The sequence below is a fragment of the Ruegeria sp. HKCCD7251 genome (assembly GCF_013031165.1).
GTDB lineage: Bacteria > Pseudomonadota > Alphaproteobacteria > Rhodobacterales > Rhodobacteraceae > Ruegeria.
On record NZ_WPZC01000004.1, the window covers coordinates 57672 to 173014 of the forward strand.

Here is a 115343-nt window from a genome sequence, read left to right on the forward strand (position 1 = left end):
TCGCCGGGTACCGCGATCCAAAAATCGCCTTCGGTATCGACGCTTGCACCGTCAGGAATGCCGTCTTCGTCTTTGCCGAACACAACGAACTCGGACTTTTGCCGGGGCTGAGTGGTCTCGATACTGCTCCCGATGACTTCGCTAGGAGGCCAGTGGCGCCATCATATTACCTCAGGCAGCGGGGTCGGTTTCAAGCCCGACCTGTCAGGGCACCGTGAACTGACGGTCGAGGCCCAACACGCACCGCTGAACTTTCCGGGAATGCTTGACGCGGGGCCAGACGCTTAGCTTACGCTATGATGATTTCGACACTCAGGATCGAATTTCACTTCAGAACCATCGTTGGTTTCTGAGCGTCCAAGGCCGCTTCATACTGATCCTATTCGCAATTCTTCCCTAGATCGAACGCCACGTACAATGCCTTGAGCTAGCTACAAGACGATTACGGGAATTTCTGCCCTTATCGGCAAGCTGGCGCAAATTTTCAGGAATCCAGAACATTCGAAGGAAAACGGTACCAGCAAGAATCTTTCTTTGAAGACTCCAGCGCGCCGGAAATAAACGCCATGCCCAGTAACCCGCTTTGCAGGTCGGGCAGCAAGTCGACGCTTTGGTCTCCTCTTATCAAAGCGGCGGCCTCGGCATAAAGCGTTGCAAAACCTTCCAGATAGCCTTCAGGGTGGCCGCCCGGCACGCGCGTGACTGCGTTGGCGGCATCAGAGGCTCCGGCACCGCCGCGTGTCAGGGTTTGAGTGGGCTGTCCAAAGCGGGTGAAGTGCATATGGTTTGGATGTTCCTGCGACCATTCCAGCCCACCGCGATCACCGTAGACCCTCAGGCGCAAGCCGTTTTCGTTGCCGACGGCAACTTGACTGGCCCACAGCATGCCCCGCGCGCCGCTGGCATAGCGCAGCAGGATGTGGGCGTTGTCATCCACCTGACGGCCTGGAACCATGCTGGACAGGTCTGCTGCCAGATGCGAGGGGACCTCACCCGTTACGAAATGGGCCAGATTGAAGGCATGTGTGCCGATATCCCCGATGGCCCCTGCCCCTGATCGCGCGGGATCGGTGCGCCAGTCAGCCTGTTTGTTGTCAGACGCGGCGGGTTCCGTCAGCCAGTCCTGCGCGTACTCCACCTGCACCAGCCGCAGTTTGCCCAGATCGCCCGTCTGCACCATCTCACGCGCCTGACGGATCATCGGATAACCGGTGTAATTGTGGGTCAGGATGAAATGCGCAGACGACGCTTCGGCTGCAGTTTTGATCCGTGCGGCATCCTCAGCCGTGGCCGCCAATGGTTTGTCGCAAATGACGTGAATCCCGGCCTCAAGAAACGCGATGGTCGGGTCCGCGTGCATGTGGTTGGGCGTTACGATGGCCACCGCGTCGATGCCGTCGTCACGGGCAGCTTCGGCCTGCGCCATCTGGCGGAAATCAGAATAAGACCGTTCGATGCCCAACTCCTGCGCCGAGGTTTCCGCACGCTGCGGGTCGGATGACAGTGCCCCCGCCACCAGGTCCCATTGTCCATCCAGTCGGGCGGCGATGCGGTGGACGCCACCAATAAAGGCACCCTGCCCGCCCCCGACCATACCCAGTTTCAACGTTTTCATTGGCCCAACCCCAACATGGATCGGATCATGGCCTGATCGACCTCGCCCCCTGCGAAATCGTCAAAGGCCTTGTCCGTGGTTTCGATGATGTGGCGCGCGATGAAAGGCGCGCCCTCGGCGGCCCCCTGTTCGGGGGATTTCAGGCAGCATTCCCATTCCAGCACCGCCCAACTGTCATAGCCGTACTGCGTCAGTTTCGAAAAAATCGCGCTGAAATCCACCTGTCCGTCGCCAAGTGAGCGGAAGCGGCCGGCCCGATTGGTCCAGCCCTGATAGCCAGAATAGACACCTTGCCGCCCAGTCGGGTTGAACTCGGCATCCTTGACGTGAAAGGCGCAGATGCGCTCGTGATAGAGGTCGATGAACTCCAGATAGTTCATCTGCTGCAGCAGGAAATGCGAGGGATCATAGTTGATCTGGCAGGCCTCGTGCCCGTCTACGGCGTCGAGGAACATCTCGAAGGTGGCACCATCAAACACGTCCTCCCCGGGGTGGATTTCAAAGCCAATGGCAACGCCCTGATCGGTATAGGCATCGAAGATCGGACGCCAGCGGCGGGCAAGCTCGGCAAAAGCCTCCTCAATCAGACCCTGCGGGCGTTGCGGCCACGGATAAAGATAGGGGAAGGCCAGCGATCCGGTAAAGCTGACGGTCGTATCCAGCCCCATGCGCCGTGCAGCGACGGCGGCTTTCTTGACCTGGTCCACAGCCCAGTCCTGCCGCGCCCGAGGGTTTCCATGCACGGTCTCGGGCGCGAAGGCGTCAAAGGACTGATCGTAAGCGGGATGAACGGCGACCAATTGGCCTTGAAGGTGGGTCGACAGTTCACTGACCTCAACGCCCGCATCGCGGCAGGTGCCCAGCACGTCGTCGCAATAGGTCTGGCTGTCTGCGGCCTTGTCCAGATCGAACAGCCGCCCGTCAAATGTCGGGATCTGAACGGCTTTGTACCCCAGACCCGCTGCCCATTCCGCAATCGATCCCAGCGAATTGAACGGAGCATCATTATCCGCAAACTGTGCCAGAAATAACCCCGGTCCTTTGATCGTACCCGGCATATCAGCCTCCCATGAAAATCCTGTGTGTCAGGCCCCGACCGGGGCCTGACGAGTTAAGGCGATTACTTGCCGCCCCAGCGTTCCGGATAGCCCGGCATGCCTTCGCAGCCACAGGCCGCATAGTGCAGCGGAGGCATGGATGCGTTTACGAAATCACCCAGGTTGTCATTGGTGATCGCCGGCTGCGGCAGGTTCCATTCCGGTCCGGGGATCGCCTCACCATCCAAAATTTTCAAAGCTGCCAGAATGGGCGTGCGCCACTGATAGGTTGGGTAGGTCGGCGCGATGGTGTTCATGCCAATCTCCTGCCATTTCTGCAGAAAGTCCTGCTGGTCCTCGCCAGTGACGATCGGCACGTCCAGACCCATATCCTCGAACGCTTCGATCGCCGCGACCGAGGTTGCGCCCGCGTCCATCCAGACCGCGCCCAACTGGTTGCCGCGCTGGATATAGTCCTCGACAATCGCCTTAGTCTTGGCGCGGTCGCCATCAGTGAACTCGGCACCGACGATGTTCAGACCGGCTTCTTCCAGAATGCGCTTGGCGGCAGAGTAGCGGGTTTCCAGAACGTCCACGCCGGGCAGGATGCGTAGCATCAATACGTCCGAGCCTTCGGGCGCATTGGCGGCAATGAATTCACCGGACTGGATGCCAAAGCCATAGCCGCCGACTGGCTTGATGAACGTGACCGGGCAATCGGTATTCACGCCACGGTCAAACACGATCACTGGCAGTTGCTCGCAGGCTTTTTCAACAGCAGGGGTCAAGGCAGCCGTTGTGTTGGGGGACACGATCAGCGCGTCACAGGTGCCACCGGCCAGCAGGTCCTCGATATCGGCGATCTGTTTATCGTCCGAGCCTTCGGCATCGGTTACAACGAACTCGGCGATGTTGTCATGTTGTTCGACCTCGGCCTGCATGGTGTTCCAACCAACCACGCGCCAAGGGTTGTTCACGCCTGCGTTCGAGAAACAGATCGTGTGCGGGCCATCTTTCTTGAAGCCCGAAGTATCCGCCATCACGTCGCCATAGTACTGCAGCCAAGGGGTTGTCGCATCGCCCTTGGCTGCCGCGCCCAGCATGTCTTTTTGTTTTGCGAATTCGACCGGGTCGTCGAAGTTCTGCGCTTGGGCGGGCAAAGCCAACGCCAGCGTTGTCAGGGCTGTTGCCGTGAATTTGTTGATCATTCTTGTTTCCTCCTCTGAATTGTTTGGGGCGCCTATCCCCCGGATCGGCGTCGTCGGTATCCGGCGATCACAACCGCCGAGATCAAAATCAGCCCTTGCACCACGTCACGGATGGGTTTGGGAAAGCCCAAAATGTTGAGCAGCGTGAACATCGCCTGCAACACCAGCGCGCCTGCGATGGTGGCTCCCACGGTGCCGCGGCCGCCAAGTAACTGCGCCCCGCCAATGACGGCAGCGGTGATGGCCTGCAATTCCAGCCCGACCCCCACATCGGTGGACACGCCCGCGAACCCGCCCAGCAATATTCCTGCGAGTACAGCCGAGACCGAAGACATGACAAAGGCGACAATTCGGGTTTCCGTGAGTGGGACTCCGGCTAACAATGCGGCCTTTGGGTTGTCGCCCATGGCGATCAGCCGCTTGCCATAGTTGGTGCGGTGCATCAGCCACCACATCGCGACGCAGACCACGACCATCACGATCACCGCAACGGGCAGGATTTTGATCAGCGGCAAGTCCTTAATCAGATAACGGCCGAAGAACCGGAAATTTTCGGGCAGGTATCCGCGCGGCGCTCCGCCCGACCATGTCAGGGCAATCCCGCTGAGGGTGATCATCATCCCCAGCGTAGCAATGATCGACGGCACCTTGAGCCACGACACCACCAGCGCATTCACCGTGCCGACGATCACACCAACCCCCAGCATGGCCAGGATAACCCACCACGTCGCGCTGGCATCCCCGTCCAGCAGGATCGAGCTTCCGATCACCGTCAGCGTCACCAATGCCCCCGCCGACAGGTCGAACCCGCCCGAGTTGATGACGTAAAGCTGCCCCACCGCCAAAATCGCAATTGGCGCGGCCCGTTTCAGGAAATTCATGTACCCGGCCGGTTGCAGGAAGTACGGCGAAAGGATCGCGATCGCCACGAATAGCAGAGCCAGAACCAGAAAGACCGGGTTGATCTGTTTCAGTCGGGCCATCATGCCTCGATCCTCCGGCTGCGCACGGCGTAGACGGCGACCGCGGCCACGATGATGACCCCGCGCAGGATTTGTTTGGCAAAGGCATCAACGCCCGCAATGTTGAAGATCGAGTCGATCAGAGAAAAGATCATCACGCCCATCAGCGTGCCCCAAACCCCGCCGCGACCGCCGGACAGAGCCGTTCCGCCAATCACCACCACAGCGATGGATTCCAGATCATAAACCCCGTCCCGACCGATCCACGGCGCGCCCGAGCGTAAGCGGCTTGCCAGATACAGCCCCGCGATAGTGGCGCAGACCGAACAGATCACATGCGCCGTGATAACGACGCGCGTCGTCCGCATCCCCGCAAGCTTGGATGCGTCTGGGTTGCCGCCGACCGAATAGATATTGGAGCCTGCGCGGGTAAAGCGCAGAAAAACCCACGCGGCCACGGTCAGCGCGATCAGGAAAATCAGACTGATCGAGATGCCGGCAACCTGCCCATAGGCAAAAACCTGAAACTCTTCCGGAACCTCTCCGGCAAAGTTGTTGAAGGTCGCGCTCAGCAGCCCTTGCAGGATCAGCGCCATGCCCAACGTGGCGATCAGCGGATTGACCTCAAACTGGGTGATCACAAGACCGTTGATCAGGCCGACCACAACGCCCACGGCCAACACCGCCGCAATTGCAGGCAGCATCATGGATGGATCACCCGACATGATAGAGGACGCAAGCACCGCCGAAACCGAGATCAGGTTAGCAACGCTAAGGTCGATCGAGGCGATCAGGATGGCAAAGGTCTGCCCAATCGCTGTGATCCCCAACGCGATGGAGCGCCCCAGCAGGCCCAGAAGATTCTCAGCAGTCAGATATTGGGTCTGCCCGGTTGCAATCGCGACAGAGACATAGACCGCGATAGCCGCCAAAAGCAGCAGGAATGGGGCCAGCGCGGCAAGATTTTTAGGTCTTGGGATATTCATGAGGCTTCCAATTCCAGATGCGCCTCTGTCGCGGCGTGCATGACTTCGGTTTCGCTGGCGCCATGTCCGAACTCGGCCACGATCTTGCCGTCGCTCATAACCAGCACCCGGTCCGAGATGCCCAACACCTCGGGCAGGTCGGATGAGATCGCCATGACTGCCGCCCCCTGTTGCGCCAGTTTGCGCATCTGGGCGTAGATCCCCGCCTTGGTGTTGACGTCGATGCCTCGGGTTGGTTCGACAAAGATCAAAACCTTAGGGGCCAAGGACAGCCAGCGCGCAACGATGGCCTTTTGTTGATTGCCACCGGACAGAGACTGAATCTCGACCTCGTAATTCGCAGCGCGCAGATCGAACGCATCAAAAAGCGCGTCCATCTGATCGAGCGTTGTGATCGGCGTTTTATCCGGCGCGCCCAAGGTGCCGGAAAAGGCCCGGGCCGAGATCATGCCGTTGTCACGGACCGATTGCATCAGCATCAACCCCTCGGCCTTGCGGTCGCCGGGCAGCATCGCAATCCCGGCCTTGGCGGCGCTGCGCGGGCTGGTAAGAGGGACAGATTTCCCATCGACTGTCACGGTGCCGGTTTCAAACGGCTCTGCCCCGAACAAAGCCAGCGCCAGCGCTGTGCGACCTGCCCCCTGAACGCCTGCAAACCCGGTGATCTGGCCTGCGCGCAGCTCAAGATCAATGTCGAACAACCGGTCATTACCGCCACCACGCACTGTCAGAACCGCATCGCCGATTTCTTCCGGTGTCGCAGGTTCGGGATAGAAGTGCCCAATATCGCGCCCGACCATGGCTTCGACGATCCGGCCGGTTTCGGGCACATGGTCAAAGGCAGCAGCGACTTTGCCATCCTTGATCACTGTGACACGGTCCGCCAGACGACGGATTTCGCGCATACGGTGGGTAATGTAGACAATCGAGCGGCCCTGACCGCGCAGATCATCAACCAGTTGGAATAGCAGATCACACTCGGTATCGTTGAGGGCCGCAGTCGGCTCGTCCATGACGATCACTTGCGCATTCAGCGACAAAGCCTTGGCAATCTCGACCATTTGCTGTTGCGCGACATCCAGATCGCTAACCAAAGTTTCCGGGCCGAAACGATGACGGTCGCCAAACAGCGCCAGCACGTCCTGCGTTTCGCGCCGCATCTTCTCGGTATCCAGCAGGCCCCAACTGCGTGTGGGTTCACGTCCCAGAAAGATATTCTGGGCAACCGTTCGGTCGGGCAGCAGCGAGAATTCCTGATAAATCACGCTGACGCCTTGCGCGAGCGATTCAAGCGGGTGCTGGAACCGGACCTTCTGACCGCGCAGGAAAATATCGCCCTCTTCAGCCTGATAGACGCCCGACAGCACCTTCATCAAAGTGGACTTACCCGCGCCATTTTCGCCGACCAGAGCGTGAACCTCGCCCGCACGGGCGGAAAAACTGACCCCGTCCAGTGCCTTGATGCCGGGAAACACCTTGGTGATCTCCTTCATCTCAAAGATGATATCGCCGCTCATGCCTGCGCCCACACATTGCGAATGAACATGGCACTGTCGCGAAACAACTGCGGATGATCCTCGAACATCGGCCGCCAGATTCGGGTGGCTGCAGCAAGTTCAGGGACGCCTGCGCCAAAGGCCTCCATCACCACCCATCCGTCAAATCCGGTCTTCTTGACAGCAGAGAACACCGCACCAAAGTCGATCTGTCCCGTGCCGGGCGTGCCCCGGTCGTTTTCCGAGGCATGCAGAACGTTGATATGACCGGACAGGGAGGCAATCGCCTGTGCCTGATCCTTTTCCTCAATATGCGCATGGAAGGTGTCGTACATGATCCCAAAAGCCGGGTGGCCGACCAGCTCACAATACTGCGCGGCCTGTTCGGCAGTATTCAGGAAATGGGTTTCGAACCGGTTCAAAGGCTCCAAAGCCAGCAGCATGCCGCGCTTGGCCGCTGTGCCTGCCATGTCGCGATGGGCTTCTGCGCCGCGCTGCCATTCGTCAGCCGTCGGGCCGCTGCCGGTAAAGTGTCCGATGGGCGCATGAAAAGGCCCGCCGATCGTTTGCGCGCCAAGTGCTGTCGCACAATCCAGTATCCAATTCAGATGCGCGACACCTCTGGCCCGAACCAGAGGATCTGGGCTGGTTGGATCTGCTTTGGGGTCAGGAACAATCGCGGTGCAGGTCCTCTCAAGCCCGAGTGCATCGAGTTGAGCGCCCAGCCAGGCGTAGTGGTCTGGCTGCCCTTCCAAGACGGGAATTTCGACACCGTCATACCCGGCCTCAGCAGCAAGCTGACAGAAATCCAGTTGCGCTTCGCCGATCAGCCCGCCAACGCATAGAAGATTAACTCCCAGCTTCATTTCCCCTCCCAAGGCCAAAAAAGCATCTTTGCCGCGAATCTATGTAATCGTTTTCATGATGAATGTAAACCATTACATTTTTTGTTTCACGCTGCTATAAGCTTTCAACATGACAAGAAGTTCGACCAAAAGGCCCACAGTTCGGGATGTTGCCAGAGTTGCCGGTGTCTCAACCGCAACGGTCAGCCGGGCATTGCAATCTCCTGATATCGTGTCCAAAAAAACTCGGGATGCGGTTTTTGCGGCAGTCTCCGAGACAGGATACAGCGTCAATACAGCAGCACAGATGCTGCGGCGCAACCGGTCGGGTACGGTTTTGGTTATCCTTCCAGATATTGCCAACCCATTCTTTTCCAAGATCCTGTCGGGCATTGAAGAGGTCGCGACCCGCGCCAGTCTGACGATCCTGATCGGCAACACCAATGGGGACGACGCGCGCTATGAAAATATCCTCGAAAACCTGCGCAACGGGCGCGCGGACGGGGCCTTGATTCTGAACGGAACTGCCCCCCCTGACGGAATACTGCCCGAGGGCACTCCGATCGTGTCAATCTCGGAACGTCCAGAGGGCGCAGGCTACGCGCATGTCGGGACCGACAACCAGAAGGCCGCGTTTGATGCCACGCAATATCTGCTTGCCCAGGGGCATCAGAGGATCGCGCATGTCACCGGACCTGAAGGCAATGCGCTGACCAAAGACCGGCGGGCCGGATATATTCAGGCGATGACGGAAACCGGCCTAACGGATCAAATCTGCACCATTCCCGGCGGCTTCACTTACGGCGATGGAGAGCGGGCAGCGGATCACCTGTTCGCGCAGCATCCAGATACCACCGCTGCGTTCTGCGCAAATGACGAATCCGCGATGGGCGTCATCCGGGGCCTACAGAAACATGGATACTCGGTCCCCGGCGAAATTTCCGTCATGGGTTTCGACGACGTGCCGTTTTCACGGATTTTTCAGCCTGAACTGACGACGGTGCATCAGGCGCGGAATCTCATCGGGCAACGTGCGATGGATATCCTTCTGGACCTACTCGAAGATAATACAGCACCTGCAGAATTGATGTATCTGGACCACACCATCGTGACACGAAACAGCGTTGCCAGACCGCGCTCATAAGGGTCAAGAGTGGCCGAGGGCCAAACCCTCTTTGAGTGTTTTCCGCCCCATCCGTCGCCTCCTGTATTCGCCAGCGAGTAAGATACGCGCCCATCCGAACACGGCAATGTTGATGAACTCGGTGCCATTGTCCGAAACGATGGTTATTGGAGCACCCTGCTGACCAATCAGTCGGTCCAATTCCCTCGTGACCCGCAAGCCAGATAGCAATTTGCCGCCAACCAGCACCAGGTTCTCTCTCCCGCGGCCATCCACCAGAGTCACGATAAGGAAGCGACGGCTGTCAATCTACGCATCAGATCCGAATTCGAGGCCTCAGAGCTCGTTAGCTCTATCCAGCACGACCACCGGCCCATGGTAACCAGAACCCGATGGAGTATAAGAAATGAACAGAAACGGGAAAATAGAGAGACCCCAGTGTCTACGTTCCTGATCAATTATACTAGACGACAAAGAGGTTTTGGGGCGGGGACAGAGGACCCAATGCACTCGCTACCAATCACACGCGACCTTATGAGCGACTGATTTTCAACCCCAGAGAGATCACGCGACGGCGTACAACACCCAGTCACCCTGAATTCCCTTGAAACGGTGGGTCCCAACTTGCTCAAACTCCAGACCCGAACCAGCCGTCAGTTCTCGAACAATGGATGACACGTGGCACGAACCTCCGGGCGTTACATCTAGGATTCGGGCGGCCATGTTGACCGCGATGCCTGAAACATCTTGACCGCGAAGCTCGCATTCTCCGGTGTGAACACCAGCGCGCAGAGTAAGCCCCAGTTTTGACATTTCGAACTGAAGCTCGCGCGCGCAACAGACGGCTCGGCTCGGCCCAGAGAATGTGGCCAAAACACCGTCGCCCATTGTCTTCACGAGGTTGCCTCCATGACGGGCGATAATTCGAGCCGCTGTGGTGTCGTGGGCATCAATCAACTCTCTCCAGCGGGCATCCCCCATTTCCTCCGCAGCTTTGGTCGATCCTACAATGTCGGTCATCACGATCGTTGCCAGGATACGGTCGCCAAACTCAGCGCTTTCCGGGGCGCCTACGAACGTAGCGATCTCGTCTGCAACTTCATCTACGTCGCCGACCCATGGCAGGTGGTCTTCGCGCTCAAGTATCTTCAGGCTTCCATAAGGAAGGGTGTCGGCAATGTACTCTGCCTCGTCGAGCGAGACTGTACGGTCGCCGCGCGAATGGAGCACCAGCGCAGGGACATGCACAGCGGATAGGATTGGTCGAATATCGAGTTCGTAATTTAATCGGGTGATGTTGACCGCAGTTCCAGGGCTGCCAGACTGGACCAATAGCCGACTCATGAACGCTTGTTCGGCGGGATCTTCCTAGACGCTTGGGGCACGCTCGGACAGAAACTCAGCAGTGTCGCCCCAGTTCTGTTGCATATTCTCAAGAAACTTTTCGAAATCGTCCCGCCTCACCCCGAAGGGCCAGTCAGGTTTCCAAGCGCGGCATGCATAGGAACCGACCAGAACGACATTGCTGACCCTTTCTGGATAGCTGGCAGCGAACATTGTCGTCATGTTACCGCCTTCGCTAACACCAAATTTTGATGCTTTTTCCGAGCCCGTCGCGTCCAGGACAGCACGTATGTCATCGGTGCGCTCTTCCAGCGTTGGGGCACCCACCTCGCGATCGGACATCCCAGTTCCGCGCTTGTCGAACAAGATAAGTCTGCTACGCCCAGCCAATTTTGAAAGGAAACGGTTGTACCCAGGGTGTTCCCAAACAACATCTATGTTGTGAAGCTACCCGGATGCATAAACTAAATCCACGGGACCATCACCTACGACCTGGTAGGCTACCGCGACGTTACCGGCAGATGTGAACTTAGTCTGAGGATTATCCATCTCCTGCGCCCCAAGACGTTCATTTGTTGAAAATGGACCAATGCCGAATCTGCGACAACTGCCGGGTGTTTAACGACCGATTGCAATGGCTGGTTTCAGGCTTAAGCCAGCCATTGCAATCGTCAAAGTCAGACTTTCTGTTGATGTACCCTGGCCATTGCCGCATAGAGGCGGGGTGCAGGGTGCTTGTCGGGCCGTGCGCCCAGAGGGCAGGCAGCAAATGCCAGACGTAGAAACCTCTTGAACCTCTCCCGGCAGTCATCACACCGGACGGGAACCTATGTCACTCCAGCCTCAAAAGGAAAGGTCTGCACTAGCGGCCATTGACCCGGCTCGCCTGCGGGTCATAAAACGCGCCGCGTTGTTCCTGCTGGGTCCATTCTATTTCCTGTACATCGCCTTTGTGCCCTTGCTTTGCGGTAAACGACAAGGTTTTCGCGGCTGGTACTGGCCGCTGGTCAAACGTGCCTGTTCGCGGCTTCTGTGGCTGCTGAGTATCCGAACAGAGATGACACAAGCGGATAGGGCCGAACTGGCCGCCGACACCAACAGCATCATCGTGATCAACCACCGCAGCCATCTGGATGGGTTCGCTTTGATGGACGTCATGCCCGACGCCAAGTGGATCACCTTCGCCGCCAAAAAGGAGCTGTGCGATGCGGCTCTGCTACGCCGTGGATTCAAGGGCGCAGGGCTGGTAGAGATTGACCGGAAAAGTGGCGCGGTGGCGCTTGAGACGCTTACCGATGCCGTCCGCGCCATGCCTGAACGCCGCTCTGTCGTGTTGTTCCCAGAGGGCACGCGTACCAGTTCCGAAAGCCTCGGCACGTTCAAAGCCGGAGCTGTAATAGTCGCGCGCGCCACCGGTCGCACGATACGGCCCATTGTAATTCATGCATCCGACGCGCTTATGCCGCGCGACAAACACTTGCCCAAAAGCGGGAGGATCCGGGTCGAGGTACTGCCGTCATTCACCTGCGATCACTCCGTTTCAGTGGACGAAGACGTGGATCGCCTTAGAAACGAAATGGTGACCGTTTTCGACGCAGGGTTAAGTAAGTAGGTCTGTGATCCTTCGCTGCCCCGGCATTTCCAACAGCCTGACTAAGGTCCGCCTTGGGCACGCATCGATTTCGCGCTGCATTAGGCTTGACCGACAGCTCCGCCCCAACCCACCGGCACCTGTGGCGACCCGTGTCGCCAACTGTGCCCCCGCTAGCAAGTTGGTGGCGCGGGTTTAACTTTTTCAGTCAGCTAATCGCCAGAACTCCAATAAAATGACTTAAATTCACAAGTCAATTCAGGTGTCTACCCCTACCTGAGGGGCAAGTCATACACCCCATCTATGATTTGCCCTCCAAAAGGAGTTGACGCCATGACCGAGGCTGATCGGCAGCAGATTTTGAACGAAGTGCGCAATGACCTCATGCAATGCCAGCTCAAGATGCGTCGCATTGCAGAGGCAGATATGCGCCATCATTCAGCCAAACGCGGGTCGATCAAAACCCGTGACCGGGTCGGTGTGGTTCGTCTAGCTTACGCTAACGAATTGAAGCTTTTGGCTCGGCAAATCGGCAGCATGAAAATCTGATGAACCTGAATGCACAGTCGTGAAATTTGGAGCCTGTATCAGTCGACCTCGTGCTCAATCTCGAAATGCACCTGAAACGGCCACAGTTTCTCTGGCTAGCGGGAAAGTCTCTTGGGACTTATCGGGCGTTAAGAGTTGAGCAGCAAGTTACGCAAGCCACTCGCATCATCAAACTAAGCGCACGAGGCCGGAAATTGGTCCTTCCCGGCCGGAATGTTCTGATGGGAACCGCTTATTCATGAACGAAAGCAACGAACGACTTAGGCCGTTCTGATCCATGTTCTTTTGACAGTACCCGGTTGCAGTTTTTCTTGGCTACACAAACCTGTTCACATAATTTTCCAGAATTTCCTGACGCCCGGATCGCGGTTCAGGGTTGGTATTATCCCGCAGAACACGAGCGGAAATTTCTTCCAGACTGCTGTCCAACATGGACGCCGCTTCTAGTGTACTCCAACCGGAATACCGTTCTGATAACGCGTCCTCCAAACCGCCGTCATCAATCATGGCGGCCGCAGCTTTCAAGCCTCGGGCACAGATGTCCATTCCACCAACATGGGCTGCGACAAGATCTTCTGCGTCAATGGATTGGCGCCGTACCTTTGCGTCAAAGTTTGTGCCCCCGGTCGTAAAACCACCGGCCTTCAGAATGTAGTAATAAGCCAAGGCAACCTCTGGCGTGTTATTCGGGAACTGGTCCGTATCCCACCCGGACTGGTAATCGTTTCGATTCATGTCGATCGAACCAAGCATCCCTTCGGCAGCAGCGACCGCAATTTCATGCTCGAAACTGTGCCCGGCCAGGATCGCATGCCCCTGCTCGAGGTTCAATTTGACCTCGCCCTCCAAACCGTACTTCCTGAGAAATCCGATACACGTCGCCGCGTCGTAGTCGTACTGGTATTTGGACGGCTCCTGCGGTTTGGGCTCCACGAGAATAGTGCCCTTGAACCCAATTTTGTGCTTGTACTCAACGACCATGTTCAAAAACCGGCCCATATGGTCCAACTCGGCCTTCAAATCCGTGTTCAAAAGGGTTTCATAGCCTTCCCGGCCACCCCAAAGAACATAGTTTTCACCGCCCAGCTTGTGGGTCGCATCCATGCACGATTTCACTGTTGCTGCAGCAAATGCAAACACTTCAGGATCAGGGTTTGTGCTGGCACCAGCCATCCAACGGCGGTGGCTGAACATATTGGCCGTACCCCAAAGCAGCTTGGTGCCAGACGCCTGCATTTTTTCGCCAATGTAATCGGTGATTTCCTCAAGGGTTCTCAGATTATCGGCAAAATTGCCCTGCTCTGGCCGAATATCAGCATCGTGCCAGCAAAAGAATGGCTGGCCCAGAAGATCAAACAGTTCAAAAGCAATGTCCGCCTTTAGGCGCGCGCGACCCATGTCATCTTGTGGATACCACGGGCGTTCGAATGTAGGCCCGCCAAAGGGGTCGCCCCCCTCCCATGCGAATGAGTGCCACCACGCCACAGCAAACCGCAGATGGTCTTCCATCCGCTTGCCCATGATAATTTCGTCCGGGTTGTAGTGCCGGAACGCCAATGGGTTCTTGCTGTCTGCGCCTTCAAACTGGATCTGCTCAATCCCATCAAAAAATCCACTTGGCATGTCTGCCCCCTATTCTGCTTTTTGTGCTGGCTGCTTGCCCAGAATGATCATTGACAAAAGGTCGTCATCCGTGACGTCCGCAATATCGACCGTCCCAACCAATTTGCCGTTCTTCATGACCGAGGCGCGGTCACACAGTTCCATAACGGCATGCACGTCGTGGTCGATCAGGAATATGCCTATGCCTTGCGCCTTTAGCTGGTGGATCAGATCAGCCACCATCTGAGTTTCATGCGGCCCAAGCGCTGCTGTCGGCTCATCCATGATCAGAATGCGTGCGTTGAAATAGACGGCTCGCGCGATCGCCACAGATTGTCTTTGACCACCCGACAACGCAGAGACAGGGTCATTGAACTTCTGAAAGTTCGGGTTGAGTTGCGCCATGATCTTGCGGCATTCGGCCTCCATGGCTGCGTCGTTGACCAAACCAAAAGGCGTCGTCATCTCGCGCCCTAGGAACAGGTTCGATGTCGCGTCCAGATTGTCGGCCAAGGCGAGCGTCTGATAGATGGTCTCGATGTTATTTGCGCGCGCATCGCGAGGGTTAGCGATCTCGACCGGCTTGCCATCAATCAAAATCTCGCCGTGATCCATTTGATAAGCGCCCGACAGGACCTTGATCAGCGTGGACTTACCGGCCCCGTTATGCCCCAGCAGCCCCACGACTTCACCCGGATAAAGATCGACCGACACATGGTCGACGGCTTTGATTCCACCGAAGGAGATCGAAATATCGCGCATCTCGACCAATGGCGCTTCGCCAGAGCCGCGTCCAGACTTCACAGAGGTTTCATGCGTATCCTGAGCTTGCATCACTTGGTCCCCAATCGCTTGCGGTAGACGATGTCGATATAGACGGCCAACACCAGAACGCTGCCGACGACAATGTTCTGGAACGGCGCGTCAACGCCAACCATTGCCATGCCCGATTGCAGCGCCTGCATGATCAATGCGCCAAGGATCGCACCATAAATGGTGCCGATGCCACCAGACAACGCGGTCCCACCAATAACAGCGGCCGCGATGACCCGTAGTTCGTCCAGCGTTCCGATATCGTTCGAGTGGTTTGCAAGGCGCGCCGAGGCGACCACAGCAGAAACGGCGCACAAAAAGCCCATCAGCGCAAAAATCTTAACGGTCAGCAGTCGCGTATTGATGCCGGAAAGCTCAGCCGCATCCGGGTTTCCACCGGTGGCAAAGATATAGCGTCCAAAACGGGTTTTCCGCGCTACGATCGTCAGGGTTACCGCGACGATGATCAGGATGAGGACAGAAATTGGTATGCCGTACCCGACGACCAGCCCCTCCGGCATAGTTTCGCCGCGTGCTTCGAACATACGTTGCAGCCGACGTGTCGGAATGGCGTAGCTGTTTACGATGTAGACGTACCCAAGTATGGCGAGTGCGATGATCCCGGCCAGAGTGGCCTCGGCCCAAACAGGTTTGACGGGGAAGCCATGTGCCGCTTTTGCACGTCGACCGCTCCACAAAGCCCAAATGGCGACCGCCGTAGCGAACAAACCAAACAGCCAGCTTGTTGTGGTTCCAAGCGTTCCGTTGGTTCCGCCGAACATCAGGAATGTACTGTCCAGCGGACCAATCGTTTGGCCGCTGGTCAGATACCACGCCACGTTTCTCCAAACCAGGAATCCACCAAGCGTGACAATGAATGCTGGTATCGTCAGATAACCGACCATCCAGCCATGAAGCGCACCAATCAGCGTGCCCACTAACAGCCCGACGACAATGGTGATCGCCCAGGTTGCAGGATTGTTCAAACCCATCCCAAGTACCTGCGGCAACAGCTCGGTTTGCGTCATTGCCATCACTGCCGACGTTGTCGCCAGCAATGCTCCGACCGACAAATCTATGTGCCGCGTGACGATTATGAACACCATCCCGCACGCCATAATGGCAACCGAAACCGTCTGGATGGACAGGTTGAACAGGTTCCGAGGCGTTAGGAACCGGCCATCCGTAAAGATGTTGAACCCGATGCACAGGATGACAAACGCGCCGATCATTCCCAAAAGCCGCATGTCCAGTTCCAACTGCTGGAACAGGCTGGGTTTCGCTTTTTCAGGTACCGGCTGAGACGAAGTTTCGGTCATTTCCGATCTTTCATATTCAGCAATGGTCCCTGGCCCCGAAAGGGCCAGGGACTTTGAAGCTTAGTTACAAGGGGCCGGTCCGTTTTCAACGCCCTGGCACAAATCTTCCAACGGGATCCATCCGGCATCCACAACAACGGAAAGATTGTCCTTGGTAATCGGAACAGGCGCAAGGAAGACCGAACTCATCTCGGTGCCACCCGGTGATGTCCAACTAATCGCACCTTCGACGTCAGCGGGGCTTGTACCGCCCGTCAAAGCCACGGCGATTTCGCCAGCAGCCTTGCCGAGCTCACGGGCGTCTTTCCATACGGAAACAGTCTGAGTACCCAGCGCGACACGGTTCAGCGCCGCGTGATCACCATCCTGACCAGAGACCGGAATGCCTTCCATACCCTGCGCTGTCAAAGCAGCGACAACGCCGCCTGCGGTGCCGTCATTCGACGCAACCACTGCATCCACGTTGTTCTCATTTGCAGTCAGGATTTGTTCCATGTTCCGCTGCGCATTCGCGGGCAGCCAGCCGTCCGTGTAGGCTTCTCCAACGATTACGATGTCACCGCTGTCGACTGCCGCGCCGATAATCTCTTGCTGTCCGCCCCGCAGGAAGTCAGCGTTCGGATCCGTAGGAGAGCCTTTGATCATCACGTAGTTGCCCTTGGGCATTGCCTCAAAAACAGCGCGGGCCTGCATTCTGCCGACTTCTACATTGTCAAAGGTCAGATAAAACGCACGGTCGTCTTCGATCAGGCGATCGTAAGCGATGACCGGAATGCCTTCGTCTGCCGCAGCCTGAACAGCCGGCCCGATTGCCTGCGCGTCCTGCGCCAAAATGATAAGCGCGTCTACACCTTGGGCGATCAGGCTTTCAATGTCCGAAAGCTGCTTTGCGGAAGACGATTGCGCGTCTGCCGAAATATACTCGGCGCCTCCTGCTTCAAGCGCAGACTTGATGGCTGCTTCATCCGTTTTCCAACGCTCTTCCTGAAAGTTCGACCAGCTTACGCCGACCACTGGCTCTGCGAATGCGGTCGAAGCCAACAAAGTGGCCACAGCCGAAAAGCTGAGAATTCGTTTCATGATTTCCTCCCATTTGCGGAGCCATCGCATTTCGATTCGCGGCTCTCACGAATTTGAATACCATATTTATTTCAGTCGGTAAAATATTTAGTCTATTAGAAGCGTTGAAATCCAAATAGATTGGGGACAAGACCAGATTCGCGAGGCCAAGATGCTGAAAAGCAAAGCTTCTCAAAATGCCGCAGACCAGCGGAACATTACCCGCCTGCGGGTGCTGGAACATATCCGGACCAGAGGCTCGATTTCACGGATAGATATCGCCAGCGCATTGCAGACCAGCCCGGCGACGGTTACCGCCGCCACGGCCGACCTCATTTCTGCTGGGCTGATCAAAGAGATCGAAACCGAACAACAATCCAAGTCTGCCAAAAGGGGGCGGCCCAGAGTCCTGCTTCAATTGAATGGCGGCTCATACCTTGTTGCGGGCCTTAAGGTGGCGCGCCACATGATCTCGGTCATTCTTGTGGATTTCGAAGGCAGTGAGGTTACGTCATACAAACATCCGCTGGACAACGCCCGAATGACCCCAACCGCTTTTGTGGCGACCATTCGCAAAGCCATGGATCAGGCTTGCGCTCAGATTAACGAAACCATCGACACCCTGTCCGGCGTGTCAATTGGGATTGCCGGTCTGGTGGATGCAGAAAGGAACTTTGTCCACTGGTCCTCTTCCCTGACCGAAAGAAACGTCGATTTCAGTCAATTTCTGGAAACTGAATTGCCCTGCCCCGCCTTCATTGAAAACGACGCCAATCTGGTGGCAAAGGCGGAACAACTTTTTGGATTAGGTAAGGGGTTAAAGAACTTTCTTGTCGTCACGATCGAACACGGCGTTGGGCTTGGTATTGTGCTGGACGGCAAGCTGTATCGCGGGGAACGTGGCTGCGGAGCAGAGTTTGGCCATACAAAAGTTCAACTGGACGGCGCGCTTTGCCAATGCGGCCAGCGGGGCTGCCTTGAGGCCTATGTCGGTGACTATGCGCTCATCCGGGAAGCAACCGTTGCCGATCAAAGCACTGGAACGGAAACCGTAACGGAAATCCACAAAAACGCGCGTTCCGGAGACCAAAGGGCCAAGTCCGTTCTGGCCCGCGCGGGACAGATGTTTGGTCTGGGGATATCCAACCTGATTAACCTGTTTGACCCGGAACGCATTATATTGTCAGGCGCTCAGATGGACTTGGAACACCTGTATTCCGACGAGGTGATGACCCGAATTCGAAGTGGCGTAGTGAATGTCGATACCCCCTTGCCGGAAATCAAAGTCCATCACTGGGGCGACCTGATGTGGGCCAAGGGTGCTGCGGCTTACGGGATTGAGCAGGTCTCGATCTTGAAGGTGAAGGAACTGGCGACACATGCGTCCTGAGCTTTGTATCCTGTTCGCTTTTGCATCTGCGTCCACGGCAGAAGCCCAAGCTCCGCAATTCCAGAAGATTGACATAGGCGCCCATACCTATGATGGCGGATGGGAGCACTTTGTGGGCGGTGGGGTCGCCGTTTTCGATTGCGACGGGGACGGGCTGCCCGAGCTTTTCGCCGCGGGTGGGACCAATCCTGCCCAACTGTTTAGGAACACATCGCTCGACAGCGTTTCATTTCGTGCTGATACGCCCAAGCAATTGTCACTGACCAGCGTAACCGGGGCTTACCCATTGGACGTCGACAATGATGGCGTTCTGGATCTGGCCGTTTTACGCGTTGGCCCTGATCTGCTTTTGAAGGGCGAATCTGATTGCAATTTCCGCCCTTTCGACACCCTTGGTTTCCAATCAGTGGACCATTGGACAACCGGGTTCTCTGCCACCTGGGAAGTTGATCAGACCCTTCCAACACTGGCCTTTGGCACCTATGTTGATCTCCGAAATCCCGATGGCCCGTTTGAGGCCTGCGGACCCACGGTCCTATACCGCCCCAACGGCCGCAGCTATCAGCCGCCGGAATATCTCGAGCCGGGTTACTGCGCGCTGTCGGTCCTGTTTTCGGACTGGTCCCGCTCCGGACAAGCGGATTTGCGGGTCAGTAACGATCGCCATTACTATGTGCGCGGTGGGCAAGAGCAGTTATGGGCTATGGAGGCCACCCCACGCACCTATTCGCAAAAAGACGGATGGTTGCCATATTCGATCTGGGGAATGGGCATCGCTTCGCGGGATCTGACAGGCGATGGCTTTCCCGAAGTTTATCTAACTTCGATGGGCGATCAGAAATTGCAGATCTTCGACCCCAAAACTGGCGGCCCGACCTGGCGTGACGCCACCTACGACAAAGGCACAACCGCGCACAGACCACATACTGGAGGCGACGGTCGCCCATCGACCGGATGGCATGCGCAGTTTGGCGACGTCAACAACGACGGTCTGGACGATATCTTCGTCACCAAAGGAAATGTCGAGCAGATGCCGGACGCGGCGCTGAATGACCCCAACAACCTGCTGTTGCAACAGCAGAATGGTCAATTCCACGAAGCTTCGGCCAAGGCTGGCATTGCTTCTATGGCCAAGTCGCGCGGTGCGGCATTGGCTGACTTCAACAATGATGGCTGGCTTGATCTGGCGGTGGTCAATAGGGGCTCGGAACTTGAGGTCTATCAAAACCACCCTCGCACTGGGAATTGGGTGATGATGGACATAGCGCAGGATCAGCCAAACCGTTTCGCCGTCGGCGGCTTTATCGAGATGACGACTGCGGCGGGTATGCAGACCCGGGAAATCACCATCGGCGGAGGGCACGCCAGCGGCATCGTGGGGCTACATCATTTTGGGCTGACGGATGCGAAGACGATCGAAGTTCGGGTCATTTGGCCCGATGGCGAAGCGGGGGATTGGCAGGAATACCACCCCAATCAGATCATTCGAATTGAACGATGATCATTGGTCGACATGCAACCCACTTGGAACCTTTTCCGGAACACCAAGACGTTCTGTGGGGTCTTCCAGACTACCCAAAAAGCTCAGAAGGGCGCTGATCTCTTGATCCGTCAGACTTGTCTTCGGCAGGTCGCTGCTTTTGGCAATCGCATCCATAATCTCGGGGTCGGAAAACGCCTGATGATCCTTTGCACCCGGAAAGTCAGGCAACACCGCCAGTTCCAAGGTATACGTGTGCAATGAGCCTTCCGGGTCGAGATGATGACGCACGACGTCTTCAAGCCGCGCATAGGCACCGCTATGCCCGTAGGGGGCCGTCAGCGTTACATTGCGCAACGAAGGCGTGCGAAACGCAAATGAATCCTCTGCGTCGCCAGTCACGCGCAGGCGCCCATCATCCCGGACATGGCTTTCAAACCTTGCTGCTTTGCCGGGCCCTATCTGCGGCATCGCGATAGAGTGAAACTTGTGGTCCGTTTGAAACCAGCCCGAATGACAGGTGCTGCACCCTGCCTTTCCATAGAACAGTTGCATTCCGCGCGCTGCCTCTTCCGGCAGGTCGGCTTCCCCCCGCATCGCAAGGTCAAACGGGCTGTTGTCGGCGCGCCATTCAAAGGCAATGAAATCGGCAATTACATTCGCAATAGCAGAAAAGGTGATCGCATCCCCCGGTGCGATCAAGGAAAATCGCTGTTCGTATTCCGGGATGGCCGCGATGCGAGCAGCAATCAGGTCCCACGCCCCGCCTTCCTGCGTTAGCAACCCAAGGCGCACGGCCTGGCTGACGTCATTCTCGGAGTAATGGCCTGCCATCTCATCAGGGGACAGCACCGGAAACATTGCCTGAGCGGCCAGAGCGGAATTGAAACCTGACCGCATATGCGTGCCCAGTGGCGTCCTGATACCGTTCTCGCGTGTCGGATCGGCTTCAAGGCGGCCATCGTGAAAGAAGGTTGTGAACTCGGTCGCGCCAAGATTCCAAAGACCCGGCGAATTGCGCGGGATTCGTTGCTCTGGCGGGTTTTCCGCATCGAGTTTCCGCTTCTCCCCCAAACCCGCGCCACCCTCACCGATCCCCAGCGAAAGCCCATCGGACGTGCCGAGTTTGGGGTGATGACACGTTGCGCAGCTTATGTTCTTGTTCCCCGACAAGATCGGATCGTAGAAAAGCAGCCGCCCAAGTTCGACCTCGTCCAGATCAGGCTCAACAAACTCTGGTTTTGGCCCGAGGTCCTGAGCCGCTGCGGGCATAATGGACACGACCACCACGCCGAAAGCAACAATCGGTGCAACGAACCTCATGTCTCACCCTCGGAAATCTCAATTATCAATGTCTGCGCGTATGGCGCTTCAGGAGAGTATATGATCGACGGAAATTCAGGGATGTTAACCGCGTTGGGATAACCCGACGGCTCGATGCACACGCCAGCGTTTTTGCGGAAAGGTTCCGAAAGGTGAGCCCCCGAGTAAACCTGCGCCCCCGCCTGATCAGACCAAACAGATAGTTGCAAACCGTTAGGCGCGGTAAGGTCAGCGACCGGAAGCCCGTTCTCTCGTGCGGGGTCGAAAACGAAGTAGTTGTCCAAATCCGTCAAAGTAGCGCTGATCGCCTTGGGTTCGGAGAAATCCATCCCGCCTTTCCTCGCGTCGTTCAATATGCCCGAGGGAATCCCTTGATTGTCTAGTTCGAGAACGCGGTGTGAGGCCAGCCGCAGACTATGCCCGGAAATGCCCGTCGTGCTACCCAGGCAATAGTAATTGTGCTGCGCTATACTTATGGGGGTCGGTCGATCAGGCTGCGCTGAAATCGAATAGATCAGGCGCGTTTCGTCCAGTTTTACGCGCACCTCAAATCTGACTTCTCCCGGAAAGCCGCTGGCACCCTCTGGGGATGTGTGGCGCAACACGGCCTCGTTTGCCGCTATTTTCTCAAGGGCCCAATTCTGATGCGAGAGGCCAGCCCATCCACTATGCAAGGAATTCCGACCCTCGTTTGACTCCAGTTCATAACGGACATTTTCCATGTCAAAACGCGCGTTTCCGATCCGATTGGCGACACGACCGACGATTGCACCCATATAGCTTTTGTCGGTGATGTAGTCCTGCGGACTTTCGTATCCAAGGATCATTGGCAAACCCTTGTACCACCACCCCTGCGTTGTCGCCCCGTAGCTGAGCAGAGACACCCGCATGTCGCCATCCTTCAGAACGGTCGCTTCGATCCGAGGGGGTATGTCCCGCCTTACGCTCATCTTTTTACGAAAGGTGCCAAGGCTGAATAGTATTGCCGGTACCGCTGGTATTCACTTTCGAACGCATCGACCAAATCTTCACGAGGTTCGATGACCCTGTCGATTTTGGGTGCCATCATCACCGTGTCCGGATCTGCGTCATTGACGGCGCATATTGCCAGACGAGCGGCACCGATAGCAGCTCCAAATTCACTGCCCTGCGGTAAGGTAAGAGGCGTATTAAGTACGGTGGCCAGTTTCTTCAACCAATAAAGGGAGCGCGCACCGCCGCCAACAGCCATAAGAGTCGTTGGTTTGGTTCCGGTTTTCTTGAGGGCCTCCAGACAATCCCGCATTGCAAAGGCGACGCCTTCCATGACGGCCCGCGTCAAGTCCGCAGTGCCTGAGGAAATATCAACACCCAGGAATGCCCCTCGGATCGCACTGTCATTATGCGGCGTCCGCTCACCCGAAAGATAGGGCAAAAACGTGATCTCTGATGGGCCATCCAGATCGTCCGGCAGCGAGGCGACCAAGTCCCCAACGGACTGGCTCAGGTTACGGGAGAGCCAGTTCAAGCTGTTCGTCGCAGACAGGATGACACCCATCTGAATCCACCTATCCGGAACGGAATGACAAAAACAATGTACCGCCGTTTCTGGCGCTGGCGCGTACTTATCCCTGGACACCAGCAGCACACCTGAGGTTCCAAGCGACAAGAAGCCAGCCCCGTCGCTGATACTGCCTATCCCGCAGGCAGCAGCGGCGTTGTCCCCTGCTCCGCCCGCTACCACGACCGGCTCAGACACTCCCCACTCTCGCTGTAGTTCGGGTCGCAACTCACCGCCCGGTTCACTGCCTTCAACCAGTCGCGGCATTTGTTTGATGCTCATATGACCTTGTTCCAGAGCGATTTCCGACCATCGCCGCGCCCCAACGTCCAGCCATGACGTTCCCGCGCTGTCAGACATGTCGCTGACGTAATCCCCAGTCAGCCAAAGTCGCAAAAAGTCTTTCGGCAGCAGTACCTTGGCAATCTTGGCAAACAGGTCAGGCTCATTTGCGCGGACCCATTCCAACTTGGGGGCTGTAAACCCCGGAAAAACGATGTTGCCAGAACTTGAACGCATGCCCGGCAGTTGATCAAGCCTCTGTGCTTCTTTCGAGGCCCGCGTGTCGTTCCACAGAATGCAAGGCCGCAGTACGTTGTCTTCGGCATCCAAAAGGGTCGCACCGTGCATGTGCCCGCTCAGACCAATGCCGCGTAGCGCGGAGAACGCAGTTCCGTGCGCAGATCGAAGCTGACCGGCAACGTCCTTACACGCCTCCACCCAATCCAAAGGCGACTGTTCAGACCATCCCGGCTTTGGCGAAGACGTTGTGATATTGGATTCGGCACTGCCTGCGACGGACCCTGTGTCGTCGACAAGGATCCCTCTGAGACCAGATGTTCCCAAGTCCAATCCGAGATACATTTTTTGACCTCATCCATTTTATTTTAGTTGCTAAAATTAATATCTAAGCAGATTTTGTCAACAGAAGTTTAAGCCCAATTGGCCTCCCATAGCGACAAGCCCACGCCAGATCAGCGAGTGGATAGTTTGCGGCAGGAAACGGTTTTGCCGAGTTGAACGGCCCTCATGTCCACCATCACAGACTGGAGCTTCCGTTGACTTGTCTACACGCAATAGTTGCGTTAGCCTGCATATCCCAAAGCAGTTACAGGATGAGGCCGGAGCAGGCCCATTGCACAGGGTTAAGTTGTAAACGATCACGCGGAGCAAGAGAGTGACCGATACTGAATGCAACTATCAACAAATCGCCTCAGTCGAAGAAGTCAAATCTGCCTTAGAAGAGGCGCAGTGCCAGCACTGTGGCATCACCACAAATGAGCTCATGTCACGCGGAGAGGTCCTTGAGATTTGCGGTGAGGAATATTGCTCTGACATCTCAACGGGACTGAAACTGTTCACCACATTTGCTGTGTGCCCAAGCTGTCATGGGCGGTTTCATCAGGACGCCGAAAACATGCACAACCCTTGCCAAATAGAGGCTCGGTGGAGTCGAGAGGGCCTCGCGTAGTAAGGTGCCGGGGGCGGCAGCCTCTCACTTTAACTTCTATTTCCCAGATCAGACGTTGGCATGGGGCTGATTGAATGATCGCTTCACCAATTGGAACGAGCTTGAAAACTTGCCCCGCTAGCGCGGATCAGACTAAGCTCTGGTTCCCTCACGCTGATCTGCTTTCATTTTCAACGACGGAACCAGAGTATTGACTAAATTCTTGCTTGATACCCTGCGCGCACCTCGGCAGCACATTTGAGCCAAATCTCTGATAGGGTGGAATGCAGATAAGGGAACCACTTTTCTGCACGCTTCGCCAAAGTAGGGAGTTTCATCGTGATCAAGACTTCCCCCGAATTGCTTGCCGTAACAGAGCGCTGGTTTGATGCAATCAGATACCGCAGAACGCACGTTTTGAAAGATTACCTTTCAGCCTCGGCAGAGTTGCGATTCATCGGAACCGGCGAAGATGAATTCTGGAGGGGGCAAGTCGTCCGCGATGGTGTCGGCGACTTCATCGGCGAAATGCCCGAGCCAGATGTTTGGGAAGTGCTGGAAGCCGAAGCCTTCGAGAATGGAGAAACAGGCTGGTCAGCCTTCCTCCACAAAGTCGGCTTTCCCGGTCTTGGGGATTCATTCATCGTCCGCACTGTACTTGTGTTCGTGTTGGAAGGGGCGTCCCGGAAGATCATAAATCGGCACGCGTCGCTTCCGTTTCCAAATGTGGAATTCGTAGGCAGCGAGCAGTTGGCGATCCAAAGCCTTGTAAATGCCGCGCTAAATGACGGCCCGGAATTGCTTCAGACTGAAGGTTTGGCCTCGGTGCTCTTTACCGATGTAGAAGGCAGTACGCCCCTTGCCGAAGCCATGGGCAACCAAAGCTGGTCCACCTTGATAGACCAACATTTTCAGACTGTTGAGGGGATCGTTGCGGCACATCGCGGGCAGTTCGTAAAGTCGCTGGGGGATGGAACGCTATCGAGCTTTCAATCCGCAAACGAGGCGCTTCTCGCAGCAATCGACATGCAGGAGGCCGTTAACCTGACCGATATGGAACCGCGTCTGGGTTTGCGGGTTGGCATTCACACCGGCGAAGTCGTGTTGGCGCGCGGCGACTTTTTCGGCACTGTGGTTAACAAGGCAGCTCGTATTACGTCGTCGGCCAATGCGGGCGAAATCCTTGTTTCAGACGAAACACGAGCCATGGTCAGCGGACACCACGAGTTCAAATTTGTAGACGCCAAATCAGTAACCCTCAAAGGATTGCCAAAGGATCATACTGTTTACCGTTTGCAATGGTCGCAATAACTAGGTCTCTGGATGACCCTTTGAAAGCCGGCCTAGTAAGCGGGGTGCCTATTCAGCCACTTGTACTACTGTTCGGTATCGCCTTGCAGAACGGGCATATCATTCTCGTGATCTTCCGTCGTCTCGCCCTTCGGCAACTCTATTATCGTATCAATAACATAACTGGGACGCTGCTTGGTCTCTACGTTTATGCGGCCGATATATTCCCCGATCAGCCCCAACGCGATCAAATTACAGGCCCCTAACAGCAAAACAACTACCATCAACGATGCATAACCTGGAGCGTCAACGCCCCAGAAGACTGTTTTAGCAATGATGAATACGGCGTAGAAAACGGCAAAAATCGCCGTCATTGTCCCCAAATAGGTCCACGCTCTGATCGGCAAGGTTGTCGAACCGGTGATACCATCCAAGGCAAAGTTCCAGAGCTTCCAAAAATTCCAATTAGTGTCCCCCGCCGATCGGGTTGGGCGTTCATACTCGATCGTAACAGGGTCGAAACCGACCCACGCGAATAGCCCTTTCATAAAGCGTACGCGTTCGGTCAGTTCGTTCAGACGTTCCACAACCTCGCGGTCGAGCAATCGGAAATCTCCAACGTTGGGTTCGATAGGATAGTCGGAAATGCGGTTTATAGCCCAGTAAAATGCGTTGCTCAGTGTTCTCTTCCCGACACTGTCCCCTTTGCGAGAAACGCGTTTTGCGTTGACCATTTTTGCCCCGGATTGCCACGCTTCAAGCATCTTGGGGATCAAGTCCGGCGGATCCTGCAAATCCACATCCATCGGAATGACAGCGTCGCCGCTCGCATGCCGAAGCCCAGCAGCCAAGGCGCTGTCTTTTTTGAAGTTGCGGGACAATTTAACAATGCAAATGCTAAATGGCGAATTTGCTACAGACTTTATGTAATCAACCGAACCATCCGTACTGCCGTCGTCAACGAATACGACTTCGAGCTGAGCACCCGGCCTAAGCACATCCTTAACCTGCTGGGCAACGGGTCCGATCGCGTCGAAAAACAGCGGCAGGGCATCCGCCTCGTTGAAGAATGGAACAACAAGCGAAACAGTTTTCCCACTGATCGATACGTCCTGATCGGTCTGCGGTGGCAAGGTAAGAGCTGGCTCAGACATTTGTTTCACAGATTACCCAAGATCAATGTTCCGTGCATAGCATAGACCCTCAGGTGACAGGTTTGACGAGTTTCGCAACCACAGTCAGGCCCGCGAGGCGGTTTGCTTTCATTACGAAACGCTCTATTTTGCAGACACTCTTCAAGATACCGTTCAAGGCGTCAGGAAGAGGTTTCATATCCGATCTGTTCGCCTCGCGCCCACGGGTCGCCAAGCGCACCAGCGCAGCCGCCGGAAAGATTGCTCCATAATAATAATGTATCGCTTCGGGTTCAGCTTTTACGGCGCGAATAGTCTTCGTTAAGCTCTGGATCGTATATCTGCGCCGATGCTCCAAAAATTCATCATGAGCGCTCCACAAGAATTCGAAAGCGGGTACGGTTATGATGAATACTGTGCCAGGACGGGCTTTCTTCCAATATTCACTCAGCAGAGCGACGTCGTCGTCGACGTGTTCCAGAACGTCCATCATCAGGACAAGATCTGCGCTCGAGTGGTCGAGGCTTCGAACAAACTGAATGGATGTGCCGTTCGGCAGCCGGTCTTCAGTTTCATCCTCGTATCCGGGATCGACGCAAATTGCGCTATCCGCATAATTGTTGCTTAGCAGCCACTTGCTGAACCAACCCAGCCCAGCGCCGACATCAAGTACCTCGTGAGGTCGGTTGCCAAAATGCTGTGTGATAACGTTCGCTTTGGCTGTATAGTACCAATGGTCATCGGCACGATCGCCCAAGGCCTGATGTTCTTTTAAATCCAAGATTATATCTCGCAACAGTATGTTAAATATTGGAATATGCTACGGTCAGATGATATTTGTTTAAAGCGAATGATTTGATGAAGTTTTTAAGTGTTGCTTGTGTATCCGTTATCGCGGTTTCAATATTTTGGGTCTTTGTGGGGTTGGCCGAAAAATCGCTTTGGGTTGACGAGCTTTTTTCAGCGTATTTTTCTGATCCTGAACTCCCCAGCTTGCAGGCATTTTTTGAAAGGGCAGCACAGGATGTGCACCCACCCGGATTTTACCTGACATTGTGGTGGGTACTGAAGACATTCCCAGGTCAATTTGAATTGATAGCGCGGGGATACTCCGCTGTTCTCGGATGCATGGCACTGGCGGTAATTTACTTGGCCCCCGGTCCGTCGGTCAGACCTGTAGCCAGACTTGTTGGTGTGGCCGTCGCGGCAACATCAGGGGTTTGGCTCTTTAGCTCACAAAACGCTCGATCCTACTCCGCTCTTTTTTTGATCCTAAGCGTCATCATATTTTTGGCACTTCGTTGCCGAGAAAAGCTAAGCACTGGTCATTTGCCTATCCAAGGGTTGGTGGCGTTGGCGGTCGCCTGCAATGTTGCAAGCACCTTCCACTACTATTCAATATTGATTTCCGGGGCGGTATTCGGACTGCTGTTGTTGAGCTGCAGAACTTTGCGCCACAGAATGGTTGTCGCGGTCTTGGGTTTGACCGTTTTGCTTTTCACATCGCTATTGTTGTCGTGGCATCTGCCCCAGTTCGTAGTTGAAATAGACAATACCTGGTTCGAAGCGAACTTCGACTTCATTCTTCAGCAGGTCTTGAAGGGTGCAGATTCCTTGGTATCCCCACCTGTTGTTGCGGCAAGTCTATGGTTGGCTTGTATTTTAGTTGTGCTATTGCTCCAGCGATCAAAACGAGCAATTCCACGCGCTGCCCTCGGACCAGACTTTGTGAGCGGTTTGTTGTTCAATTTTTCAATAATTGCCTTAACAATAGGTTTGGGCATTGTTGTAACAATATTCTTTGTACCCATGCTGTCTTTCCGCTTGTTTACGGTTTTGGCACCCGTGTTTTGGATTGGTGTCGTGTATCTGGTAGAGTATTTATTCCGGTTGACTGAAGACTATCCTGAAACCGCCATTTTTCACCAACTGTCGAAAGCATTTATCGCGCTGGCGATTATTGTAACTATGGCGGCCGGCATGCTGTCCGGGGACAAAGCTGAAGGCCCCTGGAAGCAGACGAGCCACTACATCGCCAGCATTGATGGCTGTGCCGCCGCCGCTCTGCCCATAGTTTGGTTCGATGTGCCGTATTTTACCGAGGACGATCCCGAACGGTTTTACGGGTATTACCTGTCTCAGCCCGCTCATCGAAAATGGCTAAAAATCCCCAGAGGAAAGATTGAGGCTTCGATTGCAAGCCCGCAGTTTCGATCTCATGTGACGGCGGTGATGGATACGCCTAACGGGTGCCCGGTCTTGTTTTGGTCAAATCACTTTCTAGTATCTGAGGACATTCAAACTGCAGCCCAATTGGTTCAGAATACCGTGGCCGAGATCGGGGGCGAAGGCTATGGCGTAGAAACTTTGCATTTTGAGCAAAATGAAGAGTTTACAATTCTATTGCTGCGCGAATTGGACCAAAGCGCGCAAAACGGCTAACCACCTGTCGAAAACCCTCAGAAACAAATGTCGCGTCGTTGGTGGGTCTCAATAATAAATCCACGACCGAGGGGTGGACCGAAATCCACACCTCGACTGCACAATTGGGTCAGGACCAGCCCGATACGACTTTCACCTCGAGAAAGTCCTCCATGCCGAATGTTCCGCCTTCGCGACCATTGCCCGATTGCTTCATCCCGCCAAATGGGGCCCCTGCCCCACGGCGTACGCCATTGGCCTCAACCATTCCAGAGCGCAGGCGGCGCGAGACGCGCTTCAGCTTTTCAGCATCGGAGGTCTGGACGTAATTTGCCAACCCGAACTCGGTATCATTGGTCATCTGCACCGCGTCTGCTTCGTCCGAGAACTTCATCATCGCAAGCACCGGTCCAAAGATCTCTTCCCGCGCGATCCGCATGTCAGCATGCATCCTTGGGCTGCTTTACAAGTGTATGGAAAGCCTCGGCTACGCTGTCAGGTTTGACCAGAATATTCTCTTCATCCACGTGGTCGTCACCAAATTTCTTGCGACGGCGTTCGTGAATGGCAGGCATATCAACCCCTGCATCAATCACCAGATGCACCACGTGAACACCTTTGGGGCCAATCTCACGCGCTAGGCTTTGCGCAAGCGCGCGTAACCCATGCTTGGCACTGGCAAACGCACCAAACCCAGCCTTGCCACGCAAGCTGGCCGAGGCGCCGGTCACCAAAATCGTTCCTTTGCCGCGCGGCACCATGCGGGCTGCGGCTTCGCGCATGGTCAGGAAACCGCCGAAACAGGCCAACTCCCAGATTTTGCGAAAGATAACAGGGTCGGTTTCAATGAAGGGAAACGGAGAATTCGACCCTGCATTAAACAGGACCACCTCAATTTCCCCAACCTCTTGTTCAACCTTGTCAAAAAGCGCGGAAATTTGTTCTGGATCACGAGCATCAAGCGAAACCGCCTGCAGACTATGGCCCTCGGCCGCAAGTTTATTGATAAGGTCTTCGGATTTACCCGCGTCCCGACGCGCAACCACGACGCTATAACCGCTCCGGGCAAATTTTCTGGCAAAAGCCGCACCAATCCCGTCTCCGGCACCGACGGCCAAGGCTACCGGTTTGCGTTGCGTGTGTGAACTCATGATGGCCCGCCCTCCCAACGGAATGTGTCAGACCTTAGGGTATGGCAGGCAGGCTGATCATGAGAACCGCAAAGAACCAATACTTACGATGCAAAAATGCATGAATGGGGAACATTTTGCGACAGATTGCTGAGTCAGGACCACCAACCCTATTGAACAATCTACAGAGCTGTTGACGGCGCGGACTGCATGGAAGCTGGGATCAGCCTTGTTCTTCGTCGTCCTCAAGCGTCAGCAAATAGGCCTTGGTTGCTTTGAGCATCTCAGAAGCTTTGGCATCGTCTGTCATGACCCGGGACAACGCAATCGAACCGACCATAGCCGCCACCGCCAAATTTGCCTTGCTGCGATCCCCGTCAAGATAATCGGCGACGGTGTTTATGAAGCCATCAATATGAGTTTGCATGATGTCCCGCGACGCCTTGGGCCTGCGTGAGACATCCGACACAAGCGCGGGGATCGCGCAGCCACTGCTTTTTAGGTCGCGATGTTTGGGGCTGACATAGCTACCAACATAGCGCGCAAAGGATGGCTTTTTCGGACTTGCATTAAGCTTTTGGGTCAAACGACCTTCTCGCAACGCGCGTTCAAGCGCCTGATCCAGCAGGTCTTCCTTGTTTTCAAAATGGCCGTAGAACCCGCCATGCGTCAATCCTACGGAGTTCATCAAAGACACGACATTAATCGCTGAAAACCCACCGCTGCGCAGTTGTTCACCTGCGTTCGAAAGGATCTCCTCGCGATGACGTTCCTTTTGCGCTTGAGAGTACCCCATTGATGCTGGCCTTCGAAATCCATTGCCCCAGTTAGTGCGTCGACGACCACTAACTGGGTCAATCTGCATTGGAGTCATAATACAGAAATCCCCAGTGTGGTCCAGTTTTCACGCGATCTTCCGGCACCCATTGACTTGCATGATGTCTATCATACACAATCCGTTACAGACTAAGCGGCCCGGCGGCGATTTCAGATTGCCAAACGCCACGCGGCCTGACCCCGAGGATTCTAAAATCAGGACATGCCGTGATCACCGACACAACGACTAACGCCACACTTGACCCGTCCCTCGGGATCGAAACACATGACGATCCGGTCTTTGGCCCCTTGACCTATTTTCCGGCAAAACCTGTCCTGCGGCGTGGTAACGACGCCATTTACCTTCGCCAAGATTACAAGCTGCCGGACTATCCAACCAGTGTCATCGACTATCTGTTTGCAGCCGCCAGCGCACACCCCGACCGCCTTTCGCTTGCTGAACGCGGGCCACAGGGGTGGGATGGGCCAACTTTTCGGCAGCTAAAGGCGAATTGCGAGGCCATCGCGCAAGCTTTGCTCAACCGTGGTTTAAAGCAAGGAGATTGCATAGCCGTCCTGTCGCGCAACAGCATTATCCACGCTCAGATCCTGTTCGGGGCAATGATGGCCGGCATTACCGCTGCGTCGATCTCGCCAAGCTATGCAAAATTCTCGGAGGCTTTTCCCCGTCTGCAAAGCACATTTGCGCAGTCCAAAGCGAAACTCTTTTTTGTTGATGACGCCCAAACGCTGTCCGCTGCATTGGACAAGCTTGATCTGAACGGATGCGAGCTGGTGTCCGAACATCCCAGACCCGGTGATACTGACGTCGCCGAGTTGCTGGGCACCAAGGTTACCGAAGCTGTTGCCGCTGCCCACGCAGCCGTGACCGAAGAAACCGTTGGCAAGATCCTTTTCACCTCTGGCTCGACAGGCAACCCCAAGGGTGTGATCAACACACAGCGCATGATGTGCGCAAATATCGCCATGTCGCAAAGGATTGGAATCCGCATTCCTCACGCCCAACGTCGACGGCTATGCTGGCTGCCGTGGCACCATACGTTCGGGGGCAATCACATCCTGCACGAAATGCTGTTTCACGCATCAGCGCTTTATATCGACTCGGGCCGTCCAGTATCCGGGCCGGATTTTGAACGCAGCTTGACCGCTATCCGCGAGGTGAAACCAACCAATTTCTCGAACGTGCCCTTGGCATACGGCATGTTGTTGGACGCAATGGAACAGGATACCGAGCTGGCCGAAGCGTTCTTTTCGAACCTGACTTTCGTACATTACGGCGGAGCGGGATTCCCCGGCGAAACCTATGAACGGCTGCAAAAACTGGCCATGACGTATCGGGGCCGCCGAATTCCGCTATCGGGTGGATTTGCCATGACCGAAGCAGCGCCTTCTGTCACGACGGTCCATTGGCCATATGACGGGGTTGGGCGTATCGGAATGCCTGTGCCAGAAGTTGAAATCAAACTGATCTCACTCAGCGACGACCGTTACGAGCTGCGGATCAAGGGACCGAATGTCTTTCCCGGCTATGTAGATCAGCCCGAACTGAACAAACGACTTTTCGACGATGAGGGGTTCTTCATCACCGGTGACGCGATCCGCTTTGAAGACATCGACAACATCGCAAATGACCTGCGTTATGCCGGACGGGTCAGCGAAGATTTCAAGCTCGACAGCGGTACATTTGTTCAGGTTGGCGCGATCCGAACGGGATTGAATTTAGAATGTGGTGGGCTGGTGCGCGACACGGTTGTTGTCGGCGAAGGCCGCGCGCATATCGTCGCGATGGTCTGGCTGAACGATGCGGCCCGCGCACGTGCAACACGGGTGGACGGTGCACTTATTGAACCTGCTCCTGAAGACCTTGAACAGGTGCAACAGGCCTTGGATCGGTGGAACCAGAACAATGGCGGCTCCAGCCGGCAAGTGCGCGCAATTGGCATCCTGGCCGAGCCACCGTCGCTGTCGGAAAACGAAATCAACGACAAAGGCTACGTCAACCAGCGCCAAGTTCTCAAACGCCGCGCAGACACTGTTGACGCCCTTTACAACGGAACCCGCAAGGACTTTCTGGTGGTGGCACAACAATGAAAGAGACATCTTTGGAAGTCAGCCTAGACGCCTATCGCGGCCGGGTCGGCAAAGAGCTTGGCGTGTCAGACTGGCTTACGGTGGATCAGGCGCGGATCGACAAGTTTGCAGATGCCACCGACGATCACCAATTCATTCACATAGACCCGGACCGGGCCGCAGAAACACCTTTTGGCGGCACGATTGCGCATGGATTTCTGTCGCTGTCACTATTGGTGCCACTGGTGCAGAACGGCGTCCCAAAGATCGCTGGTCGCACGATGGGTGTGAATTACGGTTTCGATAAGATTCGATTTGTTTCGCCGGTGCCCGCAGGCGCACGTATTCGTGGACGTTTTCACCTTGCTGGGCTGACGGACAGGGACGATGGATCCATCCAAACCCGAATGAACGTCACGGTCGAAATCGAAGGTAAAGACTCGCCCGCGCTAGTCGCGGAGTGGCTAGGGCTATCCTATTTCTGATCCGCGCTTTTGCCACTTATCCCACCGGGGGCCAAAATGACGCAAATGCCTTCTCTGGCGGATATATTACAGCCAGAACAAGTTGGGCCTGACTTGTTTCGCGCGGCTGCCTTTTCCGGCGATGCCGTGCCGACGCGCCTATTTGGAGGGCAGGTCATTGCCCAATGCCTAGCCGCTGCACGCCATTCCGTGTCGGCAGAGCGTCGCTGCCATTCTATCCACTCGTATTTCCTGCGCGCGGGTGATCCGAACCAACCATTGATCTTCCGGGTTGAAAATGCGCGGGATGGTGGATCGTTCAGCACGCGACGGGTGATCGCCACGCAGGGCGACCAGCAAATCCTGAATTTCACAGGGTCTTTCCATGTGCCCGATGAGGGCTGGGACTATCAGCACGAAAAACCGGACGCTCCGGGGCCACAGGATTGCGCCCCGGACCAAAGCACCGCGACCGCCCGTTCCGCAAATGGCTCAGCCGAAGCAGACAACAGGCGCATCCACCAAACACAGTTCGAAATTCTCGACGTCGATCCCAGGAATGAGGCAAATCCCGTACCTGGCAGCGATCGGCACGGGTTTTGGTTTCGGATACCCGCCGCCGAGAACAGCAATGCCAGCCTGCAGCAGCTTTATCTGACCTATGCGTCCGATATGGGTTTGATGAGCGTAGGTTTGCGCGCCCACGGGTTGAGCTGGTCGCAGAACACAGCGCAAGGCGCCAGTCTGGATCACGCGATCTGGCTTCACGCACCTGCCCGTTTACAGGATTGGCACTTTTACGCGATGGATGGCCCCTGGACGGGCAGCGGCCGTGGACTGGCCCGCGGCATGATCTTTTCCGAAGACGGCAAACTGGTCGCAAGTACAGCCCAGGAATCGCTATTGCGGCGTAAACGCAACTGAGCCGCGTCATTCTTGATCGAAGCCCCCTTTCTGCATCTTGTGCGGTTCACCGCCTTTGGCACAAGCCCGTTAGCCACTGGGCTCCACTTGGGTTCTGCATGACATTGATAATCTTAAATCGCCAGTCCACATACGGCTTACCGGACAGTGGACTTGACATCTGCATGATGACCGTCATTCTGAAAAAGCTGAGACAAGGCCGATTGACAGCCTTGTTTGAACGGCAGGGGAGGATGACGAAATGCAGGATATTCAGGGCAAAGTCAGGCACGAGGTCCAAGGCCGTGTGCTAAAGATCACGATCGACAACCCGGCAAAGAAAAACGCCTTTCATCCGCAGATGATGGAACAATTGTCAGACGCCCTGACCCTGCTAGAGCAAACACCCGACCTATGGGCAGGGGTGATCTGCGCAGAAGGCGAAGATTTTACAGCGGGGCTGGATATGCCAAAGTTCTTCGGCCCCAACAGCACACCCCCAGATATTCCCGAGGGAAACGTTGATGCGTTTGGCCTGCAAAGACAGTGTAGCAAGCCGATTGTCACGGCCGTAAAAGGGATATGCTTCACAATCGGAATCGAAATGATGCTGGCCGGAGACATCGCCGTTGCCGCCGATGACACCCGGTTTTGCCAATTGGAATCAAAGCGCGGCATTGCTCCTTTCGGTGGCGCGCACTTCCGATACATCAGCCGCGCCGGTTGGGGAAACGCCATGTACCACCTGATGCTATGCGACGAGTTCAGCGCGGAAGAAGCCCATCGCATCGGGCTGGTCCAAGAGGTTGTAGCCAAGGGGCATGAAACCACGCGCGCAATGGAGATTGCGGAAACGATCTGCCGAAACGCTCCGCTTGGCATTCAGGCCATGAAAGTGGCTGGACGCAAATTTATTGAACACGGGGAACAGGCTGCGATTGCCTGCATTCCAGAGCTTCGCGACCGTATGCTTGCGACCGAGGATATGCGCGAAGGCATAGCGTCATTCGTGGAACGGCGCGAGGCCGTCTTTAAAGGCCGTTGAAACGAACGCGCCCGGCTGCCGGGGCAGCACCGGAACCGTAATGGCGCGCTTGATGCAAAGGATACGGGGCTGGCAGGGGTTTTCGTAAGGTAAAAACGAATTCCGGCCATTAGGGGTTCGACTGCGAGCTGACGAAGATCGGAATTCTAAACACCTCTACGCAAGGGGCCGATGAAACTGCCCGCTGATACAATCTGGCGAAGAAGGAAAGAAAGATGACCAAGGCAAATGAGCTTTTCGACCTGAGTGGCAAGACCGCCCTGATAACCGGGGGGTCACGCGGGCTGGGTCTGCAGATCGCCGAAGTGCTGGGTGACAACGGCGCGCGATTGGTGATCTCGTCCCGCAAGGAAACGGATTTGCAGGATGCCAAGGCGCATCTCGAAGCGCGCGGGATCAGTGTGGACTACATCGTGGCGGATAATCGTAAGGACGATGACCTTGTGGCATTGTCAGATCAGTCCATAGCAAAGCTTGGTCGGGTCGATATCCTTGTCAACAATGCCGGGGCCACTTGGGGAAGCCCCGCAGTCGATCATGCGATGGAAGCCTGGGACAAGCTGATGGACCTTAACGTCCGCTCTGTGTTTCGCCTTAGCCAGCTAATCGCAAGAGACTCGATGATCCCGAATGGCAACGGCCGGATACTGAACCTGGCGTCGATTGCTGGGCTAAAGGGCAACAAGGGAATTGTGGCTTACAACACTTCGAAGGCGGCTGTTGTGAACCTGACCCGCGCATTGGCCCACGAGTGGGGTGAGCATGGAATAACGGTGAATGCGCTGGCCCCGGGCATGTTCGAAAGCAAGATGACCGCGGGAACGCTGGATGCGCTGGGGCGCGAAAACGTCGCGGCGCAGAACCCGCTGGGGCGGATTGGCGGCAGCGAAGATCTTAAGGGGGCGGCGCTGCTTTATTGCTCGGACGCAGGCAGCATGATCACCGGGACCACTTTGGCCATTGATGGCGGGCTGACCGCGATCTGAAAGCGCCCGACCTATCCGTAGACCACTTTCAAAAGGAAAGATTGATGCAGAAGCACGTCGCCTTTCACTTCGATTTTGGCAGCCCGAACTCTTACCTAGCGCATCTCTTAATACCCGGTCTCGCGCAGACCTATGGCGCGACGTTCACCTATGTGCCGGTGCTATTGGGCGGTATCTTCCGCGCCACTGGCAACCGGGCACCGGGTGAAACCAACGCCGGGATCGAGAACAAGCTGCGGTACGAACGGCGCGACCTGTTGCGCTTTACCGAACGCAACGGAATCGTCGATGAGTTCTCATTCAACCCCTATTTCCCGATCAACACCCTGCAACTGATGCGCGGCTGCATTGCGGCGCAACGGTTGGGTGTTTTTGAGCTGTACATGGAACGCGTCTTTCGCGGCATGTGGCAGTTCGAACAGAACCTTGGCGACCCTGAGGTGCTGTCGCGCTGGCTGACAGATGGCGGGCTAGAAGCCGAACCCCTGTTCGCACTGATACAAGACCCCGAAGTCAAAACCCAACTGATCTCGAACACGGAAATGGCTGTTTCCGCTGGTGATTTTGGTGCACCGACCTTTCACTATGACGGGGAAATCTATTTCGGAAAGGATCGTATCCGCGATCTGGAACAGCATCTGGCCGGTCTGGATAACTGACACATGCATTTGGGTCAGCCGACCTACCCTAAAGAAGGACACTCCTTATGGAACAAAGAGCAGAAACTGTTGTCGTGGTTGGAGCCGGTGATTTCATCGGCGCGGCCATCTGCAAGGCCTTCGCCGCCGAAGGCTTTACTGTGATCGCCGGTCGGCGCAACGGGGATAAACTGCAACCGTTGGTGGATGAGGTCACAGCCGCCGGAGGCCGAATAATCGGCAAAAGTCTGGATGCCAGGGACGAAGATCAGGTCATCGACTTCATCAAGTCCGCCGAAGAGGTTGGCCCGATCGAAGTTTGCATCTTCAACGTCGGCGCGAATGTGAATTTCCCATTCACAGAAACCACGGAACGGGTTTTCCGCAAAGTTTGGGAAATGGCCTGCTACGCCGGTTTTCTAACCGGGCGCGAAGCCGCCAAAGCGATGCTGCCACGCGGAACCGGCAATATCTTTTTCACTGGTGCCACCGCCGGGTTGCGCGGCAATCCAGGCTTTGCCGCCTTTGCCAGCGCCAAGTTTGGCATCCGCGCCGTCGCTGAATGCGCCGCCCGTGAATTGATGCCCAAAGGCATCCATGTGGCGCATCTGGTCATTGATTCCGGCGTTGATACCCAATGGGTGCGCGAAATGATCGCCGCCCGCGGAGGCAACCCGGAAGACCGGGTTCTGATGGATCCCGCGTCCGTGGCAAAGACCTATATCCAGCTTTGGAAACAGCCCAAAGACGCGTGGATGTTTGAGACGCAGATACGACCAAGCGTGGAAACGTGGTAAAGCGGAAGTAGTCGTTTAGGTCGACTCTTGCATCGGCAGACAGTCGGGAATGACAAAAGCTAACCGCCCTCAGCCGCGCAATGCGGTCACAGGGGCATTCCCATGCCCCGTTGACCACTGCCCTAGCGGGGTTGCGCCCCGTCCCATTCGATCATGAGCGGGCGCAACGTTCCTGGAAGGTCCGACTTTGTCCCGTGCTGATCCAGAAAAACCAACACCGCCGAAGCGGTTGCAATCTGGCCATTCCCCCAGATCGCATACCCCATCGTGCAGCTAGAGCGGCCGACCTGCACAGTGCGCCCCGTCACGATCACATCGTCATCCAGATGAACTGGCTTGAGATAGTCGATCTGAAACCGTCGGATCACCATCAGATTGGCCCCCGGCGTCGCATATTCCGGCCAACCGTAGGCGCGCAGATAGGCCATGCGGAACGCCTCGATCCAACGCAGGTATTTCACGTTCGAGACATGGTTCTGCGCATCCAAATCCCCGAACGTCGCCCGAAAACCTACCCCGAAATTCCAAGGTTCCGGCACCCCGTAGCCGCGCAGGTCGGTGGCTTTTATCGGCTCATAATGCTTTGAGATTCTGAATTTTTGCTCGTTCATACTTTGACGTCTTTTGCCTGCTATCCGGCCAATATCATTCTGCTGGCTTTCTCTGCGATCATAATCGTCGGGGCATTGGTATTGCCCGAGGTCAGCTCGGGCATGATCGAACAATCGACAACCCGCAATCCTGCAATCCCGTGAAGCTTCAACTTGGCATCCACAACTGCATCCGGCCCCGGTCCCATTTTACAGGTCCCTGACGGATGGAAGATCGTCACAGCGTGACCGCGCGCCCAGTCCAGCATCGCGTCGTAATCGTCGCTTTCTATCGCGCTGCCCGGCAAAAACTCAGACGCGATATGGCTCGCCAAGAGTGACTGCGCCGCAATCGTGCGGGCGATGCGAATTCCTTCGACCAACGTACGGCAATCGGTTTCCGTAGACAGATAGTTGGGGTGAATTTTGGGATAAGTGGCAGGGTCAGGACCATTTAACAGAATCTGCCCACGACTTTCGGGACGCAACTGGCAGACGGTTGAAGTGAAGCCGAAAAAGTCATGCAGGTTCCCTTCCGCATCATAAGAAAAGGGCTGCACGTGAAACTGAATGTCTGGCGTTTCCAGATCAGGGTGCGTTTTCAGAAAAGCGGTAGCATCCGCCGCTGGCATCGACAAAGGCCCGTTCCGGCCCACGAAATAGTATTGGGCGGCGATGGCCGCCTGACGCATCAGCGACTTACCTTCGCGGTTATATGTGGGCACCGACATCCGATGCACCATCTTGGCCTGTAGATGATCCTGCATCGCCTGCCCCACACCCGGAAGCTCGTGACGGAGCTGCACGCCGTTTTCAGACAAGTGATCGGGATTTCCAATCCCCGACAGCATAAGTATCTGAGGCGACCCGATCGACCCGGCCGACAAGATCACCTCGCGCCCGGCCCTAAGCGACACCAATCTACCCGAGCGATCCTTGTAGGTGATGCCTGTACAGCGTTTGCCATCCAGGTCCACGTGCTGCACATGGGCATGCGTGATCACACGCAAATTGGGGCGCGACCTGATCGGTTTCAGAAACGCATTCGCCGTCGAATGACGTTTGCCATAGGCGATGGTTGTCTGAAAAAGGCCGACCCCTTCCTGCCGCTCTGCATTGTGGTCAGGGTTATACGGGTAACCCGCTGCAATTGCAGATTCGACCCATTTCTCACTCAGCGGATGGCGCGAACGAGGGGTGCTGACCGTCATTTCGCCGTCGCTACCCCGCAGGTCAGAGTCGTATTGATCCTCAGCACCTTCCTCGCGCCCTTCGGTGGCTTTGAACAGCGGCAGGACATCTTCCCAGCCCCAGCCTTCGTTGCCCAATTGCCGCCAACGGTCATAATCGGACGGCTGCCCGCGCACGTATAGCAACCCGTTTATCGACGATGACCCCCCAAGCGTCTTGCCGCGCGGCCAGAAAAGCCGCCGCCCGTTTAAGCCGGGATCAGGTTCGGTTGAATAGCACCAGTTATAATTCTCATTTCGAAGCATTTTCACAAAGCCCGCAGGCGCATGAATGAAGGGGCTGTTATCCTTGCCCCCGGCCTCCAGCAATATGACCTTGTTTTTTGGGTCAGCAGTCAGCCGGTTGGCCAACACACAGCCCGCTGAACCTGCCCCAACAATGATTTAATCCGCGTCCACCTGCTCGGCACCTCCCAATACCTATCAATGAAATCCGGCTCCAAGGCCTGCTTTGCTTTCAAACTGCGGGTCGCGTTCAGACCGCTTTCATGGGGTCAGGACGACCCGACCGATAACCTTCCCGTCTTTCAGATCCATCAGCGCGTCGTTGGCGTCCTGTAATGGGCGGCGCGTCACAGGTGCCAAGCTCAACTTGCCTGATTTGGCCAACTCAAGCAGTTCGGACAGTTCGTTCAGATTGCCCACATATGAACCGATCACCGCCATGGCGCGTATTGGGAAATAGACGGTGGGGATTTTCAACTGACCGCCAAACAATCCCACCACAACGATCCGAACGCCCTTACGCGCGGCGGCCAACCCCAGATTAATCGTGGCCTCGGCGCCCACCAAGTCCATGACCAACAGGCCCCTCCCCCTGTGGCGGCTTTGATCTGCTCGTCCGCATCGGGCGCATTGCCATCAATGGCCGCAAGCGCCCCGGCCTCAAGCACGGCGTGGCGATTTGCCTCGTCAAGATCGACGAAAACGGCCCCCTTGCCACCAAGAGCACGGATCACCCGAAGCGCCATATGCCCAAGTCCACCCGCACCCAGGATCACCACCGGCGTGTCGCGGATATCGTCCCCGAATTTCTTAAGCGCGCTATAAGTGGTCACCCCGGAACAGGCCAAAGGCGCGGCCTCTGCCGGGTCCAGGTCGCCAAGCGTCAGACAATATTTGGCGCGCGGCACCACCACGTATTGCGCATAGCCGCCGGGGGTGAATATCCCAAGGGCCCGCGGTGCATTGGGGCACAAATTCTCTTGATCCTTTGCGCAGGTTTCGCAGGTGCCACACCCCAGCCAGGGATAGACCAGATAGCTTTCGCCCAGCGCCAAACCCTGCGCTTCGGGACCCAACGCGACCAGCTCACCGACAATCTCATGACCCATCGTCAAGGGAAGCTTTACGCCCCGATCGGACAAATTCATCTCTTGGTTGTCGCCCAGATCATAGCCACCTTCCCAGAAGTGCAGATCAGAGTGACACACGCCCGAGGCACGCACCTTCAACAGCACCTCGTCCCCTTCCAACTCGGGCAGATCCTGCACGATTTTCTGCAGTGGCGCCTGGTGTTCCGTCACGCAATAGCACTCATTTTTCATGGTCTGGCCTCTTGTTCTTCGTATCGCAATTGCTTGGAAATGTTGCCATTCAGCCGCATCTGCATGATGATCATCATCCCATCAAGCCTACCTTGATGTCAACAAAACTTGCTCCCTTTACCATCGACCCATTGCGACCTGCATGATGCATGTCATGCCCTTCGACAGGCAGATCGCCGCTGTGTGAAAAGGGGTCGACTAACTGCCCAGCGCAAAAAGTCAGCGTCACAATCGCAAAACCGGGAAATATCACTTTTGCGGAACATTGTTCCGTACAGCGGTCTTGGCACAGCTAAGAAACCGCTCTAACATCCTTGAGGGAGGAGTCGTGGTTCTGCCCAATGGGATGCCACGCGCATGGGAGGATATCGCTTTGATTTTGACAGGCGCGGTTGATGCGTGGCTGAAAGACTATGCGCACGGCAGTGACGGAACCTCGGCTATGACGCCCGAACAGGCCGTGCACTACCTGATCGCAAATGAACCGATTTACGAGCTGTCCCAAGCCCGGATTCGTGGGGTCGAGACCCGCGTATTCAAGAACATCCCCGGTCACATCCGCGCCCTTATGCAACTCAGCCGGGCCGATCAAGGCGACGGCACGGCGGATTATCTGGTGTTTGGCGAAGAACGCTGGACTTATGACGAGTTCTGCTCGGAAACAAACAGAATAGCGCACGCCCTTACAACCGAACTTGGGGTGCGCAAGGGGCAGCCAGTCGCCATCGCAATGCGCAATTGCCCCGAGTTTCTGTTTCTGTTCACAGCGATCGCGTCAATCGGTGCGGTGACTGTCTTTTTGAATGGCTGGTGGACCACGGAAGAGTTGGTCTATGCCCTGCAAGACAGCGGCGCAAAGATCGTTTTCGGCGATCGGATAAGGGTCGAACGTCTGCTACCATTGCAAGCCGAAAGGGATATTCAGGTGATCGGGGTGCGCGATGGCGGTGACCTGACACCGATCAACTATGCCTCGCTGCTGGACGCCAGTTCAGATGATAGCTGGCCGCAGGTCGACATCGACACCGATGACGACATGGGGATCATGTATTCTTCGGGGACAACCGGCCACCCCAAGGGGGTTGTTCTGACCCATCGCGGCGCGATGAGCGCGGTGTTTTCCTGGTCGATGGTCATGACTGCGGCCCCGCTGGTTACCCCCCCTGCCGCAGATGACCCTGCACCGCTGCGCCCGGCCACATTAGTGGTGACGCCGCTATTCCACGTCACTGCAACTCATCCTGTCTTTCTGTTTTCGATCCCGTCCGGCGCCAAGCTTGTGGTGATGGAGAAATGGGACACTGACCGCGCCGTTCAGTTAATACAGGAAGAACAGATCACCCGGTTTCTGGGTGTTCCGACCCAAACCCACGACCTGATGGAGGCCGCTGTGCGAATGGGTCAGCCCCTTGAAACGCTGGACTTCATTAACTCGGGTGGCGCAAAGCGGCCTCCGCCGCAGGTGGGGGAGCTGGCTCAGGTTTTTCCGGCTGCTCAAATCGCAACCGGATGGGGCATGACCGAGACTAACGCACTCGGCATGGGCACAGCTGGGGAAGACTATGTCGCCCGCCCCGGATCGGCGGGTCGGTTGTATCCGCCGGTGCAGGAACTGCGCTTCCTAGACGATGAAGGGCGGGACGTGCCGGCGGGCGAGGTCGGAGAGATCACTATCAAAAGCCCCACGATCATGCGCTGTTATCTGAACAAGCCCGAGGCCACCGCCGAGGTTCTGAACGAAGGCTGGCTGCGCTCTGGCGATCTGGGGTTTATCGACGCAGACGGCTTTGTCACTATCGTGGATCGCAAAAAGAATATCATCATCCGCGGGGGCGAAAACATCGCCTGCCTGGATGTCGAAGGCGCGCTGCACAAACATCCTGCGGTGGCCGAAGCCTGCGCGTTTTCCATACCGCACAAAAGATTGGGCGAAGTCGTCGGGGCCGGTGTTCAGTTGCGCGCCGGTTATCACGCAACCGCGCAGGAAATTCAGGATTATCTGGCGAAACACATCGCCACATTCAAAATTCCGGAACACTTGTGGTTGCACTCAGACCCCCTGCCGCGGGGTGCCACAGACAAGCTCGACCGGCGCGCGTTGCGCGCTCAGTGTATAAAGTCATTAAATGGAACAGATGCATGAATACCCAAGACACCCTCGTTGCGTATCACGCCTCGGCTGGTAAGGCTGCCTGGAACGTACCGGATATCGACACCGCAACCCCCAGACGCCCGGTAAAGACCGTCGGCATCATAGGTGCAGGCACAATGGGCGGGGGCATCTCCATGAATTTTGCCACCGTAGGCTATGATGTAAAGATCGTCGACACCCAACAAGTGGCGCTGGACCGCGGCCTTTCCGTGGTGCGCAGCAACTATCAGCGCAGCGCCGACCGGGGCCGGTTCCCTCAGTCCGAGGTCGACATTCGCATGGCGCGATACGACGGCTGCCTCTCATTGGAGGATCTGGCAGACTGCGATTTGGTGATCGAAGCCGTGTTCGAGGACATGGGGCTGAAGCGCAAAATCTTCACCGATCTGGACCGGATCATGAAACCGGGCGCGATTTTGGCCACCAACACCTCGGCGCTGGACATTGACGAGATTGCCTCAGTGACCAGCCGCCCCCAAGACGTTATCGGATTGCACTTTTTCTCGCCTGCCAATGTGATGAAGCTGCTGGAAATCGTCCGGGCGGAACACACAGCACAGGATGTTCTGGCCACCTGTCTGGATGTCGCGCTTGAGATCAACAAGATTGCTGTTGTCGTCGGGGTCTGCCCGGGGTTTGTCGGCAACCGGATGCTGTTCAAACGACAGGATCAGGCGATGAAGCTGGTCTATCGCGGCGTGATGCCATGGGATGTCGATGCGGCACTGAACGCTTTTGGCTTCAAGATGGGACCGTTTCAAATGGCGGACCTAGCCGGGCTGGACATCGGCTGGTCAAAGGGGGCCACAACCGACAATCCGATCCGTGACGCTCTGTGCGAACTGGACCGCCGGGGCCAGAAAACCAAGGCCGGGTACTATGACTACGACGAAAACCGCACGCCTGTTCCGTCGGAAGAAACCGCGAAAATCATCACTGACATTACCGGGGCAGAGCCTTCGCAAATGTCGCAGGACGACATAATCGACGTCTGCATCTGCCCGATGATCAATGAGGCGTTGAAGATCCTTGAGGAAAACAAGGCACAGCGCCCGTCGGATGTCGATGTGGTCTGGATCAACGGCTATGGCTGGCCTGCGGACAAGGGCGGCCCGATGTATTACGGCGACATGATCGGCGCGGCCAAAGTGCTGGAGGTCATGGAAAAACTGGGGGCTGAAGACCCTGACTTTGCGCCTGCGGAGATGCTGCGAAAGCTGGCTGCCGAAGGTGGGAAATTTACTGAAATTGACACCGGTGGTCTGAAAACCGCACGCGTCTGAAGGAGACATCATGTCATACGAATTCATCACCACCGAACAACGGGGCAATGTCCTGCTGGTCACCATGAACCGCCCCGAGGTTTACAATGCCGTCCATGCCCCGATGCATCACGAAATGGCCGATTGCTGGGACAAGTTTGCCGCCGCCGAGGATCAATGGGTCGCCGTTCTGACCGGCGCAGGGGATAAGGCGTTCACGGCAGGCAACGACCTGAAATTCACCGCCAAACATGGCCCGCAACCGATCCCCGAGACCGGGTTTGCCGGGCTGGCCATGCGCTATGATCTGGAAAAGCCGGTCATCGCAGCCGTTAACGGCTTTGCCATGGGCGGCGGGTTTGAAACCGCACTGAGCTGCGACATCATTCTGGCTTCGGACCGCGCAAAATTCGCCTTGCCCGAAGTGAAAGTCGGCTTTTTCGCCGCCGCGTCCGGCGTGCAGCGTCTGAGCCGCTATATCGGCCGCCTCGCGGCGCAAGAGATGATGATTACCGGCCGCACCGTTGACGCGGACGAAGCCTTGAAACTGGGTTGCGTGAACGAAGTTGTCCCGCATGACGATCTGATGACCCGCGCGATGGCACTGGCGGATGACATCTGCAGCGTGTCACCGTCGTCTGTAAAGGCCACCAAACGTGTGTTGAACCGAATGGCCCAGATCGAGGGCTTTGGCGAAAGCATGGAGCATTCGCGCGAGGTACTGAAAGATCTGGCCCAGACCGAGGATTTCAAAGAAGGCGTGCAAGCCTTTGCCGAGAAACGCAAGCCCAATTGGGTCAACCGCTAAACGAGCCGCGCTCGTCAAAACAGGAGACCTGACATGGTCCAAACCGTTGCAGATATGAATAATCTGGAAATGTCCGAAGGGGCCAAGCCGCTTCTGGAAAAGGTGATCAAGCACATCGCTGAAAACGTCGATCCTATTACCGAAGAATATCACCGGCTAGGCCATGGCCGGGCCGACCGCTGGTCCTATGCCCCCGGTCAGCTTGAACTGTTGGAAACCGCCAAGCAAAAGGCGCGCGATGCGGGGTTGTGGAATTTTTTCCTTCCCAATGCCGAAACCGGCGAGGGTCTGTCGAACCTCGACTATGCCTATATCGCCGCTGAACTGGGCAAAAACCCCTTGGCCTCGGAAACGCTGAACTGCTCGGCCCCCGATACCGGCAACATGGAAGTTCTGGAGCGGATCGGAACCGAAGAACAAAAGGAAAAATGGCTGAAACCTCTGCTGGCCGGTGAAATCCGGTCGGCTTTTGCTATGACGGAACCGGACAGGGCCTCATCTGACGCTCGCAATATCAGCACCCGCGCCGTGCTGGAAAACGGCGAGTGGGTCATCAATGGCGAGAAATATTACATCTCGGGCGCGGGCGATCCGCGCTGCAAGATCATGATCGTGATGGTGAAAACCTCGCCCGACGCAGAGACATTCCGTCAGCAAAGCCAGATCCTAGTGCCGATGGACACGCCGGGTGTCGAGATCGTCGGCCCTATGCATGTTTTCGGTCAGGATGACGCTCCGCATGGGCATATGCAGATCCGGTTCACCAATGTGCGCGTCCCCGAAAGCAACATCTTGTGGGGCGAAGGGCGCGGGTTCGAAATCTCGCAATTGCGGCTTGGGCCGGGGCGGATTCACCATTGCATGCGCTCAATCGGTCAAGCGGAAAGGGCACTGGACCTGATGATCGCGCGCGGTATCAGCCGCGAGGCGTTTGGCAGAAAACTTCTGGATCTGGGCAAGAACATGGAAACCCTGTCACGCATGCGGATCGAAATCGAGGCGATGCGCCTGATGGTCCTCAAGGCCGCCAAGGCGATGGACACGATGGGCAACAAAGAGGCGCGCATCTGGGTGTCGATGATCAAGGCGATGGTGCCGGAAAAAGTCTGTCAAATCATTGATCAGGCCATGCAAATCCACGGCGCGACCGGTATTTCGCAATGGTCGCCCCTGTCCGAGATGTATACCGGCCAGCGCACCCTGCGTTTTGCTGATGGCCCGGATGAAGTCCACCACGCCGTCGTCGCGCGGGCAGAGGTCAAGGATTATTTGGCTTCTAACGAACGTCAGGCAGGTACATCAGCCGGAACAAAAGGCGGAAGGCAGTTCGACGGGCCGTAAGGAAAAACGATGAACAACATGTTTGATCTGACCGGGCGTAATGCCCTGCTGACCGGCGCGTCCCGCGGGATGGGGCTGGAAATGGCAAAAGGGTTGGCACAGCAAGGGGCCAATGTGGTGATCTCGGCGCGAAAGATCGAAGCGCTTGAGGCCGCCACCGCCGAAATCAACGACGCCGTGGGTCGCAAGGCCGCAACACCAATGACCTGCAACATCGGCAACAGGCAAGAGGTTGAGGCACTGGCCAAAGCAGCCCGCGAAACGGTGGGGCCGATCTCGGTCCTGATCGGAAACGCTGGCGTGAACCCGTTCTACGGCTCAATGCGCGACATCTCGGATGAAGCCTTTGAAAAGACCATGCAGGCCAACGTCCAGTCGAACCTGTGGCTGGCAAATGCTGTCTTCCCGGATATGGAGGGGCTGGGCGGCGGTTCGATGCTGTTCACCTCGTCCGTCGGCGCGTTCAAGCCATCTGACACGCTGGGCACATACAACATCTCGAAACTGGCGCTGATCGCGCTGGTGCGAAACCTGGCGATGGAAATGGGTCCGACGGGGGTGCGGGTCAATGCGCTATGCCCCGGTGTGGTTAAGACCGAGTTCGCCCGCGCCCTGTGGGACAATCCAAAAATAGCCGAATCCTACCTGCGCCAGGTGCCCCTGCGCCGACTGGGAGAGCCAGAGGATTTCACCGGCATCGCCGCGTTCATGGCCTCTGACGCCAGCCGCTATATCACGGGTCAGGCGCTGACCGTGGATGGCGGCGCCGTGATGTGGACCTAAGGGGAAAGCCATGGAAATCGAAGGACAAATCGTTGTCGTAACCGGCGCCGCCAGCGGCATCGGTAAAGCTTTGGCTGCGGCCTTTGCTGCGGCGGGTGCCAAATCGGTTATTTGCGCCGACCTGAACCTGCCCGGCGCGGAAGAAACCGCAAACCAGATCGGCGGCATCGCAATCAAAGCAGATGTCTCGAAAGAGGATGACATTGCCGCGCTGATCGACCGAACCGAAACCGAGGTTGGGCCGATCGGTATCTTCTGCTCTAACGCGGGTATCCTCAGTATCGGTGGGCCTGAAACCGACAACGACATCTGGCAAGGTATGTGGGAGGTCAACGTGATGTCCCATATCTGGGCGGCGCGCCATGTGGTGCCACGGATGATAGAACGCGGGGGTGGTTATCTGCTGAACACCGCTTCGGCTGCTGGACTGCTCAATCAGGTTGGCTCGATGGCTTATGGGGTTACCAAACACGCCGCGGTCGGAGCTGCCGAATGGCTGGCTTTCACCTATCGCGATCAGGGCATCGGGGTGTCGCTACTCTGCCCGCAGGCGGTTCGGTCCGAAATGACGCGCGGACACGAGGACGGAGTGGCCTCGCAAGACGGTATGTTAGAAGCCGAACCCGTGGCCGAAGCCTGCCTGCAGGCCATTCGAGACGAAACTTTCCTGATCCTGCCGCACCCCGAGGTGCTGGGTTATATGCGCAACAAGACCGATAACTACGACAGGTGGTTGGGGGGCATGCGCAAACTCAACCGGTTTTACGGCGCAGGCATGACCGGAACGCCGAAGTAAAGTAACCCTTTGAACCTGTGCGATCGGCATAGGGGACGCTGGTCACAGGTCATAAACCCTGCGAGCCGTGCTGCTGAACAGCGCGGCCTTTTCTTTCTCGCTGTAATCGGCGGCGATCTTCTTGAGGCCGTTCCACAACACCGGATAGCTGATCGAGATACGGTCGACCGGAAAGTTGCTTTCGAACATGCAGCGCCGGGCCCCGAAACAGGCGATCATGTGGTGATACCAGGGGGCCATGACATCGACGAATTCATCCGAACCCGGTGGCTGGCTGCGATCATGCCAGCCCCACCCATTATCGGGCATGGCCATGCCGCCCAGCTTGGCAACCACATTGGGACATTCCGCAAGGGCTGCGATGTCATCTTTCCATTGGGCAAAGATGCTGTCGCGTTGTCCAGAAAACCGCCCCACGCCCAGAGGCGTAGACAGGTGATCCAGAACCAGCGTGGTACCCGGCACTGCTCGGGCCAGATCCGTAAAAGCGGGTAGTTGGTGATGATACTGCCACGTGTCATAAGTCAGCCCCCGCGCACCCAGGAGCGCCACGCCCCTGCGAAAATCCGGGTCCGAATATAGGTCTTTCGGCCCCCGACCCGGCAGGAACAATTGTTCAGGCTCGGCATCTCGGGCTCCGGCGTGGCGGATCCCCTTGAACAATCCCTGCCCCACAGCGACATGAGCATCCAGAACGGCGCCCAAATCCGGGTTCCGCAGATCGGCAAAACCGACAATCCCAGTCAGACGCGCCGGGCCGGTATGGGCGCGGGCCAATGCCGCGACCTGCCGGGTTTCGCCTACCGGGGCAAGCGGGTCTGACGATGTTGGATCATAGTAAGAACGGCATTCCATATAGACCGTTTCAACCACGTTATGTCCGCTTGAAGTATCGGCCTGCAGCTCGGCCATCTCATAGACATACCCATGCCGCACCCACAGATGGTGATGCGGATCGACGATCTCGCGCTCGGGGTCGATGATATTTTCGGTGGTTTGCGCCAGCCAATCGTCACGCGCGGCCATGCGGGGAATCCAAGCTTTTTCGACTTTCATCACGCCTCCTTAGTTGCGTAATATTCCCGTTCTTCATTTCAGAATGGTAAAGGTCCTTTTGGCGCTAAGTCGCAGGGGCTGGCCGCAGGGCAAAACCTATGTGCGCAAAATCACCCCTGTACCAGATCCTCCTCGTGCAATTTGGTGTAGTCGACAAAGAAGTCGAAACTGCCGGGGTTCGACATGGAATCCCGATTGACCACATGGGCAGGATCACCACCCAAAAGCAGCTTTTTCACCGGAACTTCCAACTTCTTGCCCGACAAGGTACGCGGCACCTCGGTGATTTGAATGATTTCGTTGGGGACAAAGCGCGCGGAAATGGCGCTGCGGATTGCACCATTGATCTTGTCCTTCATAGAGTCGTCCAACGTCAGACCTTCGGCCAGCACCACGAAAAGCGGCATGAAACTGTCGCGGCCCAGAAACTCAAGATCAACCACCAGCGAATCCATCACTTCCGCCAACCCCTCAACGGCCTGATAAATCTCGGACGAGCCCAGCCGCAGCCCCTTGCGGTTAATGGTGGCGTCCGAACGGCCATAGATTACCGAGGCGCCCTCGGGCGTGATTTCGATCCAGTCGCCATGCCGCCAGATGCCGGGATAAGTGTCGAAATAACTGTCATGCAGGCGCGATCCGTCCTCATCCCCCCAGAAATACAGGGGCATTGAAGGTAGCGGTTCAGTGCATACCAGCTCACCAACAGTATCGAAAACCTCATTTCCGGCCTCGTCGAAGGCGCGCACGGCATTGCCCAGCATTCGGCACTGCATTTCACCTCCGCGCACGGGTAGCATCGGGTTGCCGCCGACAAAAGCGCTGGCGATATCGGTCCCGCCCGAGATCGGGGCCAGCCACAGATCGGACTTCACGTTGCCGTAAATCCAGTCATAGCCATCCGCACTCAGCGGTGATCCGGTCGATCCCAGACCCTTGAGCGCGGACAGGTCCAGATCGGCAGGACGTATGCCTGCCTTGAGGCAAGCCTCATAAAACGCGGCCCCCGCCCCCAGAAACGTCAGCCGGTTCCGGGCGGCAAAACGCCAAAAGGCCATCATGTCCGGATGATTGGGCGCAGCATCGAACAACGCGGCTGTCGCCCCTTGGCCCAGTGCCGATAGCTGTGTGTTCCACATGATCCAGCCAGATGACGTCATCCACGCATAGCTGTCGGTTTGCGTCAGGTTCTGGTGCAGGCTGCGCTTTGCGCTTTCAAGCAGCACGCCGCCATGACCATGCACGATGGGTTTGGGATTCCCCGTCGTGCCCGAGGAATAGACAATCCACAGCGGATGATCGAAGGGGACGGGCGTGCTTTGGTACGTCGCATCGCCCTGTGTCAGCGGGCCGAAAGCGTGCGCATCATCAGGAACCTCGCCCGCAACGGGCACCCAAAGTGTGTGCTGCACCGAAGGCAACCCAGAGCGGATTTCTTGCAGCAGGGACCGACGGTCAATTTCTTTCCCCGCATGGGTATAGCCGTCCTGCACGATCAACACCTTGGGTTCGATCTGTCGGAACCTGTCCAGAATGGCAACACGCCCCATGTCGGGCGCGCAAAGCGACCAGATCGCGCCCAGACTAGCCGCTGCAAGGCAGGCAATAAGCGCCGTTTCGGTGTTGGGAAGGACGGCGACCACGCGATCGCCCTGCCCCACCCCCATCTGTCGCAGGTTCGCGGCCAGATTCGCCACGCGATCACGCAGCTCGGTCCATGTCAGTGACGCCACCCCAAAGGTCTCGGATTCAATGATCAGCGCAGTCGCGTCGGGCTGGCCCTCTGCCCACCGCAATACCTGATCGCTGTAATTCAGCATCGTGCCGGGGCACCAGACCGCGCCGGGCATCTTCCGTTCGGTCAAGAAAATCGTGGGTTCCACACTGGCACGAAGATCGAAGAATTCCCAAACGGCAGACCAGAACCCTTCAAGATCCGTGACACTCCAATTCCAGAGCGCGGGGTAATCGGCAAATTCCAAACCCCGTTCGGCCCCAAGCCAGCGAATAAACCCGGCCATGGGGGTAGCCTGCGCCTGTTCCAGCGTTGGTTGCCAAAGGATCGGACGGCCAGTGTTTTGCCCAGTCATGCGATCAAAGCTCCGTGGATCAGGGCGCGCAATTGCGCACGCGATGGATAGGATGAACTGGGCGAAAGTTGAGTGAAGAACACAACGCTCATCTGATGCACCGGGTCGACCCAGAACGCGGTCGAGGCCATGCCACCCCAGGCAAAATCCCCGACACTGCCGGGCACGCCCACCCGACCGGGGTTCAGCGTCACAGACCCGCCGATGCCAAAACCGGTGCCGACCATTGGCTGTTCAGCAAAACTGGGGATGCCCATGTCGGCAATATCGCCCTTCAGATGGTTCGACATCATGAAGACCAGCGTCTTGGGCGACAGAATACGATGATCGCCTGCATCACCGCCACGCCGCAGCATCTCGGTAAAATTCATATAGTCGTCGATGGTGCCAACCAGCCCGCCGCCACCCGAGCGTTGCTTGGTGGTGTGATAGGGCGAGGTCTTGCGATCATCGGCCAAACGCAAAGTATCCCCTCCGTCTTTAGCCGCATTCAGCGCCATCGGATCATCGAGCGGCGTATAGAGATTGGCAAACCGGTCACCCGCATCCACAGGCACATTGAATGCGGTTTCCGTCATGCCAAGTGGCTGGAAAATCTCTTCATCAAAGAACTGGTCCAGTGTCTTGCCCGAAACAACTTCGACCACCCGACCTGCAATGTCGATGCCGACCGAGTACATCCAGCGAGCGCCGGGCTGAAACGCCAGTGGTAGGGCCGCGACCTTGTCAGCCACCTCGGCCAAAGTGCCGCGTTTGGGAGTGAAATCCAGCCTTTGATCCGCCATCGCCTCGGCCACCAGACCGGGGTTGAAGGAATAGCTGAGACCACTGGTATGCGTCAGCAGTTGCTGCAAGGTCGGCGTAGCAGCCGGTTCCGTCTGATCCAAGCGAGTGGCACCCGGGATCAGCGCCTGCATCCGGGCAAAACCCGGAATGAACTCGGACACTGGCGCGCCCAAATGGATCAGGCCCCGTTCCACCAGTGTCATCAGCGCCACAGACGTCACCGGTTTGGTCATGGAATAGATGCGCGCAATGGTATCGCGGGTGAAGGGCAGGTCCTCTTCGATGTTGCGCAGACCGCTATCGGCATAGAACACCTCGGTCCCGTTACGCTTGACCAGGACCGAGGCCCCGGGGTATTTGCGCGCCTCAACATAGCTTTGCATCCAGGGCCGGATACGCTCCAGCCGCGCCAAGTCGAACCCTTCGCTCATGCCAGCATCCTTTGCATAGCGTCGCGGGTTTCTTCGTTGAACCAAGACCGGTCCGTGTCACCCGCCAACCGTTTCATTTCAGCCTCGATCACTTCAATTGCCGGGGCGCGAAGCTGCCGCTTGACCCGGCCATAAGTCAGGGCGGGCAACCTGGCCAGCTCTTGCGCTTTGCTTTGCGCGGCATCCAACAGGGTTTCAACCTCGACCAACTCATCCACCACACCTTGCGCCGCAGCATCTTCTGCGTGGATCGGCTGGCCGGTCAGAAGGAACCGCCGCAGCGTGTTGGGTTCAAGCGTTGCGCGCGCGATCTCAAGCGGGCCAATGGGCAGGTCAACGCCCACGCGGATTTCGGCCAGACCGAAACTGGCCTTCGGACCAGCCACACGCCAATCTGCTGCAAGTACAAAGAAAAACCCACCTGCGATGGCTGCCCCGTTCACGGCGGAAACAAGCGGTTTCGGAAAACAGAACTGGGTGAGGAATGCATGATTTAACGCATCCACCAGACCGTTTTGCGCCTCGCGATCCAAATCCATGGCGTCCTTTAGGTCCAGACCGGCGGAAAAAACCTTGCAGGCGCTATCCAGAACCACCGCGCGCACATCCTCGCGCGCTGCAAATTCGTTTAGCGCATCGACAAAGCCGTATAGAAAATCAGGGTCCAGAGCGTTCACCGGCCCACGCGCCAACGTCAACGCCATCACGCCGCCACCCAAATCGCGACTTTGCAAAAATTCGGTCATCTTCCCCCCTTCAACGGGATCATCATCCCGATCATCCAACCGGCATAGGACCTCCGCCCCGTAACCAACGCACAAAAAGAGGGCTACAAACGCCCCCTTTTGCTGCCTTGCGGCGTGACGCTCTCAGACCTCCAGCCATTCCTTGCGGATATCGTCGCGCTGTTTCAACTCTTGTGGCGTCCCTTCGAACACCACGTGGCCATGACCCATCACATAGACCCGGTTGGCAATGTCCAAAGCGATGTCCAGCTTCTGTTCCACCAACAGGGTCGAGATGCCGCGCCCGGCGATTTCCTGCAACAGTTCGGCCACGCGTTTGACCATCTGCGGCGACAGCCCCTCGGTCGGTTCGTCGATCATCACCAGATCGGGATCGCCCATCAGGGTCCGGCACATGGTTAGCATCTGCTGCTCTCCGCCGGACAAAACGCTGGCCTCAACGTCGGCGCGGTTATCGAGGTTTTCGAACATGTCGAACATATTCTGCATCGACCAGCGGCCTTCGCCGTCTTTCTGGCCAGGTTTCAGCCCAAGGATCAGGTTTTGCCGCGTGGTAAGACCGGGAAAGATATCCCGGTTTTCAGGCACATAACCGATGCCCAGATTGGCGATCTCGTAGGCTTTTTTACCGGCGATCTCCTGCCCTTTGAACCGGACAGAACCATGTGGTTCGACATCGCCCATCACCGCCTTGCAGGTCGTGGACCGCCCGACCCCGTTGCGCCCCAGCAGGGCCACGATCTCACCCTCGGCGATGTTCAGATTCACACCCTGAAGGATGTGGCTTTTGCCATAGTAGGCGTGCATATCCCTGACTTCGAGCATCAGTGATCCTCCATCGCGGTGCCCAGATAGGCTTCTTGAACTCGGGGATTGCCGCGCACCTCTTCAGGGGTGCCGGTGGCGATGATCTCACCGTAAACCAGAACCGAGATACGGTCGGCCAGACCAAAGACCACACCCATGTCATGTTCCACCATCATCAGCGTCTTGTTTTCGGTCACCTGACGGATCAGTTCGACGATATAGTCGGTTTCCGAATGGCTCATGCCTGCGGTGGGTTCGTCCAGCATGATGACATCCGCCCCGCCCGCGATGGTGATCCCAATCTCAAGCGCGCGCTGCTCGGCATAAGACAGAACCCCTGCTGGCAAATCCCGGCGGGTGGTCAGGTTGATCTGTGCAAGGATTTCATCGGCCGCGTCGGTCAGATCCTGTTTGCGCGACACAAGCGTCCAGAAAGAATACTTGTACCCGCGCGTCCAAAGCAATGCGCAGCGGATATTCTCGAACACCGACATATTGGGAAAGATGTTGGTGATCTGGAACGACCGGCTGAGCCCAAGGCGGTTGATCTGGAACGGAGCCTTGCCCCGCAGATCCTGCCCATGCAATTGCACAGTGCCCGCGGTCTGGGCAAAGCGCCCGGTGATCAGGTTGTACAAGGTGGATTTTCCAGCCCCGTTCGGCCCGATCACCGCATGGCGTTCGCCCTTGCGCACGCTTAGGTCAACGCCCCGGATGATCTCGGTCTGACCAAAGCTTTTCCTCAGATTGGTGATTTCAAGAGCAGACGTCATGCGCCACCTCCATCCAGGCTGGTTGCCGCGTGATAGCTATTGGCCATGTCAGGCGCGAACCGTTTGGCCAGCCAACCGCCGCCGATCAGCAACACGGTTGAAACCGCCCAGGGCAGAAACGTGTGGCTGTCAAAGCTGATCCAGAACAAGGTCATCTGATGATCCCCCGGCGGGGCATGGCGCAGGTGGAACACCATCTCGATCAGACAGGCCGCGCCGATGATTGCAAACACGCCGGGGACCAGCACCTTGGCGTAGGGCACGACCAGCGACCTCAGCCGTTTCATTTTGACCGCCGGCGCATGCATCATCAACAGCCCGGCCAAACCGCCGGGGAAAAACATCACGGTGACCAGAAACAGCAGGCCGACATACAGGGCCCAAAGCTCGGTTTCCAGCCCCAGCACCGTGCGCAGCAGCGTAAACACGATGGCCCCGATGATCGGACCGAAAAAGAAACCAACACCGCCCAGAAACGTCACAAGAAGGATCTCACCCGAGGTGGCAAGGTTCAGGTTCTCTTCCGTCAGGATTTCGTAGTTGATCGCAAACAGCGCCCCTGCAACCCCGGCAAAGAACCCCGAGGCGACAAAGCTGTGAAACCGCACCCAACGCTGGGAATAGCCCAGAAACTCGGCCCGTTCGGGGTTGTCACGCACCGCATTGGCAATCCGGCCAATGGGCGTGCGCGAGAATAGAAACATCAGCAGCGCCGACAACATAAGCCAAAAGGCCGTCAGATAGTAAACCTCGATCTGGCTCAGGAACTCGATGCCAAAGAAAGGCAGGCCATAGGTCCGGTCACCGCTGATCCCTTCTTCGCCGCCAAAAAACACGACGATGATGATGGAGCAAGCGGCAATCAACTCACCCACGCCAAGCGAGATCATGGCAAAAACCGTGCCCGAACTGCGGGTTGAGAAACTGCCTACGACAATTGCCAGCCCCATCCCGACAAGCCCGCCAAAGATCGGCAAAACCGGCAGCGGCAGCGCGGCGAAAAAGTCGGACATGTTCATGATGTGCATACAGGCAAACCCACCTACACCCATATAAACCGCATGGCCGAAACTCAGCATACCGCCCTGCCCCAGCAACATGTTGTAAGCCAGCGCAAAGATGATGGTGATAGCCATCTGGTTCATGACGGTAATGGCAGAATTGGCTGTGAACACCATCGGCAACAGCACCAGCGCGGCAGCCGACAGAAGCCACGGCATGACGACGCCCAGCGAAAGGCCCGGTGCCTGTCTGCTGGCAGAGATTTGAGATGTCTGTGTCATGCCTGCCGCTTTCCGAATAGACCATAGGGCCGAAACACAAGGATCAGGACCATCAGGATATAAGGCAGAATGTCCGCGATCTGCGGCGAGGTCAGCGTCCAGAGATCGCGCCATGCGCTGTCCCAGATCGGGTCGGGCGTGGTAAATCCGATGCCATTCAGGATGTCTTCCATACGCACGTTATATGCCTTGGAGAACGTGGTCAGCCAGCCGATGATCAGCGACGCGACAAGCGCACCACCAAGGCTGCCCAATCCGCCGATAACGATGGTGACAAACACGATCGAGCCCAGCACGAAAGCCATGCCCGGAAAGGTCGATAGGACCGGCCCCGCGATCACACCGGCGACACCGGCCAAAGCCGTGCCGACGCCGAACACCCCCATGAAGACCAGCGGCACGTTGTGTCCCAGCGCCTCAACTGTCTTGGGGTAACTCAGGGCCGCCTGAATGATCAGTCCTACCCGCGTTCTGGTCAGTATGTAGAGCAGCACGAGGAAGATCGCGACCGAGGTGAAGATCATGAAAATCTTGTAGGCCGGGATAGCATTGCCCGCGATCGAAAAGGCGGTGAATTGCAAAATCTCGGGAATTTCATAGGGCATCGCGCTTTTGCCCCAGATGAACTGCACCAGCTCTTCTATCAGCAAAGCCAGACCGAAGGTGAAGATTAGCTCGGGCACATGACCGTATTGGTGGACTCGGCGCAAACCATAACGCTCGACCAGCGCGCCCAGAACACCGACAATGACCGGCGCGATCAGTAGCCCCATCCAGAACCCCAGAAAGACACTGATTTGAAAAGCAAAATACGCCCCCAGCATATAGAAACTGGCATGGGCAAAGTTCAGAACACCCATCATGGAAAAGATGAGTGTAAGACCCGCGGACAGCATGAACAGAAGCAACCCTGTCACCAGCCCGTCGATCAGGTTGACGGCAATCAATTCCATGCCTGTCCCCTTTCACGAAGAATTTGACAACATCAGACAAGACCAGCCTGCCGCATCGCACGCGGCAGGCTGCAAGCGCTCATAGGCGTTAGGGGCGCTTCATCTTGCAGGTGGTTGCCGCATCGGCAGCCGCCATTGTGACCGTGTCCTCAGCCTTCAACCCGAAGCCCGAGTTGTCATAGTCGAACTGCACGTCGTCAGTGTGGGCCTGAATATGCACGTCCTGAATGATCTGATGGTCGATCTCGCGCATTTTCAGCTTGGTGCCCCAGATGCTGTCATGCTCCATACCTTCCAGAGCATAGGCAACCTGAGCCATATCTGTCGCTGTGCCCGCCTCGTTGATGGCTTTGGCCAGCATCTCAACCACGTTGGCAATCCGCGGCTGTGCCGGGTCGGTGTCGGGATAGGCTTCCTTGAAGCCCGTCACAAACGCGGCAGCACGGTCCGAGACCGGCGGGTTGATCTGGCCTTCGCCCACCACCCGCAGAGATCCGACACCGGATTCCCCGAACGCAGCGGTAATGCCGTCAGCCGCGCCGTAATAGGTGTAGATCGGCCCCTCAAAACCGTTCTCAAGCACCGACTTTCCGAGGTTCAGCATGTCTGCGCCCCAGTTGCCGGTGATCACAAGATCTGCCTCTGACGCCATGATCTTACGGGCATAGGGGGTGAAATCTTTGACCTTGCCGATCGGATGCAACTCGTTTCCGACGATCTCGACATCGGGGCGCTTTTCGCCAAGGAATTTCACCGCAGCGGCGGCCACAGCTTTACCAAAAGAGTAATCCTGCCCGATGATATACACTTTTTCGACGCCATCATCTGCTGCAATCACATCGGTCAGCGCGTCCATCTTGATGTCTGCATTCGCATCAAAGCGGAAATGCCAGAAATTACATTTATCGTTGGTCAGGGCCGGATCAACGGCCGCGTAATTCAGAAAGATAACCTGATTGTCGGGATTGCGGCGGTTGTGCTTGTCGATAGCGTCGGTCAGGGCGTTGGCCACGCCCGAACTGTTGCCCTGCGCAATGAAACGGATGCCCTGATCGATTGCCACCTGCAACTGAATGAGCGATTCCTTGGGGCTGATCTTGTTGTCGAATGCGACGATTTCAAAGTTCTGACCGTCCAGAACACCGCCTTCTTTGTTGACCAGTTCATCGGCGGCAAACTTAAACGTCGCAAGACCCTGATTGCCCGTCGCCGCAAAAGGGCCAGACAATGGGTCGATAAAGGCAATCTTGATATTCTCGGCATATACGGCAGTTGCACTAATCGCCACTGCCAGCGCAGCACTCAAGCCGCGCATTGTTGTATTTTTCATATCATTGTTCCTCCCTGTTATTGTCCGACACACGCCTCCTCCGCAGTGCCGGAAAACACAGGCTCACAGTGACACACCCCCGAAAAGAGTCAACAGTTCCTTTGATTTTTATAGCCTACAATCAATTAGTTAAGAGACCCAAAGGCGCCACCCAAATCTTGAGCAGCGTTCTGATCACCGGTGCAAAATTTTTGTTCAATAGCTAAAAAAACGAACAAACCGGACTAAAGAAATTTCCAAGACTTGCCGCAGAGCCGGTCCAATCGAAATACAGACCCCGGGCAACTTCGGTCCCTAGGCCAGACTAAGATTTTTCCCGGCCTCAACCAGCATTGGGCCATAGACTGTTTCCAGCTCTTTGGGGGTTAGGTGAAAAGACGGACCTCCTACGTTCAGACCAAACACCCGGTTGTCGATGACCGATTTGAAGGCAACCGAGATTCCGTTTACGTCCGGTCGCCAATCTCCATAGCCGGTACAAAAACCCAGCCGGTCCATCTCTTCCTGTGCTGTGTTGAAGCTGCTTTGCCGAAACTCTTCGGTATCGCTGTCCTGCGTCCGCGCGGTCTCAAATGCCTGGGCGCGTTCATCTTCGTCCATCGCGGTCAATATCGCCCGCCCCATGGCCGAGCGGAACAAAGGCAGACCCGTCCCAACACGGGCCACCAAGGAAACCTGTTCACGCGAGGTTTCGGTCGCCAGATAAACTGCATTCATTCCATGCCGTTCGCCCAAAGCCACAACAACATACGAGTTGGGACCATTGCGCAACTTCAGCATTTCGCGCCGTGCGCGTTCGGCAATGTCCAGACTTGCCAATACGCCAAACCCCAAAAGCATAACGCCCGCGCTTAGTCGATAGGTGCCAGTGCGATTGTCGACCTCAAGATAATCCAGCTTGCACAATGTGTGGGTCAGGCGCGAAACGGTTGCCTTCGGCAGTCCGGTTCGTTTGGACAGATCGGTGTTGCTAAGTGCGGTATCCCCTTCGCGAAAGCACCGTAGAACATCCAGCCCCCGCGCCAAAGCGGTGATGAAGTTACGGTCTTTCAGTTCCTCACTGGTGCCTTCGACCATCGTTTACCCCTTAATTCCAACCACTATCCAACGCACGCAGCCCATGTTCGGCAAAGATCGGAACGAACTGCCCGGACTGTCGCGCACGCTCGGGGTTGGATGCATTGCCGTCCAAAGCTCGTTTATAAACGCCCTGAATAATTGCGGCCATACGAAAGAAGCAAAAAGCCAGGTAGTAGCCGAAATGGTCAATTCCATCCAACCCCCGGTAGGTGCAATAGGCGGCGACAAATTCTTCGTCGGTCATCAAACCTTCTGCGGCACGGTCCACGCTTGCCAGCCCGCGGCCCATACCACCCGGCGGCATCTGCCATTGCATGATCACGGCGGCCAAATCTGCATAGGGATGGCCAATGGTGGATAATTCCCAATCCAAAACAGCCAGCACATCCGGGCTGCTCTTGCAGAAAAGCATATTGTCGATGCGGTAATCGCCATGCACCAGCGTCCGTTGTCCGTCATCCTCGGGGGCCTCATCCACCAGACGCGCCATCAGCCGGTCCATCGCCGCGATGGTCTCGGTTTCCGAAGCGCGGTACTGCTTTGACCAGCGGCCGATCTGACGTTCAAAATAATTCCCCGGCGGCCCGTAATCCGACAGGCCCACCTTGCCGATATCGACGCTGTGCAAGTCTGCCAGTGTTTTGTTCATCGCCTTCTGAATACCGCCCCGCTCGTGCCGGGGTACATCGGGCAATTCGGGAAAGTTGAAGTGCCGCCCGTCCATGAAGTCCATTACATAGAACATCGAGCCGATGACGCTTTCATCTTCGCAAAGAAGATGCATCTTTGACACGGGCACGTCCGTCTCGGCCAACGCCTTTTGCACCCGGTATTCTCGGTCAACCGCATGAGCCGATTTCAACAACTGGCCCGGCGGCTTGCGACGCAGTACATATTTATGCGAAGGCGTTCTTAGCAGGAAGGTTGGATTGGATTGACCGACCTCAAACTTCGTGAACTCGACCGGTCCCTCGAAGCCTTCAATCCTGTCAGACAGATAGTCAGCCACGGCCTTTGCATCTAGGGTCTGGGTCGATTTGGACATCGTAATTCCTCAGCTATGAGTGATCATCTCGGCCTGCGCTACAGGGTGCAGATGAGGGATTGCGTTAAATTCGGTCAACCCGATACCCCGCGATGAGAACAGGAACCGAGACTGAGAGGTGTTGCGAAGTTGCAGGTTCAATTCCATCATTTGCGGATTGGGCGCATTCAAGACAGACGACGTGATCTGACCAATGGGTCCACCGGACGAAACCACAAGAACCCGCCGGGCCTCGGTTTGTGTGACAAAACGCAAGGCAGCGGCGACGCGCGCCGAAAACTCGGCCCAGCTTTCCGACGCGTCGGGCAAGCCACCTTCCTGCCAGTGCAGGATGGTTTCCCTTAGCGCACGGAAATGGGTTTTGCGATCCCCCTGTACCCTCTGGGGAACGTCGCCGCCGAAACGTGCGTTTAGCAGGTCCTTGAAATCATACTCGTTCAAACCCGCATGTCGTTCGGGCGTCGCACTAAACCCCATCGAAGCCAGCGTTTCGGCATGGCGCGCCAATGTACCAGTGATCAGACGGTCCGGAACCCAACCCGTGCCCTGCAACCAGTCGCCCAATTGAGCAGACTGCCGGTGCCCCAGATCCGAGAGTTTGTCGTAATTGTCCGCCCCGAACGAGGCCTGTGCGTGGCGGACAAGAAGAAGCTCTGCCATATTCAGCCCGGAAACTGCCGCGCAAGACTGGCGCCAGCAGCCAGATACTCATCTGCAATTCGGTCAACCAGCGCCCGGGCAGGCCCGATGCTTTTGACCGTACCAATGCCTTGGCCAGAACCCCAGATCGTTTTCCACGCTTTGGGCTTTTCGCGGTCAGTCGAAAAATTCATCGAGGTCGGGTCCGCCGTGGGCAGGTTTTCAGGGTCCATTCCTGCATTCACAATCGACCCACGCAGGTAATTGCCCCAGACGCCGGTGAACAGCGAAGAATAGACGATGTCATCCCCGGCGCTGTCCACGATCATTTGTTTGTAGCCGGGATCGGCATTGGCCTCATCCGTGGCAATAAAGGGTGACCCAACATAGCCGAAATCAGCCCCCATCGCCAAAGCCCCCAGCAGCGAGTTGCCCGAGGCAATCGCCCCAGACAGCGCCAGCGGCCCATCGAACCATTCGCGAATTTCACGGATCAGAGCGAAAGGCGACAGCGATCCGGCGTGCCCCCCTGCTCCGGCGGCTACGGCCACCAGACCATCGGCCCCTTTCTCGATCGCTTTTTTTGCGAACTTGTTGTTGATGATGTCGTGAAACACGACGCCACCATAGGAATGCGCGGCCTCGTTCACTTCGACCCGTGCGCCCAAAGAGGTGATCCAGACCGGGACCTCGTGCTTCACGCAGATGTCGATGTCCCGCTGCAACCGTCCGTTTGACCGGTGCACAATCTGGTTCACCGCATAAGGCGCGGCCGGGTTGTCGGGGTTTTCCTGATTATGCCTGTCCAACTCTTCCTTGATGCGGGTCAACCAGGCGTCCAGCAGGGGCGGCTCGCCTTCGGCCTCTCGCGCGTTAAGCGCAGGGAAAGAGCCGATGATGCCTGCCTTACATTGCTCAATCACCAGGTCAGGGTTCGAGATGATGAACAGCGGTGAGCCGATCATCGGAATGCGCAGACCCCGCAGAACCTTCGGCAGATGTGAATCGTCGCGGTTCCAAGCGGTCATTTATAGAACCTCAAACAGGCCAGCGCCGCCCATGCCACCACCGATGCACATGGTGCAGACCACATATTTGGCGCCGCGCCGCTTGCCTTCGATCAGGGCATGACCCACCATCCGCGCGCCGGACATGCCATACGGGTGGCCGACAGAAATCGCGCCACCATCGACGTTCATAATCTCGTTGGGAATGCCCAGACGGTCGCGGGAATACAGAACCTGCACTGCGAAGGCCTCGTTGAATTCCCACAGGTCGATGTCGTCCATGGTCAAGCCATGCGCCTTTAGCAGCTTGGGTACGGCAAAGACGGGGCCGATGCCCATCTCATCCGGCTCACACCCAGCAGCCATCACACCGACGTAGCGGCCCAGAGGTTCCAGTCCTTTTTGTTCTGCAACCTTGGCCTCCATGATCACCGAGGCCGATGCCCCATCCGACAACTGCGAGGCATTGCCCGCCGTGATGCACTTGCCTTCCTTGATGTGGATGCCATCCTTGAACACCGGCTGCAGACCGGCCAGCGACTCGACCGTGGTCGAGGGGCGATTGCCCTCATCCTTGTCCAGCGTCACCTCATGTTCTGATATCTCGCCGGTTTCGCGGTTCTGCATTTTCATCACCGTAGTCATCGGAACGATCTCGGCGTCAAACCTGCCTGCCTGCTGCGCGGCATGGGTGCGAGCCTGAGACTGCGCGGCGTATTCATCCTGATATTCACGGCTTAGACCATAGCGTTCGCCAACGGTTTCGGCGGTTTCAAGCATGGTCATGTAAAGCTCAGGCTTGTGTTCAACGATCCACGGGTCGCGCCCCACGCGCATCTCAGGCGTCTGCACCGTCGAAATACTCTCAACGCCGCCGCCGATCACTACATCCATGCCATCGTGCACCACTTGCTTGGCTGCCGTAGCAATCGCCATCATCCCCGAGGCGCACTGACGGTCTAGCGTCATACCGCCCACTGTTACCGGCAAACCGGCCCTGATAGCGGCTTGGCGGCCAATGTTGCCCGCCTGATAGCCCTGTTGCAGGGCGGCACCCACGACGCAGTCCTCGATCTCGGCCGGATCAACGCCAGAGCGTTGCACCGCGTGTTCAATGGCATGGCTCATCAGAGCTTGCGGGGTGGTAGCATTGAAAGCGCCGCGATAGGCTTTGCCAATCGGGGTACGTGCCGTTGAGACGATCACTGCGTCGCGCATTTCGTTTGTCCTTTCGACGGATTATGCTGTCTGTTTCGAAAATTTTACATTTAACCAAAGGGGCGATCGAGCCCCGGTGCGATTAGAACCCCCGCAATCCGGCCACGATTTCGGCGTGATAACTATAATCCCCAAGCCATTCCGCCGAGACCCGCGCCCGTTTCATGTAGAACCCCATGTCAAACGCATCGGTCATGCCGATGCCGCCATGCATCTGGACCCCCTCCATCACCGCCAGCTTTGCGGTCTTGGTCGCTCGGGCCTTGGCCAGCGACACGGCAAGGGTGGCGTCCTTGGGATTTTCATCCAGCATCCGCCCGGCGTGCAGAATGGCGGAACTGGTCACTTCGGTCTCGCACCAAAGATGCGCCGCGCGGTGTTGCAGGGCCTGAAACGCGCCGATTGGAACGCCGAATTGCTTACGCTCTTTCAGATATTCAACCGTCATGCCAAAGGCCCCGGCGGCCAAACCTGCGGCCTCGGCCGCCAAGGCGGCCTGACCAGCCTCCAGCGTCGGCCGCAAGATTTCCATGGCATCGCCAACCGTGCCCAGAACATCCTCTCCCGTGGCCTCGACATCCACAAACCTGATCCGCGCTGATGAGCGCGCGTCGATCATATCCGAAACTGACCGTTCCACGCCGTCACGGTCGGCGGGGATATCAAACAGGGTCAAACCTTCGTCCGCTTGGGCCAGAACAAGCAATCGGTCGGCAAAGCCGCCGTCCACCACAAAGCTCTTGTCGCCGCTCAGACGGAAACCGTTGCCGTCCTTGGTGGCGGCCAATGTCGTCTTATCCGGTGCGTGTTTACGGCCTTCGTCGATGGCCAGCGCATAGGTTCGTTCACCTGCCGCGATCGACTGCAGCGCGGCATAAGCCCTATCATCCGCCACCCGCCGCAACGCAGTTGCCGCCATTACCGCTGTCGAGATAAATGGCGTCACAGCAAGTGTTTTGCCCATTTCACCGGCCAGAACCCCGGCGGCGGCATGGCCCATATCCGACCCGCCTTGCGCCTCGGGAACCAGAATACCGGCCCAACCCATCTGCGCCATCTCAGCCCAAAGCGCGGGATCATGCGCTTCGCCCGCATCCCGCATGGCGCGCAGCTTACCAACCGGGGCGGCCTGATCCAAAAAACCGCGCGCAGCATCAGCCAGCATCAACTCTTCTTCGGTTTTCACCAATTTGGTCATGCGTGACCCTTTCTGCCCATGATCAGCAACCGCTTGCGCCCAAAGTCACGACGGCAATCCCAAGACTCGCTTGGCTACAATGCCCAGCATCACCTCGGACGTGCCACCTTCGATGGAATTCGCCTTGGTGCGCAGCCAATCGGACGGGCGCGTGCCCATAGACCCATCCCACTCCAGTGCGTCCGACCCCCCCGAGTCCATCAACACTTCAAACACGCGCTTGTTCAGCTCGGTGCCCATGTATTTCAACATCGCCGAGGCATCACCTGCGCCGTGACCTGCTTCGGCCTGATCCTTGTAGCGTTCCAGCGTCAGCCCAATGGCCAACGCATCAATCTCGGTCTGCATAGCCTCGGCGCGCAGACTGGCGCTGAGGGCGCCGTCACTTTCGTCGGTCAGCACCGCACCAAGAGACCGGCCCGACCCCATCAACCCACCGGCCCCGCCCGAGATCATCTCGCGTTCATGGGTCAGCAGGTATTTCGCCACGTCCCACCCTTTGTTGACCTCATGCACCACCTGTTCCTTGGGCACTTTGACATCATCAAAGAAGGTCTCGCAAAAAGGCGACTCACCCGAGATCAGGCGAATGGGGCTGGTCGAAATGCCGGGCGTTTCCATATCGACCAAAATGAAGGAAATCCCCTTGTGCTTGGGCGCGTCGCGGTCGGTGCGCACCAACACGAAAATCCAATCCGCCTTGTCGGCATATGACGTCCAGACTTTCTGGCCATTGACCAGCCAGTGATCCCCCTTGTCCTCGCACTTGGTCTGCAAGGACGCCAGATCAGACCCCGCGCCGGGTTCTGAATAACCCTGACACCAGCGTATTTCGCCGCGCGCGATTGACGGCAGATAGTGCAATTTCTGCTCTTCGGTTCCAAATTGCAGCAGCGCAGGCCCCAGCATCCAGATACCAAAGCTTTCAAGCGGGGAACGCGCCCTGATACGGCGCATTTCTTCGTGGAACACCTTTTCCCGCGCCCGATCCAGACCGGCCCCGCCATAGGCGCGCGGCCATGTGGGAACTGTCAGCCCCTGTGCCGCACACCGCTCTAGCCAGTCTTTCTGCGCCTGCGATTCAAACTCCCAGCGCTTGCCGCCCCAACAGATTGTTGCTTCGCTTGAACTACGATCGCGCATCTCGGCCGGGCAGTTTTCCTCTAGCCACGCACGCAAAGCGGCCCGGAAAAGATTCGGCTCGGTAATATTGTGCATCGCGTCCTCCCACGCCTCACAGAACCCAAGCTCTGCGACGCCGTTCCGCTGTGCAGAATTGCATTTCAATTTCGTGTTGACAACCCCTCTCTACGCCCGATGATGCTTGCCAAGAGCGCTCAGGCGTCGCGAGGAGGACCCCATGAAAGCCATGCTAAGCACCGCCACGGGCGGCCCCGAAACACTGGAACTGACTGAACTGCCAGACCCGACGCCAGGCAAGGGACAGGTTGTGATACGTGTCCACGCGGCAGGGCTGAATTTCCCTGACACTTTGATGATTCGGGATCTTTATCAGATTAAGCCACCCCGCCCGTTTGCCCCCGGCGGCGAAATCGCGGGCGAAGTTGTTGCCTTGGGTGAAGGCGTAAGCGATCTGGCGGTGGGCGATCGGATACTCGCGCTGACCTCATATGGCGGATTTGCCACCCATGTCGCGATTGACGCGTGGCGCGCGGTGAAAATCCCCGATGTCATGCCCTATGAAGATGCAGCCTGCTTTGTTTTCACCTACGGCACGTCCTATCACGCGCTGAAGGACCGCGGCTATCTGGCTAATGGGGATACCCTGTTGATCCTTGGCGCTGCCGGTGGCGTAGGGGCTGCGGCGATCGAGCTGGGCAAGGCCATGGGTGCGCGCGTGATTGCGGCCGTCTCGTCCGAGGAAAAGGCCGATTTCTGCCGCCGGATTGGCGCAGATGAAACGCTCATCTATGCACGTGAAATGGACAGCCGCGACGCACAAAAAGAACTGTCGGCGCAGGTCAAGGCGCTGGCCGGGCCGAATGGGGTTAACGTGGCCTATGACGCAGTCGGCGGCGGATATGCCGAGCCGGTCATCCGCGCCATGGCCTGGGACGGGCGGTTTCTGGTTGTTGGCTTCCCTGCGGGCATTCCAAAGATACCGGCCAATCTTGCGCTGCTGAAAAGCTGCCAGATTGTTGGTGTGTTCTGGGGTGCGTCAGTGATGCGCGATCCTGCGGCACATGCCGCGAATATGAAGGACCTGTTCACACTGTACACGGAGGGCAAGATCAAACCCCAGATCTCAGCCAGCTTTCCCCTGGAACAGGCTGCCGAGGCCCTCAAGCTGATGGATGATAGAAAAGCGATGGGGAAAGTTGTTCTGACAATGAGCTAAAGCACGGCGCAGCCTTTCCTGCGGGCGCTATTCCAGATGCGCCGTGTCATTGTACCCGCGCACCACCATCTTATCGCCATGGATCACCAACCGGGTGAAAGAGCCATTGGCCGCGCCCAGAAAAGTCATGGCAGGCACGCCTGTGGCAATCGACATGGCGGCGGCGATCACCCCGCCATGGACAAACGCGGCCACGCGCTGATCGGGATGCGCCGCTGCGATCCGCAACAACCCGGCGCGAACACGCCCGGTGAACTGAGCTGTGGTTTCCGCCCCCGGAATCTCACCCCATTCATGGCTGGCCTCAGCGCGTTGAAAAGCCGGATGCCGCTCGGCCGCGCGAATGCGGTACTCTCCGCCATCCCAGTCGCCCAGAAAAACTTCGCGCAGATCGCGTTCTTCGATCGGCTCCAAGGCCAGATGCTCCAGCAGCGGTGCCGCTGTTTGGCGGGTGCGTCGCAATGTAGTGACGTAGACGGCAGAAAAAGGAACCGACTTCAGCCGCGCTGCAACGGCCTCGGCCTGACTTTCGCCATTCGGATGCAAGGCCGGATCGCCATGCCCGTCTTTCAGCGGGAAGGGTTTGCCCGGTATCGCCGGCTCGGATTCACCGTGTCGGACCAGCAAAATATCCGCTGCACCTGCAGGCGGAACAAAAACATGCTGGCGAAACTCTTTGGTCATGGCGCGCGTCCTTTTCAGCATTCCACACGACACAACACCACCCCCGCGCCAAGCGCAACGTCCTGATGCCGATTGACGATAAATAGGTCGCGAACCCAGAAGGTCGCCCATCTCTAAACGGTAGTGAATAGTGTTATAGGGCTGAAAACTGCGCAGACCGGCAAAAACAAGGGCGCGCGCATGATGTTAAGATGTCTTTTGAACGGCTCGGTCCATTCGGAGCCTCTCACCCTATGTTGGGGTGAGCCTGCCTCGCTTACATCAGAAGCGCGGCGTAGCTTTCGGCGGATGCGTTGTGCAGGAAATAGGCCAACAGCAACGCGCATACGGAAATAGGAGCTATCAACTCCATCGCATCCCTAATGAACTTTGAGGAGCCATTCCCGCGCAGGCCCGAGTCCGCTGTCTTGGACTTCCGCGCTACTGGGAACAGCTCCTTTGAGATATATTTAACCATGTTCAACTCGTTACTAACTACTTTGGACAACCTATTCCCCTCTAATTTAACCCAATATTAACGCTGTGATAATTCAGCTATTGCCGGGGACTTTGCCACCAAATCCGGGGATATTAATCCGCAGGATCGCCCATTGTTGAAATACCCAGAACGGTGACAGCGATCGTACCCTTCGTGAACTAGCGAAAGAAGAACAGACAAGTGTGGACCCTTATCTGGGTCGTAGCCTTGCTTTAGTCCCTTAACGTCTGGTTCCGGACTTGGGACGGCGGCTTTGGAAGCAGCACGCAGTATCTCCTTCCTCATTCCCCGGTTCTCATGGCTCTGGCGGCCAAGATTTTTGTAGACCTTGGCCGTAGCGCCGACAAACCTGCGCTGTTCATTTTTTCGGCGCTTGTTTTGTGTTTCTACTGGTGGCTCGCTTGGGCACCAGCCGATACCAGCGGTAAGCCGCACAAGTGTGCCGGACCTTCCGCACACTCAGCGTCTTATTGGTTCAGTGATATTGGTTCACCTGACGCTGCATCTTGGAACACAGACGCAGAATTCGAAGGATGGGATACACGATTCCGTTTGAAGTCGAGGGGTCAACAAAGGGTTCGTTTTTGGTCGGGTGGGACATGACTGCCTCCTAAGCTTACCTAAGGTTAACTCAGACCCGGAACATGTTCTGTGAACAAGGGCACACAAGACCAAACCATGTCCCGTATTGGCGTATAAAATGGCGCCGCACATAATGGGTCGAGATCACCCTTGAAAGGGTATTATCAGTGCAAAGCCTGTGAAGATGGGAACGCAGCATCAGCCTTTACCGGAATTTTCATCCAAAAATCTGCTTATTCAAAAATTTAGGGAGCCATCTCCCTAACTGGCGGAAACGGCTCCCACAAATTTGGTCATTCAACATTTAACTCGTTACTCAACGTGTCATACAATTATCATTCACAGCCTCGCTTGGAAAATTATCGACGCATTTTTTGCGACTTGAGAGGTTTTTCGATCAATACTCAGAACAGTGACAAAGCACATCGGCACACTGTTTACTGATTAGAGACTTTAACGGGTGAAAATTCCCGCCAAGCGACCAATTTGAGCCAAAAGTTTGAGAATCTTCTGTGGGCTTAATCAGGTCGTCGATTCATTACGTTCCAAGGCCATAGAAACGGCAATCTTGGTGCCTCGCAGGGCGCAAGGCTTGTCAGAATTACATAGTAATGTTTCTATGTGATCAGCGCTTTAGCGACAAAACAGGACTTTAGCACGCACAATTGGGAGGATTTCTATGAAACTGCATTGCTTGGTCGCGTTGTCGGCGAGCCTTATTTGTTCGCAGACCTTCGCACAAGATGCGCCGATCCAGCACGATGCAGAGTTCTACGTCCTACAGGCTCAATACGCCCAGCAATGGGCTCAGGATGATGCTGCCGTGGACGCGGCGCTTGCCACTTTTCGGGCGGAAAACGGGGGCAAGCCTCCGAATATCATCAATGTTCTGATTGACGATGTCGGCTTTGGCGACATGGGCATTCCTGAACTGAATGCTGTCAGAGGATATTCAACCCCCAACATAAACGACTTTTCGGATCAGGCGATGCGGATGGTTCGCATGTACACAGAACCCTCGTGCACGCCAACCCGCGTGGCACAGATGACCGGGCGGCTACCGGTTCGCATGGGGATGGGAAACACCTCGGTCGATATTTCGGGTTTCGGTTTACCCAGCGACGAAGTCACGTTGGCAGAGGTGCTGAAGGGCGAAGGATACGCAACCTCGCATGTCGGCAAATGGCACATGGGCGACATTGCGGAAAGCTGGGCCATGAATCAGGGGTTTGATTACGCCCAGCACGCGGTGCACCAACAGGGACAATTGGATATCTTCAATGATGATGGCATTCGGGAACAGGTCTCGGTCGGAATAGGCGACTACGATCCCATCTATACGCTGGATAACTGGTTCCGCCCCGATCCCGCGGCGATGGTTACCGTGATCGAAGGTGAAGCCGGAGGCCCGATCCGCGAAATCCGAATGGAGCCAGGCGAGCGCTGGGGCGCTGAAAAATACGATGAGATGAACCAGGCATTTCAGGACAAAACGCTCAGCGAATTGCGGCGGTTGTCAGAAGGCGAAGCGCCATTTTTCCTGCAATACTGGCCCATGATCCCGATAGACAGCACAAGAACAGGGCGAACTGGCCCCGAAAGCGCCAATGCCGGGTTGTTCGTCGACAAGATGCAGTTGCTGGACCAGTGGCTGGGGGATTTGTTTGACGAAATCGACGCGCTGGGGCTGTTGGAAAACACCATTGTCGTCGTGATGGGGGACAACGGACATTTCACCAAATATTCCCCGCAATCCGGCTTTTCTGCGATGGTATTTCGTGGCGGCAAAGGGGACACCAGCGAGGGCGGAATTCGCGTCGACGCCTTCATGCGCTGGCCCGGCATGATTGAAGCCGATGGAATGCTCAACAGCATTGTGCATGTCTCGGACCTTTATACGACGCTTGCACGATTTGGCGGTGCCACACAACATATCCCGCGTGACCGGCTTGTGGACGGCGTCGATCAAAGCGCGGCGATCCTGTTTCAGGACGAACAGAAAGCGCGCCGCGACAGTGTGATCGCCTATTCGATCCACTCGCCTGAGGCGATTATCAAGGATCAGCTCAAGCTGGTTTTCCCCGGCTCGCTGGAAAATGCGATCCTGGCGGACTTCTTCAACCTCTACCGGGACACACGAGAAGAATACCCCGTTTCAACCGAAGTGGGCGCGTGGGGCGGGGCCGAGTTCGTTCGGATACTGGGCCGGCACATGGCCCGCAAAGAGAAATTCCCGGACACTCAACCCGCGATTGGTGTTCCCTATGAAGGGATCGAAAACATCCGACCGGAAACCCAGCGGGCGGTCGAGGCATTTCTCGCAAAACAAGGCTCGTCCATGCAGTAATCAGAACCCCCTTTGCCGCAACCCTGCCAAAGGCCCAAGCATTATAGACATCAAGGAACACAAATGGCTGCAAATCTAATTTTCGCTTTTGGCTTGGTCATCTCGCTTGGCATCGGATTTCTGTACTTTCGCGATCTTGGTGACGTTTCGCAGATGCTGCTGAAGGTAAAGCGCGAAAACATGGTGCGCTTTATCCGGCATGAATACACACTGATCGCCGTTGGGCTGGGAAGCTTCGTGGTCGCTACGCTGGTGCATTTCATTTTTGGCAGCGGGCTATTCTGGCTATGGATCATTTCAGCTTTGCTTGTGATCTTCCTTTATGGATTTCCCTATGTCTGGGTCCACTTGGGACTTAGAAACCAACTGAACGATGCCGCCTTTTTCCCGATTTCAGAAGCCCGGAAATACGTCGGCCCGTCAGCGCCCGTTATCGTAATTGAAAACAAGGGACACGCCCGCGCGCATCCCGATGCACAGATCATGAGGCCTCATCTGGCCGGCGATGTGAACGGGTTGGGCGGAGAGGACATCGTGATGACCTATTGCGCGATGGCAAATCTTGGACAGGGCTATGCCCCCCGGATCGAGGGCAAGCGTCTTGATCTGGAAGTTCTGGCACAGCACGGCAACAACCTGATCCTGCGCGACAATGAAACCGGTGAGCCAATCCAACACATCTATGGGTTCCGCGAAGCCGACCGGGACCCAGAGGCCGATGGCCTTGCCTGCCCCCTGCGGCCCGAAGCGCAAATGACGCCTTGGCCGACCTACCGGATGACGTTTCGCGGCTTTCAGAAAGCCTTTCCCGAGGGCGAAGTCTTTCTGAACCCACCCTCGCCAAATCTGGCTTTGCGTCTGCTGGACATGATCACTGAGATCACGTTCGGCTGGGGCATCGGGCGTCAGCATCAAGAGGACGCCCCTGTCATGGACAACATGGATCGGACCGACAATCGCTTGCCCAACAAAACCTATGTTTGGGGGATCACTATTGGCAATGACGCCGCTTGTTGGACGGATGACTTCGTGGTCGACAACAATTGGATCGTCAACGCCAATGTCGGCGGGCGCGATGTAGTCGTCAGCCTGGACCCCAAATACGAAAGCCTTGGCGTATGGTACAATGACAGCGGCCAGCCTGTGACGCGCTGTGACTTTTGGGGGATGTCGGATCAGGGCCGGTTGAAACGTGTCGAAACGCTGCGCGCGGGCGTGTTCTGGCATGTCTGGTCCGAGTTCTTTCCGGAAACCGACATCAATCGCGTTTCACAAGGGGAGACCAAAAGCGAAGCGGTCGCCTGACATACAATTTCACGCTTAACGATCTTGGGAGGGATCAATGGCTATTACAAAAAGACTTAGAGATACCGCACTGAAACTGGCATTCGCCGCGACGCTGCCCACGTCAGTTTACGCGCAACAGTCTGATTGGTCTTATCAGGCCACGATTTATCTGTTTACGCCCGAAACAGAAGTGTCCCAGGAAACGCCCAATGGAACAGTAGAGGGAACTCTGGCCTTTTCAGACGCGCTGGAAAACCTCGATCTGGCGTTCATGGGTACATTTGCCGCAACCAACGGACGTTGGTCGATTTTGGCCGACTATAACTATACCGACCTTTCGTTCAGCAACGACACGCCCGGTCCGGCCAGTTCCGGCGTCGAAACATCACTGACCACGCAGTTCCTGAGCGGCTATCTGGGGTACAGGGTGTTGACCACAGACACCTCGACCGTCGATTTGGCCGGAGGGTTCCGGTGGTTCCGAACCCAAACAGATTTTACCGTTTTACCGGGAGCGGCGCCCGGACGAATGGTAAATGTCGACGAAAGCTGGACCGACCCTGTCATCGGCGTCCGAGCGCGCATGAGGTTCAATGAACGGTGGTCCGGAACCGGTTTTTTTGACTATGGCGGTTTCGCAAGCGACAGCGAAACCTGGCAAGTTCTGCTGACCGCAGACTATGCAATCAACGACCGGTGGTTGCTGAGAGGGGGGTACCGCTATATCTCGTTCGATCACGAAATAAACGGCGGCGACTTCAAGTTTGATCAATCCGGCCCGCTATTTGGGGCAACCTATCGGTTCTAGCCGGTTGCTTTGCACACAAACGGGAAATGCGTCTGGGACCGCAATTCCCGCTGCTGGGCGTATCAGGTCACAGGTACTTTGATACGCTGCGGCGAGGCGTCAAAAGCGAAATTAGGTGACATCGTTTCAAGCACATTCTGATGCGCCACCTGAACCCACGAACGAACCTGCAGCAGGATCGCTGCCCCGCCGACAACGATTGTCGCGCCTATCATGGGAGAGGCCGCTAGTTCATAGTTTTGGGTGCTGGCGATCCACAATGCGAACCCAAGGCGGGTCACGGCCACCGCGTCCGTTACGCGGGTCAGCTTAGGCAGGAAATAAGACGTGATCGCAGACGCGCAGACGATCAACCCCATGTAGATAAACCCCGCCAGAACCGGCAGCGGCAATCCCAACCGTGTAGCATCGACATGCGAGTACAGAACACAACCCGCCGAGAACGCGAGGAAGGCAATGGAATAAAGTCTGCGCTTTTCCCGGTTTAGATGTTCGACAATCCGTTTCACGGCAAAGCCCCTGAGCCAACTGACTAGACCTTTCTGAAGCCGGAATTTGTGGTTGATCTGACGAAATCTGGGCGGAAATGAGACTTTGCCACCGAAGGACCAAGACTGCGTGGTCACCTTAGTGCGGCGTTTCAAATTTTCCTACGGCTTGGAAATGGCCAGTCGGAGGCGTCGGAAAAAAGATCAGGCTTTGGTAGCACCGGAAAAGTTTAATAAATCAACGGCCAGCCGGGTTATTCCTCGACAAATATCACCAGCAGCAAGCGGCGGATCTCCAATACAAAGTCTTCCTTCGACTGGGAAATGACCAACGCGCCGCGCGCGGCGGTTATGACCAGATAAGAAAGGTCTTGCGCGCGTTCCGAAGTGGACGCCAGACCTTGCCGCAACAGAAATTCACCCAGTTTTGCAACATAGGCCCCTGGCCAGTTTTCCGGCTGCGCCGCCGCAATCTCCAACGCATCTTCCAGCAGCTTTGCACCATGGTCCGTTTTGGATATTTCCAACGAGTCGCTCACGACATGAAGCAGGACTTCTTCCAAAACTTGAAGCGGAGCGCCGTCACCTTTCTCCAAAAGCTCAAATACATTCCGGTACAGGGTTTCGGTATAAGTTCTCAGCGCCCACGTATAGCAGGACTCTTTCGAGCCGAATTTCTTGTAGATCGACTGACGGGACAGCCTGACCGCCTTCGCGATGTCTTCCATGGATGTCTTACGGAACCCGTATTGCGCAAACGTGTTCATCACGTCACGGGGATCAACACCCGAAATCGTTGGCGCCGTTACCATGTCTTACCTCTCATCAACCCGGTGCATGACGGATACCTACCCTTAGGCAGGTGCAAGTCCGCTCATCTTCACGTTGCCTCTTCCTGTCGCGTCACGTTTTGCCTGCACGAATTCGTCAGCCGCTGTTCCCCGCTTGAATCAAATTAGACTTCAAACTTGAGGCAGGGCCGAACGTCGCGCCTTTTTTGGGACTTGGTTTACACAACCAGTCCAACTTGCCAACGGCTCTTGGCGTCGCAGTTGCGTTGCAACTGACGAAACTAGCCAAAAAAACCGTCGCCTGCGGAACGCAAGCGACGACTCGACTAATTTGACGGCATCAGGATTGCACGGCTTTCATGAACCGGTCTCGGATCACGACGGGGTCCATCGTAATCGGTGGCATTTTCGCGTTACCGCTTTCGCACTTACTGACGATGATCGTCATTTTCTTGGCGTCCAGCGCCTCCTGCAGCACGCGGCCTGTATCCTCGGCCTGACATTCGATCACCCGATCGCAGCCCGCCGCCTCGGCCATTTTGGCAAGTGACGTTTTCTGCCCGGCATAGGTGGGTTGATCGCCCGTCGACCCATATGACCCGTTGTCGACAATCAGCAGGATGTAATTGTCAGCCACGTTATTGGCGATAGTGGGCAAAGTGCCAAGATTGGTCAAAACAGACCCATCGCCGTCGATGACGATAACCGGCTTAGGTTGGGCAAGCGCCAAACCCAAACCGATGGAAGAGGCCAGACCCATCGTGCCCAACATATAGAAATTGGTCGGCTGATCGTCGATTGCGTGAAGCTCCTGACTGGGGATACCAATGTTGCAGACCACCAGTTGATCCCGCAAGATCGGAGCGATTTCTTTAAGGATTTCTGAACGGATCATTGGTCGCCGTAGCCTCCCCAAAAGTTGGCATCGGTCAGAATGGCGACCGGTTTGTTGCACATGAACGTGTATTTCAGGATTGCGTCCAATTCCTCGACATCCGCTTGATGGTGAAAGTGGTAGGTGGGGATGTTCAACTGGGCAAGCAGGGCCTTGGTGTGCACCGCCATTTCAACCTGACAAGCGATGGGTTCACGCAGTTCTCCGCGATACGAGATCAGCATGGGCAGCGGCATCCGGTAGTACTGAATCAACGTCGCAAGCGTGTTGATCGTTACACCAATTGCCGTGTTCTGCATGATGATGGCCGGGCGCTTTCCACCCATCCATGCACCTGCACACAGGCCCATGCCCTCATCCTCTTTGTTGGAGGGGATGTGGTAGATACCATCACGCTCATCAATCTCGGCGATGACGCCCGCCAGTTGCTTGCACGGGACAGTGGTGACGAACGAAATATCGTTGGCCATCAGATCATCCGTGATCTTTTTGTCTATGTTCATGTCCTGTTTGTCAGTCCTGATTGGGGCGCAAAAGCGCGATTGACGAGTTACGGCCTGCGGTGCACATGCACGGCACAGGCCGCATGACGGACGACGCGCGAGGCGGTCGACCCCAGAAAATAGTCGCTGAGGCCAGGCTTGTGCGACCCTATGACGATGCATTCAACGTCGTTGTCACTGGCATAGTCGATAATGGTCCGTGCGGTGTGGCCCTTGATGATATCGCACTTGATCCCTTCAATATCCGACACTTTTTCGCGCAGAAGGTTGCGCGCAGAGCGAAACCCTTCGGCGACCACGTCCTTGTCCAGATATGCGCTGACCGACCCTTGCGGCATTTCATAGACATGCAGGGCTATGATCTCGGTATCTTCGGCGGACAAGGCACGTGCAACCTGCAATGTGTGCTGTGACAACCCATGATCCAGCGCCATCGGCACGAGAATTTTCTTGTACATAAAAGCCTCCTACTCCCATGGCGCGAGGATGATCTTGGGCGCGGAAACCGCACCCCTCCGCAGATCCTGGAATGCGCGCGCGCCGTCAGACAACGCGCGTGCCTCGACCCAGTCAAGCGCACCCAGACGGCCATCAAAAATGGCCTGTGCGGTTTCTCGGAAATCCTCAGCCGTATATGTATAGGTGCCGAAAAACGTGATTTCCTGCAAGGTCATACGGCGCACACCCAGCCCGCCGCTATCCTCACCCAAACCCGCATGAGCGATCACCCCGCCCGGCTGTGCCAGAGCGGAGGCCGTCGCGCGGGTCGCGGCAAACCCGACCGCATCAATGATCAGCGGAAACGTATCGGTGGTTTCAGCGACTGGCTCAAAAGGGATCGCATTTTGCAGATATGCGCGTCGCAATGTGTTTGGCTCAACAATCTGAACGTTTTCGACCCCCATTGCGGACAGGGCCAGCGCAGCGGCAACCCCGATGGCGCCGCCGCCCAACACCAGCGCGCGACGCTCCATGGATGAATGCAACGCCTCAAGCCCAAGGCGCGCCGCATGCCACCCCACGGCCAGCGGTTCCGCCAAAGCAGCCTGTGAAAGGCTGACATGCTGCGGCACCTCGATCAAATTTCGTTCTGGCATGGCAACAAACTGTGCAAAAGCACCTTCACGGGGCGGCATTGAGATGATCTGACGGTCCGGGCACAGGTTTTCGCGCCCAGCAGAACAAGCACTACAACGTCCACAGGAAACCAGCGGGTTAATGGTAACCCGCGCGCCGTCACGAGGGCCGCCTACAATAACGCCAGCCGCCTCATGTCCAAGGATCAACGGTGCCGGTCGACGCGCATCATGGCCCAGATAGGCGTGCATGTCCGACCCGCAGATCCCGACCGCTTGGATCCGGATGAGGTGCTCGCCCGGATTGGGCTTGGCATCCGGGACATCCCGATAGGCCACGTGTTCGACACCTTCATAGACCAAAGCCTTCATTTTGCGGTGAACCCCCCATCAACCATCAGCACCTGCCCGGTGACATAGTCCGACGCGCGCGAGCACAAAAACAAGATCGGGCCGTTGATGTCCGCCATTTCGCCATTGCGGCGAATACAGGTCTGGGCCGCATTACGTTCCGCGCGCTCAGGATCATCAAAAACGGCGCGCGTCAGTTCGGTTGGGAAGAACCCCGGCCCTATTGCATTGGCCGTGATGCCGAAGGGCGACCATGCCTCGGCCATTGCACGGGTCAATTGGCCTATCCCCGCCTTCGTGGCACCATAGGCAACACCACCCGGAAAGGCGCGCGTCGTCTGTAGCGAGGCGAAATTCACGATACGGCCCCACCCCTTTTTTTTCATCTCAGGAACCATCGACTGGCTTATAAAAAATGGTGCGCTGAGATTCACAGCCAATGTCTGATCCCACCCCTCGGGGGTCACGTCATCAGCTGTCTCACGGGTGTTCAACCCAGCCGCGTGGACGAGGATATCCGGCGCACCAAACTTGGCCGAGACTTCCCGCGTCAGTGCGTCTACACGCGATCTGTCTGAGATGTCGGCGACGACCGCATCGGCATTTTCGCCGATCTCTTCGATCAGCCCGGCCAACGCCTCGGATCGGCGCGCAACGCCCACAACCTGCGCCCCCGCAGCCGCCAGAACCTTGGCCACCTGTCGCCCTAGGCCCGAGCTTGCACCGGTCACGCAGGCAACTCTGCCTCTCAAGTCAAAAAGCGCGCGCGGGTCATCCATCTGCGGTCAGGTCAAATTGTTCGTCGGGGAAATACTTGGCCAAACGCACGTCTGCGGCACGTGCATGGCCTTCCATCCCTTCCAGCCGAGAAATGCGGGCGGTTGCGACGGCGATAGGCTTGGACCCTTCCCGTGTTGCGCGCTGCCACGTGACGATCTTCATGTATTTGTGGACGCTCAACCCCCCAGTATAGCTAGCCGCGCCCGACGTCGGCAGAACATGGTTCGTCCCCGTTGCCTTGTCGCCATAGGACACCGTGGTTTCTTCACCTAAAAACAAGGAGCCATAGCAGGTCAGCCGATCCAGCCACCAATCCAGATCCTCGGCCTGAACGGTCAGATGTTCGGGCGCGTAGGCGTCGGAACAGGCGGCCATTTGCTCGCGATCCGAGCAGACAATCACTTCGGCATAATCCCGCCACGCGGCAGAGGCGTTTTCGCGGTTCAATTCGGGCAGGTCTGCGATCAGGGCGGGAACCAGCTCCATCACTTTTTGCGCCAAAGCCCGATCATCCGTCACCAGCCAGACGGGTGAGTTATACCCATGTTCGGCCTGACTGACCAAATCGGTTGCCACCACATGCGCGTCGGCGGATTTATCCGCAAGGATCAGGCTGTCGGTCGGTCCTGCGATCATGTCGATGCCGACCTTGCCATAGAGGATACGCTTGGCCTCGGCCACGAACTGATTGCCGGGGCCCACAAGGATATTCGCGCGCGGCAGTCCGAACAGGCCATAGGTCATCGCAGCCACGCCCTGCACCCCACCCATAGCCAGAATGCTATCGGCCCCGCAGATATGTGCGGCATAGACAATGGCCGGGGCAACACCTTCTCCGGGTTTTGGAGGAGAACACGCGGTGATATGGCGACAACCCGCCACTTTGGCCGTCGTCACCGTCATGATCGCGCTGGCGATGTGGCTATACCGCCCGCCGGGCACATAACAACCCGCCGCATCCACCGGGATCGCCTTTTGCCCTGCGACAAAACCGGGCACGATCTCCATCTCAACGTCGGAAACTGTTGCTTTTTGCGTTTCGGCAAAGCGACGCACGTTGTCATGGGCAAACCGGATATCGGCCTTCAGCTTTTCGGGCACCCGCGCGATGGCCGCGTCAATCTCGGCCTGAGTCATCAGCACGTTGCCCTCGAACTTGTCGAACTTCGCCGCGTATTCCATGGCCTTGGCGTCGCCACCCGTTTCGATATCGGCAAGGATTGTCTTCACCGTGTCATGCACCTCGGTTGCATGAGACTGCGGGGTTAGCGTCGCTTTTTTCAAATACTCGCGCGGCATGGTTGGAAAACCCTATTGGTAGATTTCAGGAAGCAGCGTGGTCGACACAGCCGGAACATAGGCGATCAGAATAACCACGATCAGCATTGTCAAAACAAAAGGAACGGCACGGGCTGCAATCTTGAGGATCGACTCGCCGGTAATCCCCGAGACCACGAACAGGTTCAGCCCTAACGGGGGCGTAATGAACCCGACGCCCAGCGCAGTGATCATCATGATGCAGAACTGAATCTCATTCATGCCGATGTTATCCGCCAGCGGTTTCAGGATCGGTGCAAGGATCACGATATTCGGCGTCGTTTCCATCACACATCCGGCCGCGATCAGGATGCCGATCATCAGCAGGATCAGCAGATATGGATCGTCAGTCAACGAGGTCACGGCGGTCACAAAGCCCTGCGGCACACCCATGATCGCCAAAGCCTCGGCCAGGGGCGCGGAAAAGGCGATGATCGGCAGGATCACCCCGTTTACCTTGGCCGAACTGACCAACATTGACGGAAAGTCGGCCAGCGTCAGGGTGCGCAGGATGAAGCCCATGATGATGGTGACAACCACGGCGGTCGCGCCCGCCTCGGTCGGGGTCAGGCGGCCCGAGAAGATGCCGTAGAAGATTATCCCCGGCACGATGAACGCGTACCAGCCGGATTTCAGCGCCTTGCCCAGATTGGCCAGCCACTCGCCCATGGTCATCATGCCGCCGCCCTCATAGGCGTAGATGCGGTTCATGATGATATTGGTCACAAGGATCGAGACCAAAATGGCCAGTCCGGGGATCAACGCCGCCAGAAACAGGGTCGATGCGGAAATCCCCAGCACCAGACCGATGATGATATAGGCGATCGATGGCGGGATCAGGATGCCGGTACAGGCCCCTGCTGCGACCAACGCACAGGCATAGGGGCGGGGATAGCCGCTTTCGACCAGTCGGTTGATCGTCATTCGGCCCACCGCAGCAGCACCCGCCGCGTCCGAACCCGAGATGGCGGCGAACATGCCGCAGACCAGAACGGTAGCCGAGCCAAACCCGCCCTTGGCAAAACACGTCAGCGCCTCGGCCACATCCAGGAATTTGCGCGACAGCCCCGTTCGGACCAGCACGTCGCCCGTCAGGATGAACAGCGGCACGGCAGTCAGGGCAAAGGCGTCGATGCCGGTGAACAGACTTTCACCCACAAGGCTGAGCGGCAGATCGCCCGACATAATTAGCATCACGATGGCCGCCGTACCGATGGCCGCCCAGACGGGTACGGCCAGTGCAATCAGGCCAACGAACAGGATCACCGGCAGGTAAAAATCCCATCCCAGTTCAACGGTTTGATTAAGGGAACCCCAAAGCATCGCGTGTCCCTTCAGTCAAACAGCTTATCGCCTTCGAAGACGGGCTTGCCGTCCCTCAGGCATTTCAGATCGCGCATCAGCGACTGGATCAGCCGCCAGATCATCAGCGCAAAACCGGTGGGCACGGCCATCAGGAACCAGACCTTTGACACGCGCAGCCCATCCGTGACCGAGCCGAACTTGGCCGAAACATGCACAGCCTCGTACGACCAATAAAGCGCGATGACGGCCACGCCGAACATCACCAGATCGCCAAAGATATACAGCAGCGCCTTGGGACGCGGCCCGAGATAATGCATGATCACGTCGATGCGGATATGGGCACGTTCCTTGACCGCCGCCGCTGCACCAATCCAAGCGAGGTAGATAAAGGAATAGCGAACGATCTCTTCGCCCCAGATCGACGAATATGCGAAAATTTCGCGCCGCAGGACCTCGATGGCCATGGTGATGACCAGCATCACGTAGAACACCAGCAGCAGCCAGCGTTCGGCGTTGCGGTCTATGTTTTGAAGTAAGGTCATCTGTTCCCTCGGCGTGCAGGCAGTCAGACGCGCGCCTTCTGGTCCGGGCGTTTACCGGCCTGACTGCATGAGGTTGTGGCGGTCGATCAGGCGTCGTGGACGAAATACTTGCCTTGGGTCCCTGCGGCCTCGACCAATTTCTCGAACGCATCCATCGATCCGGCCAGTTCCGTCTTGAACGGATCCCAATCGGCGTTCTGATATCCACCGACGCTTTCCCACTCGGCAAGTTGGTCAGAGCTGAGCGAGTGGAACTCGACACCCGCCTTGTTCAGTTCAGCCATTGCATAGGCGCGGGCCGAGGGCACTTTGGCAAGGTTCTGGTGGCTCGTCATTTCGGACGCCCACATGATGCCTTCCTGTACGTCCGCCGGCATCGAATTGAACCACTCCAGATTGCAGGAATAGACCTGACTGTCCGGCACGGCCTGCGTAAAGGTCACGTGGCTGAGGATGTCCTTGAAACCAAAGACGAACAGCGCGCCCACAGATGGATCAAGCGCATCCGCGACGCCCTGCTTGATGGCCGAGGGGGTCTCACCCCAAGCGACGGGCGTCGGGTTTGCGCCGACCATGCGATAATACTGCTGCAACATCTTGGAACCCGGCACGCGAAACTTAATGCCGCTCATGTCACCCGGAGTGATAATAGCATTACCGCCCTGCCGCACGGCAACAACGCGGGGGTCGATTACGACGTAGAACAACGCCTTGAACCCGGCAGCTTCGACCTTGGGATGGACTTCGTTTTTCCACGTGTCCGAATTCACAAGATTGGTGAATTTCTGGTTCGAGCCGCACAGATATGGCATGTTGATCAGGTCAACGGTCGACGCAAACGGCGCGAAATTCGACAGCGAGTGTTGCGCGGCCTGAATGGTGCCGCCCTGAACCTTTTGCACCAAAGATCCGCCTGCACCCAACTGTCCACCGGGGGCCAGCTTGACATAGACCTTACCGTTGGTGGCGTTCTGAATGTTTTCCTTCAGATCCAGCTGCATGATCGGATAACTGCGTGATGCACCCAGCACATAGGCTGTGGCGATGGTCATCACGTGATCCGCCGCCTTTTCGCGCTCGCTTTCCTCCTTGGCGGTTTGCGCTGCGGCCTCGGATGACCACAGCACGCCCCCCGCCCCGGCAACCAGCGCCGCCGTGAACGCCCCCGTGGCGCTGAGCTTCAGGAAATTGCGGCGCTCGGCCGACGCCAGTTCAGTTTTTTCGTTGTTCATTGATTGCCCTCCCAAGCAAAAAAGTCAGCCGTCGCTTTCTGCGTCGCGGTCAGCCTCCTTTTTCAGAATTGCGACAACGAACAGGATCGACGCCGCGAACAGGACCAACATCTCACCCACGTCCTCAAGAAAGGCACTGCCTGCAAAAGCACCCAAAGCCACGTTCGCGAAGTAGATGATAAACACGATGATGGATGCGGTCAGAAACACTTTTCCGGACTCCCTTCGGATTCGGCCCAAAGTCATTTGTAAGCGCTTACATCAAAAATGCAAGCGCTTACATATCTGCTTTCCTTGGGGGCCCGTTGAGATTAGACTTATTGGCAAAAGTGAATTGCGGGTTTGATAATGTCGAAATTGGGGGCGGCACCAACGCTGGACGATGTGGCCAAGATGGCGGGCGTTTCGACGGCGACTGTCTCGCGCTGCCTCAACAGCCCCGACCGTGTCGTCAAGGCGACGCGGGAACGCGTTCAATCGGCTGTTGATGCCTTGGGCTATACACCGAATTTTGCTGCACAGGTGATGGCCGCCAAACGTACATTCACCATTGGTGCGATCATCCCGACAATGGAGAACGCAATATTCGCGCGCGGGCTGCAAGCCTTTCAGGAAGAGTTGCACCAGCACGGATATACCCTTTTGGTTTCAAGCTCGGCCTACAAGCCAGACATCGAGGAAGAACAAATCAGGACGCTCGCGGCGCGGGGCGCGGATGGGCTTTTGCTGATTGGCCATGACCGCGACCCAAAGATTTATGAGTTTCTGGACCGTCGAAATATCCCTACCCTGGTCGCGTGGTCTTTTGCGCCAGATGCGCCGGTCCCCTCGATCGGATTCGACAACCGCGCGGCGATGTGCGCATTGGCAAACCGTGTCATTGCCATGGGCCACACGCGTCTTGGCGTGATTTCCGGCGTCAGCGCAGGCAACGATCGCGCGCGCCTGCGGATCGAAGGCGTAAAAGACGCCACGCGGCAGAACGGATTAGACGTTTCGGATCTGACAATCATCGAAACGCCTTACGAAATTGAATGCGGGGCCCAGGCGTTTTCCCAGTTGATAGGCCAAGCTTCGCGCCCGACAGCCATCCTTTGCGGTAACGACGTCTTAGCCGTTGGCGCGCTGCGGCGGGCTCAAGAAATCGGGCTGCGCGTTCCCAAGGATGTTTCAATCACCGGATTTGACGACATCGAATTGGCCCGAATTGTTAGCCCGGCCCTGACAACTGTACACGTTCCACATCGCGAGATGGGGCGCAAGGCCGCCCTGCAACTGGTCGAGATGGTCGAAAAACAGGTCACGGATCAGGGCGAACAGCTCGACACCAGTATCATCGAAGGTCAATCGCTTGGGCCGCCGGGCAAAACTTAAGCTGCCTCGGCCTCCATCGTCCTGAATTCATTTTTGAGCCAGATATGTTTTTTGCACATAGGTTCGGTAAAGTGCTGGCGTATCAGCTTTTCCATCGCCTTCTGGATCAAAGCCGATGTCGTTTCGGGATAGACCTCGGTGGTAAACAAAGACACGGTCCGCACAAAGTTCCGGCCCGGAAAAGGCATTGCTTTGACGCTGTCATGAAATCGCTGAGCGCGGTGGAAACACGCGGCAGTGGTAATCGCCCATCCCGCGCCCTCGGCAACCAGCCCAATGATCGACTGATTGCATTCCAGTTCGAACCGGTTCGGCAAATTGTACTTGCTACGGGTCAACTGAATTTCGATCTGTTTACCGATCATATAATCCCGCGAATATCTCAACAGCGGAAGGTTTGCATCCGGCTCAAACAGTTCTTCGGGCTGAACTTCAATGCTACTAGGTAAAATGACGATAAAAGGGTCGCGCATCAGCGGGTATTCGATCAGCCCCTCTGTGCGTTCTGATGGCCGCGTGGCAACCCCAGCGTCCAGCTTATGCTCTTGAAGTTTGGCGATGATCTCATGGCTGGGGCGGGTGTAGTGTCGAAAGTTACAGCGCGGCAACGCCTGAGCCAGAAACCGGAACAGATCAGGCGCGATCTGGTTGTCGAAATCGTCGATCAGGGCCAGCCTCAGATCGGTCGCGTGGCGCCAGTTTCCGGTTCGGATTTCAGCCTCACCCCGTTTCAATACCGTCAGGCCATCTCGGACATAACGCGCGAAAACCTCTCCGGCCGGGGTCAGCCCCATTGGGCGGCGACCATGGTCTACCAGTTCGATGCCAAGCGCACGTTCAAGACTGCGCAGGTGGTTTGAGACAGTACTGATGGACAAGCCCGTTTCCGACGCGACCTGTTGGATCGACCCTGACTTGGCGATCAGTTGAAACACTTCCAGCCAGCGGAGGCTTAGAGATTTAGACACAGCAACCGTCCATTGTTTCGATTACCTCGAAACAAGCCAAGCAGAGAAATGTCCGTTCGGCAATGGTGATGTTGTTTATTCGGCCCTAACCTAAGACCGAGCCCGTTCAAGATTTGGGTCGTAGGGCGAGGCCGGGACGACGGTGACCGCCACATGCTCGCCACAACGGTCCAACACCATTTCGCTGCCGATTTCGGCCAGTTCCGGCTCAACAAATCCATGCGCCAGGTTAAGGCCGACTCGATGCCCCCATTCGCCAGACGTGACCGTACCAACCACCCTATCCCCCTGCATGAGCGACCCTCCGGGATGCGCGGGGCCTTGCGATGTGTGCACCTGCAAGACAACCAGCTTTTTGCGAGGTCCGTCCGTTTGCCGCGCCTCCAATGCCTTGCGCCCAGTAAAGTTGCCTTTGTCCAGCTTCACGAACCGATCCAAGCCGGTTTCAAAAGGATCAAACTCTGTAATTAAGTCGGATTTCCAATGCAGGAAGCTTTTCTCCATACGCATCGAGTCGACAGCGCGTGCGCCAAACAACTTCATGCCCATGGGTTCACCGGTCTGACGTAAAGCCAAGTAAGCAGCATAGAGCGATGCGTTGGGCACATGAATTTCATAGGCCAGTTCGCCCGAGAAACTAACACCCATAACGGTGGCGGGGGCGATCCCGACAAAACACTCGCGAACGCTGAGCCATGGGAACGCCTGGGCCGACCAGTCGCCGCGGGCGCAGGCGGACAGGACATCGCGCGCCTTGGGGCCAGCAAGGATCAGGATGGTCTGATCGTTGGTCAGGCTGCGCAGGTGGACGTCTTCGTCAGCCCGCAAATGGCTGGTCAGCCAGTCCATGTCGTGAAATTCGCTGGCCGCTGCCGATCCGTACCAGATACGTTCAAGGCCCCGGTCACTGGCGGGCAGATTGGCCACCGTCGCCTCGGCTTTGATCATACCGTGATGGTTCAAAAGATAACCCAGCCCTACCCGGCCGTCGCGGCGGGTAACCGCGCCGCAGAACATCCGATCCAGAAACGCGTGATGATCTGCACCCGTGATCTCGATCCGACTGAAACCGTTCACCTCGGCCAGCCCCACATTGGTCTGGACATTGGCAACCTCGGCGGCCACCAGATCGAAGGTTTCGTCAAAATCGAAACTGTGGCTGGGCGCGAAATCGGGCGCGGGCTTGATGTAATCCACCCTTTCCCACCCGTTGACCACGGTGAACTCGGCCCCCTCAGCCGCCAGAACCGGGGTCAGAGGGGTCGTCTTAGCGGGTCGCCCGGCGGGGCGGTGTTCATGCGGAAAGTGAAAGCGGAACTCGTTTTGGTAATCCTCGATGGCTTTTAGCGCCGTCAGTTCGACATTCGCGTGACCCGTAAACCGGCGGGGATCAAGGCACCACGTGTCGTAACACGCCTCGCCATGCACGATCTGTTGCGCCAATAGCCAGCCGTGGCCGCCGCCCTCGCCCAGACCGGCGCGCAGGCCGATGATACAGAACGCATTGCGCTTGCCCGGGATCGGCCCGACCAAAGGCGCACCGTCGATCGTATAGGTGATCGGGCCGTTGACCACCGTATGCACGCCCACCTCCATCAGCGCGGGCATCCGGGCAAAAGCGCCCTCCAGCACATCCGTCACGCGGTCCAAATCGTCGGGGCACAGCGCATTGACGAAGTTGGGGTCGATCCCGTCCATACCCCATGTCTTGCAATCCTGTTCGTAGAACCCCAGCAACAACCCGTTCTTTTCCTGCCGACAGTAGTAATCGCTGATCGGGCATCGCAGCAGAGGCATCCTGTGGCTGGCATCGCGAATGGCCGGAATCTCTTCGGTCAGGAAATACTGATGCTCCATCGAGGCGACGGGATGATGCACCCCCATCATCGCGCCCACCTCGTTCACGCGATAGCCACCCGCGTTGACGACGATATCGCAGTCGATATCGCCCTTTTCGGTCTTCACCGTCCATGTGTCATCGGCGTGCTGTTTCAGCCCGATAACCGGCGTGTTGCGATACACCTCGGCCCCTGCCTTGCGGGCCCGGCGCGCCAACGCCTGACACAGCTGGGCGGGGTCGATATCGCCGTCCATCGGATCCCACAGCCCGCCAATCAGATTCTCGGTCGAGATCAGAGGGTGGCGGCGCGCACATTCCTTGGCATCAATCACCTCGAACTGCACGTCCATCCCACGCGCCATTGATGCGAAATGGCGATAGCCCTGCATCTGCGCTTCGGTATTGGCCAGCCGGATGCCGCCGTCGCCATGGTGATAATTGATCGGATAATCCGGGTCTTCGGCCAGTTCCTTATACAGCCGGATCGAGTGCGATTTCAGCCCGACCATCGTCTGGTTCATTCCAAAGTTCGTCACCTGCGCCGCCGAATGCCATGTGGTGCCCGAGGTCAGCTCGTTCCGCTCGACCAGAACCACATCGCTCCACCCCTCCTGCGTCAGATGATAAAGGGTCGAACAGCCTGCAATCCCGCCTCCGATGACAACGACTTTGGTGCGTGATTTCATGGACGTGGCTCCTGCTTTGCTGCCCACAAGTCTTGCGGAACAATGCGCGCCCGCGACAAGCCGCCCAGTGCTTGTATTGAAAAATCGAAACCGCGATTGCGGATTCTGCAAATTGCACTTGGCCTTTGCCAAGCGCGTGAACCCGCGCTTAGGGTTCAGGTAACAGGGCAAGAAAGGAACCGGATGAGCACGGGCAGCAAACGAAGCGGTAGACGCGCCCGGCACGCGAAGCGCGCGGCGGCCCCTGTGATTGATCCCTGCCCGCCCGGTCAGATCGGTGGCGCCTTTAAGCCGCTGACCGACCTTGAGATCACGCAGATTTACGATTCCGCCCTGCGCCTGCTGGAAACCCTCGGGATGGGAGAGGTACCCGCTCGGCTGGCCCGCGACCTGCGCGCAGCAGGGGCGAGACCCGGACCTGACGACCGATTGCTGTTCCCGCGCGCCATGGTCGAACAGGCCATTCAATCCGCCCCCAAACAATTCACCTTTCACGGCCGCGATCCCTCGCGTTCGATCGAGGTGGGCGGAGACCGGGTGTATTTCGGCACCGGCGGCGCGGCAGTTCAGACGCTGGATATCGACACGGGGCTATATCGCCCCTCAACCCTGACCGATCTGCATGATTTCACCCGGCTACAGGACACGCTGCCCAATGTCAGCTGGTTCACCCGGTGCTGCGTGGCGACCGACGTGCCCGACAATTTCGATCTGGACGTCAACACCGTTTATGCGCTGATCCGCAACACCACCAAACCAATTGCCACGTCCTTTACGCTGGCTGAACATGTCGCGCCCATCGTCAAGATGCTGGATATCGTCGCCGGAGGCCCCGGCGCGTTCGCCGCGCGCCCGTTCCTGAAGGCGCATATCAGCCCGGTCATCTCGCCCCTGCGATATGGCGAGGATGCGGTGGACGTGGTCTATGAATGCGTCACCCATAACATCCCCATGTCCTGCATCACTGCGGCACAAGCCGGTGCGACGGCCCCGGCCACGCTGGCCGGGTTTCTGGCGCAATCGCTGGCCGAAACACTGGCCAGCCTTGTCATGGTCAACACGATCAAACCGGGCTTTCCGATGGTGTTTTCCAACTGGCCCTTCATCGTGGACCTGCGCACCGGGTCTTTTGCGGGCGGCAGTGGCGAGACGACGATTCTGAACGCGGCCTCGGCGCAGATTTCCAATTGGTTGGGGCTGCCGTCAGGTGTGGCGGCCTCAATGACCGATGCCAAGGCGATTGATGCGCAATACGGGGCGGAGAAAGGTATCACCTCTTTGGCGGCGGCGCTGGCGGGCGGGAACCTGATCTATGAAAGCTCGGGCATGACCGCATCGCTGCTGGGGGCCAGTTTCGAGGGCTTCGTGCTGGACAATGAAATGCATGCCCACACCTATCGCGCTCTGCGCGGGATCGAAGTGACCGAGGAAAACCTCGGGTTCGAAGCGATCTGCCAGTCGGTTCTGGGCGACGGGCATTTTCTGGGCAGCGCGCATACCTATGACGCGATGGAGCGCGATTATTACTACCCCGAACTCGCCGACCGGACCGAGCCGCGCACCTGGGCGGATGAAGGCGCAAGCGACGCATGGACCACCGCCCGCGCCCGCGCGCAAGAAATCCTCGACACACACAATCCCCAATATTTGACGCCTGAACAAGATGCGGAAATCCGCGCCCGGTTTCATATCCTTGATTGACCTTCCCCAACCCATCCTCGGCGGCTAGGGTCGGCGGGACTTGCGACGAATGAGGCCCCGATGACCGACCCCTTCTTTCAGCCCGTCTCAGCCATGGAACTGGCGCGCTTTGCGGGCGTACCCACCTTCATGCGCCTGCCCGGCATGACGCTGGATCACGCGCGGATCGCCGAGGTTGATATCGGGCTGGTCGGCATTCCATGGGACGGCGGCACCACAAACCGCCCCGGTGCGCGCCACGGGCCGCGCCAGTTGCGGGATTACTCGACCATGATCCGCGCGATGAACCCCGTGACCGGGTTTGCGCCCTTTGCGATGATGAACTGCGCCGATCTGGGCGACGTGGCCCCGAACCCGGTAGATATCGAAGATACGCTGGACCGCGTGGCATCGTTCTACACCGACCTAACCGCTCGCGGCATCACCCCCCTGACCGCCGGAGGGGATCACCTAACCACCCTGCCCGTTCTGCGCGCGCTGGCCAAATCCGGCCCGCTGGGGTTGATCCAGTTCGACAGCCATACTGACCTTTTTGACAGCTATTTTGGCGGGCATAAGTTCACCCATGGCACCCCGTTCCGCCGGGCCGTCGAAGAGGGCTTAGTCGATCCCAAACGCTTTGTTCAGGTGGGCATTCGCGGCACCGCCTATAACACCGAGGATATCGAGTGGGGCGAGGCCCAGGGCATCCGTATCATCCGAATCGAAGAACTGTTCGACCGCGGCATCGGCGATGTCATGGCCGAAGTGCGCGGTATTGTGGGTGATGCGCCGACCTATTGCACCTATGACATCGACTTCGTCGACCCCACCTTTGCCCCCGGCACCGGAACGCCCGAGATCGGCGGCCCAAACAGCTTTCAGGCCCAGCAGGTTATTCGGGAAATGTCTGGGATCAACCTCGTAGGGGCCGATTTGGTTGAAGTTTCTCCACCCTTCGACGCTTCGGGCGGCACCGCGTGGCTGGGAATATCATTGATGTTCGAACTGCTCTGCGTTCTGGCGCAAGCCGTGGACGCCCGCCGCTAACTGACGTTTTCGGCGATCATCGAGATCATCTCGAACATCACCGCCGCTGCGGTCAGGGCGGTGATATTGTTCGGGCTGTCCTTGGTGGGCATCATGCAAACCACGTCTCCGCCCACAATATTCAGCCCGCGCGCGGCCCGCAAAATACCCACGGCTTCGTCAATATCAAACCCCTTCTCGCCGGGCTCCAGATTAGACACCGCAGGCGCGACAGAGGGGTCAAGGCAATCCAGATCAAAGGTGATATAGACTGGGCGATCGCCTAAAACTTCACGCGTCTGCGCCACTACATCCGCAAGCCCGCGCTGTCGGAACTCGCGCATGGTGACGATGTTGTAGCCATAGTCATAGGACGGTTGCAGCCAGTCCAGACTGCGCGGATGACCCCGCAGGCCGATCTGCATGGACCGCGTTGGATCAACTTGCCCCTGATCGGCCAGATAGGCGCCCCAATGGGCGGCGGATTTCTTGGCCCCCAGAAAGTGATCGACCTTGGTGAACACATCCGTATGCGCATCCAGATGCAGGAAGCTGATCGGCTCACCTTTAGCCAGTTGACCACGCCCCAGCGCCTGCACGATACCGCCGGTGATCGAGTGATCTCCGCCCACCGACACAGGCCGCGCCCCCGCTGCGTCGATGTCCTTGTAAAAACCCGTGATGCGTTCGATACAGTCCTCGTTGTCATTAGCGCGCGGAAAGGGCACGTCGCCTACATCGGCAATCTTGGCGCGGGCCCAAGGGTCGATTTCGAACACCGAATGCACCCGTCGCTGCACGGCCGAGACATGGCGCAGCGCGCGGGGGCCAAGGTGCTGATCCCGCTCGGTCGTGCCGTTGCCGGTGGAATGGGGCACGCCGACCAAGGCGATATCCTGCCCCTCGGGGCCGGTATTGGGACAGCGGAACAGGGTCGGCACGCCCCACCAATACAGGTTATCCATCATCGACTGTTCATAGCGGTCGGTCATCTGCATCCCCTTCAAGAAAAACGCCCCCGGGCTGGCGGGGGCGCATATGTTCAGATTTTCTCGTCTTCTCGCCGGAAAGCCCCCTGCACGATCCGGTCGATGACCATGGCGCAGAACAGGATGGCGAAGCCGCCCAGCAGACCCGGACCCTTGGCCGCGTATTGCAGCGCCTCAAGGATTTCCTTGCCCAGACCGCCGCCGCCGATCAGCGAGATGATCACCACCATCGACAGGCACATCAGAATGGTCTGGTTCACCCCAGTCATGATCGAAGGCAGCGCCAATGGAATTTCGACATCCTTCAGCAACTGCCATTTCGAAGCGCCAAAGGCGACCGCAGCCTCTTTGATGCTTTCCGGCACGCCGCGCATCCCCAAGGCCGTCAGGCGGATCACAGGTGGCATTCCGAAAATGATCGTGGCCAGAATGCCCGGCGGGTTGCCGGTGCCAAAGAAGGCGATGATCGGGATCAGGTAGACGAAGGCGGGCAGCGTCTGCATCAAATCCAGCACCGGTTCTGCCGCACGATAGGCGCGCTGGGACTTCCCGAACCAGATGCCCAGCGGGATGCCGAAGATCACGCACAGGATCACGGCAGCGCCGACCAAGGCCACTGTCTCCATCGCGACGTCCCAGTACCCAAGAAGCGCGATATAGGCCAGCGACGCGGCGGTGAAGATCGCAACCCGAGGGCCTGCTGCACGCCATGCGGTGACACAAATGACCAGCATGACAACGGGCCAAGGCGACCCGATCAACGCAATCGTCAACGCATCCAAAACCGAGCGGACGCCAGCCACGATCCCGTCAAAAACGTCTCCACCCGCCGCTGCAGCAGCATCAATCTTGGCTTCCATCCAACTGGCGAGGGCAGAAAACAGTGTTCCGTTGCCTTCGCCAAGAAAGATCGCGGAAACCTCTTGTTCCGGGAATGCATCCAGCAAGGGCAGCGATGCGTTGACCGTGAATTTGTACACGATCAACGGGCCGATCGCGGCGATGAGAACCGCGCCCAGCACGGTGTTCCTTCTGGACTGTCCGCTTTCCGTGCTGCCCGGATCAATACGCCATTTCGAATATTGCTTTTCGTAGACCCGATCTGCGTAGAAACCCTGCACCAGTTTGAAAACCAGCAACATCAACAGACCCGTGATCAGAATCCCTGCCGCTTCGGATTGCGCGGCAGCCGCCCTTTCTAGGCTGGTGTCCGCTGCTTTTTGGATGTTCTCGGCCAGCTTGGTAAAGCGGTCGATATCGGCCTTTTCAGTGGCATCCGCTGCACGTGCCATCAACTCGGCCGCCCGTTCCTGTTGGCGCGCGGCCCGTTCCGCAAAATCAGCGCCAGGATTGCCCCAGGCACCCCGGCCAATCTGAACCCACGCGATGATCTCAAGGATCAGGAAGGTCCAAAACATCCCCCAGATCGCGCGCGAGGCCGACCAGAATGGCCCCAGCACGGCGGCCCACAAGTTGAAGGTATTGGGTACAGGGCTCGTTGCATCATGGATCTTGTGAAACGCATTGACGTAATAGTCGCCATTCGGTCCGACGAATTCCTTGATCGAACAGTCCAGCGCCTCGCGGTCGACTTCGATATCAGAGGCGGCTGTAACTTTCAGCTCGGTGGTTGCGTCAGTCATTTTTGCCCCCTTGAATACCACGCAGCAGGCGCGGCTTGGTCACGATCCCCACGTCACTACCTGCATCCGTTATGACCACTGGCATCTCGGTATTCACCGCTAGGTCGATCAACTGGTCCAGATCCGCGCCCTCATCCGCGCGCGGCGCGCCGTCGAGTGACCCGGAATAGCTGCCCATCGGCTCCATGATCGAGTGCGCTTTGACGAGTTTGAGTTTCGAGATGCCCTGCACAAATTCGCGCACGTAGTCGTCTGCAGGGTTCATGACGATATCTTCGGGAGTGCCGATCTGAACGATCACACCGTCTTTCATGATTGCGATGCGATGTCCGATCCGGATCGCCTCGTCCAAGTCGTGCGTGATGAACAAGGTCGTCTTCTTGAGCTGCGCCACCAGCGCCTTGAACTGATCCTGCAACTGCAACCGGATCAATGGGTCAAGCGCCGAGAACGGCTCGTCCATCAACAGGATTTCCGGGTCCGAGGCCAATGCGCGGGCAATACCGACGCGCTGCTGCATCCCGCCAGAAAGCTCTTTGGGCAGGCGATCTTCGTAACCGGTCAGGTTGACGAGGCTGAGAGCATGGTCAGACACCGCCCATCGCTTGGATTTCGGCACTTTGCGGATTTCCAGAGGATACGCCACGTTGTCGCGCACCGAACGGTGCGGCATCAGCGCCATGTGTTGAAAGACCATCCCGATTTGCTGCGCCCGAATGCGGCGCAATTCAGACTCGGAGATCTTTGAGACATCCCGCCCCAGAATTTCGATCTTACCCGCGGTCGGCTCAATCAGGCGATTGACGTGACGCACCAGCGTCGACTTGCCAGACCCCGACAGGCCCATGATACAGAAAATCTCGCCGCGCGGCACTTCGAAGGTTGCGCCCTGCACGCCGACAACGCAGTTGAAACGCTCCAGAACTTCAGGTTTTCCAATGCCTTCGCTGCGAACGGCGGCCATGGCCTCTTCTGCCCGTGCGCCAAAGATCTTCCAGACATTTTCCAGTTTTACGACAGGTTCGTCCATTTGCCCCTCATGTGCAGGGCTTTGCCCCGGCATATAAGAAAAGGGCCGCCGCGAACTGTCGCGACGGCCCCCCGATTTTGGATGTTAGTTGGTGAGCCAACCGATGACTGTGTCTTCGTTATCCGCCACCCACTGCCGGGCGAAGTCAGCCGCTTCGACATTGTCGACAGCCAGCGCCTTACCCATCGCGCTTAGGTCGTCGCCCTCCATCTGGTAGTTGCGGAACAGGGCCGCCACTTCGGGATAGCTTTCCTCCAGCTCCTTGGCGTAATGCAGATGGAGTGTCGCGCCATTCCATGCCGAAGATGCCTCAGACTTGGCCAGCCAATCCGGATCATCGGTCGGCTGAACAATGGTCCATGTGGCCGGATCATGCGCGGGCTCTTCCAGAACTGTCAGGTCCTGCGTCACAAAGATGTAGTGGGGGCTATAGCAGAACCCGATCCACGGATCGCCTGCCTTGGTCGCGTTGGCGAGGTTGGCATAGGCAATTGTCTCTTCATACTCGGTCAGGTCGAAAACCTGGTCATAACCGTAAGACTTGGCCCGAATTTTCTCAACCACGGTCGAGGCCCAGCCCGGCGCGCCGATCCAAACTTCTGGCGTGCCGTTACCGTCCGTGTCAAAAATCGCTATCTTGTCGGGGTCGCTCAGATCATCAATAGATTTGATGTCGTGCTGTTCGGCGATATAGGTCGGAACACACATACCCTGTTCGGCTTGCACAGGGTTTTCGTTCATAACGACTGTGCCGTTATCCTTGACGTATGTGTCATGCAGGTTTTGCTGGTTCGGCATCCAGACCTCGGGGTGCACGTGCATCGACCCGCTGTCCATAGCCTCAAATACAATTGGGTTGGTTCCGTTCTGCAATTCCACATCAAGGCCTAGGTTTTCCTCGATAACGACTTCTAGGATATGCGCGGTGGCATTCACCGATGCCCAGTTCGGCACACCGATCACGATGTCCGCAGCAATGGCAGGACCGGCTGCGACAACTGTCGCGCTTCCCAATAGCGTGGCTAGTTTTTTCATCAGGTTTCTCCATGTTGGGCGTTCACGGTGCTGTTTTTTGTCCGATCTGGGTCGGTGTCGCACTTTGCAAACAGTATCAAAAAGCAGTAGCTTTCCGGTTTTTTTGACCAACGGCTTGAGGTGCCGGAATGGTAGGAAAACTCAAGCACGCTTGCGCGCCGCCCATCAAGCGTTACGTAAACCAAAACAGCGTATGCGAAATTATCATATATTTGTTTCGGTTTATTGCGATTTGACAACTTCGGATTCTGTGTAAGCCTCGGGCAAAGCTTCGCTGCGCCGATACAGGCCATCGAAAAAAGCACGCGCAAACTCAATATTCAAATAGCTCACAACCGAATGAATTCGCCACTGGAAACTGAGTGCCAGCCCGACCAAGTGGGCGGTAAACACGTTGAAAATTCCGAAGATCGAGACAGATTAGTTATGGTTTGAAGCCCATTTGGCCCAGTTATTCGCAGAGGTAGACGATGTCGCAGCCTGATATTCATCTTTACACCGCTGGAACGATGAACGGATACAAGCCCGTCATCTTCTTGGAAGAAGCGGGCGTTCCCTACGACCTGACGCATATCAACTTCTCAAAACAGGAACAAAAGGCCCCGGACTATCTGGCGCTGAATCCCAACGGCAAGATCCCTACGATCTTTGACCGGTCAGAGGGGCGTGCGATCTTTGAAAGCGGCGCAATCTTGTGGCATTTAGCCGAAAAGTACGGAAAGTTCCTGCCAACCGATCCGGTCAAACGGTCCGAGGTTATGCAATGGGTCTTCTTTCAGGTGGGCCATATTGGTCCGATGATGGGTCAGGCCATGTATTTCCAGCATATCGCGGCCCCGAACGGCCACGAAGAGCCGTTTTCGATCCGCCGCTATGTCGACGAAAGCCGCAGGTTGCTTGAAGTCATGAACACCCGGCTGGAAGGGCGCGACTGGATCGCCGCGGATGAGTACACAATCGCTGATATGATGCTTTACCCGTGGGCGCGCGCCTATGTCTGGGCCCGGGTCGAGGTCGATGGCTTACCGTATCTGAATGCCTGGTTCGAACGCATGGACGCACGCCCCGCTGTTCAAAAGGCGCTGACAATACCCAAGGCAAATCCTCAGTTCTGGGACGCGGCGGCGGACGCATCGGCCTTTGCAAAAGAAAACGCAGCGCGTTTTGCCGGAGATGTAAAGTCAGGCTCGGACTAGGAGCCGTGCGACAGAATAAATTCGGTTGTCGCATTGGTCAGATCAGGAAAGCGGGACCGTTCGCTTACATACAAATAGACCTGCCGTTGTTCCGGCAGGTCTTTGATCGGACGGAACGCCGTTGCTTCAGGAATGTAATCGGCGACGGTCTGCGGCAGAACCGTCACCCAATTCCCTGTCCGGACCATAGTGATCAAGGAATGTGTGTTGTGAATGGTGATGTCGGCCTGTCCGATCGCCTCATGAAAACGCGGCGACTGGATCAAGTCACACAGCGCATTCCGAATGAACGGCACCGATAGAATATCGTCAATCACCAGCGGGCTAGTTTGTGTCATCAAGGGGTGGTCCACGGCGCAGACAAGGCCAAACCTGTCTTCAAACAGCGGCAGAGCCGTCACACCGTTCAACGCATGGTGCCCCGAAGCAATGCCTATATCAGCCTTTCCTTCGGTCAACGCGTCCAGCACTTGCGCGGTATCCGTATCCCGCAGTTCGACCTTCACGCCCGGAAAATTCTGCGTCATGTGCTGCAAAACTTTGGGAAATACGATTGCCGCCACCGATGGCACGGATACGATCCGCAACAATCCGTGTTCAGCGTTCACAGCGGCTTCGATATCCAGAACCGCCTGATCGAACTGACGCAGTTGCTTCAGGCTCAAGTCAAACACCTGCTTACCCAGCGGGGACAGGCGGTTTTTGCGCTCACCTTCGAAGAGCTTCTTACCAAGGTGATCTTCAAACTGCTTCAGCGTCATTGAAACGGCGGACTGGGTTCTACCCAGCCGATCGGCGGCCTCCATCAGGTTGCCGGTTTGCGCCACGGTGCAAAAGCACCGCAATGTCTCAATCTTGATAGGCATACTTCAGTTTTTCTGAATTTTAATCAATTTATTTGAATTTGACTGATACCTCAAGGCCCCCGCACTCTAAGCGCGACCAAAATACGACTCTGGGGCGCATTGTGACCAAATTGAACCTGATTGCCGGCGAATGGCTGGCAGGTGAATCCGAAATCGAGAACCGCAACCCATCGGACTTGAGCGATCTGGTTGGCACTTTCGCGCAGGCCAGTGCAGATCAGTTGGACGCCACGCTGGACCAGGCGCGTGCCGCGCAGGTTGAGTGGGCTGCCTACCTTCCCGAGCGCAAGCAAGCGGTTCTGAACACCATTGGCACCGAACTCATGTCCCGGGCTGAGGAACTGGGCACGCTACTGTCGCGGGAAGAGGGCAAGCCACTGGCCGAAGGCAAGGGCGAGGTTTATCGCGCCGGTCAGTTCTTTAGCTATTACGCCGCTGAATGCCTGCGCCAAATCGGTGAGAACGCCGACTCTGTCCGCCCCGGCGTTGAGATTGACGTGCGGCGTGAACCCGTGGGCGTTGTCGCCATTATCAGCCCGTGGAACTTCCCCACCGCGACTGCTTCGTGGAAGATCGCACCGGCGCTGTGCTATGGCAACGCAGTGGTTTGGAAGCCTGCGAACATCACCCCGGCCTCGGCCGTAGCGCTGACCGAAATCATTGAACGGCAGGACATCCCCAAGGGTCTGTTCAGCCTTGTGATGGGGTCAGGGCGCAGCATCGGTCAACGATTGGTGGAAAGCCCCAAGGTGAACGCGATCTCTTTCACCGGATCGGTGCCTGTGGGCAAGGGCATTGCCGCCGCTGCCATTCAGAATCTGACCAAGGTACAAATGGAGATGGGGTCCAAGAACGCGCTGGCCGTGATGGACGATGCCGATCTGGACTTGGCGGTGACACTGGCGCTAGGTGGCGCATTCGGCGGCGCCGGGCAGAAATGCACGGCCTCGTCGCGTCTGGTCGTTCACGCACGGGTCCACGATGCGTTCGTCGAAAAGCTGATCGACGGGGCGCAGGCCATGAAGGTCGGCCACGCGTTGGAGGATAGCACCCAGATGGGGCCGGTCGTCAGCGAACAGCAGTTGCAGGAAAACCTCGCCTATGTCGAGATGGGCAAGTCCGAGGGTGCGGAACTCGCCTGCGGTGGCGCGCGACTGCAGATGCCCCATGACGGGTTCTACATGTCGCCGGGTGTGTTTCTGAGCTCCACCAACGACATGCGCATCAACCGCGAAGAAATGTTCGCGCCGCTGACTAGCGTCATCAAGGTCGGCAGCTATGATGAGGGGCTGAGCGTCGTTAATGACACCAATTTCGGCCTGACCTCGGGCATCGTCACCAAATCTTTGGCCCGCGCCACCCATTTCCGCCGCAACGCGCGCACTGGCGTTGTGACGGTCAACCTGCCCACCGCCGGCACCGACTACCACGTGCCGTTTGGCGGGCGCGGAGACAGCTCATACGGGCCGCGCGAACAGGGCAAGGCGGCAGCGGAATTCTACACCACAGTCAAAACCGCATACATCAGCGCCGGGACGCCGGTCTAATGCGCATCGACGGTCTGCAATACGCCAACTGGTCGGAAAAAATTTTCCGGCAAATGCGCGAAGGCGGTGTGGACGCGATCCACGTCACCATCGCCTATCATGAAAACTTCCGCGAAACGGTTCTGAACTTTGAAAAGTGGAACCGCTGGTTCGAGCAATACCCGGACCTGATCATGAAAGGCCGCTGGGCCAGCGATATCGACACGGCGCGGAAAACCGGGCGGACGGCGGTATTCTTCGGCTTTCAAAACCCCTCGCCCATCGAAGACGATATCGGTCTGGTCGAAATCCTGCACGATCTGGGCGCGCGGTTCATGCAGCTAACCTATAACAACCAGTCCCTGCTGGCGACCGGGTGTTACGAGGCAGAAGACACCGGCATCACCCGCATGGGCAAGCAGGTGATCAAAGAAATGAACCGCGTGGGCCTTGTGGTCGACATGAGCCATTCCGCAGACCGTTCGACCATCGAGGCCGCTGAGATTTCGGATCGTCCCATCGCCATCACTCATGCCAACCCACATGACTGGGCCCCCGCGCTGCGCAACAAGCGCGATGCGGTGATCCGGGCCGTGACGGAAAACGGTGGGATGCTGGGCTTTTCGGTCTACCCTCATCACCTGAAAGACAAGTCTGCCTGCACATTAGAGAGCTTTTGCGAGATGATCGCCCGCACTGCCGACAAATTCGGCGTTCAGCATCTGGGGATTGGCACCGATCTGTGTCAGGACCAGCCCGACAGCGTGGTCGAATGGATGCGTGTGGGGCGTTGGACCAAAGAGGTCGACTATGGCGAAGGCTCGGCCTCGGCCCCCGGTTTTCCGTCGATGCCCAGCTGGTTTCAGGACAACCGCGATTTCGGAAATATCGAGGCAGGGCTGCGCGCGGTTGGTATGAACGAAGTTGAGATTTCGGGTATCATGGGCGGTAACTGGTACCGTTTCTTCGACGAAAATTTCGGACCAATGGGGAAATGAACGTAACCGGACGCCATATCGCCCGCAGAGACCCCGCTCAGGTCATGCGCCTGTCGCGGCTGGGGTCGCTGCACCAATGCCGCCTCAGCTTTATGCGGCAGTTGACGCGACGCATGGCGCGCGAAGAATGGACCTTTACCCGACCTGCTTTTGACATCGACGCAAACGGGGTCGGCCACGCCGTCTATACCGCACAAGGCCCGGACCATGCCTATTCGCTGGTCGCCTTCGCACATGACCTGCCCCCCGAAAAACGCTCTGACCGGGTGATTGCCGAAGCTTGGGATGCCACTTTCACTCTGTTCGACGGCGTTCCGACCGCGCAGGATATTGAACGCCTTGGCCAGAACGTTCCATTGCAGGAGGCTGGCCGCGTCAGTGAGCACGAGCTGTCCCTGTCGCGCGCAAACCGTTCTGTGCGCCTATGGGCACACGTCGTCGACAGGCTGGCCGATGGTCAACAACCGGACCTCGATCAAATTTACGACGTCGGCTACCTGATGCGCACGACGGCCGTGTACGGCTCTGGCAAATTCGGCGCGGCGGACCGGGAAAAAACCGCTGGCCGCCCGGAATTTAACGCCCCGTTCCAGACCGAAATGCTATCGGTCTACCTGACCCGCACATTTGTCCGCGATCTGGTTCAGCACATGGCCCGTGTCAAAGGCGGCGAGAATACAGCCGATCTGGACCCCGACATCGCCCGCTGGCTGGGCATTGGCAATTCGACAGGGCTGGGTATGGCGCCGTTTATCGTTAACCATCCGATCCTGTTCAACAACTGGATCATGGTGCGCGAAGAGGCGATCTCGCGCGTGCGGTCCTTGCCCAGCGCCTCTGACGCGGAAATTGCGCAGTTCCAGAACATTTTTGACCGCAGCACATTGTCGATGTCGTGGTGGCGATCCGAGCATCCTGTCCAAATCAGGAAACTGGCGGCGTTGACCTCAGACATTCAGGCAATCTCGAAACATCTGGACGGGGATGTCCTGACGCAGGACGCCCCGTGGGACCGGCTAATCACATGGGCTGAGGACGCGCTCAGCGAGGAAGGTCAGGAACTTCTCGCGTCGCTGATGCTGGAGCCCTATGGCGATCTGGTGGACGGGTTGGCAAGTTGCATGGCCGACAGCAACCTGAATGCGCAAATCATCGACGGTGCGATGCCGGTGTCCGAGGTCCGCGAACTGATCCTGAGCAACTTTGACTGGGCGCTTGAACTGGATTGGGCGGCCGAGCCGAATTGCGCCCGCGCCTGGTATGTGTCCGAGGAAAAGCTGGAACCCAGATTGGGTGAACGGTTTGAGGAACCCATCGCCGAATACGAGCAACCCTTGGCCCCCGCGCGGGACGCTGCAACGGCGTATAAGGAGCTTGCTGACTGGGACGGCGAGACCCCGATCCGCGACTTCTTGTTGCAGCACCCGGAACATCGGCACACCATCCGGCGCGTACAGATCGGGCGTGTCGCCCCCTACGGAGAAATCCGCGACAATACGATCAGCGCCGATGTCATGCCCATAGACATGTTGCGTGCCAAGCTTTCGTTCTTTGGCGCGACGCATTTCGATCCGCGTTCCGATCGCTGGGTTCGGATCTGCATGTATGCGGGCGCGCCCTATCCCGAAGAATTGTCTGATGACACGGCGGATACTTGGGTCTACCTGGAGCCTGCAGCATGAGTTTTTCGCTAAACGAGATTGAGGCGACCTCCAAACGTGCCGCCCGTGGCGCTGGTTACACTTGGGGGCATGCGGAAGAGGCGGGAAAGGCGACCCGCTGGCTTTGCGCACAAGGGTTGGACGGCGTGGCGGCGCTTGCATCTTTGCTGCAGCAAGATCTGTCGCGCTCGCCCGAAAAGCACGTGCCCTGTAATTCTGGCGAAGGCTGGGCCGGAACGGACGTGCTGTGTCCGCTTGCCACTGGCTGTGCGCTTTCAGACAGCGCGTTGGTATTAGAGGCCGCACCGGTCACGTTGACCAATGTTACGACGCCGACCCTATTGCTGCCGTTCGTATCCAACGTGGCACGCATATTGAACAAAAGCGTCGCGATCACGATCGACGGCACGGAGGCACAAACTGATGGGATTGCCCTGCACCTGACCGGGCCGATGCCGGATCAAGCCCAATCCGTTACTGTGCGGTTAGAACAGGTTGCGCCCCCGACCCAACGGCAGCACTCACGCGCAACACCTGATCCTGCGGCTTGGTCCGCTCTGACGGGCTTTGCCCATCGCACCTATGCCCCCGCGACCGAGGAATCCCGCCTACGCGGTGCCGGAGCGGGCCTGTCCGACAACGATTGAAGAGGTTGAAATGGTTGAAACTCGCACCCTGACCCTGACCGAAATCGAAGACCTCGCCTTTCGCGCACTTGTTGCAGCCGGTACCAGCGAGGCCAATGCGCGCCCTCTGGCCATTGCCACAGCCGCAACCGAGGCAGACGGCGTCGCCAGCCACGGCCTCGCCTACATCCCGATCTATTGTGAACATGTTCAGTGTGGCAAGGTCGATGGAAAGGCCGAACCGGTTCTGTCGCGGCCCCGACCCGGCGTGGTGGCGGTGGACGCTGCCACAGGATTTGCGCATCCGGCAATTGACGCCGGGTTTGATGCGCTGATCCCTGCCGCGCGTGAACAGGGCATCGCGGCGCTTGCCATCCGCAACAGCTATAACTGCGGTGTCCTTGGGTATCATACCTATCGCCTGGCTCAAGCCGGTTTGGTCGGATTGGGCTTTACCAATGCACCGGCATCCATCGCGCCATCGGGCGGCTCCAAGCCCGTGGTTGGAACCAATCCTTTCTCGATCGCCGCTCCCGGCACGGACGGCCAACCTGCCCTTTTGATCGACCAGAGCGCCAGCACCATCGCCAAAAGCGAAGTCATGAAACATGCCCGTGAAGGAAAGCCCATTCCCGTTGGCTGGGCGCTGGACGCTGACGGCAACCCCACGACCGACCCGAATGTCGGTCTCAAGGGCTCCATGGCGCCTTCGGGGGGCTACAAGGGTGTGGGCGTCGCGTTGCTTACCGAAATTATGGCGGCCGCTTTGACAGGAGCGACCTTGGGCCTGAACGCGTCACCCTTTTCCGGAACGGCCGGAGGGCCGCCCAAAACCGGGCAATTCTTTATTGCCGTCGACCCGTCGGCCACGTCCGACGGCGCATTTGCATCAAGTATCGCCGAGCTTGTCTCGGATATTCGTTCACAAGACGGGGCGCACCTGCCCGGGGACGGGAGGTGCGCCAAACGCATTGCTGCGCAGGAAACCGGAGTAGCTGTCAACGTCACCACACTGGGCAAGATCGAAGCAATTCTCCAGTAACCGACCTTTACTCTGACCTCACTGGATGAGTCTCAGTTTCTGGATCGAACCTGCGATGGATACGAACGAGTCGATGATCTCATCACCCGTTACTTCGTAGTAATGGGACGGCGATGAGGCGCACGCTTTGATTTCGGCGGCTGCCTGATCGGACGTTTCGAAAGCAACGGCATAGATAATCACGTTATTCGCTTTGGCCAATTCGCACTGCTGCTTGAACAGTTGCAGGTTCGTCGTCTGCGAAGACGTAATGGTCGTGTCTTCCGTCGGGCGGGATATCAGTTCCGTCAGACCGTTTTCCTCTTCCATCTGGTCGGTGGGGCGAACCTGCGGGCTTGTGCGGCCGTCCGTCATGATCACGATGTATTTCGAGGTGTCCTCATGATCCCAGTTCAGCGGGCGGTTCGCGAACTCTGCCGGAATTTCACCTGCTGCGCTGAGATGCGCGAAGGCGTCACGTGACGACGGGTCCAGCAATGCCAGCGCGTATTTCAGGCTGTAGTTGGTTCCGGTACCGTCAAACAGGCGCAGATTGTCGATGAAGTTGTTCAGCAGAAGCTCATCGTTCTGGGCGTACTTGATGCTCATCTCATCATCAGGGCACCAACCCCAGTTCTGAGTGGTTTCATCATAGTCCCAGTTCACGAAATAAGGCACCTGAACATTCGACGCCGACGGAAGCTCAGAGGTCATGAAGTCCGAGTATTCCATCTCAAGACAGGACGACACATTGTTTGGAATGGTCGAAACGTAGGAGTAGAACTCGTCGAATTGATACTCCAAATCCACCTGATTGAATTTGGTAGACCCGTCAGTCGTAACCGTATGATCAAGGCTGAAGTACTGCGTAGTCTGTTTACCGCCTTTGATGGATGCCCCGAGCATCGTAGCAGTTTCCGGCAGGGCCGCAGTTTTGGTGATGATGAAGTCCTTCACGTAGTGATGGTAGGTATCCACGTCATCTTTGTTGAAAAGTTCAACATCGTTACCCGGATACCCTTCAATTTTCGCTGAAAAATCCGCTACACCATCACTCGGACTATCTGTGTCGAACCAGAAGACGACGTTCGACACGTCCTGCTCCCATTCCTGGAAGTGGTCTTCTTCGGTCGTTGTCCCAAAACGCTCGCCACCCAAGTATTCAAACATTGTGGCGCCCGGGTTGGTTTGACCTGCGAATGGAACCACATTGATCGAAGTTTGTTTATCAGATTTTTGACCAGTGCTTGGGTCCTCGTTCCTGCTCAGGCTTTTTGTGATGAAAGCCTTGGCCGCTGCCTGCATCAACTCCATGCGGTTGTTGCTTCCCATACTGCCCGAAATGTCGATAACCAGGGAAATTTCGGTATGCGGAGCAGCTTCATTTGCCGCAGATGATACGTTCATCGGCAGCGAATCCACACCGCTGAATTGCATGAAATTAGTAGAGAACCTTTTCGACAAACTGGCGGTAACAGTACGATCCAGATAGTCATCCTGAACACTGATGCTGTTTTGGTACTCTCCCAACCCGCGCACGTCCAAATGGGCTTGCACAACTTCTGCCGGGTCCAGCTTTTGCTCAAGGCTGGCGGCCGACAGCACGGCATTATCAAGTGTCCACTGAAGATTGGCGCGGTCGCGCTCATAGTTCATGACGTCCACTGCAATGCCCGTCAAAGCAAAGATGGCGAGAAACAGGAACACCGCAAAAATAGTTAACCCACCATCTTCTTGGGTCGCAAAAGATTTTGCTTGTTCCTTAGGCAACAAAAAACGTTGCGATTTCGAAGACCCCCAGACACGTCCTGACGACATTTCGCTCTCCACTACATCAAGATATTTTTGACAAGATGCGGGATGAATTTGCCGTCAAGAAGTCGCCCATTTGGCATTTAGGCTACCCGAAATTAACCGCTCATTAATCAAAGATGAACGGATTTTTTACCCTAAATGAACACACTGAATTGCAAAACTCGCTCTGTAATCGTGAAAAATATCTGAGAAATTCAATTTCTCTCGTCATTCGAAATGCAGCACCAAGACATTTCTGTTTCCAGCACATTTTTGGCCGGGTTAATCATTTTTGACGATAAATAGATGTCGGCCAATCAGAGCAAAACCCACTGGCTTTCCTGAACAAATTCGTTGCCAGCCAAGCGCAATAGATTTTATCTTGTTACTGTAATTCCAGGCTATTTATCGAAATGGAAATTCATTCAGGACACGGCCTTTCCGCTTCCAGAATAAACGATCACGCGGCACTCCAACCCTCCAAGCTTCTTGGATCTTCCCAAGTCCAGCTTCGCGCCATAAGCATTAAGCAAATCGACCGCGATCGCCAGTCCCAAGCCGCTGCCTGTGACCGAAGTATCCAACCGCCCCCCGGATCGCAAAGCTTCGCGCCGATCTTCTTCGGTTATTCCCGGTCCGTCGTCTTCTATGCAGATTTCGATGGTCTTAGATTTTGATTTCGCCGACACGCGCACCGTGGACTGGCACCACTTCAGGGCGTTATCCATGAGATTACCCAAAACCTCTTCAATATCCTGCGGGTCCATACGCACCCACAGCCCCGAAGGGCGGGTAACCTCGAATGTTTTGCCTTCTCTTTCCGCCATAGACGAAAACAAACGCGCAAGCCGGTCGATCGAGTTCGACAGGTCCGTCTGCAAATGACTCAGTTCCGCCGTGTTCATGGCCCGCATTCTTGCCAGTGAGCGGCTGAGCTGCGCGTCAATTCTATCCAAGGCTTCTTCGGCAATTTCCGTTTCGGACCCACTTTCGGAAATGTTAATCAATTCGTTGCGCAAAATGGCCGTGGGTGTTTTCAAAGCATGGGCAAGATCCGCAGACTGTCTTCTGGAACCCGCGACAATATCGCGATTTCGGCGCGACAACTGTTTGAGTTCCTCAACAAGCGGCGACACTTCCTCGGGATAGTCTTCCGGCTTCAATCCTTCATCGGTGTCCCAACGATGGGCCACGTCGTTCCTTAGCTTTTGCAAAGGACCCATAATGACCGACACCAGCAGCAGTGAACCCGCAACGCCAATCAGCCCAAGCAGCGCAAAGGCTGGCAACAGGCTGCGCTGTGCTGCGCGCCTTTCTTCAAAAAGTTGCGCGCGGCTTTCAGCGACACTGACCCCCCAGACTGTTCCGTCTTCGTATGAGATTTCCTGATAAATACTCCGAACAGCCTCACCGTCCGGACCTGCCGTATTCCACAGGGCTGGTTCCTCTGACGCGGCCTCGGGTTCGGCCAATGTTTCGTCAAACAAAGAAGACGAGGTATAGATTTCACCGTCGCTTCCTGTCACTTGCCAGTAGCGCCCTGAATAGGGCGCACCATAGGCCGGATCAAACATCAAACCGCGCAATGCATCGGGATTTTCAGTCGTCACGCTCAGACCAACCACAAGTTGAGTATGGCGGTCGCGAAGAGCGGTATCAAACTGGTCCGACACTCTTGCGTTGATATAGGAAAACACGGCCAGAGTGCTCACTCCGACGGACACGGCACCGGATAGAACCCCCCCCAACAATGCCCGCTCACGAAGTGAAAACATCATTCGCTGTCGATCATGTAACCTCGGCCCCGGACCGTTTTGATCAGGTCGGACCCCAGCTTTTTGCGCAAGCGCGTAATGAAAACGGCAATCGTGTTTGAATCCCGATCCCCGTCATATTCATAGATATGTTCCGAGAGCTCCATTCTGGAAATCAGGCGACCACGGTTGTGACAAAGATAGCCAAGGACCGCAATTTCCTGAGCGGTCAATTCAACAGGGACCCCTTTGACGGTCACGCGACCGTTCTTTGGATCCAGAACCACATCACCCATTTCGATCAGGGGATTAAGTTGCCCACTTTGGCGACGCAGAATTGCACGTATTCGCGCGGCCAATTCCGGCATGTGGAACGGTTTGACCATATAGTCATCCGCGCCGGCGTCCAAACCATCAACGCGATCACTCCAGCCGTCTCGGGCGGTCAGGATCAAAACGGGGGTCTTAACGCCTTCGTCGCGCCATTCGCGCAGAACCGAAATACCGTCCCGCTCTGGAAGGCCAACGTCCAGGATTATGACGTCGTAAGGTTCAGTTGACCCCAAGTGAAGGGCTTCCATTCCGGTGCGGGCTATATCAACCACGCGCCCTTCAGCATTCAGGAGCTTCTTTATCTGAGCGCACAGGTGCGGCTCATCTTCTGCCAGTAATACTCTCATGCGAAAAAGTTACAGGTATAGTCGCAATTGTTCATCAATTATCTTCTTCCGCCACCACTGTTTCCGTTTCCGCCACCATTGCCGCCGCCGCCGTTACCACCACCGTTGCCACCGCTGTTTCCACCACCGTTGCCACCGCTGTTTCCACCACCGTTGCCACCGCCACTGTTTCCGTTTCCGCCACCACCGCTGTTGCCACTATTCCCGCCGCCATTGCCGTTGCCGTTCCCGCCGCTATTTCCGTTTCCACCACGGTTGCCAACACCGCGATTTCCTGAAAATCCATTCAGGTTGGCCTGGGCTTTCGCGGTTGCCGAGTTACCAAGATTGGATTGCGCCGCTTCTTTTATTTGTTGGCCCACGCGGGACTTGTTCGGCACCACTACCCCGGTCTTTGCGTCCACTATCACACTGATAATGCTACCATTCGGCTTTTTGACCAAAATACGGTAATAGACCCCGCCGGCTTGGAATGCCCGAGCATCAACCGGGGTTCCGCCGAATATTTTCTCGACACCTTTGATTACGTTTTTCAGACGAATTGCACCACCTGATCTTGTGACTTTACGCAGTTCAGAATGCTTAAGCTCGCGTGGCGCAGCATCCCCCTCTCCTACAAGGAGAAGAGAAGCACAGACCACTATCGCAATATGCTTCATCATCGACGTCACTCAAAATCGCGCTCGAGAGCGTAAAGCCTAAAAAAAACAAAGTGAACCGCTGATTAACAATCGGTTTCGCCTGTGTTCAGCCTACATCAGTTCAAATGAGAGCATCAGGTGATTCTGTTACGATTGACTACGTTTTTGAAAAGAGATTTGCACGAGAGCTCAAAATGAGAACCAAGACCGCCCGCCTTCTGAAAGCCACATCAATCGCAATTGCTCTTATGGGGTCTGTTGCAATCGTGGGTGTGATTTCCGTTCCAGATGCCGCCATCGCTAAAGAGGGCAAGGGCAATGGTGGCGGCAACGGTAACGGCGGCGGTAATGGTAACGGCGGCGGTAATGGGGGCGACAAAGGGAAAAGCGGCAGTAAAGGCGGCAGCTCCGAGAATGGTCGCAAGGGCCAAGGTGCAGCCGGGGCGAATAAGGGCAAGGGGTTTGGCCTTTCCGGCCGAGGTTTCGCCAAGACGAATGGCTCCGGCTCGAAGTCAGGAACAGGCAAAGGCTTTTCCCTAAAGAGCTTCTTTGAAGGCAACAAAACAACGAAAGCTGGCCGCAAAACCACTTCGACACAGTCGAAACCTGCCAAAAATGTAGAAGTAACCCATTCTATTCGCCCAACCGCCCGCACGACCGGGAATAAGGCCGCTGCCCTGTTGGCAGCCCACCCATCGGAGCTGGGCGCGCTAAACGCCGCGAATGCAAGCGAAACCGCGTTGCTGAACGCCTCACCAAACTCGCGCGTGGGGCGGATAGCTGCGTACCGTGATACGGTTCTTGCAGGCGAGGAACTGCGCGAAGACCTGCAGGAAGCCCAAGATTTCCTGGACGGCCTCGAGGTTCCGGATCGCTCCATCGAAAAGATCGAAGATGATCTGGAAACCGCTCTTTCCGAGGTACAGGAAAACAAGAACATCGTTGATGACCTCCAGAAGCAAGTGGACGAAACCGACGATCCAAGCGACGAGTTGCTGGGACAGTTGGAAACCGCACAAGGTGAATTGGACGAGTCAATTGAGGAGGCTCAGGACCTGAACGATGAGCTTCAGGCGGCCAATGAATACGAGGACGCGGTGGAAGAGGTCGATGATTTGACTGAGCAAGTTGAAGCACAACCTGAGCTAGAACGTGAAGCATTAGAGAACGCTGCTAACAAGCCTGTAACCGACGAAGTGGAGGCAACGGTCAAGGCCATGCTTGGCCTCGAATAAATTCTGAACTCCTTGCCCAAATACTCACGGAGGCAACGAGTGCCGGGCCAGCCTATACATCCACCTACATGAACTCAGGCTGGCCCGGATACCCGAACAAGAATTTTTACTGGAAGCGACTTCATTTTATCGAAGCCCGCATATTACTTACTCTAGAAGCGAAGAAAGCCCGCCCAAAATAGGGGCGGGCTTTCACTTTGCCGACCAAGTTTGCATTAGAGCATTGCGACGATCTGCGTTCGTACACACAAAAAATTACTCAATGGCCACTCGCGAGGTTCTAACGGAACTGAGGGCAATCAATGGGTTCTCATGAGAACGTGGTGCCCGGGGGCTGTGTTCTATTCCCGTTACAGGCACCTTCTTTTGGTCTCCCGTCAGCAAAACAAGGGGTATAGCTACAGCCAAGCCAAGGTCAACAGGCGCGTTGTGTACTACGGTTTGTACTACGGTAGCGCGGAGACCCCATGCATAGGCGGTTCCAGTGCGGTTCCCGGGGGCGTACTCACATTGAAGCCAAAAGGGGTCCCCGTAGATCGCTCCGGCTCCCCTCCAGCCCGCCAAGGGCAATGGGGGAGATTACAGGTGGTCGTATAGTGATATGACCTCTGATATTTGCGACCCCAAAACTAACCGTCATTTCAAGCAGCCACGGCAACGTCAGCGGTGACTTCACCTGTGGGAGGGTCCGGAACTTCGCCTCGCACCACTTCAGCAACTCCAGCACTCCATGAAGAGTTGCGACAGTATCGATCAGCAGCTTGCGAGATCGTGCAATAGCTGCGGCAACCGCGATAAAACAAGTGCTTCTTGTCTGGGTTCGGGAGGATCAAGTCTGGGTTGGTCAGGATTTTGCGAACCTGCGGGCAGCGCCCGCTTCTGGCAAGCTGAACGATTTCTTCGATGTAACCCAGACGTTGCCCGGGTGGCATTGTATAGAGTGTCTCTGCCATCCTATCGGCCAGTTCGAATATCTCATGTTGTTCTCGTCTGAGCGAGCGACTGTTAGCTGCGTTGGCTGGTCGCTGCTTTCGACGGTCCCGCTGTGAGCTGGCTTTGCGGCAGCTTGCCGAACAGAATTTCTTGTTGCTTCGGTAGAGGAAGTCATTGCCACACGCGGGGCATGAAACAAAAGATGGGGTGATAGACATGGATCGCCTTCTTTGCAGGTCCTCCGTCGGCGACGTCGTGCTACAAGCGCTGCATTAAAGGCATGAAAGACGACTAGGTTCACGATCTTCGACACCGGCACTTCTGTCGTAGTACACACCAGCGAATGGGTTGGTCAGTGTGATACCGGCTTCAGAAGCAGCGAAGTTGATGACTGATCTGACGGTCCCAAAGATGCGGGTGATACTGCTACCCGCTAATTCTCGCTTCACCAGCTCGTCGCGAAACGCATTGGCATCCGCCTTGGTATAGCTTCTGATGTCTTTGTCTCCGCAGACATCCAAGACATAGCCACACGATCGCTCAGCAGCCCTGTGGAAGGTGATTGGACGTCCTTGCCCCTTCAGCTGCAGATAGACTGACACGGCTTCTGAGAGCTTTACAGCGTCGACGCTGGCGCGATCGGTGCATGACATCGAAGACCCAAAGTCGACCGCAGCTCCCATCCTCAGAAGATGCTAGCCCGGCAGGTCTACGTCTTGGATACGTAGGTGATACCAGTGTTCATCAAGTTGCTGAGCTGCTCTTTGCGCTCGGGACTTTGCGACCGCTGCTGATCTTGTCCTCAGCGAGAAGGATATTTTTCCGGTGGTATAGTGGTGATCGAGGTCCTTCGGAACCCGTCGTGTGAAGTAGAAGACCCCTGCTTTCACAAATGAGAAGGGAACGGTTTTGTTCTCCAGCATGTACTACGCCCTTGGTCAGCTCCAGTTAAAGCTGAAGGGAAACAGTAGCTTACCTGTTGGGAATGGTGCCCGGGGGCGGAATCGAACCACCGACACGAGGATTTTCAATCCAATCACCTTGAATTCACCGTTCGTGCCCACACCCCATGATTTTCTGGCCGAAACACATGTAACACCCTAAATTTAATAAATTTTTAAGGAAACTTTTCTTTCTTAGATTACCTTGTTGTTGAAGAAAATTCGAGAAAATGCGGCCGCGTCAACTTTTTTGCAAGTGGTACAGAAGTGGTACAGATTATCAGTCCAACAATGCAAGTTGCTCCTCGCTAGTGGTTGCGAACAACAAGTTTCCGAAACTGCATCAAGTCACAACGGTCTTTCCCCAAAGGGGCTTTTCCCAAAAGCCGCGAAGGCGCAGAAAGCGGATGCCATCTGGTTTCTCCTTTGTGACAAGATACTTGGATAAATGAGTGGCACAATCCCGCGGCGGGATAATGTAGGCATTATGTCAAAGACAGCGAAAACTAGAGTGAATCGTAGTGCCATGATCCACTCGAAGTGGATGAGCCAACCACTTTGATTAATTCTTCTGTTATCGGTACGCTTTAGACGCGACGCTTCTCAAGCCACCCTTTTGATCCAGCATCGAGATTTGCATGCACACAATGATTCTGGATTCACTTTAATACCCCCAATAGCACCCCCAGATTCAATCACTTCAAATTTCAAGGACTTAGCGCAACAGTAAGATTCCGCTTTTGGGAATCCAACCAGAGCGCCTGGAATCGAAGCCCCGAGCAAGGCAGCTCAAATCAGATTGACCCCAACTTTGCTTCGGATATGGCGCCTGACCAGATTCGAGCGAAATGGTCGTTCAAAGGATCGAGCTTTACGTGAACTGCATTCTCAAGCTATCGCAAGCGGTCCTAGTGCGGCGCAAGTGTGGCAATAACCTCGTCAGAATGATCGCAGAGGCGGAGTGAAACTCTTTTCGTCCGAAACCGAACGAGAGCGAATTCTACTCACTAGGAGCCGGTCGGTCAGCGCACCAACCCAAGAAAAGATCGACATCGGATAGGTGTACCGGATCGGACAAAATACCAGGTCTCGCACACGGAGCACCTAACCATTCTGAGAACGCTTCAAAGTCTTCAAACCATGCGTGGCCCGGATCGAATGAATGTACAAGCATGATGGCTTTCGAGACGCCGAAATTTCTGGCTTCGAGCAGCGCCGAAGCAGACCTGTGCAGAAGTTGGTAGCGCAGATTCCCAATAGCGGTGAAATCACCGCCAAGAAGGTCGACAAGACCCTCCAATCGTACCTGACGGTTCGGAGTGCCGTTGTTCCAATCCGAAACCACGTCGCCGAGAGTTTCAGCGACTTTTCCCTCAACCCCCAAAATAAAGCTACCCCCCTCGGCTTTACAGAGGGCTAACAAGTCTGTTTGACTGGCTTTGCCGCGGCCAGGTATCTTGGTCTCGCGCTCAAAGTGCCCATCGACAAGCTTAGGATTTCTAAAATCTTTTTGCGTCTCAAGTACGTTTCGAACTTGGTTCGGTATACCATTGGCATCCATCCAACTGTGAGCCAATTCGTACGCAGAGCGCCCCTTTCGCCAGTGTTTTTCACCACCACCAAGAAATGGGATAATTTCTTCAGGCTTCGTTATAGTCGAGCCATTACAAAAGAATAAAGTCATGTGCCCATTTGGAATGTTGGTTGCCTTGCTTGGCAAGGGAAAATTTGACTAGGGTTATTTATGCCCAAAAGAGAAAATGCGTTGAAAGAAGCGCTTTCAAGCCAAGGCTCTGTTGAAAGGCGCAAACTGCGACGCCTAACCGAAGAAGACATCTATGGTTCGGCTTACTTCGAGGTTGCTATGGACTCTTATCGGAGACTGGGTGGCGTAAATGCGGATTTTCCAGTCAACCCGCGGGCGACTTGGGATATTGAATTTGAAGGCGTTGCAATCGAGCTCGATGAGCAGCTTCACTTCAACCGCTATCGTGCTCTGACCCTTTCGGAAGGTGTTTATGGTGAGCTAGAAAACTTTCCTTTAACCTCCTACCTTTCGTTCTGCTCGCGGTACGAAGAAGAATGCCTGTGCGCTGGCAAGCATGGAAAGAGATGGACCAACACGAGTTGCGAAAGGCAGTTTAGTGCCTCGCCACCCAGGGGCTGTTTGAATGGCGCAGGACCTGCAAGATGGCGGCAGCGTGCTTTCTACGACTTTCTGAAAGATGTCTCTACACTCATTATAGGATTTCCGGTTGTTCGACTGGCAATATGGGATGAAGTGGAACTCATTGGAAAAACTCGAACGGTAGATTGGATACTCCAAAACCCAAGCCAACAAGGAAACAAAGCGATATTGTCTCTAATTGAAAGCCGACTACCGACGGCATGAGCAGTCAATTTTTCGATCATTAAGCTTTTTGCGCAAACCTATCTGCTCCCATTAAACCGTTCCAAGATTAGTTCGATTTGGGCTTCGAAGATTCAGTTTTCGCGCGTGAAACATATTAAGACACGTTAAACGGAACTGTCGAAGACCCACTCATTCGGTTATGCGGAACTATTATGTGCGTGATCCCGAGACGAAGCGCTTCGTTCCTTAGCCTTATCGGCAGTTCAGTTTCTGTGATCAAAACGGCTTCAACCTTATCTTCCGCTTCCCTCTTTGTTGCTTCCAGCACGGCACGATACTTAACGCATTGATACACTCCTCGAGCCAAGTCAGCGTCGTTAGAGTCTCGAGATTTCACCTCGAGAGCGATGCTAGCGTTTGGCGCTATGAAAATTACGTCCAAACGATCTCCTGAAGGTAAAACGAACTCAGTGTCGGAACGAAGCAATTTAATACTCGGAAAGATTGCTGTTGGGTTATTCAAAACCCAAAGCCGTAAAGCGCGATGGTTCTCACCTTCACCTCTCCCCCCAAACGCAACACCATCTCGTTCGGACCCAACATTTTCTGCTAGAGTGATTGGATCGGCTTCCCCTTCATCGGCCAGCCACGCACGACCCTTCTCCGTTATGCAAAAATGACCGTCGGTCATCCTGACTAAATCGGATTGACATGAAACGCACATAACTTTGCGATCAGGGCGAAAATAGCCATCGGTAAGTGGTATACCAGTCATAGGGAATTTTTCGCCGCCAAGCGCGAAATATGCTTTGAGCAAGGCTTTCTTCCTGTCGTTCAACCCACTTTTTCTATCTCTGGATTCAAGCCACCATTCTCTCGCCGCGCATTCATTGAAGGGCTTTTTGCTTGTTGTTTTTGCTGAAGAAGGCTTACCGTTAATTTGAACACAGTAATCATCAATCAGAATTTTAGCTTCCGCACGCGAAAGTCTGTACTTGCTCATTGTTTTATTCCCCACCGACCTTCTTGAAGACTTCAAGTCTGGACTTCCCTTTGGCACATTGTGGAATAACACTTTCTGCCTATTCATTGTCCAAGTTTCTTGAGCAGCCTCATCTGACTGGTCCAAATTGATTGTTAGTGCATCGTCGGCCTGTAATCCATTGGGATGATGGTTTCAGGTGCTGGCGGGCGATAGCCCAGTGCACTGTGGGGCCGCTTTGTGTTGTAGTGTCTCCTCCATTGTTCGATCAGAATTTGAGCTTCGCGCAGGCTGTAGAAGACTTCACCGTTGAGTAGCTCATCCCTGAACCTGCCATTGAAACTTTCACAGTATCCGTTCTCCCACGGGCTCCCAGGTTCAATGTAAGCCGTCTGGGCGCCAACTGCGGCGATCCAGTCTCGGACGGCCTGGGCGACGAATTCTGGTCCATTGTCTGAGCGTATGAAGCAGGGTGCACCCCGCAGAATGAACAGATCCGTCAAGGCATCGATCACATCGACCGAGTTCAGCTTGCGCTTCACTCTAATCGCCAGGCACTCCCGGCTGTGCTCATCAAGGATGTTCAGCGTCCGAAAAGCTTTGCCATCATCAGTTCGACA

General features: G+C 56.6%; 108 protein-coding genes and 1 pseudogene (2 of these 109 cut by a window edge). 35 read left to right on the forward strand and 74 right to left on the reverse strand.

Annotation, left to right across the window (positions count from 1 at the left end; translation table 11 throughout):
- From GOX75_RS11810 to GOX75_RS11845, 8 genes are all read right to left on the reverse strand, one after another.
- Nucleotides 1-134, reverse strand: partial view of an SMP-30/gluconolactonase/LRE family protein gene (locus tag GOX75_RS11810; RefSeq protein WP_371808330.1) — the 5' portion only. The gene continues 235 nt to the left of window position 1, outside the view; the window shows 134 of its 369 coding nt (coding positions 1-134); it begins with the start codon at nucleotides 132-134; its stop codon lies off the left edge, out of view.
- A 350-nt stretch (nucleotides 135-484) separates the two neighbouring features.
- Nucleotides 485-1615, reverse strand: coding sequence for a Gfo/Idh/MocA family protein (locus GOX75_RS11815; protein ID WP_254428787.1), 1131 nt, complete (start codon nucleotides 1613-1615; stop codon nucleotides 485-487).
- Nucleotides 1612-2673 (reverse strand): sugar phosphate isomerase/epimerase, encoded by a 1062-nt coding sequence (locus GOX75_RS11820; protein WP_171123321.1) that lies wholly within the window; start codon nucleotides 2671-2673, stop codon nucleotides 1612-1614. The genes GOX75_RS11815 and GOX75_RS11820 overlap by 4 nt, the downstream gene beginning before the upstream one ends.
- Before the next feature lie 62 nt (nucleotides 2674-2735).
- Nucleotides 2736-3860: a substrate-binding domain-containing protein gene (locus GOX75_RS11825; protein WP_171123323.1), complete on the reverse strand. Its 1125-nt coding sequence runs from the start codon at nucleotides 3858-3860 to the stop codon at nucleotides 2736-2738.
- A 32-nt stretch (nucleotides 3861-3892) separates the two neighbouring features.
- Nucleotides 3893-4846, reverse strand: a complete 954-nt coding sequence (locus tag GOX75_RS11830) for an ABC transporter permease (protein ID WP_171123325.1) — start codon at nucleotides 4844-4846, stop codon at nucleotides 3893-3895.
- The gene (locus GOX75_RS11835) at nucleotides 4843-5808 is read right to left on the reverse strand and encodes an ABC transporter permease (RefSeq protein WP_171123327.1); all 966 of its coding nucleotides are present in this window, start codon (nucleotides 5806-5808) and stop codon (nucleotides 4843-4845) included. The genes GOX75_RS11830 and GOX75_RS11835 overlap by 4 nt, the downstream gene beginning before the upstream one ends.
- Nucleotides 5805-7325: a sugar ABC transporter ATP-binding protein gene (locus tag GOX75_RS11840; protein ID WP_171123329.1), complete on the reverse strand. Its 1521-nt coding sequence runs from the start codon at nucleotides 7323-7325 to the stop codon at nucleotides 5805-5807. Before GOX75_RS11840 ends, GOX75_RS11835 begins: the two co-directional genes overlap by 4 nt.
- Nucleotides 7322-8170 carry a sugar phosphate isomerase/epimerase gene (locus GOX75_RS11845; protein WP_171123331.1) on the reverse strand — a complete coding sequence of 283 codons (849 nt, stop codon included), beginning with the start codon at nucleotides 8168-8170 and terminating at the stop codon, nucleotides 7322-7324. The genes GOX75_RS11840 and GOX75_RS11845 overlap by 4 nt, the downstream gene beginning before the upstream one ends.
- A 109-nt stretch (nucleotides 8171-8279) precedes the next feature.
- On the opposite strand from GOX75_RS11845, the gene GOX75_RS11850 reads away from it, so the two are divergent.
- Nucleotides 8280-9293, forward strand: a complete 1014-nt coding sequence (locus tag GOX75_RS11850) for a LacI family DNA-binding transcriptional regulator (protein WP_171123333.1) — start codon at nucleotides 8280-8282, stop codon at nucleotides 9291-9293.
- Between the two features lie 543 nt (nucleotides 9294-9836).
- On the opposite strand, the gene GOX75_RS11855 is transcribed toward GOX75_RS11850, so the two are convergent.
- The gene (locus GOX75_RS11855; protein WP_171123335.1) at nucleotides 9837-10616 is read right to left on the reverse strand and encodes an adenylate/guanylate cyclase domain-containing protein; all 780 of its coding nucleotides are present in this window, start codon (nucleotides 10614-10616) and stop codon (nucleotides 9837-9839) included.
- 24 nt (nucleotides 10617-10640) lie between these two features.
- The gene (locus GOX75_RS11860; RefSeq protein ID WP_171123337.1) at nucleotides 10641-11006 is read right to left on the reverse strand and encodes an alpha/beta fold hydrolase; all 366 of its coding nucleotides are present in this window, start codon (nucleotides 11004-11006) and stop codon (nucleotides 10641-10643) included.
- Between the two features lie 439 nt (nucleotides 11007-11445).
- Between GOX75_RS11860 and GOX75_RS11865 the strand changes: the two genes are divergently transcribed.
- Entirely contained in the window at nucleotides 11446-12228 is a 783-nt protein-coding gene (locus GOX75_RS11865) for a lysophospholipid acyltransferase family protein (RefSeq protein WP_171123339.1), read from the forward strand.
- 312 nt (nucleotides 12229-12540) lie between these two features.
- Complete coding sequence (locus tag GOX75_RS11870) at nucleotides 12541-12756, forward strand: hypothetical protein (RefSeq protein WP_171123340.1); 216 nt, start codon at nucleotides 12541-12543, stop codon at nucleotides 12754-12756.
- Nucleotides 12757-13071: 315 nt separating this feature from the next.
- Here GOX75_RS11870 and xylA read toward each other — a convergent pair whose 3' ends face one another.
- Genes xylA through xylF form a run of 4 tightly spaced genes read right to left on the reverse strand, consistent with a single transcriptional unit; the run spans nucleotide 13072 to nucleotide 17570 of the window.
- The gene (xylA, locus tag GOX75_RS11875) at nucleotides 13072-14379 is read right to left on the reverse strand and encodes a xylose isomerase (protein WP_171123342.1); all 1308 of its coding nucleotides are present in this window, start codon (nucleotides 14377-14379) and stop codon (nucleotides 13072-13074) included.
- A gap of 9 nt (nucleotides 14380-14388) precedes the next feature.
- Nucleotides 14389-15192 carry an ATP-binding cassette domain-containing protein gene (locus GOX75_RS11880; RefSeq protein WP_171123344.1) on the reverse strand — a complete coding sequence of 268 codons (804 nt, stop codon included), beginning with the start codon at nucleotides 15190-15192 and terminating at the stop codon, nucleotides 14389-14391.
- On the reverse strand, nucleotides 15192-16490 hold the full coding sequence (locus tag GOX75_RS11885; RefSeq protein WP_171123345.1) for a sugar ABC transporter permease: 1299 nt from the start codon (nucleotides 16488-16490) through the stop codon (nucleotides 15192-15194). The genes GOX75_RS11880 and GOX75_RS11885 overlap by 1 nt, the downstream gene beginning before the upstream one ends.
- A gap of 60 nt (nucleotides 16491-16550) precedes the next feature.
- Entirely contained in the window at nucleotides 16551-17570 is a 1020-nt protein-coding gene (xylF, locus tag GOX75_RS11890; RefSeq protein ID WP_171123347.1) for a D-xylose ABC transporter substrate-binding protein, read from the reverse strand.
- A gap of 151 nt (nucleotides 17571-17721) precedes the next feature.
- Between xylF and GOX75_RS11895 the strand changes: the two genes are divergently transcribed.
- Together GOX75_RS11895 and GOX75_RS11900 are read left to right on the forward strand one after the other, a co-directional pair.
- Nucleotides 17722-18939: an ROK family transcriptional regulator gene (locus GOX75_RS11895; RefSeq protein WP_171123349.1), complete on the forward strand. Its 1218-nt coding sequence runs from the start codon at nucleotides 17722-17724 to the stop codon at nucleotides 18937-18939.
- Entirely contained in the window at nucleotides 18929-20440 is a 1512-nt protein-coding gene (locus GOX75_RS11900; RefSeq protein WP_171123351.1) for a CRTAC1 family protein, read from the forward strand. Before GOX75_RS11895 ends, GOX75_RS11900 begins: the two co-directional genes overlap by 11 nt.
- Here the strand turns inward: GOX75_RS11900 and GOX75_RS11905 are convergent, their stop codons facing one another.
- The 3 genes from GOX75_RS11905 to xylB are packed head-to-tail and all read right to left on the reverse strand — an operon-like array spanning nucleotide 20441 to nucleotide 24146.
- Nucleotides 20441-21742 carry a cytochrome-c peroxidase gene (locus GOX75_RS11905; RefSeq protein ID WP_171123353.1) on the reverse strand — a complete coding sequence of 434 codons (1302 nt, stop codon included), beginning with the start codon at nucleotides 21740-21742 and terminating at the stop codon, nucleotides 20441-20443.
- Nucleotides 21739-22692 (reverse strand): aldose epimerase family protein, encoded by a 954-nt coding sequence (locus GOX75_RS11910; protein WP_256368073.1) that lies wholly within the window; start codon nucleotides 22690-22692, stop codon nucleotides 21739-21741. The genes GOX75_RS11905 and GOX75_RS11910 overlap by 4 nt, the downstream gene beginning before the upstream one ends.
- Nucleotides 22689-24146, reverse strand: coding sequence for a xylulokinase (xylB, locus tag GOX75_RS11915; protein WP_171123356.1), 1458 nt, complete (start codon nucleotides 24144-24146; stop codon nucleotides 22689-22691). Before xylB ends, GOX75_RS11910 begins: the two co-directional genes overlap by 4 nt.
- Nucleotides 24147-25071: 925 nt before the next feature.
- Between xylB and GOX75_RS11920 the strand changes: the two genes are divergently transcribed.
- A complete protein-coding gene (locus GOX75_RS11920; RefSeq protein ID WP_171123358.1) occupies nucleotides 25072-26043 on the forward strand; it encodes an adenylate/guanylate cyclase domain-containing protein in 972 nt (323 codons plus the stop codon).
- A gap of 65 nt (nucleotides 26044-26108) precedes the next feature.
- On the opposite strand, the gene GOX75_RS11925 is transcribed toward GOX75_RS11920, so the two are convergent.
- Together GOX75_RS11925 and GOX75_RS11930 are read right to left on the reverse strand one after the other, a co-directional pair.
- The gene (locus GOX75_RS11925) at nucleotides 26109-27176 is read right to left on the reverse strand and encodes a glycosyltransferase family 2 protein (RefSeq protein WP_171123360.1); all 1068 of its coding nucleotides are present in this window, start codon (nucleotides 27174-27176) and stop codon (nucleotides 26109-26111) included.
- Between the two features lie 49 nt (nucleotides 27177-27225).
- Nucleotides 27226-27936, reverse strand: a complete 711-nt coding sequence (locus tag GOX75_RS11930) for a methyltransferase domain-containing protein (RefSeq protein ID WP_171123362.1) — start codon at nucleotides 27934-27936, stop codon at nucleotides 27226-27228.
- 77 nt (nucleotides 27937-28013) lie between these two features.
- Here GOX75_RS11930 and GOX75_RS11935 point away from each other — a divergent pair, with 77 nt between their 5' ends.
- Nucleotides 28014-29597, forward strand: a complete 1584-nt coding sequence (locus GOX75_RS11935; protein WP_171123364.1) for a hypothetical protein — start codon at nucleotides 28014-28016, stop codon at nucleotides 29595-29597.
- Between the two features lie 109 nt (nucleotides 29598-29706).
- On the opposite strand, the pseudogene GOX75_RS11940 reads toward GOX75_RS11935, so the two are convergent.
- The 3 genes and pseudogenes from GOX75_RS11940 to GOX75_RS11950 form a co-directional block, all read right to left on the reverse strand.
- Nucleotides 29707-30021: pseudogene (locus tag GOX75_RS11940) on the reverse strand (aldehyde dehydrogenase family protein); the annotation flags it as partial.
- Nucleotides 30017-30727 carry an SDR family NAD(P)-dependent oxidoreductase gene (locus GOX75_RS11945; RefSeq protein ID WP_171123368.1) on the reverse strand — a complete coding sequence of 237 codons (711 nt, stop codon included), beginning with the start codon at nucleotides 30725-30727 and terminating at the stop codon, nucleotides 30017-30019. The gene GOX75_RS11945 and the pseudogene GOX75_RS11940, both read right to left, overlap by 5 nt.
- A gap of 202 nt (nucleotides 30728-30929) precedes the next feature.
- The gene (locus GOX75_RS11950) at nucleotides 30930-31502 is read right to left on the reverse strand and encodes a TetR/AcrR family transcriptional regulator (protein WP_171123370.1); all 573 of its coding nucleotides are present in this window, start codon (nucleotides 31500-31502) and stop codon (nucleotides 30930-30932) included.
- Between the two features lie 248 nt (nucleotides 31503-31750).
- Between GOX75_RS11950 and GOX75_RS11955 the strand changes: the two genes are divergently transcribed.
- The 7 genes from GOX75_RS11955 to GOX75_RS11985 all read left to right on the forward strand — a co-directional run bounded on the left by GOX75_RS11955 (nucleotide 31751) and on the right by GOX75_RS11985 (nucleotide 38446).
- The gene (locus tag GOX75_RS11955; RefSeq protein WP_171123372.1) at nucleotides 31751-33634 is read left to right on the forward strand and encodes an AMP-binding protein; all 1884 of its coding nucleotides are present in this window, start codon (nucleotides 31751-31753) and stop codon (nucleotides 33632-33634) included.
- Nucleotides 33631-34098 (forward strand): MaoC family dehydratase, encoded by a 468-nt coding sequence (locus GOX75_RS11960; RefSeq protein WP_171123374.1) that lies wholly within the window; start codon nucleotides 33631-33633, stop codon nucleotides 34096-34098. The genes GOX75_RS11955 and GOX75_RS11960 overlap by 4 nt, the downstream gene beginning before the upstream one ends.
- 36 nt (nucleotides 34099-34134) lie before the next feature.
- Nucleotides 34135-35001 (forward strand): acyl-CoA thioesterase II, encoded by an 867-nt coding sequence (locus GOX75_RS11965; RefSeq protein ID WP_171123375.1) that lies wholly within the window; start codon nucleotides 34135-34137, stop codon nucleotides 34999-35001.
- A gap of 241 nt (nucleotides 35002-35242) precedes the next feature.
- The gene (locus tag GOX75_RS11970; protein WP_171123377.1) at nucleotides 35243-36025 is read left to right on the forward strand and encodes a crotonase/enoyl-CoA hydratase family protein; all 783 of its coding nucleotides are present in this window, start codon (nucleotides 35243-35245) and stop codon (nucleotides 36023-36025) included.
- A gap of 215 nt (nucleotides 36026-36240) precedes the next feature.
- Complete coding sequence (locus tag GOX75_RS11975) at nucleotides 36241-37011, forward strand: SDR family oxidoreductase (protein ID WP_171123379.1); 771 nt, start codon at nucleotides 36241-36243, stop codon at nucleotides 37009-37011.
- A 44-nt stretch (nucleotides 37012-37055) separates the two neighbouring features.
- A complete protein-coding gene (locus GOX75_RS11980) occupies nucleotides 37056-37670 on the forward strand; it encodes a 2-hydroxychromene-2-carboxylate isomerase (protein ID WP_171123381.1) in 615 nt (204 codons plus the stop codon).
- Nucleotides 37671-37717: 47 nt separating this feature from the next.
- Entirely contained in the window at nucleotides 37718-38446 is a 729-nt protein-coding gene (locus tag GOX75_RS11985; RefSeq protein WP_171123383.1) for an SDR family NAD(P)-dependent oxidoreductase, read from the forward strand.
- A gap of 122 nt (nucleotides 38447-38568) precedes the next feature.
- Here GOX75_RS11985 and GOX75_RS11990 read toward each other — a convergent pair whose 3' ends face one another.
- The 4 genes from GOX75_RS11990 to GOX75_RS12000 form a co-directional block, all read right to left on the reverse strand.
- Complete coding sequence (locus GOX75_RS11990; RefSeq protein WP_171123385.1) at nucleotides 38569-39057, reverse strand: thioesterase family protein; 489 nt, start codon at nucleotides 39055-39057, stop codon at nucleotides 38569-38571.
- A 20-nt stretch (nucleotides 39058-39077) separates the two neighbouring features.
- Complete coding sequence (locus GOX75_RS11995; RefSeq protein ID WP_371808177.1) at nucleotides 39078-40670, reverse strand: GMC family oxidoreductase; 1593 nt, start codon at nucleotides 40668-40670, stop codon at nucleotides 39078-39080.
- A 102-nt stretch (nucleotides 40671-40772) separates the two neighbouring features.
- Nucleotides 40773-41084, reverse strand: a complete 312-nt coding sequence (locus GOX75_RS20240; protein ID WP_217354428.1) for a zinc-binding dehydrogenase — start codon at nucleotides 41082-41084, stop codon at nucleotides 40773-40775.
- Entirely contained in the window at nucleotides 40985-41812 is an 828-nt protein-coding gene (locus tag GOX75_RS12000) for an alcohol dehydrogenase catalytic domain-containing protein (RefSeq protein WP_217354429.1), read from the reverse strand. Before GOX75_RS12000 ends, GOX75_RS20240 begins: the two co-directional genes overlap by 100 nt.
- Nucleotides 41813-42161: 349 nt before the next feature.
- Between GOX75_RS12000 and GOX75_RS12005 the strand changes: the two genes are divergently transcribed.
- The 6 genes from GOX75_RS12005 to GOX75_RS12030 are packed head-to-tail and all read left to right on the forward strand — an operon-like array spanning nucleotide 42162 to nucleotide 48975.
- Complete coding sequence (locus GOX75_RS12005) at nucleotides 42162-43976, forward strand: class I adenylate-forming enzyme family protein (protein ID WP_371808172.1); 1815 nt, start codon at nucleotides 42162-42164, stop codon at nucleotides 43974-43976.
- Complete coding sequence (locus GOX75_RS12010; RefSeq protein ID WP_171123387.1) at nucleotides 43973-45268, forward strand: 3-hydroxyacyl-CoA dehydrogenase; 1296 nt, start codon at nucleotides 43973-43975, stop codon at nucleotides 45266-45268. Before GOX75_RS12005 ends, GOX75_RS12010 begins: the two co-directional genes overlap by 4 nt.
- 10 nt (nucleotides 45269-45278) lie before the next feature.
- Entirely contained in the window at nucleotides 45279-46055 is a 777-nt protein-coding gene (locus tag GOX75_RS12015; RefSeq protein WP_171123389.1) for an enoyl-CoA hydratase-related protein, read from the forward strand.
- Between the two features lie 54 nt (nucleotides 46056-46109).
- Nucleotides 46110-47396 (forward strand): acyl-CoA dehydrogenase family protein, encoded by a 1287-nt coding sequence (locus GOX75_RS12020; protein WP_171123901.1) that lies wholly within the window; start codon nucleotides 46110-46112, stop codon nucleotides 47394-47396.
- A 9-nt stretch (nucleotides 47397-47405) separates the two neighbouring features.
- Entirely contained in the window at nucleotides 47406-48179 is a 774-nt protein-coding gene (locus tag GOX75_RS12025) for an SDR family NAD(P)-dependent oxidoreductase (protein WP_171123390.1), read from the forward strand.
- Nucleotides 48180-48189: 10 nt separating this feature from the next.
- Nucleotides 48190-48975, forward strand: a complete 786-nt coding sequence (locus tag GOX75_RS12030) for an SDR family oxidoreductase (protein WP_171123392.1) — start codon at nucleotides 48190-48192, stop codon at nucleotides 48973-48975.
- 42 nt (nucleotides 48976-49017) lie between these two features.
- Here the strand turns inward: GOX75_RS12030 and GOX75_RS12035 are convergent, their stop codons facing one another.
- From GOX75_RS12035 to GOX75_RS12110, 16 genes are all read right to left on the reverse strand, one after another.
- Nucleotides 49018-50031, reverse strand: a complete 1014-nt coding sequence (locus GOX75_RS12035; RefSeq protein WP_217354430.1) for an amidohydrolase — start codon at nucleotides 50029-50031, stop codon at nucleotides 49018-49020.
- A 110-nt stretch (nucleotides 50032-50141) separates the two neighbouring features.
- Nucleotides 50142-52121 (reverse strand): acetoacetate--CoA ligase, encoded by a 1980-nt coding sequence (locus GOX75_RS12040; RefSeq protein WP_171123394.1) that lies wholly within the window; start codon nucleotides 52119-52121, stop codon nucleotides 50142-50144.
- Nucleotides 52118-53338, reverse strand: a complete 1221-nt coding sequence (locus GOX75_RS12045; RefSeq protein ID WP_171123396.1) for a serine hydrolase — start codon at nucleotides 53336-53338, stop codon at nucleotides 52118-52120. Before GOX75_RS12045 ends, GOX75_RS12040 begins: the two co-directional genes overlap by 4 nt.
- A complete protein-coding gene (locus tag GOX75_RS12050; RefSeq protein WP_171123398.1) occupies nucleotides 53335-54084 on the reverse strand; it encodes an enoyl-CoA hydratase/isomerase family protein in 750 nt (249 codons plus the stop codon). Before GOX75_RS12050 ends, GOX75_RS12045 begins: the two co-directional genes overlap by 4 nt.
- Before the next feature lie 123 nt (nucleotides 54085-54207).
- Nucleotides 54208-54912 carry an ABC transporter ATP-binding protein gene (locus GOX75_RS12055; protein WP_217354435.1) on the reverse strand — a complete coding sequence of 235 codons (705 nt, stop codon included), beginning with the start codon at nucleotides 54910-54912 and terminating at the stop codon, nucleotides 54208-54210.
- Nucleotides 54909-55664: an ABC transporter ATP-binding protein gene (locus GOX75_RS12060; RefSeq protein ID WP_171123402.1), complete on the reverse strand. Its 756-nt coding sequence runs from the start codon at nucleotides 55662-55664 to the stop codon at nucleotides 54909-54911. The genes GOX75_RS12055 and GOX75_RS12060 overlap by 4 nt, the downstream gene beginning before the upstream one ends.
- Entirely contained in the window at nucleotides 55661-56947 is a 1287-nt protein-coding gene (locus tag GOX75_RS12065; RefSeq protein WP_171123404.1) for a branched-chain amino acid ABC transporter permease, read from the reverse strand. The genes GOX75_RS12060 and GOX75_RS12065 overlap by 4 nt, the downstream gene beginning before the upstream one ends.
- Nucleotides 56944-57900, reverse strand: a complete 957-nt coding sequence (locus GOX75_RS12070) for a branched-chain amino acid ABC transporter permease (RefSeq protein ID WP_171123406.1) — start codon at nucleotides 57898-57900, stop codon at nucleotides 56944-56946. The genes GOX75_RS12065 and GOX75_RS12070 overlap by 4 nt, the downstream gene beginning before the upstream one ends.
- Nucleotides 57901-57988: 88 nt before the next feature.
- Nucleotides 57989-59230 (reverse strand): branched-chain amino acid ABC transporter substrate-binding protein, encoded by a 1242-nt coding sequence (locus tag GOX75_RS12075; RefSeq protein WP_254428784.1) that lies wholly within the window; start codon nucleotides 59228-59230, stop codon nucleotides 57989-57991.
- A gap of 294 nt (nucleotides 59231-59524) precedes the next feature.
- On the reverse strand, nucleotides 59525-60307 hold the full coding sequence (locus GOX75_RS12080; protein ID WP_171123409.1) for an IclR family transcriptional regulator: 783 nt from the start codon (nucleotides 60305-60307) through the stop codon (nucleotides 59525-59527).
- Nucleotides 60308-60317: 10 nt separating this feature from the next.
- Complete coding sequence (locus tag GOX75_RS12085) at nucleotides 60318-61355, reverse strand: phosphotransferase family protein (RefSeq protein WP_171123411.1); 1038 nt, start codon at nucleotides 61353-61355, stop codon at nucleotides 60318-60320.
- Nucleotides 61356-61364: 9 nt separating this feature from the next.
- Nucleotides 61365-62015, reverse strand: coding sequence for a histidine phosphatase family protein (locus GOX75_RS12090; protein ID WP_171123413.1), 651 nt, complete (start codon nucleotides 62013-62015; stop codon nucleotides 61365-61367).
- Between the two features lie 2 nt (nucleotides 62016-62017).
- Nucleotides 62018-63022, reverse strand: coding sequence for a nitronate monooxygenase family protein (locus GOX75_RS12095; RefSeq protein ID WP_171123415.1), 1005 nt, complete (start codon nucleotides 63020-63022; stop codon nucleotides 62018-62020).
- Nucleotides 63023-64219 (reverse strand): acetyl-CoA C-acyltransferase, encoded by a 1197-nt coding sequence (locus GOX75_RS12100; RefSeq protein WP_171123418.1) that lies wholly within the window; start codon nucleotides 64217-64219, stop codon nucleotides 63023-63025. It lies immediately after the preceding gene.
- A gap of 82 nt (nucleotides 64220-64301) precedes the next feature.
- Nucleotides 64302-65417: an acyl-CoA dehydrogenase family protein gene (locus GOX75_RS12105; RefSeq protein WP_171123420.1), complete on the reverse strand. Its 1116-nt coding sequence runs from the start codon at nucleotides 65415-65417 to the stop codon at nucleotides 64302-64304.
- A 45-nt stretch (nucleotides 65418-65462) separates the two neighbouring features.
- Nucleotides 65463-66635 (reverse strand): acyl-CoA dehydrogenase family protein, encoded by a 1173-nt coding sequence (locus GOX75_RS12110; RefSeq protein WP_171123423.1) that lies wholly within the window; start codon nucleotides 66633-66635, stop codon nucleotides 65463-65465.
- Nucleotides 66636-66777: 142 nt separating this feature from the next.
- Here GOX75_RS12110 and GOX75_RS12115 point away from each other — a divergent pair, with 142 nt between their 5' ends.
- On the forward strand, nucleotides 66778-67776 hold the full coding sequence (locus GOX75_RS12115; protein WP_171123425.1) for an NADPH:quinone oxidoreductase family protein: 999 nt from the start codon (nucleotides 66778-66780) through the stop codon (nucleotides 67774-67776).
- A gap of 27 nt (nucleotides 67777-67803) precedes the next feature.
- On the opposite strand, the gene GOX75_RS12120 is transcribed toward GOX75_RS12115, so the two are convergent.
- The 3 genes from GOX75_RS12120 to GOX75_RS20510 form a co-directional block, all read right to left on the reverse strand.
- Entirely contained in the window at nucleotides 67804-68460 is a 657-nt protein-coding gene (locus GOX75_RS12120) for a histidine phosphatase family protein (protein WP_171123427.1), read from the reverse strand.
- Between the two features lie 256 nt (nucleotides 68461-68716).
- Complete coding sequence (locus GOX75_RS12125; protein WP_171123429.1) at nucleotides 68717-68917, reverse strand: hypothetical protein; 201 nt, start codon at nucleotides 68915-68917, stop codon at nucleotides 68717-68719.
- A gap of 496 nt (nucleotides 68918-69413) precedes the next feature.
- Nucleotides 69414-69539 carry a hypothetical protein gene (locus GOX75_RS20510; protein ID WP_256368074.1) on the reverse strand — a complete coding sequence of 42 codons (126 nt, stop codon included), beginning with the start codon at nucleotides 69537-69539 and terminating at the stop codon, nucleotides 69414-69416.
- Nucleotides 69540-70199: 660 nt separating this feature from the next.
- Here GOX75_RS20510 and GOX75_RS12130 point away from each other — a divergent pair.
- The 3 genes from GOX75_RS12130 to GOX75_RS12140 all read left to right on the forward strand — a co-directional run bounded on the left by GOX75_RS12130 (nucleotide 70200) and on the right by GOX75_RS12140 (nucleotide 73962).
- Nucleotides 70200-71867, forward strand: a complete 1668-nt coding sequence (locus tag GOX75_RS12130) for a sulfatase-like hydrolase/transferase (protein WP_171123431.1) — start codon at nucleotides 70200-70202, stop codon at nucleotides 71865-71867.
- Between the two features lie 63 nt (nucleotides 71868-71930).
- On the forward strand, nucleotides 71931-73172 hold the full coding sequence (locus GOX75_RS12135) for a DUF3179 domain-containing (seleno)protein (RefSeq protein ID WP_171123434.1): 1242 nt from the start codon (nucleotides 71931-71933) through the stop codon (nucleotides 73170-73172).
- A gap of 37 nt (nucleotides 73173-73209) precedes the next feature.
- A complete protein-coding gene (locus GOX75_RS12140; protein ID WP_254428783.1) occupies nucleotides 73210-73962 on the forward strand; it encodes an outer membrane protein in 753 nt (250 codons plus the stop codon).
- A gap of 62 nt (nucleotides 73963-74024) precedes the next feature.
- Here GOX75_RS12140 and GOX75_RS12145 read toward each other — a convergent pair whose 3' ends face one another.
- From GOX75_RS12145 to GOX75_RS12200, 12 genes are all read right to left on the reverse strand, one after another.
- Nucleotides 74025-74471 carry a hypothetical protein gene (locus GOX75_RS12145; RefSeq protein ID WP_171123436.1) on the reverse strand — a complete coding sequence of 149 codons (447 nt, stop codon included), beginning with the start codon at nucleotides 74469-74471 and terminating at the stop codon, nucleotides 74025-74027.
- Nucleotides 74472-74704: 233 nt separating this feature from the next.
- Nucleotides 74705-75262, reverse strand: a complete 558-nt coding sequence (locus tag GOX75_RS12150) for a TetR/AcrR family transcriptional regulator (RefSeq protein ID WP_171123438.1) — start codon at nucleotides 75260-75262, stop codon at nucleotides 74705-74707.
- A 319-nt stretch (nucleotides 75263-75581) separates the two neighbouring features.
- A complete protein-coding gene (gene comE / locus GOX75_RS12155; RefSeq protein ID WP_171123440.1) occupies nucleotides 75582-76136 on the reverse strand; it encodes a sulfopyruvate decarboxylase subunit beta in 555 nt (184 codons plus the stop codon).
- Nucleotides 76133-76639 carry a sulfopyruvate decarboxylase subunit alpha gene (gene comD, locus GOX75_RS12160; RefSeq protein ID WP_170698774.1) on the reverse strand — a complete coding sequence of 169 codons (507 nt, stop codon included), beginning with the start codon at nucleotides 76637-76639 and terminating at the stop codon, nucleotides 76133-76135. Before comD ends, comE begins: the two co-directional genes overlap by 4 nt.
- Before the next feature lie 47 nt (nucleotides 76640-76686).
- Complete coding sequence (locus tag GOX75_RS12165) at nucleotides 76687-77097, reverse strand: universal stress protein (RefSeq protein WP_171123442.1); 411 nt, start codon at nucleotides 77095-77097, stop codon at nucleotides 76687-76689.
- A gap of 9 nt (nucleotides 77098-77106) precedes the next feature.
- Nucleotides 77107-78087, reverse strand: a complete 981-nt coding sequence (locus GOX75_RS12170) for an alcohol dehydrogenase catalytic domain-containing protein (RefSeq protein ID WP_171123444.1) — start codon at nucleotides 78085-78087, stop codon at nucleotides 77107-77109.
- Complete coding sequence (locus tag GOX75_RS12175; RefSeq protein ID WP_171123446.1) at nucleotides 78084-78845, reverse strand: SDR family NAD(P)-dependent oxidoreductase; 762 nt, start codon at nucleotides 78843-78845, stop codon at nucleotides 78084-78086. The genes GOX75_RS12170 and GOX75_RS12175 overlap by 4 nt, the downstream gene beginning before the upstream one ends.
- Nucleotides 78838-80145 carry a histidinol dehydrogenase gene (gene hisD, locus GOX75_RS12180; protein WP_171123448.1) on the reverse strand — a complete coding sequence of 436 codons (1308 nt, stop codon included), beginning with the start codon at nucleotides 80143-80145 and terminating at the stop codon, nucleotides 78838-78840. The genes GOX75_RS12175 and hisD overlap by 8 nt, the downstream gene beginning before the upstream one ends.
- A gap of 12 nt (nucleotides 80146-80157) precedes the next feature.
- On the reverse strand, nucleotides 80158-81486 hold the full coding sequence (locus GOX75_RS12185) for a TRAP transporter large permease (RefSeq protein WP_171123450.1): 1329 nt from the start codon (nucleotides 81484-81486) through the stop codon (nucleotides 80158-80160).
- An 11-nt stretch (nucleotides 81487-81497) separates the two neighbouring features.
- Entirely contained in the window at nucleotides 81498-82010 is a 513-nt protein-coding gene (locus GOX75_RS12190) for a TRAP transporter small permease (RefSeq protein ID WP_171123452.1), read from the reverse strand.
- Nucleotides 82011-82096: 86 nt separating this feature from the next.
- Nucleotides 82097-83242 carry a TRAP transporter substrate-binding protein gene (locus GOX75_RS12195; protein ID WP_171123454.1) on the reverse strand — a complete coding sequence of 382 codons (1146 nt, stop codon included), beginning with the start codon at nucleotides 83240-83242 and terminating at the stop codon, nucleotides 82097-82099.
- A 24-nt stretch (nucleotides 83243-83266) separates the two neighbouring features.
- A complete protein-coding gene (locus GOX75_RS12200; protein WP_171123456.1) occupies nucleotides 83267-83452 on the reverse strand; it encodes a hypothetical protein in 186 nt (61 codons plus the stop codon).
- Nucleotides 83453-83590: 138 nt separating this feature from the next.
- On the opposite strand from GOX75_RS12200, the gene GOX75_RS12205 reads away from it, so the two are divergent.
- Entirely contained in the window at nucleotides 83591-84616 is a 1026-nt protein-coding gene (locus GOX75_RS12205) for a LacI family DNA-binding transcriptional regulator (RefSeq protein ID WP_171123458.1), read from the forward strand.
- Here the strand turns inward: GOX75_RS12205 and GOX75_RS12210 are convergent.
- Nucleotides 84613-85584 (reverse strand): LysR family transcriptional regulator, encoded by a 972-nt coding sequence (locus tag GOX75_RS12210; RefSeq protein WP_171123460.1) that lies wholly within the window; start codon nucleotides 85582-85584, stop codon nucleotides 84613-84615. The two genes, GOX75_RS12205 and GOX75_RS12210, sit on opposite strands and share 4 nt — an antisense overlap.
- A gap of 90 nt (nucleotides 85585-85674) precedes the next feature.
- On the reverse strand, nucleotides 85675-88110 hold the full coding sequence (locus GOX75_RS12215; RefSeq protein WP_171123462.1) for an FAD-dependent oxidoreductase: 2436 nt from the start codon (nucleotides 88108-88110) through the stop codon (nucleotides 85675-85677).
- 183 nt (nucleotides 88111-88293) lie between these two features.
- On the opposite strand from GOX75_RS12215, the gene GOX75_RS12220 reads away from it, so the two are divergent.
- Together GOX75_RS12220 and GOX75_RS12225 are read left to right on the forward strand one after the other, a co-directional pair.
- A complete protein-coding gene (locus GOX75_RS12220; RefSeq protein WP_171123464.1) occupies nucleotides 88294-89811 on the forward strand; it encodes a trimethylamine methyltransferase family protein in 1518 nt (505 codons plus the stop codon).
- Between the two features lie 60 nt (nucleotides 89812-89871).
- Entirely contained in the window at nucleotides 89872-90840 is a 969-nt protein-coding gene (locus tag GOX75_RS12225) for an agmatinase (RefSeq protein WP_171123466.1), read from the forward strand.
- On the opposite strand, the gene GOX75_RS12230 is transcribed toward GOX75_RS12225, so the two are convergent.
- From GOX75_RS12230 to GOX75_RS12245, 4 genes are all read right to left on the reverse strand, one after another.
- Nucleotides 90837-91811: an arginase family protein gene (locus GOX75_RS12230; RefSeq protein WP_171123468.1), complete on the reverse strand. Its 975-nt coding sequence runs from the start codon at nucleotides 91809-91811 to the stop codon at nucleotides 90837-90839. The genes GOX75_RS12225 and GOX75_RS12230 overlap by 4 nt on opposite strands.
- A 50-nt stretch (nucleotides 91812-91861) precedes the next feature.
- Entirely contained in the window at nucleotides 91862-93451 is a 1590-nt protein-coding gene (locus GOX75_RS12235) for a proline/glycine betaine ABC transporter permease (protein WP_171123470.1), read from the reverse strand.
- Nucleotides 93444-94481, reverse strand: coding sequence for a glycine betaine/L-proline ABC transporter ATP-binding protein (locus GOX75_RS12240; protein ID WP_171123472.1), 1038 nt, complete (start codon nucleotides 94479-94481; stop codon nucleotides 93444-93446). The genes GOX75_RS12235 and GOX75_RS12240 overlap by 8 nt, the downstream gene beginning before the upstream one ends.
- 84 nt (nucleotides 94482-94565) lie before the next feature.
- Complete coding sequence (locus GOX75_RS12245) at nucleotides 94566-95516, reverse strand: glycine betaine ABC transporter substrate-binding protein (protein ID WP_171123474.1); 951 nt, start codon at nucleotides 95514-95516, stop codon at nucleotides 94566-94568.
- Nucleotides 95517-95986: 470 nt separating this feature from the next.
- Between GOX75_RS12245 and GOX75_RS12250 the strand changes: the two genes are divergently transcribed.
- On the forward strand, nucleotides 95987-96712 hold the full coding sequence (locus GOX75_RS12250) for a glutathione S-transferase family protein (protein WP_171123476.1): 726 nt from the start codon (nucleotides 95987-95989) through the stop codon (nucleotides 96710-96712).
- Here GOX75_RS12250 and GOX75_RS12255 read toward each other — a convergent pair.
- The gene (locus GOX75_RS12255; RefSeq protein WP_171123478.1) at nucleotides 96709-97578 is read right to left on the reverse strand and encodes a LysR family transcriptional regulator; all 870 of its coding nucleotides are present in this window, start codon (nucleotides 97576-97578) and stop codon (nucleotides 96709-96711) included. The two genes, GOX75_RS12250 and GOX75_RS12255, sit on opposite strands and share 4 nt — an antisense overlap.
- 101 nt (nucleotides 97579-97679) lie before the next feature.
- On the opposite strand from GOX75_RS12255, the gene GOX75_RS12260 reads away from it, so the two are divergent.
- From GOX75_RS12260 to GOX75_RS12280, 5 genes are read left to right on the forward strand one after another with little or no spacing between them, the layout of a single operon-like run.
- A complete protein-coding gene (locus GOX75_RS12260) occupies nucleotides 97680-99125 on the forward strand; it encodes an aldehyde dehydrogenase family protein (RefSeq protein ID WP_171123480.1) in 1446 nt (481 codons plus the stop codon).
- The gene (locus GOX75_RS12265; protein WP_171123482.1) at nucleotides 99125-100102 is read left to right on the forward strand and encodes a membrane dipeptidase; all 978 of its coding nucleotides are present in this window, start codon (nucleotides 99125-99127) and stop codon (nucleotides 100100-100102) included. Before GOX75_RS12260 ends, GOX75_RS12265 begins: the two co-directional genes overlap by 1 nt.
- Nucleotides 100099-101784, forward strand: a complete 1686-nt coding sequence (locus tag GOX75_RS12270) for a hypothetical protein (RefSeq protein ID WP_171123484.1) — start codon at nucleotides 100099-100101, stop codon at nucleotides 101782-101784. Before GOX75_RS12265 ends, GOX75_RS12270 begins: the two co-directional genes overlap by 4 nt.
- Entirely contained in the window at nucleotides 101781-102410 is a 630-nt protein-coding gene (locus GOX75_RS12275; protein WP_171123485.1) for a DUF3726 domain-containing protein, read from the forward strand. Before GOX75_RS12270 ends, GOX75_RS12275 begins: the two co-directional genes overlap by 4 nt.
- A 10-nt stretch (nucleotides 102411-102420) precedes the next feature.
- A complete protein-coding gene (locus GOX75_RS12280) occupies nucleotides 102421-103431 on the forward strand; it encodes an Ldh family oxidoreductase (RefSeq protein WP_171123487.1) in 1011 nt (336 codons plus the stop codon).
- A gap of 18 nt (nucleotides 103432-103449) precedes the next feature.
- Here the strand turns inward: GOX75_RS12280 and GOX75_RS12285 are convergent, their stop codons facing one another.
- From GOX75_RS12285 to GOX75_RS20245, 4 genes are all read right to left on the reverse strand, one after another.
- The gene (locus tag GOX75_RS12285) at nucleotides 103450-105228 is read right to left on the reverse strand and encodes a Tad domain-containing protein (protein ID WP_171123489.1); all 1779 of its coding nucleotides are present in this window, start codon (nucleotides 105226-105228) and stop codon (nucleotides 103450-103452) included.
- Between the two features lie 401 nt (nucleotides 105229-105629).
- Nucleotides 105630-106982: a HAMP domain-containing sensor histidine kinase gene (locus GOX75_RS12290; RefSeq protein ID WP_171123492.1), complete on the reverse strand. Its 1353-nt coding sequence runs from the start codon at nucleotides 106980-106982 to the stop codon at nucleotides 105630-105632.
- Nucleotides 106979-107638 carry a response regulator transcription factor gene (locus tag GOX75_RS12295; protein ID WP_171123494.1) on the reverse strand — a complete coding sequence of 220 codons (660 nt, stop codon included), beginning with the start codon at nucleotides 107636-107638 and terminating at the stop codon, nucleotides 106979-106981. Before GOX75_RS12295 ends, GOX75_RS12290 begins: the two co-directional genes overlap by 4 nt.
- A 38-nt stretch (nucleotides 107639-107676) precedes the next feature.
- Nucleotides 107677-108300 (reverse strand): PepSY domain-containing protein, encoded by a 624-nt coding sequence (locus tag GOX75_RS20245; RefSeq protein WP_217354431.1) that lies wholly within the window; start codon nucleotides 108298-108300, stop codon nucleotides 107677-107679.
- A gap of 104 nt (nucleotides 108301-108404) precedes the next feature.
- Between GOX75_RS20245 and GOX75_RS12305 the strand changes: the two genes are divergently transcribed.
- Nucleotides 108405-109514, forward strand: a complete 1110-nt coding sequence (locus tag GOX75_RS12305) for a hypothetical protein (RefSeq protein WP_171123234.1) — start codon at nucleotides 108405-108407, stop codon at nucleotides 109512-109514.
- 641 nt (nucleotides 109515-110155) lie between these two features.
- Here the strand turns inward: GOX75_RS12305 and GOX75_RS12310 are convergent.
- The 4 genes from GOX75_RS12310 to GOX75_RS12320 all read right to left on the reverse strand — a co-directional run bounded on the left by GOX75_RS12310 (nucleotide 110156) and on the right by GOX75_RS12320 (nucleotide 113072).
- Nucleotides 110156-110665 carry a hypothetical protein gene (locus GOX75_RS12310; protein WP_171123496.1) on the reverse strand — a complete coding sequence of 170 codons (510 nt, stop codon included), beginning with the start codon at nucleotides 110663-110665 and terminating at the stop codon, nucleotides 110156-110158.
- Between the two features lie 54 nt (nucleotides 110666-110719).
- On the reverse strand, nucleotides 110720-111130 hold the full coding sequence (locus tag GOX75_RS20360; RefSeq protein ID WP_254428782.1) for a hypothetical protein: 411 nt from the start codon (nucleotides 111128-111130) through the stop codon (nucleotides 110720-110722).
- Nucleotides 111131-111142: 12 nt separating this feature from the next.
- A complete protein-coding gene (locus tag GOX75_RS20575; protein ID WP_371808171.1) occupies nucleotides 111143-111370 on the reverse strand; it encodes a DUF6538 domain-containing protein in 228 nt (75 codons plus the stop codon).
- A 1018-nt stretch (nucleotides 111371-112388) separates the two neighbouring features.
- Nucleotides 112389-113072, reverse strand: a complete 684-nt coding sequence (locus GOX75_RS12320) for a hypothetical protein (protein ID WP_171123498.1) — start codon at nucleotides 113070-113072, stop codon at nucleotides 112389-112391.
- A gap of 60 nt (nucleotides 113073-113132) precedes the next feature.
- Between GOX75_RS12320 and GOX75_RS12325 the strand changes: the two genes are divergently transcribed.
- Complete coding sequence (locus GOX75_RS12325; protein WP_171123500.1) at nucleotides 113133-113780, forward strand: hypothetical protein; 648 nt, start codon at nucleotides 113133-113135, stop codon at nucleotides 113778-113780.
- Between the two features lie 115 nt (nucleotides 113781-113895).
- Here the strand turns inward: GOX75_RS12325 and GOX75_RS12330 are convergent, their stop codons facing one another.
- Both GOX75_RS12330 and GOX75_RS12335 read right to left on the reverse strand, forming a co-directional pair.
- Nucleotides 113896-114744, reverse strand: coding sequence for a hypothetical protein (locus GOX75_RS12330; protein ID WP_171123502.1), 849 nt, complete (start codon nucleotides 114742-114744; stop codon nucleotides 113896-113898).
- A gap of 134 nt (nucleotides 114745-114878) precedes the next feature.
- Nucleotides 114879-115343 (reverse strand): IS3 family transposase gene (locus tag GOX75_RS12335; protein WP_171123504.1); it runs 662 nt beyond the window's last position. Within the gene, nucleotides 114879-115343 belong to an annotated coding region that runs on past the window's edge; the region does not span the whole gene.

Excerpts from the sequence above, each read along its gene's own strand:
- GOX75_RS11965 (WP_171123375.1), top strand. The coding sequence starts at position 34,135 with ATGACGCAAATGCCTTCTCTGGCGGATATATTACAGCCAGAACAAGTT.
- GOX75_RS11850 (WP_171123333.1), top strand. The coding sequence starts at position 8,280 with ATGACAAGAAGTTCGACCAAAAGGCCCACAGTTCGGGATGTTGCCAGA.
- GOX75_RS20575 (WP_371808171.1), bottom strand. The coding sequence starts at position 111,370 with ATGCTGGAGAACAAAACCGTTCCCTTCTCATTTGTGAAAGCAGGGGTC.
- GOX75_RS11905 (WP_171123353.1), bottom strand. The coding sequence starts at position 21,742 with ATGAGGTTCGTTGCACCGATTGTTGCTTTCGGCGTGGTGGTCGTGTCC.
- GOX75_RS11990 (WP_171123385.1), bottom strand. The coding sequence starts at position 39,057 with ATGAACGAGCAAAAATTCAGAATCTCAAAGCATTATGAGCCGATAAAA.
- GOX75_RS11985 (WP_171123383.1), top strand. The coding sequence starts at position 37,718 with ATGGAACAAAGAGCAGAAACTGTTGTCGTGGTTGGAGCCGGTGATTTC.
- GOX75_RS12075 (WP_254428784.1), bottom strand. The coding sequence starts at position 59,230 with ATGAAAAATACAACAATGCGCGGCTTGAGTGCTGCGCTGGCAGTGGCG.
- GOX75_RS11900 (WP_171123351.1), top strand. The coding sequence starts at position 18,929 with ATGCGTCCTGAGCTTTGTATCCTGTTCGCTTTTGCATCTGCGTCCACG.
- GOX75_RS12040 (WP_171123394.1), bottom strand. The coding sequence starts at position 52,121 with ATGACTGGGCAAAACACTGGCCGTCCGATCCTTTGGCAACCAACGCTG.
- xylF (WP_171123347.1), bottom strand. The coding sequence starts at position 17,570 with ATGAAACGAATTCTCAGCTTTTCGGCTGTGGCCACTTTGTTGGCTTCG.
- GOX75_RS12190 (WP_171123452.1), bottom strand. The coding sequence starts at position 82,010 with ATGACCTTACTTCAAAACATAGACCGCAACGCCGAACGCTGGCTGCTG.
- GOX75_RS20245 (WP_217354431.1), bottom strand. The coding sequence starts at position 108,300 with ATGATGAAGCATATTGCGATAGTGGTCTGTGCTTCTCTTCTCCTTGTA.
- GOX75_RS11975 (WP_171123379.1), top strand. The coding sequence starts at position 36,241 with ATGACCAAGGCAAATGAGCTTTTCGACCTGAGTGGCAAGACCGCCCTG.
- GOX75_RS12110 (WP_171123423.1), bottom strand. The coding sequence starts at position 66,635 with ATGCACAATATTACCGAGCCGAATCTTTTCCGGGCCGCTTTGCGTGCG.
- GOX75_RS12025 (WP_171123390.1), top strand. The coding sequence starts at position 47,406 with ATGAACAACATGTTTGATCTGACCGGGCGTAATGCCCTGCTGACCGGC.
- GOX75_RS11825 (WP_171123323.1), bottom strand. The coding sequence starts at position 3,860 with ATGATCAACAAATTCACGGCAACAGCCCTGACAACGCTGGCGTTGGCT.
- GOX75_RS11870 (WP_171123340.1), top strand. The coding sequence starts at position 12,541 with ATGACCGAGGCTGATCGGCAGCAGATTTTGAACGAAGTGCGCAATGAC.
- GOX75_RS12060 (WP_171123402.1), bottom strand. The coding sequence starts at position 55,664 with ATGACGTCTGCTCTTGAAATCACCAATCTGAGGAAAAGCTTTGGTCAG.
- GOX75_RS11950 (WP_171123370.1), bottom strand. The coding sequence starts at position 31,502 with ATGGGGTACTCTCAAGCGCAAAAGGAACGTCATCGCGAGGAGATCCTT.
- GOX75_RS12240 (WP_171123472.1), bottom strand. The coding sequence starts at position 94,481 with ATGGACGAACCTGTCGTAAAACTGGAAAATGTCTGGAAGATCTTTGGC.
- GOX75_RS12205 (WP_171123458.1), top strand. The coding sequence starts at position 83,591 with ATGTCGAAATTGGGGGCGGCACCAACGCTGGACGATGTGGCCAAGATG.
- GOX75_RS12255 (WP_171123478.1), bottom strand. The coding sequence starts at position 97,578 with ATGCCTATCAAGATTGAGACATTGCGGTGCTTTTGCACCGTGGCGCAA.
- GOX75_RS12330 (WP_171123502.1), bottom strand. The coding sequence starts at position 114,744 with ATGAGCAAGTACAGACTTTCGCGTGCGGAAGCTAAAATTCTGATTGAT.
- GOX75_RS12045 (WP_171123396.1), bottom strand. The coding sequence starts at position 53,338 with ATGAGCGAAGGGTTCGACTTGGCGCGGCTGGAGCGTATCCGGCCCTGG.
- GOX75_RS12305 (WP_171123234.1), top strand. The coding sequence starts at position 108,405 with ATGAGAGCATCAGGTGATTCTGTTACGATTGACTACGTTTTTGAAAAG.
- GOX75_RS12090 (WP_171123413.1), bottom strand. The coding sequence starts at position 62,015 with ATGGCAGAGCTTCTTCTTGTCCGCCACGCACAGGCCTCGTTCGGGGCG.
- GOX75_RS12280 (WP_171123487.1), top strand. The coding sequence starts at position 102,421 with ATGGTTGAAACTCGCACCCTGACCCTGACCGAAATCGAAGACCTCGCC.
- GOX75_RS11815 (WP_254428787.1), bottom strand. The coding sequence starts at position 1,615 with ATGAAAACGTTGAAACTGGGTATGGTCGGGGGCGGGCAGGGTGCCTTT.
- GOX75_RS11830 (WP_171123325.1), bottom strand. The coding sequence starts at position 4,846 with ATGATGGCCCGACTGAAACAGATCAACCCGGTCTTTCTGGTTCTGGCT.
- GOX75_RS12120 (WP_171123427.1), bottom strand. The coding sequence starts at position 68,460 with ATGACCAAAGAGTTTCGCCAGCATGTTTTTGTTCCGCCTGCAGGTGCA.
- GOX75_RS11895 (WP_171123349.1), top strand. The coding sequence starts at position 17,722 with ATGCTGAAAAGCAAAGCTTCTCAAAATGCCGCAGACCAGCGGAACATT.
- GOX75_RS20510 (WP_256368074.1), bottom strand. The coding sequence starts at position 69,539 with ATGTCCCACCCGACCAAAAACGAACCCTTTGTTGACCCCTCGACTTCA.
- GOX75_RS11910 (WP_256368073.1), bottom strand. The coding sequence starts at position 22,692 with ATGAGCGTAAGGCGGGACATACCCCCTCGGATCGAAGCGACCGTTCTG.
- GOX75_RS12320 (WP_171123498.1), bottom strand. The coding sequence starts at position 113,072 with ATGACTTTATTCTTTTGTAATGGCTCGACTATAACGAAGCCTGAAGAA.
- GOX75_RS12185 (WP_171123450.1), bottom strand. The coding sequence starts at position 81,486 with ATGCTTTGGGGTTCCCTTAATCAAACCGTTGAACTGGGATGGGATTTT.
- GOX75_RS11840 (WP_171123329.1), bottom strand. The coding sequence starts at position 7,325 with ATGAGCGGCGATATCATCTTTGAGATGAAGGAGATCACCAAGGTGTTT.
- GOX75_RS12115 (WP_171123425.1), top strand. The coding sequence starts at position 66,778 with ATGAAAGCCATGCTAAGCACCGCCACGGGCGGCCCCGAAACACTGGAA.
- GOX75_RS12230 (WP_171123468.1), bottom strand. The coding sequence starts at position 91,811 with ATGACCGACCGCTATGAACAGTCGATGATGGATAACCTGTATTGGTGG.
- GOX75_RS11820 (WP_171123321.1), bottom strand. The coding sequence starts at position 2,673 with ATGCCGGGTACGATCAAAGGACCGGGGTTATTTCTGGCACAGTTTGCG.
- xylB (WP_171123356.1), bottom strand. The coding sequence starts at position 24,146 with ATGTATCTCGGATTGGACTTGGGAACATCTGGTCTCAGAGGGATCCTT.
- GOX75_RS12015 (WP_171123389.1), top strand. The coding sequence starts at position 45,279 with ATGTCATACGAATTCATCACCACCGAACAACGGGGCAATGTCCTGCTG.
- GOX75_RS12265 (WP_171123482.1), top strand. The coding sequence starts at position 99,125 with ATGCGCATCGACGGTCTGCAATACGCCAACTGGTCGGAAAAAATTTTC.
- comE (WP_171123440.1), bottom strand. The coding sequence starts at position 76,136 with ATGATCCGTTCAGAAATCCTTAAAGAAATCGCTCCGATCTTGCGGGAT.
- GOX75_RS20360 (WP_254428782.1), bottom strand. The coding sequence starts at position 111,130 with ATGGGAGCTGCGGTCGACTTTGGGTCTTCGATGTCATGCACCGATCGC.
- GOX75_RS12135 (WP_171123434.1), top strand. The coding sequence starts at position 71,931 with ATGGCTGCAAATCTAATTTTCGCTTTTGGCTTGGTCATCTCGCTTGGC.
- GOX75_RS12165 (WP_171123442.1), bottom strand. The coding sequence starts at position 77,097 with ATGTACAAGAAAATTCTCGTGCCGATGGCGCTGGATCATGGGTTGTCA.
- GOX75_RS11970 (WP_171123377.1), top strand. The coding sequence starts at position 35,243 with ATGCAGGATATTCAGGGCAAAGTCAGGCACGAGGTCCAAGGCCGTGTG.
- GOX75_RS12100 (WP_171123418.1), bottom strand. The coding sequence starts at position 64,219 with ATGCGCGACGCAGTGATCGTCTCAACGGCACGTACCCCGATTGGCAAA.
- GOX75_RS11835 (WP_171123327.1), bottom strand. The coding sequence starts at position 5,808 with ATGAATATCCCAAGACCTAAAAATCTTGCCGCGCTGGCCCCATTCCTG.
- hisD (WP_171123448.1), bottom strand. The coding sequence starts at position 80,145 with ATGCCGCGCGAGTATTTGAAAAAAGCGACGCTAACCCCGCAGTCTCAT.
- GOX75_RS12010 (WP_171123387.1), top strand. The coding sequence starts at position 43,973 with ATGAATACCCAAGACACCCTCGTTGCGTATCACGCCTCGGCTGGTAAG.
- GOX75_RS12030 (WP_171123392.1), top strand. The coding sequence starts at position 48,190 with ATGGAAATCGAAGGACAAATCGTTGTCGTAACCGGCGCCGCCAGCGGC.
- GOX75_RS12285 (WP_171123489.1), bottom strand. The coding sequence starts at position 105,228 with ATGTCGTCAGGACGTGTCTGGGGGTCTTCGAAATCGCAACGTTTTTTG.
- GOX75_RS11845 (WP_171123331.1), bottom strand. The coding sequence starts at position 8,170 with ATGAAGCTGGGAGTTAATCTTCTATGCGTTGGCGGGCTGATCGGCGAA.
- GOX75_RS12220 (WP_171123464.1), top strand. The coding sequence starts at position 88,294 with ATGAGCACGGGCAGCAAACGAAGCGGTAGACGCGCCCGGCACGCGAAG.
- GOX75_RS11885 (WP_171123345.1), bottom strand. The coding sequence starts at position 16,490 with ATGACCGAAACTTCGTCTCAGCCGGTACCTGAAAAAGCGAAACCCAGC.
- GOX75_RS11855 (WP_171123335.1), bottom strand. The coding sequence starts at position 10,616 with ATGAGTCGGCTATTGGTCCAGTCTGGCAGCCCTGGAACTGCGGTCAAC.
- GOX75_RS12130 (WP_171123431.1), top strand. The coding sequence starts at position 70,200 with ATGAAACTGCATTGCTTGGTCGCGTTGTCGGCGAGCCTTATTTGTTCG.
- GOX75_RS12175 (WP_171123446.1), bottom strand. The coding sequence starts at position 78,845 with ATGGATGACCCGCGCGCGCTTTTTGACTTGAGAGGCAGAGTTGCCTGC.
- GOX75_RS12290 (WP_171123492.1), bottom strand. The coding sequence starts at position 106,982 with ATGATGTTTTCACTTCGTGAGCGGGCATTGTTGGGGGGGGTTCTATCC.
- GOX75_RS12270 (WP_171123484.1), top strand. The coding sequence starts at position 100,099 with ATGAACGTAACCGGACGCCATATCGCCCGCAGAGACCCCGCTCAGGTC.
- GOX75_RS12080 (WP_171123409.1), bottom strand. The coding sequence starts at position 60,307 with ATGGTCGAAGGCACCAGTGAGGAACTGAAAGACCGTAACTTCATCACC.
- GOX75_RS11980 (WP_171123381.1), top strand. The coding sequence starts at position 37,056 with ATGCAGAAGCACGTCGCCTTTCACTTCGATTTTGGCAGCCCGAACTCT.
- GOX75_RS12170 (WP_171123444.1), bottom strand. The coding sequence starts at position 78,087 with ATGAAGGCTTTGGTCTATGAAGGTGTCGAACACGTGGCCTATCGGGAT.
- GOX75_RS11935 (WP_171123364.1), top strand. The coding sequence starts at position 28,014 with ATGAAGTTTTTAAGTGTTGCTTGTGTATCCGTTATCGCGGTTTCAATA.
- GOX75_RS12020 (WP_171123901.1), top strand. The coding sequence starts at position 46,110 with ATGAATAATCTGGAAATGTCCGAAGGGGCCAAGCCGCTTCTGGAAAAG.
- GOX75_RS11960 (WP_171123374.1), top strand. The coding sequence starts at position 33,631 with ATGAAAGAGACATCTTTGGAAGTCAGCCTAGACGCCTATCGCGGCCGG.
- GOX75_RS11865 (WP_171123339.1), top strand. The coding sequence starts at position 11,446 with ATGTCACTCCAGCCTCAAAAGGAAAGGTCTGCACTAGCGGCCATTGAC.
- GOX75_RS12215 (WP_171123462.1), bottom strand. The coding sequence starts at position 88,110 with ATGAAATCACGCACCAAAGTCGTTGTCATCGGAGGCGGGATTGCAGGC.
- xylA (WP_171123342.1), bottom strand. The coding sequence starts at position 14,379 with ATGCCAAGTGGATTTTTTGATGGGATTGAGCAGATCCAGTTTGAAGGC.
- GOX75_RS12105 (WP_171123420.1), bottom strand. The coding sequence starts at position 65,417 with ATGACCAAATTGGTGAAAACCGAAGAAGAGTTGATGCTGGCTGATGCT.
- GOX75_RS12140 (WP_254428783.1), top strand. The coding sequence starts at position 73,210 with ATGGCTATTACAAAAAGACTTAGAGATACCGCACTGAAACTGGCATTC.
- comD (WP_170698774.1), bottom strand. The coding sequence starts at position 76,639 with ATGAACATAGACAAAAAGATCACGGATGATCTGATGGCCAACGATATT.
- GOX75_RS12245 (WP_171123474.1), bottom strand. The coding sequence starts at position 95,516 with ATGAAAAAACTAGCCACGCTATTGGGAAGCGCGACAGTTGTCGCAGCC.
- GOX75_RS12225 (WP_171123466.1), top strand. The coding sequence starts at position 89,872 with ATGACCGACCCCTTCTTTCAGCCCGTCTCAGCCATGGAACTGGCGCGC.
- GOX75_RS12275 (WP_171123485.1), top strand. The coding sequence starts at position 101,781 with ATGAGTTTTTCGCTAAACGAGATTGAGGCGACCTCCAAACGTGCCGCC.
- GOX75_RS12095 (WP_171123415.1), bottom strand. The coding sequence starts at position 63,022 with ATGACCGCTTGGAACCGCGACGATTCACATCTGCCGAAGGTTCTGCGG.
- GOX75_RS12085 (WP_171123411.1), bottom strand. The coding sequence starts at position 61,355 with ATGTCCAAATCGACCCAGACCCTAGATGCAAAGGCCGTGGCTGACTAT.
- GOX75_RS12125 (WP_171123429.1), bottom strand. The coding sequence starts at position 68,917 with ATGGTTAAATATATCTCAAAGGAGCTGTTCCCAGTAGCGCGGAAGTCC.
- GOX75_RS20240 (WP_217354428.1), bottom strand. The coding sequence starts at position 41,084 with ATGGACTTGGTGGGCGCCGAGGCCACGATTAATCTGGGGTTGGCCGCC.
- GOX75_RS11925 (WP_171123360.1), bottom strand. The coding sequence starts at position 27,176 with ATGTCTGAGCCAGCTCTTACCTTGCCACCGCAGACCGATCAGGACGTA.
- GOX75_RS12325 (WP_171123500.1), top strand. The coding sequence starts at position 113,133 with ATGCCCAAAAGAGAAAATGCGTTGAAAGAAGCGCTTTCAAGCCAAGGC.
- GOX75_RS12150 (WP_171123438.1), bottom strand. The coding sequence starts at position 75,262 with ATGGTAACGGCGCCAACGATTTCGGGTGTTGATCCCCGTGACGTGATG.
- GOX75_RS12070 (WP_171123406.1), bottom strand. The coding sequence starts at position 57,900 with ATGGAATTGATTGCCGTCAACCTGATCGACGGGCTGGTGACAGGGTTG.
- GOX75_RS12295 (WP_171123494.1), bottom strand. The coding sequence starts at position 107,638 with ATGAGAGTATTACTGGCAGAAGATGAGCCGCACCTGTGCGCTCAGATA.
- GOX75_RS11945 (WP_171123368.1), bottom strand. The coding sequence starts at position 30,727 with ATGAGTTCACACACGCAACGCAAACCGGTAGCCTTGGCCGTCGGTGCC.
- GOX75_RS12050 (WP_171123398.1), bottom strand. The coding sequence starts at position 54,084 with ATGACCGAATTTTTGCAAAGTCGCGATTTGGGTGGCGGCGTGATGGCG.
- GOX75_RS11880 (WP_171123344.1), bottom strand. The coding sequence starts at position 15,192 with ATGCAAGCTCAGGATACGCATGAAACCTCTGTGAAGTCTGGACGCGGC.
- GOX75_RS12310 (WP_171123496.1), bottom strand. The coding sequence starts at position 110,665 with ATGTCTATCACCCCATCTTTTGTTTCATGCCCCGCGTGTGGCAATGAC.
- GOX75_RS12065 (WP_171123404.1), bottom strand. The coding sequence starts at position 56,947 with ATGACACAGACATCTCAAATCTCTGCCAGCAGACAGGCACCGGGCCTT.
- GOX75_RS12035 (WP_217354430.1), bottom strand. The coding sequence starts at position 50,031 with ATGAAAGTCGAAAAAGCTTGGATTCCCCGCATGGCCGCGCGTGACGAT.
- GOX75_RS12235 (WP_171123470.1), bottom strand. The coding sequence starts at position 93,451 with ATGACTGACGCAACCACCGAGCTGAAAGTTACAGCCGCCTCTGATATC.
- GOX75_RS12195 (WP_171123454.1), bottom strand. The coding sequence starts at position 83,242 with ATGAACAACGAAAAAACTGAACTGGCGTCGGCCGAGCGCCGCAATTTC.
- GOX75_RS12250 (WP_171123476.1), top strand. The coding sequence starts at position 95,987 with ATGTCGCAGCCTGATATTCATCTTTACACCGCTGGAACGATGAACGGA.